At 38.0% G+C, this 115,343-nt stretch carries 109 protein-coding genes, 1 other RNA gene and 4 other annotated features (1 of these 114 running past the window's edge); of the genes, 17 read left to right on the plus strand and 93 right to left on the minus strand.

All coding sequences use genetic code 11. The features are described from left to right. The first annotated feature begins 628 nt into the window (after nt 1-628). Entirely contained in the window at nt 629-1,378 is a 750-nt protein-coding gene (locus BFM98_RS02890) for a GTP pyrophosphokinase (RefSeq protein WP_048392669.1), read from the plus strand. Nucleotides 1,379-1,467: 89 nt separating this feature from the next. On the opposite strand, the gene BFM98_RS02895 is transcribed toward BFM98_RS02890, so the two are convergent. The 5 genes from BFM98_RS02895 to cymR form a co-directional block, all read right to left on the minus strand. After that, on the minus strand, nt 1,468-2,913 hold the full coding sequence (locus BFM98_RS02895; protein WP_066036483.1) for an MDR family MFS transporter: 1,446 nt from the start codon (nt 2,911-2,913) through the stop codon (nt 1,468-1,470). 172 nt (nt 2,914-3,085) lie between these two features. Next, on the minus strand, nt 3,086-3,745 hold the full coding sequence (locus tag BFM98_RS02900; protein WP_048392133.1) for a tetratricopeptide repeat protein: 660 nt from the start codon (nt 3,743-3,745) through the stop codon (nt 3,086-3,088). Nucleotides 3,746-3,819: 74 nt separating this feature from the next. Further along, nucleotides 3,820-4,944: a tRNA 2-thiouridine(34) synthase MnmA gene (gene mnmA / locus BFM98_RS02905; protein ID WP_066036484.1), complete on the minus strand. Its 1,125-nt coding sequence runs from the start codon at nt 4,942-4,944 to the stop codon at nt 3,820-3,822. A gap of 78 nt (nt 4,945-5,022) precedes the next feature. Then, complete coding sequence (locus BFM98_RS02910; protein WP_048392131.1) at nt 5,023-6,171, minus strand: cysteine desulfurase family protein; 1,149 nt, start codon at nt 6,169-6,171, stop codon at nt 5,023-5,025. Nucleotides 6,172-6,446: 275 nt separating this feature from the next. Then, nucleotides 6,447-6,866 (minus strand): cysteine metabolism transcriptional regulator CymR, encoded by a 420-nt coding sequence (gene cymR / locus BFM98_RS02915; RefSeq protein ID WP_004226809.1) that lies wholly within the window; start codon nt 6,864-6,866, stop codon nt 6,447-6,449. A 203-nt stretch (nt 6,867-7,069) separates the two neighbouring features. Between cymR and BFM98_RS02920 the strand changes: the two genes are divergently transcribed. Further along, nucleotides 7,070-8,356, plus strand: coding sequence for a replication-associated recombination protein A (locus BFM98_RS02920; protein WP_066036485.1), 1,287 nt, complete (start codon nt 7,070-7,072; stop codon nt 8,354-8,356). An 81-nt stretch (nt 8,357-8,437) separates the two neighbouring features. Here BFM98_RS02920 and BFM98_RS02925 read toward each other — a convergent pair whose 3' ends face one another. The 15 genes from BFM98_RS02925 to hisS all read right to left on the minus strand — a co-directional run bounded on the left by BFM98_RS02925 (nt 8,438) and on the right by hisS (nt 22,121). Next, complete coding sequence (locus BFM98_RS02925; RefSeq protein WP_048392129.1) at nt 8,438-9,154, minus strand: hypothetical protein; 717 nt, start codon at nt 9,152-9,154, stop codon at nt 8,438-8,440. Nucleotides 9,155-9,447: 293 nt separating this feature from the next. Further along, nucleotides 9,448-9,966, minus strand: coding sequence for a hypothetical protein (locus BFM98_RS02930; protein ID WP_048392128.1), 519 nt, complete (start codon nt 9,964-9,966; stop codon nt 9,448-9,450). A gap of 209 nt (nt 9,967-10,175) precedes the next feature. Further along, on the minus strand, nt 10,176-10,562 hold the full coding sequence (locus tag BFM98_RS02935; RefSeq protein ID WP_066036486.1) for a hypothetical protein: 387 nt from the start codon (nt 10,560-10,562) through the stop codon (nt 10,176-10,178). A gap of 141 nt (nt 10,563-10,703) precedes the next feature. Further along, on the minus strand, nt 10,704-11,465 hold the full coding sequence (locus BFM98_RS02940; RefSeq protein WP_066036487.1) for a tRNA threonylcarbamoyladenosine dehydratase: 762 nt from the start codon (nt 11,463-11,465) through the stop codon (nt 10,704-10,706). 300 nt (nt 11,466-11,765) lie between these two features. Next, on the minus strand, nt 11,766-12,848 hold the full coding sequence (locus BFM98_RS02945) for a DUF871 domain-containing protein (protein WP_066036488.1): 1,083 nt from the start codon (nt 12,846-12,848) through the stop codon (nt 11,766-11,768). A 24-nt stretch (nt 12,849-12,872) separates the two neighbouring features. After that, nucleotides 12,873-14,198: a PTS sugar transporter subunit IIC gene (locus BFM98_RS02950; RefSeq protein ID WP_048392124.1), complete on the minus strand. Its 1,326-nt coding sequence runs from the start codon at nt 14,196-14,198 to the stop codon at nt 12,873-12,875. Nucleotides 14,199-14,245: 47 nt separating this feature from the next. Then, nucleotides 14,246-14,566 carry a PTS lactose/cellobiose transporter subunit IIA gene (locus tag BFM98_RS02955; protein ID WP_004226783.1) on the minus strand — a complete coding sequence of 107 codons (321 nt, stop codon included), beginning with the start codon at nt 14,564-14,566 and terminating at the stop codon, nt 14,246-14,248. 18 nt (nt 14,567-14,584) lie between these two features. After that, nucleotides 14,585-14,896 (minus strand): PTS sugar transporter subunit IIB, encoded by a 312-nt coding sequence (locus tag BFM98_RS02960; RefSeq protein WP_004226780.1) that lies wholly within the window; start codon nt 14,894-14,896, stop codon nt 14,585-14,587. Between the two features lie 225 nt (nt 14,897-15,121). Further along, nucleotides 15,122-16,297, minus strand: a complete 1,176-nt coding sequence (locus BFM98_RS02965) for a GNAT family N-acetyltransferase (RefSeq protein ID WP_066036489.1) — start codon at nt 16,295-16,297, stop codon at nt 15,122-15,124. Nucleotides 16,298-16,384: 87 nt separating this feature from the next. Then, entirely contained in the window at nt 16,385-16,663 is a 279-nt protein-coding gene (locus BFM98_RS02970; protein ID WP_066036490.1) for an HPr family phosphocarrier protein, read from the minus strand. Between the two features lie 18 nt (nt 16,664-16,681). Continuing rightward, nucleotides 16,682-17,401: a sugar isomerase domain-containing protein gene (locus BFM98_RS02975; protein ID WP_016991627.1), complete on the minus strand. Its 720-nt coding sequence runs from the start codon at nt 17,399-17,401 to the stop codon at nt 16,682-16,684. Nucleotides 17,402-17,405: 4 nt separating this feature from the next. Continuing rightward, nucleotides 17,406-18,128, minus strand: a complete 723-nt coding sequence (locus BFM98_RS02980) for a GntR family transcriptional regulator (RefSeq protein ID WP_004226770.1) — start codon at nt 18,126-18,128, stop codon at nt 17,406-17,408. Nucleotides 18,129-18,678: 550 nt separating this feature from the next. Next, a non-coding RNA gene (ssrS, locus tag BFM98_RS02985) (6S RNA) lies at nt 18,679-18,878 on the minus strand. A 139-nt stretch (nt 18,879-19,017) separates the two neighbouring features. Further along, on the minus strand, nt 19,018-20,787 hold the full coding sequence (gene aspS, locus BFM98_RS02990; protein WP_054550048.1) for an aspartate--tRNA ligase: 1,770 nt from the start codon (nt 20,785-20,787) through the stop codon (nt 19,018-19,020). A 65-nt stretch (nt 20,788-20,852) separates the two neighbouring features. After that, nucleotides 20,853-22,121: a histidine--tRNA ligase gene (gene hisS / locus BFM98_RS02995; RefSeq protein ID WP_054550047.1), complete on the minus strand. Its 1,269-nt coding sequence runs from the start codon at nt 22,119-22,121 to the stop codon at nt 20,853-20,855. Nucleotides 22,122-22,351: 230 nt separating this feature from the next. Then, nucleotides 22,352-22,594, minus strand: a binding site (T-box leader). A gap of 164 nt (nt 22,595-22,758) precedes the next feature. On the opposite strand from hisS, the gene BFM98_RS03005 reads away from it, so the two are divergent. Then, nucleotides 22,759-24,345, plus strand: coding sequence for an N-acetylmuramoyl-L-alanine amidase family protein (locus BFM98_RS03005; RefSeq protein WP_054550045.1), 1,587 nt, complete (start codon nt 22,759-22,761; stop codon nt 24,343-24,345). A 45-nt stretch (nt 24,346-24,390) separates the two neighbouring features. Here the strand turns inward: BFM98_RS03005 and BFM98_RS03010 are convergent, their stop codons facing one another. The 7 genes from BFM98_RS03010 to BFM98_RS03040 form a co-directional block, all read right to left on the minus strand. Further along, on the minus strand, nt 24,391-25,797 hold the full coding sequence (locus BFM98_RS03010; protein ID WP_054550044.1) for a YfcC family protein: 1,407 nt from the start codon (nt 25,795-25,797) through the stop codon (nt 24,391-24,393). Between the two features lie 624 nt (nt 25,798-26,421). Next, complete coding sequence (locus BFM98_RS03015) at nt 26,422-26,637, minus strand: DUF2642 domain-containing protein (RefSeq protein ID WP_004226745.1); 216 nt, start codon at nt 26,635-26,637, stop codon at nt 26,422-26,424. A gap of 71 nt (nt 26,638-26,708) precedes the next feature. After that, nucleotides 26,709-27,149: a D-aminoacyl-tRNA deacylase gene (gene dtd / locus BFM98_RS03020; protein WP_066036492.1), complete on the minus strand. Its 441-nt coding sequence runs from the start codon at nt 27,147-27,149 to the stop codon at nt 26,709-26,711. A gap of 32 nt (nt 27,150-27,181) precedes the next feature. Further along, nucleotides 27,182-29,377: a RelA/SpoT family protein gene (locus BFM98_RS03025; RefSeq protein ID WP_066036493.1), complete on the minus strand. Its 2,196-nt coding sequence runs from the start codon at nt 29,375-29,377 to the stop codon at nt 27,182-27,184. A gap of 205 nt (nt 29,378-29,582) precedes the next feature. After that, a complete protein-coding gene (locus BFM98_RS03030) occupies nt 29,583-30,497 on the minus strand; it encodes a pseudouridine-5'-phosphate glycosidase (RefSeq protein ID WP_048392113.1) in 915 nt (304 codons plus the stop codon). A 4-nt stretch (nt 30,498-30,501) separates the two neighbouring features. Continuing rightward, entirely contained in the window at nt 30,502-31,593 is a 1,092-nt protein-coding gene (locus tag BFM98_RS03035; protein ID WP_009373750.1) for a carbohydrate kinase, read from the minus strand. 113 nt (nt 31,594-31,706) lie between these two features. After that, nucleotides 31,707-32,957 (minus strand): MFS transporter, encoded by a 1,251-nt coding sequence (locus BFM98_RS03040; RefSeq protein ID WP_066036494.1) that lies wholly within the window; start codon nt 32,955-32,957, stop codon nt 31,707-31,709. Nucleotides 32,958-33,141: 184 nt separating this feature from the next. On the opposite strand from BFM98_RS03040, the gene BFM98_RS03045 reads away from it, so the two are divergent. Continuing rightward, nucleotides 33,142-33,600 carry a MarR family winged helix-turn-helix transcriptional regulator gene (locus BFM98_RS03045; protein ID WP_066036495.1) on the plus strand — a complete coding sequence of 153 codons (459 nt, stop codon included), beginning with the start codon at nt 33,142-33,144 and terminating at the stop codon, nt 33,598-33,600. A gap of 40 nt (nt 33,601-33,640) precedes the next feature. Here BFM98_RS03045 and BFM98_RS03050 read toward each other — a convergent pair whose 3' ends face one another. The 8 genes from BFM98_RS03050 to BFM98_RS03085 form a co-directional block, all read right to left on the minus strand. Next, a complete protein-coding gene (locus BFM98_RS03050) occupies nt 33,641-34,153 on the minus strand; it encodes an adenine phosphoribosyltransferase (RefSeq protein WP_004226730.1) in 513 nt (170 codons plus the stop codon). 23 nt (nt 34,154-34,176) lie between these two features. Then, complete coding sequence (gene recJ, locus BFM98_RS03055) at nt 34,177-36,507, minus strand: single-stranded-DNA-specific exonuclease RecJ (RefSeq protein WP_066036496.1); 2,331 nt, start codon at nt 36,505-36,507, stop codon at nt 34,177-34,179. A 141-nt stretch (nt 36,508-36,648) separates the two neighbouring features. After that, on the minus strand, nt 36,649-37,440 hold the full coding sequence (gene trpA, locus BFM98_RS03060; protein WP_066036497.1) for a tryptophan synthase subunit alpha: 792 nt from the start codon (nt 37,438-37,440) through the stop codon (nt 36,649-36,651). Beyond that, entirely contained in the window at nt 37,437-38,648 is a 1,212-nt protein-coding gene (gene trpB / locus BFM98_RS03065) for a tryptophan synthase subunit beta (RefSeq protein ID WP_066036498.1), read from the minus strand. Before trpB ends, trpA begins: the two co-directional genes overlap by 4 nt. Further along, complete coding sequence (locus BFM98_RS03070; RefSeq protein ID WP_054550039.1) at nt 38,648-39,262, minus strand: phosphoribosylanthranilate isomerase; 615 nt, start codon at nt 39,260-39,262, stop codon at nt 38,648-38,650. Before BFM98_RS03070 ends, trpB begins: the two co-directional genes overlap by 1 nt. Next, nucleotides 39,259-40,050 carry an indole-3-glycerol phosphate synthase TrpC gene (trpC, locus tag BFM98_RS03075; protein WP_066036499.1) on the minus strand — a complete coding sequence of 264 codons (792 nt, stop codon included), beginning with the start codon at nt 40,048-40,050 and terminating at the stop codon, nt 39,259-39,261. Before trpC ends, BFM98_RS03070 begins: the two co-directional genes overlap by 4 nt. Further along, complete coding sequence (gene trpD / locus BFM98_RS03080) at nt 40,050-41,078, minus strand: anthranilate phosphoribosyltransferase (RefSeq protein ID WP_066036500.1); 1,029 nt, start codon at nt 41,076-41,078, stop codon at nt 40,050-40,052. Before trpD ends, trpC begins: the two co-directional genes overlap by 1 nt. Then, nucleotides 41,078-42,406, minus strand: a complete 1,329-nt coding sequence (locus BFM98_RS03085) for a chorismate-binding protein (protein ID WP_066036501.1) — start codon at nt 42,404-42,406, stop codon at nt 41,078-41,080. Before BFM98_RS03085 ends, trpD begins: the two co-directional genes overlap by 1 nt. 99 nt (nt 42,407-42,505) lie before the next feature. Further along, nucleotides 42,506-42,747: a binding site (T-box leader), on the minus strand. Between the two features lie 320 nt (nt 42,748-43,067). Between BFM98_RS03085 and BFM98_RS03090 the strand changes: the two genes are divergently transcribed. Next, nucleotides 43,068-44,756 (plus strand): methyl-accepting chemotaxis protein, encoded by a 1,689-nt coding sequence (locus BFM98_RS03090; protein ID WP_066036502.1) that lies wholly within the window; start codon nt 43,068-43,070, stop codon nt 44,754-44,756. Nucleotides 44,757-44,862: 106 nt separating this feature from the next. On the opposite strand, the gene secDF is transcribed toward BFM98_RS03090, so the two are convergent. Together secDF and BFM98_RS03100 are read right to left on the minus strand one after the other, a co-directional pair. Further along, the gene (gene secDF, locus BFM98_RS03095) at nt 44,863-47,130 is read right to left on the minus strand and encodes a protein translocase subunit SecDF (RefSeq protein WP_066036503.1); all 2,268 of its coding nucleotides are present in this window, start codon (nt 47,128-47,130) and stop codon (nt 44,863-44,865) included. Nucleotides 47,131-47,476: 346 nt separating this feature from the next. Then, nucleotides 47,477-47,785 carry a post-transcriptional regulator gene (locus BFM98_RS03100; RefSeq protein WP_004226703.1) on the minus strand — a complete coding sequence of 103 codons (309 nt, stop codon included), beginning with the start codon at nt 47,783-47,785 and terminating at the stop codon, nt 47,477-47,479. Between the two features lie 93 nt (nt 47,786-47,878). On the opposite strand from BFM98_RS03100, the gene BFM98_RS03105 reads away from it, so the two are divergent. After that, on the plus strand, nt 47,879-49,396 hold the full coding sequence (locus BFM98_RS03105) for a putative polysaccharide biosynthesis protein (RefSeq protein ID WP_004226701.1): 1,518 nt from the start codon (nt 47,879-47,881) through the stop codon (nt 49,394-49,396). Here BFM98_RS03105 and BFM98_RS03110 read toward each other — a convergent pair. Further along, nucleotides 49,393-50,028 (minus strand): DUF421 domain-containing protein, encoded by a 636-nt coding sequence (locus BFM98_RS03110; RefSeq protein ID WP_066036504.1) that lies wholly within the window; start codon nt 50,026-50,028, stop codon nt 49,393-49,395. The genes BFM98_RS03105 and BFM98_RS03110 overlap by 4 nt on opposite strands. 137 nt (nt 50,029-50,165) lie before the next feature. Here BFM98_RS03110 and BFM98_RS03115 point away from each other — a divergent pair, with 137 nt between their 5' ends. After that, a complete protein-coding gene (locus BFM98_RS03115; RefSeq protein WP_066036505.1) occupies nt 50,166-51,017 on the plus strand; it encodes a polysaccharide deacetylase family protein in 852 nt (283 codons plus the stop codon). Between the two features lie 73 nt (nt 51,018-51,090). On the opposite strand, the gene yajC is transcribed toward BFM98_RS03115, so the two are convergent. The 7 genes from yajC to BFM98_RS24505 form a co-directional block, all read right to left on the minus strand. Continuing rightward, on the minus strand, nt 51,091-51,357 hold the full coding sequence (gene yajC / locus BFM98_RS03120) for a preprotein translocase subunit YajC (RefSeq protein ID WP_004226696.1): 267 nt from the start codon (nt 51,355-51,357) through the stop codon (nt 51,091-51,093). Nucleotides 51,358-51,610: 253 nt separating this feature from the next. After that, nucleotides 51,611-52,756: a tRNA guanosine(34) transglycosylase Tgt gene (gene tgt / locus BFM98_RS03125; protein WP_016991901.1), complete on the minus strand. Its 1,146-nt coding sequence runs from the start codon at nt 52,754-52,756 to the stop codon at nt 51,611-51,613. Between the two features lie 57 nt (nt 52,757-52,813). Further along, nucleotides 52,814-53,854, minus strand: coding sequence for a tRNA preQ1(34) S-adenosylmethionine ribosyltransferase-isomerase QueA (gene queA, locus BFM98_RS03130; protein WP_054550032.1), 1,041 nt, complete (start codon nt 53,852-53,854; stop codon nt 52,814-52,816). Nucleotides 53,855-53,871: 17 nt separating this feature from the next. Next, nucleotides 53,872-54,876 carry a Holliday junction branch migration DNA helicase RuvB gene (gene ruvB / locus BFM98_RS03135; RefSeq protein WP_004226692.1) on the minus strand — a complete coding sequence of 335 codons (1,005 nt, stop codon included), beginning with the start codon at nt 54,874-54,876 and terminating at the stop codon, nt 53,872-53,874. An 18-nt stretch (nt 54,877-54,894) separates the two neighbouring features. Next, a complete protein-coding gene (ruvA, locus tag BFM98_RS03140) occupies nt 54,895-55,515 on the minus strand; it encodes a Holliday junction branch migration protein RuvA (protein WP_048395174.1) in 621 nt (206 codons plus the stop codon). A 111-nt stretch (nt 55,516-55,626) separates the two neighbouring features. Continuing rightward, complete coding sequence (locus tag BFM98_RS03145) at nt 55,627-56,505, minus strand: phosphotransferase (protein WP_313872351.1); 879 nt, start codon at nt 56,503-56,505, stop codon at nt 55,627-55,629. Next, on the minus strand, nt 56,495-57,529 hold the full coding sequence (locus BFM98_RS24505; RefSeq protein WP_066036506.1) for a LysM peptidoglycan-binding domain-containing protein: 1,035 nt from the start codon (nt 57,527-57,529) through the stop codon (nt 56,495-56,497). The genes BFM98_RS03145 and BFM98_RS24505 overlap by 11 nt, the downstream gene beginning before the upstream one ends. 141 nt (nt 57,530-57,670) lie before the next feature. On the opposite strand from BFM98_RS24505, the gene BFM98_RS03155 reads away from it, so the two are divergent. Beyond that, nucleotides 57,671-58,204: a transcription repressor NadR gene (locus BFM98_RS03155; RefSeq protein WP_054550028.1), complete on the plus strand. Its 534-nt coding sequence runs from the start codon at nt 57,671-57,673 to the stop codon at nt 58,202-58,204. 127 nt (nt 58,205-58,331) lie between these two features. On the opposite strand, the gene BFM98_RS03160 is transcribed toward BFM98_RS03155, so the two are convergent. The 22 genes from BFM98_RS03160 to BFM98_RS03265 form a co-directional block, all read right to left on the minus strand. After that, entirely contained in the window at nt 58,332-58,724 is a 393-nt protein-coding gene (locus BFM98_RS03160) for a thiol-disulfide oxidoreductase DCC family protein (protein WP_048395166.1), read from the minus strand. Between the two features lie 23 nt (nt 58,725-58,747). Next, nucleotides 58,748-59,626 (minus strand): prephenate dehydratase, encoded by an 879-nt coding sequence (gene pheA, locus BFM98_RS03165; RefSeq protein WP_048395164.1) that lies wholly within the window; start codon nt 59,624-59,626, stop codon nt 58,748-58,750. Between the two features lie 165 nt (nt 59,627-59,791). After that, complete coding sequence (locus BFM98_RS03170; protein ID WP_004226679.1) at nt 59,792-60,247, minus strand: ACT domain-containing protein; 456 nt, start codon at nt 60,245-60,247, stop codon at nt 59,792-59,794. 24 nt (nt 60,248-60,271) lie between these two features. Continuing rightward, nucleotides 60,272-61,561, minus strand: coding sequence for a GTPase ObgE (gene obgE, locus BFM98_RS03175; RefSeq protein ID WP_066036507.1), 1,290 nt, complete (start codon nt 61,559-61,561; stop codon nt 60,272-60,274). Nucleotides 61,562-61,566: 5 nt separating this feature from the next. Further along, a complete protein-coding gene (locus BFM98_RS03180; protein ID WP_048395160.1) occupies nt 61,567-62,094 on the minus strand; it encodes a Spo0B domain-containing protein in 528 nt (175 codons plus the stop codon). A 177-nt stretch (nt 62,095-62,271) separates the two neighbouring features. Further along, nucleotides 62,272-62,571: a 50S ribosomal protein L27 gene (gene rpmA / locus BFM98_RS03185; RefSeq protein ID WP_016991892.1), complete on the minus strand. Its 300-nt coding sequence runs from the start codon at nt 62,569-62,571 to the stop codon at nt 62,272-62,274. After that, nucleotides 62,568-62,924: a ribosomal-processing cysteine protease Prp gene (locus tag BFM98_RS03190; RefSeq protein WP_016991891.1), complete on the minus strand. Its 357-nt coding sequence runs from the start codon at nt 62,922-62,924 to the stop codon at nt 62,568-62,570. Before BFM98_RS03190 ends, rpmA begins: the two co-directional genes overlap by 4 nt. A gap of 16 nt (nt 62,925-62,940) precedes the next feature. Next, complete coding sequence (gene rplU, locus BFM98_RS03195) at nt 62,941-63,249, minus strand: 50S ribosomal protein L21 (protein ID WP_004226667.1); 309 nt, start codon at nt 63,247-63,249, stop codon at nt 62,941-62,943. A gap of 14 nt (nt 63,250-63,263) precedes the next feature. Further along, nucleotides 63,264-63,341: a sequence feature (ribosomal protein L21 leader region), on the minus strand. 45 nt (nt 63,342-63,386) lie between these two features. Next, complete coding sequence (locus BFM98_RS03200) at nt 63,387-63,998, minus strand: zinc metalloprotease (protein WP_048395158.1); 612 nt, start codon at nt 63,996-63,998, stop codon at nt 63,387-63,389. Next, nucleotides 63,988-64,542 carry a peptidoglycan DD-metalloendopeptidase family protein gene (locus BFM98_RS03205; RefSeq protein WP_016991889.1) on the minus strand — a complete coding sequence of 185 codons (555 nt, stop codon included), beginning with the start codon at nt 64,540-64,542 and terminating at the stop codon, nt 63,988-63,990. Before BFM98_RS03205 ends, BFM98_RS03200 begins: the two co-directional genes overlap by 11 nt. A 93-nt stretch (nt 64,543-64,635) precedes the next feature. After that, entirely contained in the window at nt 64,636-65,433 is a 798-nt protein-coding gene (gene minD, locus BFM98_RS03210; RefSeq protein ID WP_004226660.1) for a septum site-determining protein MinD, read from the minus strand. A gap of 1 nt (nt 65,434) precedes the next feature. Then, a complete protein-coding gene (minC, locus tag BFM98_RS03215; RefSeq protein WP_004226657.1) occupies nt 65,435-66,103 on the minus strand; it encodes a septum site-determining protein MinC in 669 nt (222 codons plus the stop codon). A gap of 27 nt (nt 66,104-66,130) precedes the next feature. Next, nucleotides 66,131-66,655, minus strand: coding sequence for a rod shape-determining protein MreD (gene mreD / locus BFM98_RS03220; protein WP_054550026.1), 525 nt, complete (start codon nt 66,653-66,655; stop codon nt 66,131-66,133). Beyond that, nucleotides 66,655-67,569, minus strand: coding sequence for a rod shape-determining protein MreC (gene mreC, locus BFM98_RS03225; RefSeq protein WP_048395155.1), 915 nt, complete (start codon nt 67,567-67,569; stop codon nt 66,655-66,657). The genes mreD and mreC overlap by 1 nt, the downstream gene beginning before the upstream one ends. A 13-nt stretch (nt 67,570-67,582) precedes the next feature. Then, nucleotides 67,583-68,602, minus strand: a complete 1,020-nt coding sequence (locus tag BFM98_RS03230) for a rod shape-determining protein (protein ID WP_048395153.1) — start codon at nt 68,600-68,602, stop codon at nt 67,583-67,585. Between the two features lie 581 nt (nt 68,603-69,183). Then, nucleotides 69,184-69,855 (minus strand): RadC family protein, encoded by a 672-nt coding sequence (radC, locus tag BFM98_RS03235; RefSeq protein WP_175400705.1) that lies wholly within the window; start codon nt 69,853-69,855, stop codon nt 69,184-69,186. Nucleotides 69,856-69,888: 33 nt separating this feature from the next. After that, the gene (locus tag BFM98_RS03240) at nt 69,889-70,482 is read right to left on the minus strand and encodes a Maf family protein (RefSeq protein WP_066036508.1); all 594 of its coding nucleotides are present in this window, start codon (nt 70,480-70,482) and stop codon (nt 69,889-69,891) included. A 98-nt stretch (nt 70,483-70,580) separates the two neighbouring features. Then, complete coding sequence (locus BFM98_RS03245) at nt 70,581-71,225, minus strand: hypothetical protein (protein WP_004226648.1); 645 nt, start codon at nt 71,223-71,225, stop codon at nt 70,581-70,583. Between the two features lie 167 nt (nt 71,226-71,392). Beyond that, complete coding sequence (locus tag BFM98_RS03250) at nt 71,393-72,643, minus strand: bifunctional folylpolyglutamate synthase/dihydrofolate synthase (protein WP_066036509.1); 1,251 nt, start codon at nt 72,641-72,643, stop codon at nt 71,393-71,395. Continuing rightward, entirely contained in the window at nt 72,640-73,920 is a 1,281-nt protein-coding gene (locus BFM98_RS03255) for a bifunctional folylpolyglutamate synthase/dihydrofolate synthase (protein WP_175400698.1), read from the minus strand. The genes BFM98_RS03250 and BFM98_RS03255 overlap by 4 nt, the downstream gene beginning before the upstream one ends. Nucleotides 73,921-74,054: 134 nt before the next feature. Beyond that, entirely contained in the window at nt 74,055-74,453 is a 399-nt protein-coding gene (locus BFM98_RS03260) for a hypothetical protein (protein WP_048395144.1), read from the minus strand. A 258-nt stretch (nt 74,454-74,711) separates the two neighbouring features. Next, nucleotides 74,712-77,357, minus strand: coding sequence for a valine--tRNA ligase (locus BFM98_RS03265; RefSeq protein ID WP_048395142.1), 2,646 nt, complete (start codon nt 77,355-77,357; stop codon nt 74,712-74,714). An 80-nt stretch (nt 77,358-77,437) separates the two neighbouring features. Further along, nucleotides 77,438-77,695: a binding site (T-box leader), on the minus strand. Nucleotides 77,696-77,797: 102 nt separating this feature from the next. On the opposite strand from BFM98_RS03265, the gene BFM98_RS23280 reads away from it, so the two are divergent. Further along, on the plus strand, nt 77,798-77,992 hold the full coding sequence (locus BFM98_RS23280; RefSeq protein ID WP_036124009.1) for a hypothetical protein: 195 nt from the start codon (nt 77,798-77,800) through the stop codon (nt 77,990-77,992). Here the strand turns inward: BFM98_RS23280 and BFM98_RS03270 are convergent. From BFM98_RS03270 to BFM98_RS03345, 17 genes are all read right to left on the minus strand, one after another. Beyond that, nucleotides 77,969-78,643 carry a valyl-tRNA synthetase gene (locus BFM98_RS03270; protein ID WP_175400699.1) on the minus strand — a complete coding sequence of 225 codons (675 nt, stop codon included), beginning with the start codon at nt 78,641-78,643 and terminating at the stop codon, nt 77,969-77,971. The two genes, BFM98_RS23280 and BFM98_RS03270, sit on opposite strands and share 24 nt — an antisense overlap. A 170-nt stretch (nt 78,644-78,813) precedes the next feature. Then, nucleotides 78,814-79,260: an SRPBCC family protein gene (locus BFM98_RS03275; RefSeq protein WP_048395138.1), complete on the minus strand. Its 447-nt coding sequence runs from the start codon at nt 79,258-79,260 to the stop codon at nt 78,814-78,816. Between the two features lie 514 nt (nt 79,261-79,774). Beyond that, nucleotides 79,775-81,067 carry a glutamate-1-semialdehyde 2,1-aminomutase gene (hemL, locus tag BFM98_RS03280; RefSeq protein WP_048395136.1) on the minus strand — a complete coding sequence of 431 codons (1,293 nt, stop codon included), beginning with the start codon at nt 81,065-81,067 and terminating at the stop codon, nt 79,775-79,777. Next, nucleotides 81,068-82,048 (minus strand): porphobilinogen synthase, encoded by a 981-nt coding sequence (gene hemB / locus BFM98_RS03285; protein ID WP_054550020.1) that lies wholly within the window; start codon nt 82,046-82,048, stop codon nt 81,068-81,070. Beyond that, nucleotides 82,045-82,806 (minus strand): uroporphyrinogen-III synthase, encoded by a 762-nt coding sequence (locus BFM98_RS03290; RefSeq protein ID WP_066036511.1) that lies wholly within the window; start codon nt 82,804-82,806, stop codon nt 82,045-82,047. Before BFM98_RS03290 ends, hemB begins: the two co-directional genes overlap by 4 nt. Continuing rightward, nucleotides 82,796-83,728: a hydroxymethylbilane synthase gene (gene hemC, locus BFM98_RS03295; RefSeq protein WP_066036512.1), complete on the minus strand. Its 933-nt coding sequence runs from the start codon at nt 83,726-83,728 to the stop codon at nt 82,796-82,798. The genes BFM98_RS03290 and hemC overlap by 11 nt, the downstream gene beginning before the upstream one ends. Nucleotides 83,729-83,746: 18 nt before the next feature. Continuing rightward, nucleotides 83,747-84,559, minus strand: coding sequence for a cytochrome C assembly family protein (locus BFM98_RS03300; protein ID WP_254659979.1), 813 nt, complete (start codon nt 84,557-84,559; stop codon nt 83,747-83,749). Nucleotides 84,560-84,756: 197 nt separating this feature from the next. Continuing rightward, nucleotides 84,757-86,121, minus strand: coding sequence for a glutamyl-tRNA reductase (gene hemA, locus BFM98_RS03305; RefSeq protein WP_066036513.1), 1,365 nt, complete (start codon nt 86,119-86,121; stop codon nt 84,757-84,759). Nucleotides 86,122-86,318: 197 nt separating this feature from the next. Continuing rightward, on the minus strand, nt 86,319-89,237 hold the full coding sequence (locus BFM98_RS03310; RefSeq protein ID WP_066036514.1) for a vWA domain-containing protein: 2,919 nt from the start codon (nt 89,235-89,237) through the stop codon (nt 86,319-86,321). A gap of 18 nt (nt 89,238-89,255) precedes the next feature. Next, a complete protein-coding gene (locus BFM98_RS03315) occupies nt 89,256-90,704 on the minus strand; it encodes an S-layer homology domain-containing protein (protein WP_004226619.1) in 1,449 nt (482 codons plus the stop codon). A gap of 183 nt (nt 90,705-90,887) precedes the next feature. Further along, nucleotides 90,888-92,549: a hypothetical protein gene (locus BFM98_RS03320; RefSeq protein WP_066036515.1), complete on the minus strand. Its 1,662-nt coding sequence runs from the start codon at nt 92,547-92,549 to the stop codon at nt 90,888-90,890. A gap of 143 nt (nt 92,550-92,692) precedes the next feature. After that, a complete protein-coding gene (locus tag BFM98_RS23285; RefSeq protein WP_081011007.1) occupies nt 92,693-92,866 on the minus strand; it encodes a YjfB family protein in 174 nt (57 codons plus the stop codon). A 135-nt stretch (nt 92,867-93,001) separates the two neighbouring features. Beyond that, nucleotides 93,002-93,583 (minus strand): ribosome biogenesis GTP-binding protein YihA/YsxC, encoded by a 582-nt coding sequence (gene yihA / locus BFM98_RS03325; protein ID WP_054550015.1) that lies wholly within the window; start codon nt 93,581-93,583, stop codon nt 93,002-93,004. Nucleotides 93,584-93,587: 4 nt separating this feature from the next. After that, nucleotides 93,588-95,912 (minus strand): endopeptidase La, encoded by a 2,325-nt coding sequence (gene lon, locus BFM98_RS03330; protein ID WP_048395119.1) that lies wholly within the window; start codon nt 95,910-95,912, stop codon nt 93,588-93,590. Nucleotides 95,913-96,142: 230 nt separating this feature from the next. After that, entirely contained in the window at nt 96,143-97,414 is a 1,272-nt protein-coding gene (clpX, locus tag BFM98_RS03335; RefSeq protein ID WP_036075657.1) for an ATP-dependent protease ATP-binding subunit ClpX, read from the minus strand. A gap of 681 nt (nt 97,415-98,095) precedes the next feature. After that, complete coding sequence (gene tig, locus BFM98_RS03340) at nt 98,096-99,385, minus strand: trigger factor (protein ID WP_048395116.1); 1,290 nt, start codon at nt 99,383-99,385, stop codon at nt 98,096-98,098. Nucleotides 99,386-99,504: 119 nt separating this feature from the next. Further along, complete coding sequence (locus BFM98_RS03345) at nt 99,505-100,488, minus strand: hypothetical protein (RefSeq protein WP_048395114.1); 984 nt, start codon at nt 100,486-100,488, stop codon at nt 99,505-99,507. Nucleotides 100,489-100,705: 217 nt separating this feature from the next. Here BFM98_RS03345 and BFM98_RS03350 point away from each other — a divergent pair, with 217 nt between their 5' ends. From BFM98_RS03350 to BFM98_RS03380, 7 genes are all read left to right on the plus strand, one after another. Continuing rightward, nucleotides 100,706-101,170 carry a hypothetical protein gene (locus tag BFM98_RS03350; RefSeq protein ID WP_066036516.1) on the plus strand — a complete coding sequence of 155 codons (465 nt, stop codon included), beginning with the start codon at nt 100,706-100,708 and terminating at the stop codon, nt 101,168-101,170. A gap of 241 nt (nt 101,171-101,411) precedes the next feature. Further along, nucleotides 101,412-102,254, plus strand: a complete 843-nt coding sequence (locus tag BFM98_RS03355; RefSeq protein WP_066036517.1) for a DUF2785 domain-containing protein — start codon at nt 101,412-101,414, stop codon at nt 102,252-102,254. Between the two features lie 826 nt (nt 102,255-103,080). Continuing rightward, nucleotides 103,081-103,986: a cytochrome aa3 quinol oxidase subunit II gene (qoxA, locus tag BFM98_RS03360; RefSeq protein WP_048395109.1), complete on the plus strand. Its 906-nt coding sequence runs from the start codon at nt 103,081-103,083 to the stop codon at nt 103,984-103,986. A gap of 61 nt (nt 103,987-104,047) precedes the next feature. Further along, nucleotides 104,048-105,991, plus strand: a complete 1,944-nt coding sequence (gene qoxB, locus BFM98_RS03365) for a cytochrome aa3 quinol oxidase subunit I (protein ID WP_048395108.1) — start codon at nt 104,048-104,050, stop codon at nt 105,989-105,991. Nucleotide 105,992: 1 nt separating this feature from the next. Further along, nucleotides 105,993-106,592: a cytochrome aa3 quinol oxidase subunit III gene (gene qoxC / locus BFM98_RS03370; RefSeq protein ID WP_016991860.1), complete on the plus strand. Its 600-nt coding sequence runs from the start codon at nt 105,993-105,995 to the stop codon at nt 106,590-106,592. Further along, nucleotides 106,592-106,876, plus strand: coding sequence for a cytochrome aa3 quinol oxidase subunit IV (gene qoxD, locus BFM98_RS03375; protein ID WP_004226585.1), 285 nt, complete (start codon nt 106,592-106,594; stop codon nt 106,874-106,876). Before qoxC ends, qoxD begins: the two co-directional genes overlap by 1 nt. Nucleotides 106,877-107,123: 247 nt before the next feature. Continuing rightward, nucleotides 107,124-107,981: a DUF6612 family protein gene (locus BFM98_RS03380; protein WP_048395106.1), complete on the plus strand. Its 858-nt coding sequence runs from the start codon at nt 107,124-107,126 to the stop codon at nt 107,979-107,981. A 61-nt stretch (nt 107,982-108,042) separates the two neighbouring features. Here BFM98_RS03380 and BFM98_RS03385 read toward each other — a convergent pair whose 3' ends face one another. From BFM98_RS03385 to BFM98_RS03410, 7 genes are all read right to left on the minus strand, one after another. Further along, complete coding sequence (locus tag BFM98_RS03385; protein WP_054550012.1) at nt 108,043-108,462, minus strand: universal stress protein; 420 nt, start codon at nt 108,460-108,462, stop codon at nt 108,043-108,045. Between the two features lie 50 nt (nt 108,463-108,512). Next, the gene (locus BFM98_RS03390) at nt 108,513-109,589 is read right to left on the minus strand and encodes a PQQ-dependent sugar dehydrogenase (protein WP_066036518.1); all 1,077 of its coding nucleotides are present in this window, start codon (nt 109,587-109,589) and stop codon (nt 108,513-108,515) included. Between the two features lie 44 nt (nt 109,590-109,633). Then, complete coding sequence (locus BFM98_RS23785) at nt 109,634-109,795, minus strand: hypothetical protein (RefSeq protein ID WP_167444838.1); 162 nt, start codon at nt 109,793-109,795, stop codon at nt 109,634-109,636. A gap of 151 nt (nt 109,796-109,946) precedes the next feature. Continuing rightward, a complete protein-coding gene (locus tag BFM98_RS03395) occupies nt 109,947-110,363 on the minus strand; it encodes a YugN family protein (RefSeq protein WP_048395101.1) in 417 nt (138 codons plus the stop codon). Between the two features lie 136 nt (nt 110,364-110,499). After that, nucleotides 110,500-111,453 carry an alpha/beta hydrolase gene (locus tag BFM98_RS03400; RefSeq protein WP_066036519.1) on the minus strand — a complete coding sequence of 318 codons (954 nt, stop codon included), beginning with the start codon at nt 111,451-111,453 and terminating at the stop codon, nt 110,500-110,502. Nucleotides 111,454-111,484: 31 nt separating this feature from the next. Beyond that, entirely contained in the window at nt 111,485-112,216 is a 732-nt protein-coding gene (locus BFM98_RS03405; protein ID WP_066036520.1) for an SDR family NAD(P)-dependent oxidoreductase, read from the minus strand. A 20-nt stretch (nt 112,217-112,236) separates the two neighbouring features. Beyond that, on the minus strand, nt 112,237-113,862 hold the full coding sequence (locus tag BFM98_RS03410) for a flavin-containing monooxygenase (protein WP_083225218.1): 1,626 nt from the start codon (nt 113,860-113,862) through the stop codon (nt 112,237-112,239). A 126-nt stretch (nt 113,863-113,988) separates the two neighbouring features. Between BFM98_RS03410 and BFM98_RS03415 the strand changes: the two genes are divergently transcribed. Next, on the plus strand, nt 113,989-114,684 hold the full coding sequence (locus BFM98_RS03415) for a response regulator transcription factor (protein ID WP_066036521.1): 696 nt from the start codon (nt 113,989-113,991) through the stop codon (nt 114,682-114,684). 68 nt (nt 114,685-114,752) lie between these two features. Here the strand turns inward: BFM98_RS03415 and BFM98_RS03420 are convergent, their stop codons facing one another. Further along, entirely contained in the window at nt 114,753-115,214 is a 462-nt protein-coding gene (locus BFM98_RS03420) for an SAM-dependent methyltransferase (protein ID WP_066036522.1), read from the minus strand. A gap of 91 nt (nt 115,215-115,305) precedes the next feature. Next, nucleotides 115,306-115,343, minus strand: partial view of a Ger(x)C family spore germination protein gene (locus BFM98_RS03425; protein WP_066036523.1) — the end only. 1,153 nt of this gene lie beyond the right edge of the window; the window shows 38 of its 1,191 coding nt (coding positions 1,154-1,191); its start codon lies off the right edge, out of view; the stop codon is at nt 115,306-115,308.

The following is a 115,343-nucleotide window of genomic DNA, read 5'->3' on the forward strand; positions in this document are numbered from 1 at the left end:
TTTTCCTACCTTATTTTTATGCTTTCCGCTCTTCTTATAGAGATAATCACCGTGATCTCCTATGGTGTAGGCTTTCATAGTGGATAGAGAACATGGTGGATAACTTTTGGTCCGTTTAATTTTTATATAGCTCGTATTAGTTTGCCTATATTAATTGTTTATTTATGGAAGCTTTCAATCAATAAAAATTTATCATTGACGATAGGATTGAAGTTCATCATAGAAGGTATATTATTAATGAATCAGATGCAGGGCAAATCATTACGTTTGCTTGTGCATCAAACATTCTTTTATGGAGAGCTATAGAAAATTCCATTTGGAAGTACATTTCACTACTCTTATTCGCTTTTTTTGTCATCGCATCATGGATTTTTCTTGATCATTTAGCCTCAGTTCCATATGTGGAGCAAATTATTTTTTAATGACTGATATGGGCAGTATTTTGCTTTTTTTAGGTGTTGTAGCAGCTTTAGGTCTATATTTTCTAATGACAATACTTGTCACGTTCGTTGGTCATTTTCCTATGCCTAGGGCTATGAATTTCACCAATGATCGGCTATCTCGTTGCCATCACAGCTATACGAAAAATAAAAATCGAACAAACCGTAAAAGAAAGGATTTACAAACGATGAAAACTGAACTAGAAGTAAACACTTTAAAATCTTTTCAAACTGAATTAACACGCTTCTTTTTAGCTTACAAATTTGCTCTACAGGAAGTGGAAACGAAAATTAATATATTACAAGAAGAATTTAAGTTAATTCATGAATATAATCCAATTGAGCATGTATCTACACGTGTAAAATCACCTAAAAGTATTTTAACGAAGATGATGAAAAAAGAGCTTCCTCCATCAATAGAGGCTGTGCGTGAAAATATCCGCGATATAGCTGGTGCTCGCATCACCTGTTCCTTTGTGGAGGATATTTACAAGGTAAGTGCCATGTTACAAGCACAGCATGACATGGAAGTTGTTGAGGTGAAGGATTATATAGCCAATCCAAAAGAAAATGGCTACCAAAGCTTACATCTTATTATTAAAATTCCTATCTTTATGTCAGACCATATGGAAAAGGTCTATACAGAGATCCAAATTCGTACAATTGCAATGGATTTCTGGGCAAGCTTAGAACACAAAATTTATTATAAGTATAACAAAGAAGTACCAGAGCATATTCGACATGAATTAAAGGAAGCCGCACTACAAGCAGCTGAATTAGATCGAAAAATGGAGCGACTGAATAAGGAAATCAATATTTTAAAAGAAAATGAAGCCGAGCCTTCATTGCTAGACAGTACCCCCATCGCACATTTAGCGAAATACTTAACGGAACTACCTGGCAATCAAATAATTGATGACACTCTATTCAAAAAGTAAATTTATTCTATGGTTTAGTCGTCAAATGAAAAACCCACCTCACACGCTGCTTGATCACAGAATGTGAGGTGGATTTTACTTTTTGTTCACTATTGCGCTTTCCTTGTAGATTTCGTTGCTACAAAAAAGGAGAAAATAAGAGCACCAATAGCAAAAATAAAGGTAGCTATATATACATAACTGACGCCATTCGCAATAGTATCCTTTAAAAAGCTTACTTCTTCTAATTTAAACCCACCTTTTGCAAATTCACCATTTAATTGAATTTCACCTTTTCCTAATGAAGCCATTTTTTCACTCGTTGCTAGGTTGAAAATCATACCAAATAGTGCTGCACCAATCGCTTGGCTAAATGTATTTGTAAAAGAGTTCAAACCAATTGAAATACCAAGTTGCTTTGGATCTGCCACCTTTTGTATGGAAATCATCAACATCGGCATAATAAAGCCCATCCCTAGTCCAATTAATGATGATGCGAAATAAACGCTGAAATCACTAGAATCTGAAGAAAGTCTTGCCAACAATAGTGTACCCGTAACAAGTAAAATCGTACCCATTTGGATAATGCGTTTATTTGTTAAACGACCGATTAAATAACCTGCCATAATCGAGTTCACCGTCCAAAAAATAGACATTGGTGTTAATAATAAACCAGCCTGCGTTGCATTTTTGCCTAAAACACTTTGAGCAAATATAGGAATATAAACGGTTACACCAATGACAATAGACATACCGCTTAAAGTTAATGCATTAATGACCATTAGTCGTCCATTTTTAAATAGTGTTAACGGAATAATTGGCTCCTCTGCTCGTAACTCCACCCAGATAAAAATACTTAAGAATACAAGAGCAACACCATACATTAGCAGCGATTGACCTGATAACCAGGTTTGTGTTTTACTGTTTTCGATAATAACAAACAGTAACGCAACCATGCCAATTGTAAAAAACACTGCACCTAGGTAGTCAATTTTACGCTTCACTGCCTCTAGTTGTTCTTTATAATGTTTAGCAATTAAATAAATAGAGGCTAAACCAAACGGTACATTAATGAAGAAAATAAAATGCCAAGATACTTGGTCAACTATAAAGCCTCCAAATAACGGACCTACTACACCAGAAACGCCCCAAACCATACTTAAATAGCTTTGTCCTTTGGCACGCTCTTTTTCAGTCTTAAACAATTCACCAACCATTGTTAATGTAATCGGTAAAATTGAACCTGCGCCAATACCTTGAATTGCTCGAAAAACAATTAATTGCTCCATGGATTGAGCTAAACCACATAACATAGAACCTACTAAAAAAATAATGATACCAGTAATAATCATCCGTTTACGACCAAATAAATCGGCTAATTTACCAAAAATAATCGCCGCTATGGCTGAAGCTAGTAAATAAGCAGAATAAATCCAGCTTATTAAGTCTACACCTAATAAATCAGCCGTAATACTCGGAATAGCAGTACTAACAATAGTTCCCTCAATTGCAGCAAGTGCTGTTACAAGTAATAGTGCAATAAAAACTTTATTCATTCTGTCACCTTTTCCTTTCCTGCATGACATACATTACCAAGTTTGAACTAGAATTAAAAGAGAAAGAGATTCAATTTATGAAAAAATAAACAATTTTTTCTGTATTACTAGATAAAATCAATAAAAAAGCAGCAAGAATGTTAATCAACATTCACTCGCTGCTTATTATCTATCAGTTAAATCGTTGAGCAATCATATCGTAAATATAACGTGCTTGGTCATATTCAGGTTGTAAGGTAAAGGCTTGTTTCAAATGATACATTGCATCCTCTGTTTGTTCGGTAGACACGGCATATAGTACGCCTAAATTATAATGTGCATCTGCATTATTCCAATCCTGTTCAATTAAGAGATCTAGTTCCTTCTTCCCTTCCTCAAACATTTCTAATGCACATAACACTATCGCATAGGCTAAACGAATCTGTGTATCCTCTGGAGCAATTTCTACCGCACGTTGTAAATATGGTAATGCCAATTTTGAGTTATCCAACCGTTCAAAGCATTTCCCCATCATATAATAGACATCGGCACCTTCAATATGATGTTTTAGCGCTTGCTCATATAGCTTCACGGCCTCGGCATAGCGTTCAGCATTGTAATATAAATTCGCTAGACCGTAATAGGCTGTAGCTGCTGATTCATCTACAGTGATTGCCTTTTGGAAGAAACGTTCTGCACGTTCAGTATCCTCTAATACGGCTAATAAATTGCCGAAATTTACATACCCAATAGCATTTTCAGGCTCTGCCTCTATTGCTTTTGTAAATAGTTGAGCAGCATCCTCATAACGTTTTTCTTGAAATGCTTGGATGCCCTGTTCATTATAATTCATTTGTTCTTCACCTCTATGTAGCGAAAGACTGCTTTTAGGAAGCCAAGAGGCCATAAAAGCAGTCTTAACGCAATTTATCCAACATATGTTAGTTTTTCATTACTTTTAAAGACTTCATCAATCGTTCCGCCACCCATACATTCTTCTCCGTTGTATAGCACTACAGCTTGGCCAGGTGTAATTGCACGTACAGGTTCTGCAAATGTAATGTGTGCACGGCCATCTGGTAAAATTTCAACTTCTACTGGTGTATCAGTTTGACGATAACGGAATTTTGCTGTGCAAGAAAATTTCCCAGGCAATTTTTTTGTCGAAGTATAGCTCATTTTCACAGCTGTTAATGATGTTGAATACGAATATTCATTGTCAAAGCCTTGTCCGACAAGTAGAACATTACGCGCTAAATCTTTTCCTAGCACAAACCAAGGCTCGCCGTCCCCACCAATACCAAGCCCGTGTCGTTGACCAAGTGTATAGTACATTAAACCATCGTGTTGGCCCATTACAACGCCATCCATTGTTTCCATTTTCCCAGGTTGCGCTGGTAAATATTGACTCAAGAACTCCTTGAAATTACGTTCACCGATAAAGCAAATGCCTGTTGAATCTTTTTTCTTTGCCGTAGCAAGGCCAGCTTCTTCTGCAATTTTTCGTACTTCTTTTTTCTCTATATCACCAATTGGGAACATTACATGCGCCAATTGCTCTTGGGATAATTGATTTAAAAAGTATGTTTGATCTTTATTATCATCAACGCCACGTAACATTCTAACTTCACCATCACCACTACGATCAATTCGTGCATAGTGACCTGTCGCTAAATAATCAGCACCAAGGTTCATGGCATGCTCTAAAAATGCTTTAAATTTAATTTCTTTATTGCACATAACATCAGGATTTGGTGTACGCCCTGCTTTATATTCTTCTAAAAAGTATGTGAAAACCTTATCCCAATATTGTTTCTCGAAATTGACAGCATAGTATGGGATACCAATTTGATTACATACTTTTATTACATCGTCATAATCTTCCGTTGCCGTACAAACACCGTTTTCGTCTGTATCATCCCAGTTTTTCATAAAGATCCCGATTACTTCATACCCTTGTTGTTTTAACAAGTATGCCGCCACCGATGAATCTACCCCACCTGACATGCCGACAACAACTCGAATTTGAGAGGGGTCACGTGTTTCTTTCATTGTGGTCACCTTTTCTTTTATCTAATTACAGTTTATGTTTCAATATTTTAACGAAACATAACATAAGTATTTTGCAAATTATTTTTTAGCTAGTTTTTTCACAATTTGAGCCGTTTTTTCTGCTGCATCTTGTATATCCTTTTCCGTTAAACCCTGCCCAAAGCTGAATCGGATTGAATTTCGTAGCTCCTCTGCACTTTGTCCAAACATTGCTACTAACACATGAGAAGGATCAATCGATCCTGCAGTACATGCCGAACCACTCGAAACATAGATACCTGCCATATCAAGGTTCACTAAAAATGATTCTACCTCCATGCCTGCAAAGCTAATATTTAAGACATGAGGCAACGAATACACCTCATCACCATTTACATGGAATGCTAGCTTTTCCTGTGAAAAAACAGCAAGCATAATTTGCTTAAAGTGATTGTATAGTGAACGCTTTTCTTCACGCAACTCATTTGCAACTTGCACTGCAGTCGCAAAAGCAATAATGGCAGGTATATTTTCAGTACCTGCACGACGTTTTTTTTCTTGTGCGCCCCCAAGAGCATAACTTGCTAACGGTGTTCCTGCTTTTTGATAAAGAAATCCAACACCTTTTGGACCGTTGATTTTATGAGCAGATACACTCAATAAATCCACCTGTAATTCATTTACATCAATGGACTCTAAGCCATAAGCCTGAACCGCATCTGTATGGAATATAGCACTATGCTCACGCAATAGCGCGCCAATCTCAGCAATTGGCTGTATCGTTCCAACTTCATTATTTCCATACATAATTGTCACTAAAATGGTATCATCACGAAGGGCTTTTTGGACATCCTCAATCGCGACACGCCCTTTTTGATCAACAGGTAAATAGGTCACCTCAAAGCCATCACGTTCAAGTTTTTCACACGTATGTAATACTGCATGATGCTCTACTTGCGTTGTTATGATGTGTTTTCCTTCATTTGCACGGGCATAGACAGTTCCTAAAATTGCCATATTGTCAGCTTCTGTGCCACCACTTGTGAAAATAATTTCCCCTGCTTGCGCACCAATTGATTTCGCCAATAGCTCACGTGCATCATCTAGATATTTCCTTGCTTCTCGACCTGCTTTATGAATACTCGATGCATTGCCAAATACCTCTTGCATAGCAGTCGTCATCGCTTCTATTACTTGGCCATTCATTGGAGATGTGGCCGCATGATCGAGATAGATATATGAATTCATGTTGAAAACTCCTTTTTAAACTCTGTGACATCCGCCAGAGGCTTTCGCTTGATTCAGTTAATGCTTGCAAAAAAATACAAGTGTTCTTCGCTCCTCTATAAGTGGGGAGTCTTCCGTACTTAGTGGTTCATTTTAGTACAAAACATTTGCTGAATCGAGATAAAAGCACAAAACCCACATCACTCATCGTAAAAATAGCCATTGAGATGTGAATAGTTCACAATCTCCCAAAAAGATGAAGTGAATGCAGGAGTAGCGCTTTAGCTTAAACTATTTTAAATATAGAACATGTAGCCTTCCACTACATTTTCTTCTGTATATTGTGCTAAATCTTCAATTGTCGTTGTATCTAACACGTTTTTTACTGCATCACGAATACGTAGCCATAACTCACGTTGCGGGGCTTCTTCATTTTCAATACCCTCTACTGGTTGAATCGGCCCTTCTAGCACACTAATAACATGGGCTGCTGAAATTTCGCTAGGTGGATTTGCTAGCATATAACCACCATAAGCACCACGTACACTTTTTACTAAGCCTGAATTACGAAGCGGAGATACTAATTGCTCTAAATATGCCTCTGAAAGCTCCTTTTCCGCCGCAATTTTACGCAAGGGAATTGGCCCTTCCCCATAATGCTTTGCTAATTCAATCATAATTGTAAGCCCATAACGGCCCTTTGTTGAAATTTTCATTTTATCACCCTCAATTAGTCTAGTCAAAATACTACCAACAGTATATCATAATCTCCTCTTGATGAACTCGGAAATACACCTAGAAGGATATGATATACTAATTAAAGCGATTCATAATCGTTCAAAATCCATATGAGTGCTTTATTTTAGCGTAAAAAAATGTATGAAGCAAAAAATGACAACGACAGAAAGGGGAAGTTATTTTGCACAATGAACCACTCGCTTTTCGAATGCGACCTTTAACCCTTGATGAGATTGTTGGTCATCAGGATTTCATTGGTCCCAACACAGCCCTTTATAAAATGATTCAAAATGAACATGTCCCTTCCATGTTGCTATATGGAGAACCTGGTATCGGTAAAACATCCATTGCCAATGCCATTGCAGGAAGTTCCAAGCTCCCTTTCTTCGCACTTAATGCCACACGAGCTGGCAAAAAAGATGTGGAAGATATTGTACAAGAAGCAAGAATTTCAGGGAAAGTAATACTTTTCCTAGATGAAATTCACCGTTTCAATAAATTACAGCAAGATACACTGTTACCACATGTAGAAAATGGATCAATTGTATTAATTGGTGCCACGACAGAAAATCCCTATCATGATGTTAATCCAGCGATTCGTTCACGCTGTGGCGAAATTTACCAGCTAAAACGCTTAACGAAGGAAAATTTAATCGAACTAGTTGAAAAAGCACTTGCTGATGAAAGACGCGGACTAGGTAAATATCATTTTGCCTTAACACCATCACAAATTGAACAAATTGCAGCCGCAGCAAACGGAGATGCACGAAAGGCGTTAACTTTGCTAGAATCCATTTACTATGCCAGTGATGAGGTGGATGGACAAACGGTTGCTGCCGACCATGTCATTGAACATCTCATTAGTCGAATTGGTGTGTATGGCGATAAAAAAGGATCACATTTTTATAATTTACTATCAGCCCTGCAAAAGTCTGTGCGTGGCAGTGATACCAATGCTGCTCTGTATTATCTAGCGCATTTATTGGAAACAGGCGATTTAGTGGCTGTCAGCAGACGCCTACTTGTTATGGCCTATGAGGATATTGGTCTAGCTAATCCCGAAGTCGGACCTCATATATTAGCTGCTATTCAAGCAGCTGAACGACTAGGATTACCAGAGGCACGTATCCCACTTGCCAGTGCTGTCATTGAAATGTGCCTTGCCTCAAAATCCAACTCAGCCGTTACGGCTATTGATGCTGCCATTAAGGCTATTCATGAAGGCAAAACAGGTGATATACCTCATCATTTGCGAGATGCTCATTACGAGGGTGCAAAAGATTTAGGACACGTTGGCTATCAATATCCTCATAACACACCGATCGGTACTTTTGGTGGTTGGGTAGACCAGCAATATTTGCCAGACGAACTTGTAGGAACTGAATTCTACAAACCTGTTATTGCTGGTGAGGAAAAGCGCATGGCTGGCATCTACGACAAACTAAAATCATTTAAAGATAAGAAATAATAAAACAAAGCAAAGTCACTATCTTAAGTAATTGAAATGACTTTGCTTTTTATATAACAACAGGATAGGCTACTCTAGCAATCATCCTGTAAAGCTCGGGTTATTTGTTGTATATCGTTCTTGGTAAAACAAATTTAATGGTTCTGCCAAATGTCGAAGTGATGGCAAAATGGACTCTTCCACATCTCCTTCTTTTTCCTTACTATGCAAAAAAACAATCAAATTATACGACTGATACAGCAAGCTGGCGAACTCTTGATTGTTTTCTCTCACCTCAAAGCGAATTGCTTTTACAGCAATTGCTTGTGCAATTTTTTGTTCTCTTGTTTCACAGGAGGGCTCATTACTTAATTCATCATCCGACACTCTGTATAACCGTTTTAATGCACCATATACCTCTTTATTTCCACTAAATCGATCTTTTAACCATTGCAAGACAAATTGCAAAAGAATAACTGCATAGATAAGGGAAAGACATTCATCGCCACGTGATTTTTTTGCTAAGCGTTGGAAATATTCTGCTTGTGTGACTAGTTCAAAAAGAATTAAACGTATTGGATAAAGCATGGCATGACCGCTATTGATGTACAGCTTTTCTCGATCTCTATACATAGCCAACCAAATATCTTTGACCAATGAAATAGATTTCCTTGTTGAGAGCGCTAATTGACATTGAATAAGCTCCTGTTCAATTGTCGGTTGGATAAGCTGTAGAAATAAAAGTTCATCTTCCTCACTAACTAATAAAAGCGGCTTTTCCAAATTCGCCAAATCTATTTCTATTCCATTTACAATCATTGCTTAGCCCCCTTCCAATAAGTTCTTTCAGCTAAGTTCTTACAGCGTGAGCACATATATTACCAATTTTCTAACTATAATTCGACAAAAAAACATAAATACCTTTCAAGAAAATATGCCTTTTTACTTTCGTCATAATAAAAAAGAACCCACGCTACTAAAAGAGGCAAGTAAATCACTCTCTTTCCACATCGAACATTGTAGAAAAAACTGATTTAAATCCCAATAAGTTACGTAGATTCTTGACGTATAGGCTATTTTCAGAAAATAGATAGTCTATTATTGTCTAAGGTTTATGCAGGAAGTTCTTGTTCCACAAATAATTTAAATTGTTGAAGACATTGCTTCACTTCACCTTTTTGTGACAGTACTTCGTTGCGTATGTTTGTTGCTTTTTCTTCATCCTCTAGCACTTCAGTTAAAAGAGCCATGATATCTTCTAATAATTGCTCATTCTCTTCCTGCTCAATACTCGGTAAGGAATAGGCTGCTATTTTTAATAAATGCTCTACTTTTTCAGGCGTTTTTTGCAAAGCATTCGAAGAATAATAAGTCGATGCAGCTAAAAAGTAGCATAATTTTGCACAACAATCGATAAATAAATGCCAATACGTATTTGCTTTCGGTAATTCCCCTGCCCGCTGATTAACATATTCCTTATAATAGGTAGTGACTTGTATATATAAAGGATTCAATTCTCTCATGGCTTTCGGATAGTTGTTGGATGTATCCAAATAGTCAAATACAATGGCATTCATTTTCTCTTGAAGTTTAACAATATCTAAATGATCACGAATTACTTGAATTTCCATTTTCCCACTCTCCCATATGTCATTTGCTGTTTAGCTTTCTGTCTATTCACTGAGTAGCACCAAGCATCCCAAACAAACTGATCGATTATCTAATGGATGATTCAAATTATAGCAATAAACCATATGAAGTAGTGTGGACATGAAAAAAATAAGACAATTTCGTGAATTAATAGCATTTTATGTACATAAGAGGAACTATTTTGGTAAAATTATATCCTTTGTACATAATCATCAAATAAGCATGGTTCGTTTGCTCGATCGATAATTTCAATAATACTTCCATGCACATATTTTTTAATGCGCTTTTGAGGTATATAAAAATAAGCATTGTTCATAATTAACCATTCACTTAATGTTAAATCACTACCTGCTTGTTGATTCGTTAAGATTTTTTTGTGTCGCAGAACATCAGCCATTTTATAAAAACCATCTGACAATTCGTAGGCTGATACATCAAAATTAAAAATGGGGCTGACAACCTGTCCAACATCAAAAATATGTATAGTTTGGTTTTCTTCATCTATAGCTAACTCTACTGTGCTAATCTCGTCGAAAAGATTTAAACCTCTATACTCCATTTGATAAATTTTTTCCATTTGTATAGGCCTCCTTTTTTACAACGGTCTAATTGTAACATAGAAAAAGTAGCTACCTCTAAATACAATTAAGGCAGCTACTTCTACGAAAATGAACATTTATGCTGTTTTTTGACTATTACCAAAGCACCGTATTTGGTATTAACCTTGTACGCGCGTAATTTTCACATCTTTTAGGATGGTATTGACTACCCAGCTTGCTGCAATTAAACCTGCTACTGACGGTACAAAAGCGTTAGATGAAGGTGGCATCTTTGCTTTTCGAATTGCTGCATCAGGCTTACCTACATGTTCGACAACATCTGGACGTACGACAATTGGACTTTCATCTGAAAATACAACCGTAACACCCTTATGAATACCTTCTTTACGTAGCTTAGTACGAATGATTTTAGCCAATGGGTCTGTATGTGTTTTTGAAATATCTGCAATTTGGAAGCGAGTAGGGTCCATCTTATTTGCTGCACCCATGCTTGAAATAATAGGAATATTACGCTTTAAACATTCCTTCATTATATGAATTTTATACATCACTGTATCACTTGCATCAATTACATAATCAATGCCTTGTGCAAAAAATTCTTCATAGGTTTCTTCCGTATAAAACATGTGCATGTCAATCACTTCACATGCTGGGTTAATATCTGCAATACGCTCTTTCATGATAGCTGATTTTGATTGACCAACTGTTGATAAGTATGCAACAAGTTGTCTGTTGACATTTGTGATATCTACATTGTCCTTATCGACTAGAATAATACGGCCGATTCCGCTTCGTGCACATGCCTCAGCCGCGAATGAACCGACACCACCCACACCAAGAATGGCAACCGTTGTATTTTTTAATTTCTCGAGACCCTCTGTTCCTATTGCGAGCTCGTTACGTGAAAATTGATGTAACATCCTGACACTCTCCATCTATGAAATTTTATTAGTAAACCTAGTTATATACTAAGATAAAATCAAAACCTATCTTACATTTTATCATGTTATTGTTCAAGATAAAAATATAAAGAAAAAGTCAAAATTATCTACTTAAATCCTTTGAAATAATAATCCATAAAAACATTTCATCCAATTCTGCTATATATGGTAAAATAGTACAATAAAATTAGTTGATTAATCAGGTAAATCTTATATAACATTATGCTCAACCACATAAAGAAAAAGAGATTGATGACTCAATCTCTTTCTCACTCTTCTTTACTTTGTAAATCCAAATGATGCCCATGGTTGAATGTATGTTAATAAAAATAGTTCTTCCTCTACAATTCTAGCTACGACATTACTCGATCCTGTATTCGGAATGTCCTTTAGCACAATCTGTAGCTCTCCCTTATAACGAACATCTAAATTATTATCAATCGTGACATCTCCTCTTTTTAATGGCCGTATATCATGCACAGGAAAATCTCCATTTTTATATTTCACACGGGATTGGGTGCTCCGAATCACGTATTCAGACACATCACCCCGATTAAAATGAGGCTCTTTATAAAGAATCGTCTCCTCTAAAATGCTTGTGTCTTCAGACTGGACAACCCTTAACTCAAGCTTATTACGATTTAATTGTCCTAATGCACGTAGTTCTTCCTCAGAAGCAAACATATTGCCAATAATACAATCGTCAATTAACCCTGTATGCCATAAATCTTTCGCCTGTACAGTGATTGGGAGATAACGGTGTTCCTCTAATGTAGGTAACCCGTGCTCTGTTTGCTCCCAAGGTCCATATTGACCATGTTGTGAGGAGATCATTGCTGCTGTTCTCACATTGTGCGCTTTAAAGTGTTGTGACGTTTGTAAAAAATGCTGACGAGATAGCCCCGTAAATCGTTTTGGATAAAAATTATGACAGCCGATAATGTTCTCTTTATTGGGCTGATAAGAGATAATATTATCTACATACTTCGTACCATTACTAATGTTTAATTCTATTTTTAGATGACTTCCATCAAGTGACATCAACGCTTCTTCTTGACCTGAAAATCCCATATCTAAACGTAAGGCTGCCAAATAATAATGTTCTTTTAAATAGCCAATATCCCTATAAGTTAAGCCTAAATCATCAAAAACACCTGGTGCAATATCAGCGGATATGTCAAAGCCGAGGCGTTGCGCAAATTCGTTGATTTGTTGTAATTTTTGACGCTCCTCATCCTGTTTTAAGGACATTAGGCATGTGAATATACGATCAAAGCCATTATCATGAGCCACCTGAACATAGCGCTTCATCTCCTCTAGCGTACTATGCTGCGGATATAGCGAGATTCCTAATCTTTTCACTTCAAACCCTCCGTTAATTGATGCTTATACTTCCACTTTTTGTCCTCTGGATTCCACTACAGATTCCTCACTCTGTGCCGCTAAAGCAGCTTTTTGCTCATTCTGCCTTGCCATACGGTTCGCCATCGAGATAAATGGCAGATAAATACAAACAGCAATGATAATTAAGACCATACTCAAAACAGCACCACGCCAAGATTGAGTTGCTAAAAAGCCATTAATAATCGGCGGTGTTGTCCAAGGCGGTGAAACGGTAGCGGCTGGCACCCAGCCCCATTTCGTTGCAAAGAATGCAATTGTTACGTTTATCATTGGTGTCAAAATGAACGGAACAAATAAAACCGGATTTAATACAATTGGTAACCCAAAAAGTAATGGCTCATTGATATTGAAAATCCCAGGTGCTGCGGATAATTTCCCAACTGTATTATATTGCTTATTCTTTCTCGCAAATATGAAAATCGCAATAATAAGTGCTATTGTTGTACCAGAGCCTCCCATATTAATAAAAGCATCAAAGAATGGTTTATTGACAATGTAAGGCGCAACTTTACCAGCAGAGATTGCTGCAACATTTTCATTAATAGCTGGTAAATTAATCGTTTGCATGAATGGTTCGATGATATTTGCTCCATGTACGCCAAGTGTCCATAAAAATGTAGGTATAAATGCCAAAATTAAAGCAGCAAGCCATGTATTTGTTAGACCCATAAATGGCTCTTGAATCGCAGAGTAGAAGGACCCGACAATATCTGGTATATCAAAACCTGCTGAAATAATTGTACGTACTAAAGCAAATATTCCAATCGTAATAATGGCAGGAAGTAACGCAGCAAATGATTTGGAAACAGCTGGTGGTACACCAGTTGGCATTTTAATTAGTAGTTTAGGATTACCAGACAATCTACAAAACAATTCTGTAGAAAGTAGTGCTACAATCAGAGCAATAAATATACCACCCGTGCCTGTTGTTAAGCCGGTTAATCCGCCTTCCCCGAAAGTCCCAAACGTCATGTAGCTTGATAAACTAATTACTCCAGCAGACAGACCATCTTTTTGATAACTTTTAGCAAGATGATAAGCAACAGTAAAGGCAAGTAGCAGTGAAATGATATTAAATGTAGCACTCCAAATATTACCGCCGAATTGAGTCCATGTCTCATGTTTCCAAATGGCATCGAGTGTATTTTGATAAAATTTAATAGGCAAATTGTTAATAAGTACAGCCAAAGATCCCACAATCGTTAAAGGCATAATCGTAATAAATCCGTCACGAATGGCAACTAAATGACGCTGATTCCCAACCCTAGCAGCAACCGGTACAAACTTTTCTTCTAAAAAACGGAACACTCACATACACTCCCTTTGCTTTTTATTGATAACATCAAAATTTGATGTTACTCCCCTTGGATTCGTTCATATAGCTCAATCATTTCCTGTGCTAAATCTCGAAAAGTAATAGCATTCATTAAATGATCCTGGGCATGAATTAATAACATCGAAACCTCTACCTTTTCTCCCCTTGCTTCTTGAGACAGTAACCCCGTTTGAGCATGATGCGCTTCAATTAATGACTCATTCGCTAATTTGATTTTTTCTTTTGCTGCCTCAATTTGCCCCTTTTTTGCTAGCTGAATAGCTTCCATACACTCACTTTTCGTATTTCCACTATGCACAATCAGTCCCATAATGGATGCCATTAATGCTGTATCTTCCATTCCCCATTGCCCCTTCTTTTATCCAATTAGTTGTAGAGCCTGTTTCAGGACATTTTCACCGTTCATCATGCCGTAATCCGCCATATTGATCACATCGATTGGAAAGCCTTTATCCTTATATTTTGTTTCAAATGAACCTTTCAAATAACGAACCTGTGGGCCTAATAAAAGAACATCAGCCTTCTTTGTCGCTAAAATCTTTTCCACCTCTCCTTCAGCAATGGCGTAAATATCGGCGTCAATATTTTGCTCTTGCGCTGCTTTTTGCATCTTCGACACTAATAAACTAGTACTCATACCTGCTACACACACTAACATGATGTTTTTCATTCGATACACTCCTTTTATTTTCTTCGATTGTGTAATCGCTTACTTATTTTGAGAATAGCACCTATTGGTATATACCACAATATAAATTTTACATTAAATTTATTTATATCAAGTTATTTACAAAATTGGGCTATATCAATTTTGTCGTGAAATTAATGATTATAATCAACTGGTATAGTCCAGAAAAAAAGCCAAAAATTTTTAAATTTTCTTATTATTCAATACCTAGAAATACTCATAAAATGCTGGCTTTTCAGTAGGGATTGCCCATTCCCACTGTTCGATCACTTTTTCTACCGTAGGTTGATTAGCATAGACAACTGTTTCTTTGACAGAAAGATAACCTGCCATCATAGCAGAAAAAAGATTAATTGGTAGTGTTAACATATGCTTATCAGAAACTGAACTTGTCTCAATTATTGCGACCTGACCATTTTTATTTATTTGATAAATATGCTCATTCCAGAGACAAAATGGATCTTCAATACGAATCGTTAATGTTTCTTGAATATCCTTCCACGGATACTGCTGCATAAATGCATAAACATCTACTACTCTAATCATCACATCCTGTATGACTTCCCTTTTGAATTGTGGCTCCTTGAAATAAAAGCCAAAAGGATAATGATTACTAGTAACTCCCGTTATGCTACTGACACTTGCTGCATGAGATGTCATATAACGCCACATAGCTTGTTCAGCTAAGAGATTTGCTACAACAAAGTCTTGGATAGTAAATGCCCCATCTCGAATCGTATAACGAATATAGCCTTCTATGTTACTGCCTTGAAAATAGGCAGCAAAGTGACTATCTGGACTCCTTCTTTCAAGTCTTTTCCACCATCCTTCATCCCTTACCATGCCACCATTTCGAATGATTGCCTGTGCATTATGAAAATCCTTAATCATCTGAAAGAGCGCAGGATCTAACCACTCAAAGCTCATCCTTTTCATGACGTTTACTTGTTTCCCTAAAGAGGGAAACATAGTTTGAGGGATTGTATAATGGAGCTTCTCAAAAAATAATTCCCAACCAAAATAACGATAGAAGGACACAGAAAATGGCGCTAAAACTGAAATCGTTTGTCCATTGTCTCTCATTTTTTGCAGCGCTTCTGTCATAAGCCTTTTGATAATACCCTGTTGTCGATACTCAGGATACGTTGCAACAAAGCCGATGCCTCCCATTTTAAATGAAACTCCATGCACTGTAATATTTAGCGGTAATATTAATAGCTGCCCAACAATTTTTTTGTCATCATAAGCACCTAAGGTCGTGCTTTGCTCAATCCAATAATGAAAATCCTCTCGACGAGCCCCTGAGTACTTATTTGGAAAGCAATAGTCTCTCAATCGATGAATCTGCCCATAATCATTAGGCGAGACGATGTGAATGTCCATTTAACCACCCCTAAAATTCCTAATATTCAGATAATTAGTCATAAGATTCTTTTACAGTGGCATAATCATAACCACTGCAAGAATCTTTTATCCCTCTTGCCATTCTTCTCCTATTGCTTTAGACAACATGACTTCAGTAATAGTTTGAAATAATGTTGCTACATCTGGTCCATCCGCTGAAATTTCCACTACACTTCCTGGTTTAACACCTAATGACATCACGCCCATAATAGACTTTAAATTAACGGATGTTTCTTCGTATGTTAATTTAATATCACTTTGAAATGGTGTCACTGCAGTTACGAGTAATGCAGCCGGTCTGGCATGGATACCTTCAGTAGATGTAATTTTATACATTTTCTTCATTTACATACCTCCACTCTTTCACGTGAAATTAATCCGATGTTGATATTTGGCAATCATTTTCTCATTATGTGACCAATCCGAATCAACATTATTGCTGACAAAAATCGGTAACTCTATTGAGGACTTTGCTAGTGTTTCTATGATTTCACTGAACAAAGCATTTAATAGTAATGAACCAATAACAGTAGATGCTGGCGCATACTGTATGTCATGTATAGTTAGTACACCATCACCAATCGGTATATGGGTATTAATTACAAAATCTACCACATCTTCTAGCCGCAGCCCACTGTGATGACGTGTAGTCTGTTCCATATAGTGGAGCGATTGGAGGGATAGCACAAATATCCCTGAATCCTTTGCTAATAAAGCGGCGTCAATAGGTGCTGCATTTCTCCCTGAGGTTGAAATGACGATGCAAACATCATTTTCACGAAAGTCAAACTGTTCCTTATGCTGTTCAATAATAGTTGAATCTTTCTCATTGATTGAAGAAGCTAATGCTCCAGCATGTAAAGCTAATGGTTCAATAAATATAGGACGGACGGGTACTAAACCACCTGCTCGATAAAATGCCTCCTGTGCCAATAGCTGTGAATGACCACAACCAAATAATTGAATTATCCCACCTTTTTGGAGACGTTGGACAATGATTTGAGCCACATCACTTATATGTGATGCCTCCTTTTCCTTCACAACCTGGATAAGCTTTTCGATTTCAGAAAAATATGCATGCATAAAATCACCTTTTAATTTCACTTATGAATTTATAACGATCAGCTCGATACGTACTGCGTACAAGCTCAAAGGGCTTACCATCTGATAAATAACTTGTACGTTTGATAATTAAAACTGGTGCTGTTTGATTAATTTGTAGAAACTTACTATCCTCTTTCGATACGATGGCTGCCTCCATCTGTTGTACCGCATTCCCAATTTTTTGATGGAACTTTGCTTCGATTAAGGCATAAAGCGAGCCCATTATTTGCTTCTCATCCAACTCCGGATAAATTTTAACTGGGATATATGTTCTTTCGATTGCCATTGGTTGCGCATCTGCATTTCTTATGCGCACTACAAAAAATACTTCTTCGCCAGACTCTATCATCAAATCTCTTGCAATATCCACTGGTGGTATGATTTTCTCAAATCGTAATACCTTACTGCTTGGTTCCATTCCTCTTGCCCGCATATCTTCCGTGAAACTCGTTAAGCCTTTTAACGGTTGCTCTAATTTTGGATTTGCAACATACGTTCCTCTCCCTTTTTCTCGATATAATAGACCACTATTTACTAGATTGGTAATGGATTGACGAACAGTCATTCTACTTACATCAAATTGTGCAGAAAGCTCTCGTTCTGATGGGATAGTCTCACCAATTCTGTATTCTTCTAAATAAATTCGTTGTTTAATAATCTCTTCTATTTGTATATAAATAGGTATATGAGAATTTTTCTCTAACAATTCTTGCACCTTCCTTATCGCCTTTATGATTTCTCCATACAACTTTACCTCGTTAGATCGGTTTTTGTATTTCGCATGATTAAACAAAGCTAAATGATATCCACGATAACAGTGTGAAAAGGACATATTTACTCGTCGCTTGATGTGGTAACTTTCTCACTATCATTGTAGCATCTGAGCTCAATCATTGTACCATTATATTCTCAACTGACTAATCATCGTCTCGTAATTTTGATCCAATTTGCCTTCTTTCAATAGGCTTTTCCCTCATGTGTTTTGTATCAATCACAATTAAAACGCTTTCAAAATCATTTAAATAAAGTGTTTTTCCTCGTAATATCTGCCTAGAGATATTATGTATCTTTTCCTTTAGCGGATATAGCTTCTCAAAAGGTATAGTTGTCTATACCAATTATATGCTGCTTCATCAGAAATAAAAAGTAATTTTTCATATTTTCTAAACATTCACTTAAAACACTCTACTAGTTCTTGTTTAATTTTATGTAAAAAAAGGAGCTATTAATAAGCTCCTCTCAATCCTATGTATAGGACGAATCCCAATTGTGCCGTAATGCCAAGAAACATTCGTTTTGAACCCGCAATTTGCAGGTGGGTGCCCGCTTTGCAACTTTAAACGTCCCGCTTTGTTAGGGGCATGTTTGCGACTACAAAATGAAGGCTCCCGATTCTATAATGTTCGGTCAAAACTGTGAAGTAGAGTTAGCAGTTAGACAAACACATCAGGATTCGTATTACAGTTATCATAACACCACTTTTCTGATAATTCAAACGATTTTCTCTAATAATCTATAATTTCTTACGAAAACGCAAAAAATACCTAGATTCCCAACAGTATTTGCTAGGTAATCCAGGTATTTTGAATTATACATTATTTTCTAAATGGTTTAATAGCCAGGCTTAGTTCACTTAGTTGCTCAGGAGATACTTCGCTTGGTGCTTCTGTCATCAAGCAGCTTGCACTAGCTGTTTTAGGGAATGCGATTGTATCGCGTAAATTAGTACGACCTGCTAATAGCATAACGAAGCGATCAAGACCAAAGGCAAGACCTGCATGTGGTGGTACGCCGTATTCAAACGCTTCTAATAGGAAGCCAAATTGTGCTTGTGCTTCTTCTTCTGAGAAGCCAAGTAATTCAAACATTTTCTCTTGTAGGTCACGTTCGTAAATACGTAATGAACCACCACCAAGTTCATAGCCGTTTAAAACGATATCATATGCTTGTGCACGTACTGCTGCAGGGTCTGTGTCCATTAACGCTATATCTTCATCAAACGGGCGTGTGAATGGATGGTGTGCTGCATAGTAGCGTCCATCTTCCTCAGAGTATTCGAATAATGGCCAATCAGTAATCCAAAGGAAAGCAAATTGTGATTCATCGATCAGATTTAAATCTTGTCCTAATTTTGTACGAAGAGCACCTAATGAAGCTGCTACAACATCGGCTTTATCTGCTACAAATACTAGAATATCGCCAACTTCTGCTCCCATACGCTCGATTAAAGCTGCTGCTAATGCCTCGTCAAAGAATTTCGCAATTGGTCCGTTTAAGCCTTCTTCTGTTACCTTTAACCAAGCAAGACCTTTTGCTCCGTAAATCCCAACGAATTTTGTTAACTCGTCCATGTCTTTACGAGAATATTTGTCAGCTGCACCTTTAATATTGATACTTTTCACTTGTTTTCCTTGTGCAACCGTATCAGCAAATACTTTGAAATTACAGCCTTCAAAAATATCATTTAACGCCACAAGCTCTAATCCAAAACGTACATCTGGCTTATCTGAACCATAACGATCCATTGCTTCTTGGTATTTCATGCGCTGGAATGGTGCAGGAATGTCGATTCCTTTTACTTCTTTCATAACCGCTTGAATTAAGCGCTCGTTCATTTCTAATACTTCTTCTTGTGTTAAGAAGCTCGTTTCAATGTCCACCTGTGTAAACTCTGGTTGACGGTCAGCACGTAAATCTTCGTCACGGAAGCAACGCGCAATTTGGAAGTACTTTTCAAAACCAGCAACCATTAATAATTGCTTAAATAATTGAGGTGATTGTGGTAAGGCATAAAATTCACCTTCATGTACACGTGAAGGAACTAAATAGTCTCGAGCACCCTCTGGCGTTGATTTTGTTAAAATTGGTGTTTCAACTTCTAAGAATCCTTCATTTTGTAGGAAGTTACGAATTGTACGTGTCACATCAGAACGCATTTTGAAAGTATCGAACATTACGGGACGACGTAAGTCTAGATAACGATATTTTAAACGTAAATCTTCTGATACATCTGTACGATCTTCGATTTGGAATGGCGTTGTTTTTGCCGTATTAATTACGACTAATTTTGTTGCTTCCACTTCAATTTTACCGTTTGGTACATTCGGGTTGATTTGATCCTCTGTACGAAGGATGACTGTGCCTTCCACTTCGATCACATATTCACTGCGCACTTTATCCGCTAATGCGTGTGCTTCTGCAACATCTGGACTAAACACAACTTGCGTAATACCTGTACGGTCACGCAAATCAATAAAAATTAAACCACCAAGGTCACGACGACGCTGTACCCAACCTTTTAATACGACTTTTTCGCCTTGTAACGCTTCTGACAGCTCGTTACTAGCATGTGTTCTTGTAGCCATTGTTAAATTCCTCCAAAATATCTTCAATTTATGTAGCATTTCCTAGAAATGCCCTCTGTCTATTTTTAAGCTTTTTGTGTTAAATAGTTCACTAACTCTGAGAACGCCACTTTGTGCTGCTCCCCAGATTCCATATGTTTTACAGCCGCTGCTTGCTCTTCAAGTTCTGTTTCGCCAAGAACAAGCGTATATTTTGCACCTAGTCGATCCGCTGATTTCATTTGAGCTTTCATTTTACGGTCTAAATAATCCATCTCTGTCGCAAGTCCCTTCGCTCGGAAAGTGCTTGTCAGCTCAACAGCCTTTTGCTTCGCTTCATCGCCCATTGCAATAATGTAAACATCTAGCCCTGAAGCTGTGTCTAATTCAACACCCTCCGCTTCAAGTGCCAGCAACAAACGCTCAATACTTAATGCAAAACCTATACCTGGTACATCTGGACCGCCAATTTCTTGCACTAATCCATTGTAGCGTCCACCACCACATAATGTTGTAATAGCACCAAAGCCTGATGCTGTGGACATAATTTCAAAAGTTGTGTGATTATAATAATCAAGTCCTCGTACAAGATTTGGATCGACCTCATATGAAATACCCAATGTATCTAAGTACGATTTCACTTGAGCGAAATAAGCAGCTGACTCTTCTGTTAAGAAATCAGTTAACGCTGGAGCCGTTTGCATTAATGGATGCTCACGATCTACCTTACAATCTAAAATCCGCAATGGATTCTTTTGTAAACGATTTTGACAGTCTGAGCAAAATTCATGAATATGTGGCTCAAAATGCTGTAATAAAGCAGTACGATGTGTATCACGTGTTTCTTTATCGCCAAGAGAATTAATCACTAATTTTAAATCCTTTAAACCCGCTGATTCGTAGACGTCCATAGCAAGAGCAATGACTTCTGCATCAATCGCAGGATCTGCTGAACCAATTGCTTCTACTCCAAACTGTACAAATTGACGATAACGACCAGCCTGTTGGCGCTCATAGCGGAACATTGGTCCTAAATAAGAAAGCTTAACCGGCTGATCAGGAGCACCAAACATTTTATGCTCCACATAGGCACGTACGACACCAGCCGTATTTTCTGGACGTAGTGTTAATGAACGCCCTCCACGATCTTCAAATGTATACATTTCCTTTTGTACAACATCAGTTGTTTCCCCAACACCACGTGCAAATAGATCCGTTTGCTCGAAAATTGGTGTGCGAATTTCGTTATAGCGATAAACACGACAAATATCACGAATAATCGCTTCAACTTTTTGCCATTTTTCAGATTGACCTGGCAAAATATCTTGTGTCCCTCGTGGCACTTTAAAACTCATGTAATTCCCTCCTATATTGATTGCTTATGATAGAGCAGCTGTAGTCCCACTTTGAGCGAATGCATGCTTTGGTTGAGCAAATTTTTGTCCGGTTGGAGCGGGTTACAGCCTTGATGAGCGCTTTTCATACTAATTAGAGCGCCTTCCCCTCTTTTCTCAGCAAAAACAACAATCCCTCTTAAAAAACTCATTACTTTTGAACAACAAAAAAGCCCTCGTCCCTTGCAATAGCAAGGGACGAGAGCTGTATAAGCTTCCGCGGTTCCACCCTAGTTGACACAAATGATTACATGTGTCCTCCTCTTAATCGGATAACGGCCGATTCCGTTTTTTCCTACTAGGCACTGCTTTTCAGAAAAAAGCCTCTCAAGTGTTATTCACGTGATACATTTTTGTAGGAAAGATTGCAGCCTAAGTCTTTCCCTCTCTTTTCCAATAGTGGTATACGCTACTTGCTTGGTCATAAGCGATTAATCATTTTTCGATTACCCTTTATGTTAGTCACTAGCTAAAGCAATGTCAACTATTTTTGTATTTTTCATCAGTCTATGTTGAAAATAACTAATTCTGTTACCATTTTACCACGAATTTTATGATAAAAGCATGGTAAAATAGCACAAGGAATAGGAGGAATCTGATGAGGACAAAAATTTTACATAGTATAATCATCTTCGTACTAATGGTAACGATGGCGATGCCAAATAAGAACTTTGTTCAAAGAGCTTCCGCTGACACCAGTGATCTAAAAGTCGCTGGAACGATTCTTCATTTGCGAGAGGGTCCTGGATTGTCTTATCCCATTATTACGACTTTAGAAGAAGGTGACCCTTTAACCTCAATCGGTCGAGAAGGTGATTGGTACCAAGTCAAAGCAGGCAATTACGAAGGATGGGTTGCCTCTTGGCTGACAGCACCTACTAATGCTAAACAAGTGATCGACAAAACCGTCATTTCACAAGTTGACCGTTTAAATATTCGAACAGAACCAGATATCTCTTCAGCTGTTCTTGGTCAACTTTCAACTGGTAACCAAGCAAACCTCGTTGAAGAAAATGGAGAATGGGCAAAAATCGATTGGAATGGACTAACAGGATGGGTGTCGAAGGATTATGTCACGATCAACGATAACCCTAAAAAAGAAACAGAACCCAAAGAAGATGCTGTAGAAGTAACCACTACAACCACGGCACCCGCTAACAAAGATACAACCTTCACCATTTTAGTGGACACCCTTAATGTTCGTAAGAAGCCAGATTTGAATGCTAAAAAAATCGGTACAGCAACAAAAGGACAAGCCTTTAAAGTCCTCGCACATGAGCATAATTGGGTACAAATTCAGTACAATGATAAAAAAGTAGGTTGGGTCTATAGTTTTTACGGTACATTCTCCAATAAAGTAAAAAGTACCTCAAAAACATCAACTTCCAAAGAGTTAGAGTCTGTTACGATTATTTATAATGGGACAAACCTACGAACGGATGCCTCAACAGCAGCAGAAGTGGTTGAACGTGTAGATGCTGGTGTAAATTACCCGATAGTAGGCGTTAAAAATGATTTTTATGAAATACAAATAGACGACGAAAAAACAGCTTTTGTCGCGAACTGGGTGGTCACAACAAGTTCCAATAAAGCGACAAGTCCACAGAAAGAAAAGGAAGAGCCTCGCAAAAAAGGTACTTTAACTGGATTAACGATCGTTGTTGATGCTGGTCACGGTGGAAATGATCATGGCACAACTGGTCAACGAGGTACAGAGGAAAAGGGCATTACGTTAAAAACGGCTACTTTGCTTGCTTCCAAGTTAAGTGCTGCTGGCGCAAACGTTGTCATGACGAGAGAATCGGATGAATATGTGGCATTGCGTAAGCGTGTATCGATTGCCCATCAATATGAGGCAGATGCCTTTATTAGCCTTCATTATGATGCGACAGATGATAGCTCCATTAACGGCTTCACATCCTATTATATGAATAGCAATCAAAAAGGGCTTGCTGAAGCAATTCATGATGGTCTTTCCAGTAAACTAGATTTAAGAGACCGTGGTACACAACAAGGGAATTATTTAGTTTTACGAGAGAATCGTCAAAAGGCCGTCCTTATTGAGTTAGGCTTTTTAAGTAATTCTAGTGAGGAGCGCGTCATTACAACAGCTAAATTCCGTGAACAAGCGACTCTTGGTATTTATCAGGGAATTCTCAACTACTTTAATGAACAAGATGAATAAGCAAAAAAAAAGCTGCGGATGATAACATCCACAGCTTTTTTATATTTAAGATATTCCTAATGCTACCGCAGCAATTAGCGCCAGACAGGCAATCAATGCCCACCCAAGAATCATCTTCCAGATAAACTTAATCCACTTTTCATATGGGATACCTGCAACAGCTAAATACGCCATTAATGCAGACGAAGTAGGAATAATAGAGTTCGTTAAGGAATCCCCATATTGGAAGGCTAAAACAGCCACTTGTCGCTCTAATCCTAATAAATCTGTGATTGGAATCATAATCGGCATTGTTGCAGCTGCCTGTCCACTACCAGATGAAATAAATAAATTCAAAAGAGCTTGGATAAATAACATGCCGATTGCACTGATAGCATGTGGCAAATGTCCAATTGTTTCTGATGCTGCATAAACGATTGTATCAATAATTTTCCCCTGCTCTAAAACAACTGTAATAGCACGGGCAAAACCTACAATTAAAGCACCAAATGTTACGGCCTTGGCTCCCTCAATAAAGGAATCAAAGATAGTAGCAGGTTTTAAACCACCAATTAACCCTGCAATTAACCCCATAATTAAAAAGGATGCAGTTAGCTGCGTTAAGAACCAGCCCCAGTTAAAGACACCATAAATATTAAAGCCAATCCCACAAGCCATGACAATAAATACGAATTTATGCTTGCCTGTTAATGCAGGGATGTCAATCGCTGAAACATTGGATTTAGCTTTTTGCTCAATATCGTAAATAACGCTTGCTTGAGGATTCTTTTTCACCTTAAAAGCATAGCGAGAGACATAAAAAATAGCAAAACTTAATACAAAAACATAGACAACAGCACGGAAGCCAATCCCTGAGAATAATGGTACATCAGCTAATGATTGTGCAACACCTACCGTAAAGGGATTAAGCATTCCTCCAAAAAATCCACTGGCGGCACCAAGTGTAATCATGGCTGTTCCTGTTACAGCATCAAAGCCCATCGCACGTGCAATGGCCACACCAATTGGTACGAAAATAATAGTTTCTTCCGCCATCCCCATTGTAAAACCACCAACAGAGAATAAAATCATCGATAAAGGAATCAGTAATTTCTCTCGGCCCTCTAAAGCTTTTACTCCTTTATAAACACCAGCCTCAATAGCACCTGTAGAACGAATAATACCAAATACACCACTGACTAAAAAAATGTAGAAAATAATTTGAGCCCCTTTTTCGAGACCCATTGGAACCGCTGTAAACATTTCAAAAAAGGAAACTGGCTCACTCTCAATATGATGATAGCTTCCATCTACAACGAGCATTCGCCCTTCTTCATCCTCTACACGTTCAAACTCACCCGCTGGTATAATATAGCTTGCAATACCTGCTAAAAAAATAATAGCAAAAATAATCGTATATGTATGAGGTACTTTCAACCAGCTTTTCTTCTTGACCCCCTGTTCATTTTCCATTAAATCGCGCTCCTTTTTCTGATTTAGACATTAGCAGTATATTGTCGCTATTTGTCGCTAATTGAAAATAAATATACATGAGTTTAAATTTATTGTAAAGTATTAATTTTCTATTATTTCTGAAAGCACACGCTATCTTTTCTAATTAAACCTCTTGTTCCTCTTCTATAAACATGGAAAATTTTATACACATACTCAAATAATAATGGACATTTTCAACGTTATTTTTTGTTTTCCAAAATAATAATTTTATCTTATATGACGAATTGTTTTTTATTAAGGCAGGAGCAATATGCGGCGGTGTTAGAAATGATAAAGTTTGTATGGATTGTCTTTAAATGCTTTTTATTCATGAACTTCATAAAGATCCCCTTATTAGTGGGATGAAAGACATCAAAGGTTGTAAGTAGAATGGAAAATTGTAGGTTAGCTATCCATGAGGAATCAAATGGACTTTCTTACATATCTTTTATATTTTTTTAAAAAAATAATATTCAAAGAGTAGCAACTGTTTTAATAGTTTTTATCTCTTCGAAATAAATTTGCTATTTAGGTATTTTTGTTTGCCCTAAACAAATAAAAAAACCTTCTATCATTTATTATGATTTGAAGGTTCATACTTTCTCATTTTTTTGTAGTTTCCAATGTCACCCATACAATTTCCTCCATCCGAATGAAGAAAGGCGTACGATTTATCTCAAGAACCATATGGTCAGGTAGTATGGATAATAAAATACCTTGTTGAATATTTTTTTCTGTTTGCACAACTACTGCCTGACCAATCATCATGTTAAGAGTTTCGTATAAATATGGATTTGTTATACTTCTCGTCTGCGTCATGTTTAAGACACTCCTTCCTATAAAACTAACCATACTCTTTAGTATATGAAGGAATTATAGGAAATGTTCCATTATTTTGACTCTAGAAGAATTGTGACTGGACCATCATTAATTAGTACTACATCCATCATGGCACCAAAAATACCTGTTTCCACATGTAAGCCCTGCTCGCGTAAAGCTTGATTAAAAGCCTCCCACAGTGGCTCAGCTGCTTCTGGTCTAGCTGCATTGATAAAACTTGGACGATTCCCTTTTTTTGTATCCCCATACAATGTAAATTGTGAGACGGATAAAATAGCGCCCCCATGCTCTAAGATTGAATGATTCATTTTTCCATCTGCATCTTCCCAGAGACGTAAATTGGCTACTTTTTTTGCTAAATAGGCAACATCCTCTTGTGTGTCTTCATGTGTGATTCCCACTAAAAGAACATAGCCATGATCAATTGCTCCTGTAACAGTTCCGTCCACTGTTACAGAGGCAGCTTTACTGCGCTGTAATACTACTTTCATGTACTAAACCCCAATTCTATATTGCCTATCAATTAGTTAATGACACGTTGCACCGAATATATATCAGGTGTTTGTTTAATTCGCTCAACTACTTTATGCAAATGTGAAATATTTGAAATAGAAATTGTTAAATGAATTGTTGCCATTTTATCACGGTCAGCACGACCACTTACTGCTAAAATATTCGTTTTCGTTTCACTAACAATTTGCATGATTTCATTTAAAATGCCAGGTCTATCAAAAGCTGAAACTTCAATATCAACAGGGTATTCCTTTTTCTCAGGAATGACACCATGCTCCCATTCCACTTCAATTAAGCGCTCCTGTTCATCCTCAATTTGAATATTTGGACAGTCCTCACGATGGACAGAAACACCTCTACCCTTCGTAATAAAACCTACAATATCATCACCAGGAACGGGCGTACAGCAACGAGAAAGTCGAATGAGCATATTATCAATACCCTTTACAATAACACCCGATTCCGTACGTTTTTGTGGAATTGGATTTTTCATTTTTTGTTCAATTTTCTCTAGTGCTTCTTCCTGCTCACGTTCTTTACGACGTTTTTCAGCTAAACGATTTACGACCTGTTGCGCAGTAATACCATTTACACCAACTGCAGCATACAAATCTTCTTCATTCGTATAGTTAAATTTGTCGCATACCCGTTTTAGGTTTTCGGAGGACATCGTTTCCTTTAAATCGAAATCCTGAGCACGGATTTCTTTTTCTATCATTTCTTTACCTTTGACAATATTTTCTTCACGCAGGTGTCGTTTAAAGAATTGCTTTATCTTATTCTTCGCCTGCGAGGATTGAGCTATTTTTAGCCAATCGCGACTCGGACCAAAGGATTGTTTAGAAGTTAAAATTTCAATGATATCGCCCGTTTTTAATGGTGTATCAAGCGGTACCATCTTCCCATTGATTTTCGCTCCAATCGTACGATTTCCCACTTCGGAATGAACACGGTAGGCAAAATCAATAGGAACAGAACCTGCTGGCAATTCAATGACATCACCTTCAGGTGTAAAGACATAAACCATATCAGAAAATAAATCAAATTTTAAGGATTCCATAAATTCTTCTGCGTTGGAAGATTCATTTTGAAATTCTAAAATTTCACGGAACCACGTTAATTTTTGGTCGACATTCTGCTTTTGATTATCAACGTTTTTGCCTTCTTTATATGCCCAGTGCGCCGCAATCCCGTACTCTGCAATTTTGTGCATTTCCTTTGTACGAATCTGTACCTCCAACGGATCACCATATGGTCCAATAACAGTCGTGTGTAGGGACTGGTACAGGTTTTGTTTTGGCATAGCAATATAGTCTTTAAAGCGTCCTGGCATTGGTTTCCAAAGTGTATGCACAATACCTAATACGGCATAGCAATCTTTAATACTATCGACAAGAACACGAATGGCTAATAAATCATAAATTTCATTAAACTGTTTCTTTTGTAACACCATTTTTCGATAGATACTGTAAATATGTTTTGGTCGACCATAGACATCTGCGTCAATTTCAACCTCATTCAGTTGTGATTTCATCTCAGCCATCACATTTTCTAAATAAGCTTCACGTTCATCACGTTTTTTCTTCATCAGACTGACAATACGATAATATTGTTGTGGGTTTAAATAGCGCAGTGCTGTATCTTCAAGCTCCCATTTTACAGTCGAAATTCCAAGACGATGAGCAAGTGGTGCAAAAATCTCGAGCGTCTCTTTTGAAATGCGTCGTTGCTTTTCAGCAGGTAAATGCTTTAACGTACGCATATTATGAAGACGGTCTGCTAGCTTAATGAGGATGACACGAATATCTTGCGCCATAGCCACAAACATTTTCCGATGATTTTCTGCCTGCTGCGCCTCTTTAGATAAATATTTAATTTTCCCTAGTTTGGTAACACCATCAACAAGCACGGCCACCTCTTCGCCAAATTCACGTACCAAATCATCCCGTGTAAAATCCGTATCTTCGACAACATCATGTAAAAAACCTGCCGCTACAGTTTCTGGGTCCATTTGTAATTCAGCTAGAATACCTGCTACTTGTACTGGGTGAATAATATACGGTTCACCAGAGCTACGGAATTGCTCAATATGGGCATCCCTTGCTAATTCATATGCTTTTTTCACGAATGCGACATTTTCATCATTCATGTAGGATTTGACTAACTCAAAAACGTCCTCAGGAGTCAAAATTTGCTCTTTCGCCATAACATGTCCACCTTGCTCGTCAAATTTTTCAGATTAGATATAAACTTAATTGTATAAAATATTGTGGTCTATTGTAAAGAGACTGTATCATTTAGTTTAGTTAATCTCGTGAACAGTTCGAAAAATGGAAAAAATATTCTTCTTTTTAATAAAAAAGACCCTCTGCGACTTCACGTCACAAAGAGTCCTTGTTTCGACAAATTGATTAATGTAATTGATTGTAAGCTACAGCAATTTTCGCGCCGACTACTGCATTGTTTTTCACTAATGCAATGTTGGCATCAAGACTTTTACCTTCTGTTAATTCTTTAACTTTGCCAAGTAAGAATGGTGTAACATTTTTACCTTGAATGCCATTCTCTTCAGCTTCAACTAAAGCTTTTTCAATAATGTTTGTAATAAATGCATGCTCTAATGCTTCAGACTCAGGAATTGGATTTGCGATGACAGCGCCACCTTTTAAGCCTAATTGCCATTTCGCAGATAGCATTGCTGCAATTTCTTCTGGCGTATCTAATTGGAAGTTTACATCAAATCCACTTTGACGTGTGTAGAATGCTGGTAATTCATTCGTACCATAACCAACTACTGGCACACCTTTTGTTTCAAGATATTCTAATGTAAGACCGATGTCTAAAATAGATTTTGCACCCGCACAGATAACGGCAACATTTGTTTGTGCTAATTCTTCTAAATCAGCAGAGACATCCATTGTTGTTTCCGCACCACGGTGTACACCACCAATACCACCTGTAACAAAGATTTCAATACCTGCAAGCTCTGCACAGATCATTGTCGCTGCAACTGTTGTAGCACCTAATTTTTTCGTTGCTAGTAAGTAGCCTAAGTCACGACGTGAAGCTTTTGCAACACCTTGAGCATTACCGAACATTTCTAGTTCTTCATCTGATAGACCAATTTTAATTTTTCCATCAATTAATGCAATTGTTGCTGGGACTGCACCATTATCGCGAATAATTTGCTCAACTTCACGCGCAGTTTGCACGTTTTGTGGGTATGGCATACCGTGTGAAATAATTGTTGATTCTAACGCAACGATTGGTAGACCTTTTGCTTGTCCTGCTTTTACTTCTTCTGATAATACGATGAATTCTTTCATGTTGTTATTCCTCCATTTCATTTTTCAACAAATCTACTGATAATTCAGGTCTTACTGTATAAGGAGATGCCAATGTATTTTTTGCATTGGTTAATCCAGCATCAATACATGTCTCAAAAGATTGTCCAGTCAGCCAACTGTGAATAACAGCGCTGACAAAGGCATCTCCTGCTCCTGTCACATCTTCAATTTTGTCAATCACTTTAGCGGCAACATGACAAGGGGCAATCGTTGTAGATGCTGCATAAACGCCCTTGCTACCAGCCGTGATAATGACATGCTCCGCACCTAATTGTAGGAGCTGTTGTAAAGCTTTTTCATAATGGGTAGCGTTTTCAATTTTATGTCCAACAATCGTTTCCGCTTCATCTGTGTTACAAATAAACCAAGTTACGCCTTGTAATGTTTCAGGTAGTCGATTCATTTTTGGCGAAGATACTGGCACAATGACAAGTGGAATATCACGAGCAAGGGCTACTTGCTGGATATACGCCACTGTTTCTTTTGGACAGTTTAAATCCAAAATAAAACAGCCTGCGTTTACAAGCATTGTTTCATGTTTTTTCAACAAGCTCGGTAACAGAAGGTCGTAAACTTCCATATTTGCTACAGCTAGTGCTAGCTCACCCTGTTCATCCATGATGGCAGTATAAGAACCAGTGGAAGCCTCTGCAAGCTGCTCTACATAACGTAGATTCATAAAGGATTCCGAAGCCTCTTGGATCACTTGCCAATCAGCATCCTTACCTGCCGTTGTCAGTAACGTCACTTGGTGGTTTAATCTGCCTAAGTTTTCAGCAATATTTCGACCAACGCCACCTACACTAAAGGAAGAACTGGCAGGGTTAGATGTTCCAAATTGAACATTGCCCTTGACATGGAATTTGCGGTCTAAATTAGCTCCACCGATGCAAATAATTTCATTTTCTTCGGGTAATATATAAGCACGACCTACAATTTTTCCTTGCTTCGTTAAACTAGACACTAAATTAGCAAGCACAGGACGCGACAGATTCATTGCATCTGCCATTTCTTGCTGAGACATAAACGGATTCTGGCGAATTAAAGCAAGCACCGCCTGTTCTCTTTCATTCATAGCATCACCTTTTATTATATTTGTTTATATTATAAACTTTTGTTTGCGTTATGTCAAAAGATTCTTTATTAAAAAAGTTGAACCTCATCTTACTGAGGTTCAACTTTTTTTGTTTATGCTTGCTGAGGTGTTTGTTTTTTAACAATGATGACGAATAAACTGGCCATTGCACAAAACATTCCTGCAAGAAAAAAAGCCCATGTATAAGAGTTAAAAAATTTATAAATTAACCCTCCACCATACGCTGCAACCGCCGCTCCTGCTTGATGTGAAGCAAATATCCACCCATAGATAATACTGCTTTTTTGCATACCAAAAATTTGTCGTGTAATACTGATGGTTGGTGGCACTGTAGCAATCCAATCTAGTCCGTAAAAGATCGTGAAAATCGTTAATAAAACAAAGGATCCTTGTGCAAGTGCATAAGGGAGCAATAATAGAGATGCGCCTCTTAACAGGTAATACCAAAACAATAACCACCGATTATCGAAGCGATCAGATAACCAGCCAGACGCAGTTGTACCTAATAAATTAAAAATGCCCATAAAAGAAAGGAATGATGCGGCAGTGACTAAAGGAACGCCAAAGCTAATACAATAAGAAACAAAATGAGTACCAATTAATCCGCTTGTCGATAGCCCACAAATAAAAAAGCTACCTGCTAAGAGCCAAAATGCTTTAACCTTAATTGCCTCAAATAAACCTTTAAAAGCCATAGCTATTGGATTCTTCTTTTGCTGTATTTGTTGTTCCTCTATAGCCTCCTCTTGTCCATAAGGAGTTAACCCCATATCCTGAGGTCTATTTTTTATAAAAAGCGCAATCATGAAAAACATTATGATACTAAGGAGTAGCATTAATGTGATAGCCCATCGCCAAGAATAGTGTTTAATAATGATAGCTAGAACTGGTAATAAAATTAACTGGCCCGTGGCTGTACTTGCCGTTAAAATACCAACCGCTAATCCTCTGCGTTTTACAAACCAATGATTCGCAACATATGGGCTAAGGACAGTTAAAAAAAGACTTGCTCCAAGACCAATAATGCCCCCCCAAATAACGATTAGCTGCCAGGATTCACTCATCAAAAATGTTAAAGTCATTCCTAATACTAAAGTTGCCATAGCACCTAGCATCATTTTCTTTAGGCCAATGACTTCAAGCAACGCAGCCATAAATGGTCCAGATATGCCATATAAAAACAAACTTACAGCAAAAGCTAAAGCAATGGTTGAACGATCCCAGTGAAATTCTTTTTCAAGAGGGTCGATAAACACGCCAGATGATGACATTGTAATTCCTGCGACAATTATCGAGAAAAATGTGACGATTAAAATAAACCAACTATAATGAACACGCTTCACCTCAACACCTTCTTTTCTTTGATAGACTACAAAACATGTATATACATGTTTAAGTCTACTTATTTCATTTATATGTATATACATGTATAATCATAGTAATCGTTCATAAAGCTGTCAAGAAGTAATTTCTAGTTATTGGGTGTATACTTATAATTAGTAGAATCCCCTTAAAGGAGTACTGTCGATGAAGAATCAACTTAAAAATATTGATTATACACAAATTTGTGTTTGTGCTAACCTTAGAAAAAAAACAAGGGTAGTCACACAATTATATGATAAGCTGCTACAGCCTACAGGTTTAAAAGTTACACAATATTCAATGCTTGTACATATCGACCTTCAACAAGCTGTCTCAATCAGCCGTTTAGGTGAAATTTTACAACTGGATCAAACCACTATAACACGTAATATTAATCTATTAAAGCAACATGGCTATGTTGAGTTAAAGCGAGATACCAATGATGCTCGTACCAAAAAAATAACGCTCACTGAAAAAGGTTTAGAAAAGCTGCATGAAGCAGCACCTATTTGGCAAGGCATTCAAGATAGAATTATCGAGGATATTGGAACCGAAAAATACGCAGATTTCTACGATACCTTGCGAACAATGCAAAAAATTATTCAAGCCTATGAGGAAGTATAAAAAAAAGCGCCCACAGTGTAGGGCGCTTTTTGCCATGCTCTTAATATTGAATAAGTGTTTTAATATTTAAATCGCCAAGCTTTTCGCGACCATTTAATTCTAGAAGTTCAATCAGGAATGCACAGCCTACTACCTGACCACCTAATTGTTCTACTAAACGAACCGTTGCTTCAACTGTACCACCAGTCGCTAGTAAATCATCACAGATTAAAACTTTTTGACCAGGCTTAATTGCATCATGATGCATTGTTAACGTATCTTTACCATATTCAAGACCGTAGTCTGCACTAATTACCTCACGTGGTAATTTACCAGGTTTACGAACAGGGGCAAAGCCGATTTCAAGTGCATAGGCAACTGGACAACCGATAATAAAACCACGTGCCTCAGGGCCAACAATAATTTCAGCGCCCACTTCTTTTGCATATTCTACGATTTGGTCTGTTGCATATTTGTATGCAGGACCATTATCCATAATTGTTGTAATATCTCTGAAGGTAATGCCCTCTTTCGGCCAATTTTCAACCGTTGTAACGTATTGCTTTAAATCCATGTTATTGCTCCTCCTACGAAACGTTATTCGTCCGCTGATGTTAAACGTTCATCAAACCATTGTTTTAATTCTATATAAGGAGCATAGACAAGCTTTTGCTCCATTTCAATCTGTTCTGAACGTTGTTTGTAAGACGGTGCCTCTGTTAGTGCTTGTTTTGGAGCATTCACGTTGACAGTCGTCAGTCCACTCTCCATTTTAACAAAATCAAGCTCAAAAAACACCTGTGTCATAAATTTTAGTGTATCTAATGGCCACCCCGTATGCTTCGCTAAATCTGCGATATGCATATCAAGCGGAAAGGCTGGTCGATTTTTCAAGAACTTATAATACCAAGCAAATTGCTCACGAGTAGGTAGACCACTGAAGTATTGCGAGTCAGGCATATAAAAATGAGCATAAATACGCGAAGGGGCTGTCTTCTGTAAAACGTCCTCTAGCTTTTGAACATTGTGTGGCAAGTCTAAGAGCACGATGTAATCACTTTGTTCAATATTTGAAAGGGCTGGTTCAACCAGTGTAATAGGTGCACCGATTAATGATTGATAATAGGTCATCGTTTCTGGACGAAAGGCGATAAACCGGGCCACGTCCTTCGGTACCGTATTCAGCCATCGAGCTGTTTGACGAATACCACGAATATCAAATAACTGCCATTCTGTAGTTTGGACATCCTCGATCATAAATTGGGCTTTTTTACGTCCCTGCCATTCGTTAATTTGCAAATCGCCTATAAAGGAAACTTTGATGCCATACGTTAATTCATCATGTAAATGCCCTTTGTTAAAACCAACACTATCCAATTTATCATAGCCGTTTGTTATTTCCATTTTAATATGATTCTCGCCCGCTCCAATTTTACGCATGGAGGCGATTTCTACATCCTCCAGCACATACACAGGCTTAGGGAAATCTGTGCCAAATGGTCCTAGTGTTGAAATTTCCTCAATAGCATCCGCTGAAATTTCGTCTATGCTGAGCGGTATATCAATATGCACTACAGGTGTTAATTGCTCCTCTGTTAAACAGGCTCTTGCCTGAGCATCTAAGCGAGTACGTAGTTCATCCACATGTTCTAATGATAAGGTCATACCTGCAGCCATAGGATGTCCACCAAAATGCGGTAAAATATCTCGATTTTTAGCTAGTTCATTATATAGATGAAAACCTTCAATACTTCGAGCAGAACCTTTTGCTATGCCCTTTTCGGGATCGAGTGACAGCACAATCGTTGGACGGTAATACAGTTCAACAAGACGTGAGGCTACAATTCCTACAACACCTGCGTTCCAGCCCTCGCCAGCAACAACAAGAACTAAGGAATTGCCGATTTTTTCATCTGCTTCAATCAGTGCGATGGCTTCATCTGTAATACTTTTCACAATATCTTTACGCTCGGTATTGCAGGCATTTAGCTTTTTTGCCAATGCGGTTGCTTTAGCATTATCCTCCGCCATTAATAATTCGACACCAGGAGCTGCTTCACCTAGACGACCAACAGCATTCAATCGTGGACCAAAATAAAAGCCAATCGTTTCTTCTGTAATTTTCGTCTGCTCTGTACTGGCTATGTCACACATCGCTTGTACCCATGGACTAAGGGAACGACGCATTTCTTGTATGCCCCTCTTCACGAGATAGCGATTTTCATCCACCAACGGAACCAAATCTGCTACAGTGCCAATCGCCACAAATTCTATTAGATGGCTTGGTAGTTCACCATAAAGAGCATGTGCCAGCTTAAAGGCTACCCCTACTCCTGCTAGCTCGCCAAATGGATATTGCCCTTCTGGTATTCGGGGATGAAGAATAATATCTGCTGGTGGTAGCTCCTCACCTGGCTCATGGTGATCTGTCACAATGACATCCATACCAAGCTCCTTTGCTACTCGAATAGGCTCAATTCCAGATATACCATTATCCACTGTAATGATTAACTGTACACCATCTTCATAGGCCTCCCGAAATAGGGCTTCATGCGGACCATAGCCATGGATAAAACGATTCGGAATTTTAAAGGAGACGTCTGCTCCAAGATCTAGTAAAACATGTAACATAACGGTTGTGCTTGTCACACCATCCGCATCATAATCACCATACACTAAAATTTTCTCACCATTTTCTAGTGCTTGTTCAATTCGTGCTACCGCTTCAGCCATACCATGCATAAGAAATGGGTCATGGATATTTGCCTCAGACATATTTAATAAGCTTTCTGCCTCAGCCGTTGTTTCGCAGCCTCGTGCTGCTAAAATTTTTGCTGCAATCGCAGAAAGTTGTAAGTCATTTTGTAATGCTTGTACAAGTGTTGCGTCAGGACGCTCCACCTGCCATCTTTTTTTCGATAGAATCATCTGCTCACTTCCTTACGAAAGCTATTATACCGAATTTCTATAGGTTGCGCACTATCCGTTAGATTGATAGTTTTATCCATCGATTTTTAATTTCTATTCGTCACTTTTCCATTTCTTTCATCATCAAAAAAGCCTACTCTTCTAAAGAGTAGACTTTTCTAACATACCTTTCGAGGCGGCTACTAATGCTTCCACCGTTGCCAAATCTCCTTGATGCAATGCCGTCACAATGGCACTACCGACAATTACACCATCTCCCAAAGCCCCCATCTTTTTCACTTGCTCTGGTGTTGAAATACCAAAGCCTGCAAGCACAGGGATTGGACTTGCTTGACGTAAGCTTGCAAAATGCTGTTCTAAATTATCGGCAAAACGCGATCTTGCTCCTGTGATCCCATTAACGGTCACTGCATAAACAAAACCCTGACTAGCTGCTGCGATGCGTGCTATACGCTCTGGAGGGCTTGTCAATGAGATAAGCTGTACCACATCAATGCCATATGGATTTAATGCATCACGTAACAACTCGCTCTCTTCCAATGGGACATCTGGTACAATTAATCCCTTAACTCCTCCAGCTACACAGGCTTGCGCAAAAGACTTTAAGCCATATGCTAATACTGGATTGAAATAAGTCATGACTACGAGAGGCACTGTTATTTCATCTCTAAATGACGCGAGTGTTTGCAACACGTTTCTTAATGTCACACCAGCTTTGAGTGCACGTTCTCCTGCTCGTTCGATTGTTGGACCATCGGCAACAGGATCTGTAAAAGGAATCCCTACTTCAATAGCTGTTACCTCTAATTGCTGCAGTTTTAAAATAGTTGGCTTAATGGTCTCTAGCCCTCCGTCACCTGCCATGATATAAGGTATAAAAGCTTTATGACCTTCAGCTTTTGCCTGATCGATCGCTTGCTGTAAAGTTGTCATTTTACATCCCCCCCTAGTGCTGCTCGAACTGTGTGAACATCTTTATCTCCTCGACCAGATAAGCACACAACAATGATCTGATCTTTTGCCATGGTCTTTGCAAGTTTTGCCGTATAAGCAATAGCATGAGAACTTTCAAGTGCAGGCAGTATCCCTTCTGTTCGGCTTAATAATTTTAGTGCCTCCAGTGCTTCAGCATCTGTGATGGAGTCAAATTGAGCTCGACCAATATCATGTAAATAACAATGCTCTGGTCCTTTCCCTGGATAATCTAACCCAGCTGAAATAGAATGTGCTTCTTGGACAAAGCCGTTTTCATCCTGTAATAAATACATGTAGGCGCCATGTAATACACCTAATTTTCCACCTGCGATGGCAGCAGCATGCTTCCCAGTTTCAAGACCACTTCCTGCTGCTTCAACACCGTATAAGGCAACTGATTCATCATCAACGAATGGGTGAAACATACCGATTGCATTACTGCCACCTCCAATACAGGCAACAACTGCATCAGGTAAACGCCCCTCTTTTTGCACGATTTGCCTTCTTGTTTCTACTCCAATGACACGCTGAAAGTCCCGAACAATTTTTGGGAATGGGTGAGGACCTAAGGCAGAGCCTAAAATATAATGTGTATCCTCAACATTTGTCACCCAGTAACGTAGGGCAGCGTTCACAGCATCCTTTAATGTTTTAGAACCACTTTCCACCGATTGAACCTTTGTGCCAAGCAACTCCATACGAAAGACATTTAACTGCTGACGTTTTATATCTTCTGCTCCCATAAATACAACACATTCTAGATTTAATAATGCACATGCAGTAGCTGTTGCCACACCATGCTGACCAGCTCCTGTTTCAGCAACGATTTTCTTTTTACCCATGCGTTTGGCTAGAAGTGCTTGCCCAATCGCATTATTAATTTTATGTGCACCTGTATGGTTTAAATCTTCACGCTTTAAATAAATCTTTGCTCCATCTAGCGCCTTCGTTAAATTTTCTGCGTAATAGAGCGGTGTTTCGCGGCCAACATAGTCTTCTAAATAATAGGACAGCTCCTCTGTAAATGCAGGGTCTAGTAATGCTTGCTCATAAGCAGCTTCTAATTCAAGCAAGGCTGTCATTAATGTTTCGGGCACAAACCGACCACCAAATTGTCCAAAACGCCCTTCTTTTGTCGGTACACTATTTGCTATTGATATTCCCATCATCTGCTCCCCCTCTTTACTGCCTGTAAAAAAGCTTGTATTTTGGTAGAATCCTTGCTTCCATCTGTTTCTACACCACTTGAAACATCCACCATAAAAGGCCCTACATCCGTAATAGCCGCTTCAATATTGTCTACATTGAGACCACCCGCTAATAGTAATTTTTCTTTGGGAATCCCTACTTGCTCAAGGAGTGTCCAATCAAAAGTGTGACCACTCCCGCCTTTAAACTCTGTACCAGGCGCGTCAAATAAATAATAATCTACCTGATAGCTAGCAGCCGCTTGAACATCCTCTTTTTCTCGTATCGATAATGCCTTTATGGCGGGATAACCTTGCTCCTGAATAAATGCTGGCGTTTCCTCCCCATGATATTGCACATAATCTAAGGGCACTCGCTCTACTGCTTCCTTTAATTCGGCTGACGTTGGATTCACAAAGACACCTATTTTTAAAACACCTTGTGGTACATGCTTCGCTAACTGTTGGGCTTGCTCAATGGATACACGGCGTTTACTCGGTGCAAAAACAAACCCTATAGCATCTGCACCAGCATGAACAGCTGTTTTGACATGTTCTTGCTCCTGTAGACCACAAATTTTGACCTTTGTCATACCGATGCCCCCTCTTTACTTACTTGCAAATCTCGTAGTGCTTGCCCCGCATCTCCACTCCTCATCAAAGCTTCACCTACTAGGACACCACTAGCCCCCATCGAAGCTACTAGCTTCGCATCGTCCTGCGTCCATATGCCACTCTCACTAATTAATACTCGATTCTCATCAAATGGAAACACATTAGCAATTTCTCTGGTGCGCTCTAGGCTTACTTCAAAGGTACGTAAATCACGATTATTAACGCCAATTAACTTTGCATCTACCGCAAGAGCGCGTTCAAGCTCTTCACAATCGTGTACTTCCACTAAAACCTCTAGGCCTAAGCCCGTTGCATAGCTATATAAATCACGTAAGGCATCGTCTGTTAAGGCTGCCACAATTAATAAAATAATGGATGCACCTGCCGCCTTGGCAAATCGAATCTGCACTCGATCAATCATAAAATCCTTACAAAGAAGTGGGGTATCTACAGCAGCAGCAACTGCTGCTAAATCTTCAAAGGAGCCTTTAAAAAATTCCTTGTCTGTTAAGACCGAAATAGCTGCTGCTCCTGCTAGTGCATAGACTTTTGCTTGAGAAACTGGGTCTGCTCCGCCAGCTATTAACCCTTTTGAAGGGGAAGCACGCTTCATTTCCGCGATGACTTGCAGTGTATGAGCTTGACACAATGATTCAATGAACGAGCGACGTGGCGTTTCTGTAAAGTTTGCTAAAGGATCTGGCTGCTCTAATAAAGCACCTACCTCAATCTTTTTTTGCAGTAATATTTTATTGAGTATATTCATTACCCTACCTCCACTTCTTTAATTTGCATGCTATATGTTACAACCGCCTCTAATTTTTGTTGTGCTCTACCGCTAAAAATACTTTCCTTTGCCATAGCAACACCCTCTTTGATGGTTTCCGCTTGACCATAGCCAAATAAGCCGATGCCAGCATTTAATACTACTGTATCTAAATAAGGACTCCGTTCCCCAGCCAATATTTTTTGCATAATCACCGCATTTTCATCTGCATTGCCACCACGGATGGCCTCTAAAGGGGCCATTTGAAGACCGACATCTTCTGCATTTAGGGAAAAGGGAATTAAATCTCCTTTATCTACTAAAACCAATGTATTTTGACCTGCTAATGAAGCCTCGTCTAAGCCTTGTGGTCCTGAGACGACAATGGCCCGCTCACGTCCAAGCATTTGTAAGACTGAGGCATATTCCATGACAAAATTCGGTCGATTAATGCCTGTAAATTGTGTGGATAATGGGACCGGATTTGTTAAAGGACCAACAAGATTAAAGATTGTCGGTTTTCCTAATGAACGGCGAACTTCACCAATTCTCTTTAATTTCGGATGAACATTCGGTGCATAAATAAAAGCGATTCCCTCTCGCTCTAGCAAATGGGCTGTTTGTGGGATGGAAATAGCTGTATGAATACCTAGTGCCTCTAGCACATCTGAGCTACCAGAGGAGGAAGAGATTTTACGGTTCCCATGCTTGGCAATTTTGACACCTGCCCCAGCTAACACGAAAGCAGAAGCTGTACTGATATTAAAAGTATGAAGACCATCTCCACCTGTACCGCAATTATCCATATAGCTACCTTCTTTTACGGCTATATCAAGAGCAAAAGATCGCATAATAGTTGCTAATGCGGCTACTTCATGTGCAGTTTCTCCCTTCGCAGCTAAAGCTGTTAAAAAGCTTGCTATTTCTTCTTTAGGAGTATCATCCTGAAATAACCATTGCGCTGCCTGTAGCATTTCTTCGTACATGAGATGTGTTCCCTGCAGTACTTTCCCTTGTAATCTTTCCATTAGTTTTGCCCCCCATTGTTCACCAGTAACTGTAAAAATGCCTGTTCTTCCTCTTGCACTTGATGTAAAACGTTTTGCACATTTGTATATTTGGTAACAGTTATTGTTGCTTGCAAATGCATGGTATCCTGTTTAACTACAATAGATTGACCTGTTAAGGCAAAATCCAAATGACCATTAAATCCAATAAAGCCGAGAGCACCAAAATAACCAGCTGCATACGGATGCTCCGTTGCTGAAAGTGGGGATATGGTTGCTGCTAAAACATCCAGGGCATGAAGCATTGGTAAAAGCTTTCCTTCCACCCTAGTCGTCATGTGCAGTGCCTTTTTGGACCGCTGGATACGCATAGCCTCCATGACCTGAACAGAATCTCGGAAACAAACCGACTGTAATTCTTGCTGAATAGCCCTAACAAGAAGTGCATGTGATTGCCTAATGCTTTCATGGTTGTATAATTTACGTTCATTTTCTAGTTCTTCATTTTTTGTTTCCCCTCGCGGATATGTTCCCTCTGTAGGAGTCGCAATAACGCTTTCACCTTTTACTCGGATTAGACTTTCAGGAGAAGTACCTAACACAACATGATCCTCAAATTCAATATAATACATATAGGCTGCAGGCTTTTTTTTACGTAGCTGTCGATACAAAGCCAACGTATCACCTTGAAAATTGGCTACATTGCGGTTCGGCAAAACTACCCTTGTTATGTCATCATGTAAGTTGGCTTGCATTGTCTGTAAAACCGTTGCAAATGATTGGTTTGTTGTAGTATCAAGCGGTTGATAACGATAAGATGCTTCGTCACTGATATGCCCGTTTACTATTTGTTGAGCCAATTCTTCCAAATCAGGTTCCTGCTTTTCTGCATCTATATTTGTATGAATCAATGTCACTTCATCTGTTTGATGATCGAAGACAATAATCGTTTCATAGACATGAAAATAAGCATCAGGCAGTTCTATTTTTTTATCTACGAACATCGTTGTACCGCCAAAGCCTATATATCCAACGGCACCTCCTGAAAATGGAAATTGCGTCGTATTGGAAATACGTGGCATGAGGCGTTTAAGAAGAACAATAAGTTCCCCTTGATGCACGTATGTTTTTCCTGTTTTATAGGAAACCTCTTGGATTTCTTGGCCCACACCTTTATATGTTTTTCGTGGATTAGCACCAATGAAGGAAAATCTTCCAGCTCCTTCGTGTTGGGTAGAACTTTCCAATAAAAATTTATGTTTTCCCTGTAAACGCCTAAAAATCAAAATAGGTGTTAAAGAATCGCCATTGATCGTTTTCATTTTTGTTCTTGAACTCGTTATTTGCATAGCTATTTTGCTCCTTTTTCAAAGATTCCTTTAGCTAATGTCTAGACGAATGCTGAATGAAAATAAAAAAGCCCTCTGCAAAAAGGATTATTCCTAATTGCAGAGGACGATTATGACCGCGTTGCCACCTCATATTAGAGCATATGCTCTCACTTTTGTGCTTTACATCATGGCTATGGTAAACCATACCTTGAAAGCACCCCTATAACGTGGGGAATCACGTTCGCTTTTTTATAAGCGACTCTCATAAGTCCATTCACATAAGCTGTAAATCAGTTTACACCAGCCACTGACTCTCTTTATTACACACTTAGGCTACTACTCTTATTCAACAATTTCTCAGCTATTCTCATCTAAACTCAGCTCATCTGTTCTGTGGCTGACCTCGCTCCCGAGATCTTCTACCTTGACCGAACAAAAAGTTAGCCTTAATTCTATGCCAATCCAATACTATTGTCAATCAATTCTGACGAAAAAAGTTGAAATTCCTATTTTATCAGAGGAATCAAAAGTAGGTATATTATCCTTCTATAAAAACTTATTGGAGAATAAGATTTCCTACGATTGAAAATTCCTTGACTATTGACCATGTAAATATATCAAGTTATAGTAATTTCAGAACATCAATTTTTTCCATATAATAAAAGAAAGTAGGAAGTTTATGTCCGTTCGCAAAAAATTAAATATAGGATTCATTTCCTTAACATGTTTACTTTTTATCTCAAGCATCGTATCATTTATTCAATTTAAAACAACTCAGAATGATTTAGAAGAAGTATTAAAGCATCGGATGGTGCAAATCCAATTAACAGATAAAATCCAACAACAACTTGCGTCTCAAGGTTTATTTTTACGCTCCTATATTTTAAATAAGAAGGACGAAACAGCTAAGGCCAATTTAGATCGCTATGAAAAGTTGTTACCTGAAACAGTTCATGAACTTTCTACTATTGTTCGATCAGATTATACAAAAAATATTATGCAGCAAATCACGGAATTGCAAAAAGAGTTACTGTCAAATTCACAGAAGGCTTTACAAGCGTTTAATAGTGGCAACACGGATCTAGCACTCTCAATCATCAATAATGATGTTACAAAATACAATAAGGACATTTTTAAGTTAACAACTGAATTATTAGCTTATCACGATGAACAGCTTCAAAATGTTGACCAATCTGTTAATCAAACCGTTTCACGCGCTATTATCATTGCTATTAGCCTTCTCCTTGCAAGTATTATTATTGGTTTATATTTTATGCATATGGTCAAAGCCTCCATTGTCCTGCCCCTACGCAAGGTTATTGGAGCAGCAGATACATTAGCACAAGGTGATTTAACAATTGCTGAGCTTGACCATCAATCAAAAGATGAGATCGGTACACTTGCCAATGCAGTCAATACATTAAAACAAAATCTAGCTGGTTTAATGACTAACATTCAAGATAGTGCATCCCATTTATCGGCTGTTTCAGAAGAGCTTTCTGCTAGCACTGAAGAAGTAACTGCAACTTCCGATAATATTGCTCAACGAATTCAAAATAATGTAACACATATCACTTCTTCTGCTAGTGCCTCTCAGCAAAGTGCTGTGGCAATGGATGAAACTGCATCAGGTGTCCAACGCATTGCGGAGGCGACTCAAAGTCTTCATCACAATGCAGAAAATCTGACGCAGCTTGCCCATACAGGTGGTGCAACGATTGCAACAGCAAAAGAACAGATGAATATGATCGCACTAGCAACTTCTGATATTGCAACATTAACGCAAAAACTAAGTAAGCAATCAGAAGAAATTGGGCAAATTACAACAGTGATTACAGCAATTTCAGAACAAACAAATTTACTGGCACTAAATGCAGCTATTGAAGCAGCAAGAGCAGGAGAACATGGGAAAGGCTTTGCAGTCGTAGCGGATGAGGTACGAAAACTTGCTGAGGAATCGAATCAATCTGCTAGCCAAATCGTTGCTATTACAAGAGAAATTCTAACAGATACACAAAATGTTGCAGCATCAGTAAATAATGGTTTAGCTTCTGTAAAGGATGGTGTAGCCAAAATTCATGAGGCTGGAGATGCTTTCTACTCCATCACCTCTGCTGTTGCTGCATTCACAGAGCAAATTAAAGAAATTTCTGCCACATCTGAAGAAATCTCTGCTAGTGCAGAGCAGGTTGCAGCTTCTGTCACGGAAATTGCCAATGTTTCTAACGAATCAGCAACGAATTCTCATATGATTGCAGAATCTGTTGACGAGCAAGTTGCGACCATGCAGCAGGTAAATACTGTCGCAGAAGAATTAAGTGAAAATGCGCAACAGCTACAAGGCTTAATCCAGCAATTTAAATTGTAAATACTATATGAAAAATCTGCTGCTTTTTATAAAAGGCAGCAGTTTTTTTTGCATGAAAAAAGCAGAGAATAGAAAACTATATGTTTTCCATTCTCTGCTCATTATATTATACAGTAGGCTCGTCTGTACCCCATTGTTTCTTCTCTTTTTTACGTAGCTTCCCATCTGATTTTTTCATTTCACGAATTTTTAATGAATACCAGATTTGAGCTGCGATACAGATTGAAGAATACATACCTGTAATCAAACCAATCAATAACGCGATAGAGAAGTTTTGAATAGATGGTGCACCAAAAATTAATAGGGCTACAACAACGATAATTACAGTTAATACTGTATTAACCGAACGACCCATTGTTTGGCGTAGCGATTTATTCACGATATTCGCCAATACTTCACGGTCATTAATGGTATCATAACGATCTAAGTTTTCCCGCATACGGTCAAAGGTAACAATCGTATCATTGATGGAATACCCAACAATTGTTAATACAGCCGCAATAAACGTAATATCTACTTCTAAACGCATGAAGCTAAAGACGGCAACAATTAAGAATACATCATGCAATAATGAAACAATTGCACCAATACCCATGCGCCATTCAAAACGAACTGCTACATAAATGATAATCCCTATTGCTGCAAGAGATAAAGCCTTAATCGCATTTTTTACAAGTTCCTTACCAACTGTAGGCGATACAGTACTTACAGCTGGTTCATGACCATATTTTTCGCCAGCTTCTTTTTTAAATTCTAAAATTTCTGCTTGTGTAAGGTCATCTTTATAGCGAATGACTGCTGTATTACTTTTCTCACCAGAGAGTATGATATCTTCTGATGAAAAATCAATGCTATCTAGATATTTGGACACTTCTTCTTTTGTTAATGTTTGATTCGATTCAATTTGGACACGAGTACCGCTTGAGAAATCGATACCTAGGTTAAGGCGGAAGATGCCAAGAACCACTAAACCAGCCACTAAAATGGCTAATGAGAACGTATAGAATTTCTTACGGTTGTGAACAAAGTCAAATCGATCGAATTTCGTTGATAAATCTAATGTACCAATATTTTCATCTAGACTATGCTGTTTAGATTTTGCAATACCAAACCATGCAGGACTGTTGAAATAGCCACTGTTTACAAGTAGTCCTAATAGGACACGTGAGCCCCAAACTGCTGTTAAGAAGCTCAATAAAATACTAATAATTAATGTTGTAGCAAATCCTTTAACAGAGCTTGTTCCCCATTGGAACAATACTGCTGCAGCTAATAAAGTTGTCAACTGCGCATCGACAATGGCTGATAAAGATTGTTTAGAACCAATTTGGAAGGCTTGTTTAGCGGAATAACCCACTCGTAGCTCTTCACGTATACGTTCTGCCGCTAAAATATTGGCATCTACTGCCATCCCTATACCCAGGACAATGGCCGCAATACCTGGGAGTGTTAATACCGCATTAATCCAGTCAAAGACCACTAATACTAGGAATGTAAACACAACCAGTGTAATGATGGAAATAAAGCCTGGTAAACGATAGTAGAATAGCATAAATAAGAAAATAACTATTACGCCGACAATACCAGCAAAAATAGTACTTTTCAGTGCTGCATCACCAAATTGAGCACCAACAGAAGTTGAATAAATTTCATCTAGCTTTACAGGCAATGCCCCAGCATTTAAAATATCTGCTAAATTTTTTGTTTCTTCAACAGAGAAATTACCGCTAATCATAACATCTGTTGTATTTAATGTTTGACTAACTGTTGCTGCAGATGCATAGCGAGGCTTTGCTTTTTGTGATTCCGCTTTATAGGAATCGACACCCTCTTCAAAGTCTAACCATACAACCAGTAAATTTTGACCTGCGGGTTTTGCTGCAATTTTACTTGTTATATCAGCAAATTTTTTCGCATCTTTTAAAGTTAAGGATACAATCGGACGATTTTGTTGGTCAAAAGAGCCTTTAGCACCGTTAGCTTTCAAATCGTCTCCATCTAATAATAAATTATCATCAACATCACGGAATGTTAAATTCGCAGAAGTAGACAATAACTTACGTGCCGATTCCTGATCCTCAACACCAGCTAATTGCACACGAATACGATTTTTGTCCTCAACCTGAATACTCGGTTCACTAACCCCCATCGTATTTACACGTTCACCAAGTGCAGTGGATGTTGCTGTGACAATTTCTGGTGTAATTTTTTGTCCTTCTTTTAATTCATTTACCTCGTAAAGCACTTCAAACCCGCCTTGTAAGTCAAGACCAAGCTTGATGTCCTTTAAGACGCCGTTTACAGTCGTACTAATACCTGCTGCCAATAGCACGATAATCAGTAGGAATGCAACTATACGACTTTTTAGTTTCATCAATAAATCCTCCTCGAATTGGTGTAAGGGCTGTCCTTACACGCCAAACAAGTAACTAGCAATACCTTTTGAAACGTTTAATCCTCCTTTTCATCTAGAATCGTGTTACCTGTGCTTCAAAAAGGTTGCTATACTTATTTCAATCGTTCATAACGCGCAAGTTTATCTTAGTATTATTAGGTACTAGCCTTCTAAATGTCAATAAAAGCAATGAAGACTTATGTAAGTAAGAACTTATTCAAAATAAAAAAAGCGCAACACACTTATTATGAAACAGGTTGCGCTTGGTGTCAATTCAACACGTATAGGATTCTTAGAATTATTGTAAAATTTGACACATCATTGATTACGTTCTGACTGGACCAAGCAGTAATTGTAACTCGTCTGTATTGACTTCTTCAAACCAATTATTACTTTGTAAAAACTCTACTTGATTAAATGAGACGATATCAGATGGTGATACCGAAAAAATGGTAGAAATGACTTCATGTAAACGTAGTTGCTCAACTTTCTTTTTACGCCATTTTTTTTCAATACAGTAGCGCCAGAGTTCTTCGGCTGTAATAGCATTATATTGATAATGCTGGAACTCTGCTATCTTACTATCAATTGCCGGACGAATCTTTTCAAATAGTTGCTCATATTGCATACTCATTTTGAATCATCTCCAATCAAAGTCGTAACGTAAGACATGCTTGCATACAAATAGTGTAAATGAATTTTTGCGGCTTGAGAAGGGACGGATGGCATGAGTTCTTTTGTACGAGGTACATTATTTTTAATGTTTGTGATTTTTTTATCTAAACTTTTTGGCTTCTTTTATAGAATGCAATTTATGCGGATTGCTGGTGAAGAGGCTGTCGGTATTTATATGACCGTCTATCCAGCGTTTATTTTCTTCATCTCACTCATTCAACTAGGACTACCTATCGCTGTGGCTAAAATAGTGGCTGAATTACTAGCAAAAAATAAACGTGAGAACATCTTTGGTGTCATGCGTACAGCCATTCTTTGGTCATTCATTGGCATGATCATTTTTATGCCACTCGTTGCACTAACAATACCATATATTTCAACAACTCTATTACATAATGAACAGACAACATTTACACTATGGATTGCACTCTTTGCTGTACCAGTATCAGTTGGATCTGGCTTATTACGTGCCTATTTACAAGGTGTTGCAAAGATTACACCGACAGCATGGGCACAAATGATCGAACAAATTGTACGTATTAGCTTCATTACTTTAATGCTACCCTATGTGGCTAATTACAATAATGCTGCTGTCACGGCTGCGGCGGCAATGGGCATTACACTGCTAGCCGAAGTTGTAGCATTCTTGTATTTATGGCTACACTATATCGTTTCCAAAAAGAAATTATTGACACGAAAAACTAAAATTGAAGGGTATCCTGCATCACCAATGTTGCGTATTGCCCTTCCCTCTGCAGGCAGTAAGCTTTTTGGTTCTTTCACTTGGTTTTTAGAGCCGATTATCTTTTTAAAGGCTTTAACTGTGGCCGGTTTAACCGCTTCTGCTGCCACTATTTTATATGGTGTCATCTCCGGTGTTTTGGTGCCATTACTGTTATTTCCTGCGTTTGTATCAACAGCCTTATCGATTGTGCTCATTCCAGCTGTTAGTGATGCCGTCGCTCGTCAGCACATCCCGCTATTACAGGAACGAATTTCGGTGTCCCTAAGATTGTCTTCGCTAGTGGGTTGCTTTGCTGCTACGTATTTCTTTGTGCATGGAGATGAATTAGCGATGAAGCTTTTCCATTTAGAAGAAAATCGTGGGTACGTTAAAATTTTAGCACCTATTTTTTATTTTTATTATATTCAAAGTCCTCTACACTCCATCTTACAGGCAATTGGTGAGGCAAGAGCTGCCATGATGAACTCCATCTATGGTGGGCTAGGTAAACTTTTCGTGATGTTTGTACTTGCCTCTCAACCAGGTATCCAAGAAAAAGGAGCCGTTGTAGCTATTGGCTTTGGGGTATTACTAACGTCATTCTTGCATATTGCAACAGTTAGACAACGTAAAAACCTGCGTGCTGGCTTCAGAATGTTTGTCGTGCCTTATAGTTGTTTTATTGCTGTTTGCGTCGCCCAGTATTTCCTTATTCCAATACTATCACTACCATTTATTTTAAGTAGTGGTGTGACATTATTTTTGCTATTTACCTTTTTATTATTTACCAATCAGTTGCGTATTACAGATTTCCGTTACATTAAAAAATTGGCGAAGAAAGTCTAGGATTCCTTTAATTGGATATGCAGCTTATTGTCTTCCCAAATACAAAAAAATACCGTTTCACTGTCAGTAATATTATTTTTTGCTAGCTCACCCATTAGCCAATCCACATCTTTATGCATGGTAAATAAATGTCTCTCTTGGATATCACCGTCGATAATCAATGGATACACAAAGGCTTTTTCATCTTTTTTATAGACAGAAAGATTGCCTGAAGGCTCTAAATACGCAAAGGCTACATCTGTCACAGATGCAATTCCGTTTTCTCGTAATTGCTGACATAAATCATCTAAATTATAGCGGTGTTTTCTCATCTCACTCTCTAAAATAACACCGTCTTTTACTAATAAAGCAGGGTCACCATCCACTAGGTCACGTATTTTTTTGAACTTTAATGACAAAAAGGCACTTAATATTTGAATAAAGAGCAAAATAATGATAGGTAGTATGGCATTAAAGAGAGGATTTTTATAATCGTCTAGCGCAAAGGCCGCTACTTCTGCAATTAATACAAATACGACCAAATCGATGACTGATAATTCACCTACTTCTCGTTTACCCATTAAACGGAAAACGATGATGATAAACACATACAAAAAGCAAGTTCTAAAAATAATATGGTAATATTCTTCCATATAAACACCCCCATACTATCAAGGTGACCTTACTTATTGTTTTTTATACAGTTTTCAAGGAATAGTCCCTACTTGTTCGTACACACTAACATAGAGCTTAGATGCTATCACAATAAACATGCAAACAAGGTGAGGACATGACAAAAAAAATAATCGTTTTCGTTTTTGTTTATATCCTTTTTCTTATTAGACCTTATCCTATTTACGGGTATCAAGAACAGGAAATACCTATTCTTATGTACCATCATTTAGAGGACAATATAAACAATACTACAGTTATTTCACCCAAAAGCTTCGAAAATCAAATGAAATTACTTAAAATGGAAGGCTATCAGGCCATTTCTGCTCAGCAATTATATGATTACTTAAACGACCAAGCGCCGTTACCTCAAAAGCCCGTGTTAATTACTTTTGACGATGGGTATTTTAGTAATTATGAAAAAGCTTACCCGATATTGAAAAAATATGATATGCATGCAGAAATCTTTGTGATTGCAAGCCGAATCCTAGAGATGAATGGAAACAATTACTATCCAAATGAAACAGCAAAGATGAGTTGGGATCAATTAAAGGAAATGAAGGATTATATTACAATCCAGAGTCATACTTGGGACTTACATTATAAATTACCTTCAAAAAATGGTAAACTAAATGGCGCAGTATTTGGTCCTAGTATTGTAAATGGGCAACTAGAGAGTCAGGTTGAATATGAAGAAAGGGTAAGAAATGATTTTATTCATTCAAGAAAAATAATCAAAGAAAAGTTAGGATATGAACCAATAGCAATAAGCTATCCTTATGGGATTTACTCACCCTCCACCATCAAATTAGCCAAGGAAGCTGGCTTTAAGATGGCCTTTGTCATACAAAATAAACATGTGAAAAAAGGCGATTCCCTATTTACGTTAAGCCGAATAACGATTAATGGCAATGATACTGGTGAGGCATTCATTCATAAATTAAAAACTACAACTGCAAAAAACATCTAAACACTGCCTTCTAATATTGTATAAAAAAGACTTACAATATAGCTATCGCCTATTGTAAGCCTTTTCTTCTTTGTTACTGATTGTCATTGACAATTCGTCCAATTGCTTGACGGTCAAATTTCACTCGTACATTGTCAGCAATTTTTAATGTCACTGCTGTGTCTTCAATTGCATCAATAACACCGTGTAAACCACCAATTGTAATGACTTTATCTCCACGTTGCAAACTACTTTGCATATTTTGTGTTTCCTGCTGTCTTTTTTTAGCTGGACGGATTAAGATAAACCACATTGCAACGAACATTAATAATATTGGTGCTAATCCTAATAATTGATCCATAATAGCATCTTGCCCCCTTTCCAAATCTCACTTTTTTAGTATAGACTATTCCACCATTAAAAAGCGATGGACAAGCCCAAAAATTTTCTCAATTACTAATATTTTTTCTATGATTGACAATATTTTGCTAGAAATATTCACTTTTTACAAAGTTTTGAATGATTTGCAAAACTATTGCTATTGATTATGGACATTAGGGGATGCCTAATGTCCTTTTTTTAATTTAGCGCATGAATGATCCTATTCGTCTAGTTTAAAAGTTTTTTGCATCTGGCCCATTAAAGCCGTATTTTTCAAAGAACTCTTCACGGAAATCACCAAGGCGATCTTGACGAATTGCCTCACGTACTTGCTCCATCAATTTTAATAGGAAGTGTAGATTATGATAGGATGTTAAACGAATACCGAACGTTTCTTCCGTGCGAATAAGGTGACGAACATAGGCACGAGAATAATTTTTACATGTATAGCAGTCACAGTTCGGATCAATCGGCCCAAAGTCACGTGCATATTTTGCATTTTTCACTACTAGACGTCCTTCTGATGTCATCAGTGTTCCATTACGTGCAATACGTGTTGGCAGTACACAGTCAAACATATCGATCCCACGAATTGCCCCATCAATTAAAGAATCTGGTGAGCCAACACCCATTAAATAACGAGGTTTATTTTCAGGCATCATTGGCGTAGTAAATTCTAAAACGCGGTTCATCACATCTTTCGGTTCTCCAACGGATAATCCACCAATTGCATAGCCTGGGAAATCTAGTTCTACTAACGCTTCTGCTGAGCGGCGGCGTAAATCTTCGTACTCTCCACCTTGAATAATGCCAAATAAACCTTGCTCCTCTGGACGCTGATGTGCTTCCTTACAGCGTTTTGCCCAACGAGTTGTTCGATCAACTGATTTCAGCATATAGTCATGTGTCGCAGGATATGGTGGACATTCATCAAAGGCCATCATTATATCAGAGCCTAAATCATTTTGAATTTCCATTGCCTTTTCTGGGCTCAAAAATAATTTATCTCCATTGAGGTGATTACGGAAATGAACTCCTTCCTCCTCAATTTTCCGGAATTGACTAAGTGAAAATACTTGGAAACCACCTGAATCCGTTAAAATTGGACGATCCCAGTTCATAAATTTATGAAGTCCGCCTGCTTCTTTGACAATATCATTACCTGGACGAAGCCATAAATGGTACGTATTGGACAGAATAATACCGGCATTCATCTCTTTTAATTCTTCTGGTGACATGGTCTTCACCGTTGCTTGTGTGCCAACAGGCATAAATGCTGGTGTTTCAAAGGAGCCGTGTGGTGTATGGACGATGCCAAGACGTGCTCCTGTTTGTTTACATGTATGAAGTAGTTCATATCGAATTGCTGGTTGTGTCATAAAATAAATAATCCTTTCTTATCTGAAGTAAAAACAGTACTCCGATTTTATCCACTATTATTTTTTGGGACGTATAAACATAGCATCACCAAAACTAAAGAAGCGATATCTTTCTCCTACAGCTTGCTGATAAGCACTTAAAATGGTCTCACGAGTGGCTAGCGTACTAACAAGCATGACTAGTGTTGATTTTGGTAAATGGAAGTTTGTGATTAACCCATCCACCACCGTAAAATTGTAGCCTGGATAGATGAAAATAGACGTCCAACCTTGTTCTGCTCGCACTTCTCCCTCATATTTAGAACCAATTGTCTCTAATGTACGAGTAGAGGTTGTCCCAACAGCTATTACCTTGCCACCGTTACGCTTTACGCGATTAATTGTATCTGCTGCTTGTTCTGTAACACTATAGAATTCCGCATGCATTTCATGGTTCTCAATCGAGTCTACACTAACGGGACGGAAAGTGCCAAGACCGACATGTAGCGTAATAAAGACAACCTCTACTCCTTTAGCCTTCACTTGAGCTAATAGCTCCTCTGTAAAATGCAGCCCAGCTGTAGGCGCTGCAGCAGAACCACGCTCTTTGGCATAAACGGTTTGATAACGATCTTTATCCTCTAGTTTTTCACGAATATAGGGAGGTAATGGCATTTCACCAAGTTGCTCTAATATTTCATAAAAAATACCATCATACTGAAATTCAAATGTACGTCCGCCATGTTCAAGCTCACCTGTACATGTAGCTGTTAATAAACCGTCACCAAATGTGATGACTGTTCCTACTTTTACACGCTTTGCTGGTTTTACAAGTGTTTCCCACTCATCTGTACCAGCCATTTGCTTCAGTAGCAATACTTCTATATGTGCACCTGTTTCTTCTTTTACACCCATTAAACGAGCAGGTAAAACTCTTGTATCATTTAGTACAAGACAGTCTCCAGCATGTAGCTCGTCTAATACATGGGCAAAATGGTGGTGCTCCACTTTATTTGAGCCCGGTGTCACGACCATTAATCGACTTGCTGTACGATCAACTAATGGTGTTTGGGCAATAAGCTCCTCTGGTAATTCAAAATCAAAATCTTCTACACGCATGAAAATAACTTCCTTCTTTATGTTTGTTGGGGATACTCATATCCAAAATGTTCGTAGGCTAAATGTGTGGCTACTCTTCCTCTCGGGGTACGTTGAATAAGGCCAATTTGCATCAAATAAGGCTCGTATACATCTTCTATCGTAACCCGTTCCTCACCAATTGATGCAGCAAGAGTATCTAAGCCTACTGGGCCTCCTCGGAATCGCTCAATCATATTGGTTACAAGTTTATGGTCAATATGATCAAGCCCTCTAGGATCTACTTGTAACAGCTCTAATGCTTGCTGTGCAAGACCCTCCGTTATCATACCATCTCCAAGCACTTGTGCATAATCTCGCACTCGTTTCAATAAACGATTGGCAATTCGAGGTGTTCCACGTGAGCGTCTCGCCATTTCCATTGCTGCTACTTGCTCTATTTCTACCTCAAATAAATGTGCACTTCTCACAACAATTTCAGCAAGCGATCGGTCATCATAATATTCTAGGCGCAGCAACACACCAAAGCGATCTCTTAGAGGAGCTGATAAAGCACCCGCTCTTGTTGTTGCACCTACAAGGGTAAAGGGAGGTAAATCAAGTCGTACAGAACGTGCTTCAGGACCTTTTCCTACCACAATATCTAAGCAGAAGTCTTCCATTGCTGGATATAATACTTCTTCAATAGCACGGGGCAGTCGATGAATTTCATCAATAAATAAAACGTCCCCAGGCTCTAGTGAACTTAAAATAGCTGCCAAATCTCCTGGACGCTCAATCGCAGGGCCACTTGTCATGCGTACGTTAACATTCATCTCATTTGCGATAACAGCCGCTAAGGTCGTTTTACCAAGTCCTGGAGGTCCATATAACAACACATGATCTAAACTTTCTTGGCGAAGCTTTGCCGCTTCAATGAATATTTGTAAGTTTTCCTTTACTTTATGTTGCCCAATATACTGTGCTAATTTTTGAGGACGTAAAGATAACTCAAACTGCTCATCATAGCTCCCTGCTTCACTTGCCATCATACGTTCAGACATGCACCTTTCCTCCTTTCCTTATTTTAATTTTAGCAGTAGTTGCAATGCTTGTTTCATAAAGGCATCTGTTGTTTCAAGTTTATCGTTATCCTCTAGCTGTGGTTTAATTTTTTCTAGCTCTTTTTCAGAATAGCCAAGAGCCATTAAGGCAAGTAGGGCTTCTTCTAATTCATGTTTATAGGCATGCACACCAAACAAAGGTAATTCATCTTCTGCACTAGGTAATTCAAGTGTATCTAATAATGAACCAAGTTTGCCCTTCAAGTCGAGGATCATTTGACGTGCTGTTTTTTTACCAACTCCAGGGAACTTCACTAAAAACGCTTCGTCCTCCCGCTCAATTGCGCTAATAACCTGTTGTGGATTACCTGTAGCTAAAATCGCTAAAGCGCCCTTTGGTCCTATTCCTGACACTAAAATAAGCTTACGGAATAACTCACGCTGATCTAGGTTAGGGAAGCCATATAAAACTTGCGCATCCTCTCGCACATGCAAATGAACATATATCTGTTGCTCAAGGGCAGATGTTCGAAAAGCAAATGGATTGGGCGTATTAAGTTGCCACCCAATCCCCTGTTGTTCCAGCACAATAAATTCAGGTGTAATACGAGTAATTTGTCCTTTTAAATAATCATACATCTATAATCCCTCACAATCATCGTCTTCGATTATAGCATATAGCGAACGAATGCTCGACAAAAAGTAGCGTCTAAACTCCGTTCGCAGACAAAAATGACCGCCAATTGACGGTCATTTCTTGACAAATCTATCAATATCGTACCACAGTTTTGGCCAATAGGTGAGGGCTCGTTTTGTAAATGGTACTAAATAATCTAAAAATACTAGCTGTTGCTCTAGTGGTAAATCTATAGCAAACAGCCATTCTCGTAATAACTCATTCGGGTATTTCAAGCGATGAAGCTTTCTTTTATCCAGTCGTTTCAGCTCAGGTAACTCTGCAAAAATCTTTCCAAGATCATAATCTACAGCAGGTAACACACGATGTAACCATAAAATATACTCGTCATCCGCTTCACCAAGGTGCGCTAAATCAAAATCAATTAAACGTAATTGTCCATCGGAGCACCATAAAAAATTATGATGAACTACATCCCCATGCAATAGCGTAATCTCTTTTTCAGGTGCATCTTCCAATGCAATCAATTGTAATGACTTATCACTATAATGCAATATTTGATCAATTTCTTCTTTCGTTAAAAATGTTCGAAACTCATTTCTTCTACTTTTAAAACGCATATGACGCATTTGCCATTTTAAAAGCTGTGAGTAGGTATGCAAGCCTGGCACGCGCTGCCAAGCAATCTTTTTATGTGTGTCATGTAAAGCGATTAGTAGTCTAAGAGATTCCTTACGATCTTTTTTATGTGCAAAGTTAGCACCGTGGCTTCCTTCTTGCCACATTTGCACAATTAACTGCTCATCATCGCTCTGAACTAATGGTAGGATCAAAGAAGGTTCCATACGTCCTAATTGGCGATGAATGGTTCTTACCTTCTCCGCAATTTCCACTTGCTTTGCACGTTTGACAAAATAATTTTTCGATCGATATTTATATTTCCAAATATTTGGCTTTACTTCTTCTACAATATACGCTTTTTCACCATCGATAAGGCGTCATCCCGCCTGGGAAATAATGCGGAGACATCCAAGGACCTGCTGCTGATGGGCATGGTGGTGGACATGGTGGTGGCGGGCAATGACAAGGGTCCATTTGCCAATTTGGCATCATCATTGGTTGTGTGCCACAGCCACAAGATTGACCCATGTTCATATCAGGCATCATCATTGGTTGTGTGCCACAACCACAGGATTGCCCCATATTCATATCGGGCATCATATCCATTTGTGGCTTTTGGTGATCTTGCGTATGGAAGAATGGTGATGTGGACTCTAAAAAGTCTTCCATTCCACCTACTTTATGATCTGGCATGTCATAGGACATTGGCTGCTGTGGCATCGTATAATGCTCGACCTGCGGCTGCATTGGCATCGGCCACCACATCTGATGATAGATTGGCTGATGGCAACTTGAACAATGTGGTACGGCAGGCATTTGTGGCATGATATGCATTGGTGGATGTGGTGCTGGTTGTGGCATTGGCATTGGCTTTGGTTTAGCTACAGGCGGTGGTGGCGGTGTAGGTGCTGGCGGTGGTGGTGGCTGTATTTGTACAGGTGGTGTTGTAACATTTTGCTCCATTTGTGGCATCACCAATTGCTGGTGCCAATTCATTTCCACAGGCTGCGGTACCCACATCGGCTGTTGTGGCATCTGCATTGGCATTGGCATCGGTATTGGTATCGGTATCATTTGTGGTTCTGGCATTGGCATAGGAGCTGGTGGTGGCGGTACAATTGGCGGTGGTGGTGGCATTGGTCGCTGTACCTCTTTTTTAGGACTTTCCTTTGGTGTCTCCTTATGCACTTGTGTTTCCTTTTTCGGCATTTCTTTATGTGAATCTCTATGCGGCTCTTTGTTTATTTTTTCAGGCAATATAATTTCCATGCCTGGAACAATATAATCTGGGTTGGCAAGATGGACATTGAGCCGCTTCAAATCTTCAAACGAAATGCCGTACTCTTTCGCAATCTTCCACAATGTATCTCCCTTTTGAACAATATGAATACGCAATTTTTTCCTCCCTTCCTCTCTACGTATCATATGTTCAATGTTTCATTTGGATACAAAAATTTCAGCAAGTTAGAAAAGCTTCATGGTACACTAATTCATAAGGAACGCTGATTCCTTTATTACGAGCAGGGGTGATCTCTTATGAAAAAAATGTTAGGCGAAGAACGCCGACTGCAACTATTAGCGCAATTAAAAAAAAATAAAGCACCTATAACTGGGACAGACTTAGCAAAGTTCGCCAATGTTTCTAGACAAGTAATCGTCAATGATATGACTTTATTAAAGGCAAGAAATGAGCCCATTATTGCCACAAGCCAAGGTTATCTTTATATGCATCAAGAACAAATACAGCAAACCGTTGAACGAACATTCCCTTGCTTGCATACATCAGAGCAGACGGAAGATGAATTAATGACGATTGTAGACTGTGGCGGAACCGTCAAAAATGTCATTGTCGAACATCCAATATATGGTGAACTTACAGCCTCTATCATGGTATCCAACCGCCATGAGGTGAAACAATTTATCGAACGTGTGAATGCCACACAGGCCAACTATTTATCTGCTCTCACTGGCGGCATCCATCTACATGTCATCACAGCACCCTCTGTTGAAGTTTTAACATTAATTGAGCGAGCTTTACAAAAAAAGGGCTACTTAGTGTCAGATCAATGAATAGTAAAAGCACCGTCTGAAAAATTGATTTCAAACGGTGCTTTCTGTTTTTTAATGCTGGTATTGTCTCGTTAAGCGCGGGCTTCCGTCCGCAGCTATTGTTCCCTTAAAGGCGAGTATTTCCCTATCAGGAAAGAAATCTTTGACGTTGAGCAGGCGTAGGCAATAAGCATTCACTTTTTTTTCCAAACAAACGATAGCGTTGCTTCGCAAATAATCGATATAATGCATTGCGAATAAATGGTGGTACAAGAATGAAGGCGTAGAAACAAGGCCACAATCCATCAAATTTACGGCAAATGTTTAACGCAGCGGTAGATTCAACAGACACTTTCCCTTGTTCAATAAGAATTACACTATCTATATTCTTTGGTATATGATATTGAGTGAGAAGCGATTGACCAGCCTCGCTTTGCAGCGATGCAAATTGAAAATAGCCAGCTTGATCATGTTTGATGATAAATTGAACAGTGCTATCACAAAAATTACAGACACCATCGAATAAAATAATCCCACCCATCTCTTTCCTCCTCCTTCACATTACTATGCTTCGTCTGATGTTACATAAGTAAAATAGGTACCCAGAGACTTTACTTTGCAACCTAGCGCAGCTAATTCTTCCATTGCCCCACGCATCATCGGTTCCTTTTCATCTGCTAATACATCAATCATAAAGAAATAATCACCTAATCCAGTTTTTAATGGACGTGATTCGATTTTACTTAAATTTAGCTGACGCCATGCAAAAACAGAAAGCACCTGATGTAATGCACCTGAACGATCTGTTGGTAAGGTAATCATAAAGGTTGTTTTTGCTTGCCCATCTGATAGCTCTTGTGGCAATCGTTTATTTTGCTTAGACAGTACAAAGAATCGTGTATGATTAAAATGAAAATCATGGATATTCTGCTCCACTATTTCAAGACCATATTTTTCAGCTGCTGCTGCATTTCCGACTGCCGCTATACACTCTTGTGGATTCTCTGATACATATTTTGCTGCTGCTGCAGTTGAAGTTGTTTGATGTAATGGTACATGACTAAAACGATAAAATAAATATTTATGACATTGAGCTAGTGCATGCGGATGAGAATAAACACCTTCGATTGACTGCCAATCATCCTTCTGCGCTTTATTGACCATTAAATGCTGCTGAATTTTCAGCAATAACTCTCCAGTTACATAAAGTGTTGCCTCATGGAATAAGTAATCTAATGTTAATGATACAGAGCCCTCTAGAGCATTTTCTAGCGGCACGACAGCTAAATCTACCTTTCCCTCTGCAACAGCCTCTATACATTCTGGAATCGTGGCACACGGTACGAGCCACTCATTTGGAAAAGTAGCCTTTGTTGCTAAGTATGTAAATGATGCTTCTGGTCCTAGATAGGCGATTCGATTTTCCCATTGTTGCTTTGTCATTGCAAATACCTCCTTTATGGCACAATAAGGAGCAGTCCCTCGTGATGAAAAACGCTTGGGACAGCTCCTTATTTGAGCTTTGTTATCGTATCTTTACCCATTGGGGTTATTCAACACGATGTTTGTCATTTTGTCAAAAATTAAAGGATTGAACACTCTCTGTGATTATAATGCTCCAGAACTAATCACTTCCGCTGATTCCACAAAATCTAAGCGTTTTAATTGCTGGATAAGATCATCAAGATCACAAGTCATGCTTGTTACATCTAATGACAATGTAACATTCGCACGTCCCTGAATAGGGATTGTTTGATGAATCGTTAAGACATTACAATGTGTAATTGTCACAGTTTCTAAAAGCTTGGCAAGTGTTCCTTTTCTATCTTGAAGCTGTAAAAAGACTGTTAAAATGCGTTCCTGCACAATTGAATGAAAAGGAAAAACCGCATCACGATATTTGTAAAACGCACTTCGCGATAAATCCACCTGCTTTACCGCATCCCAAATGGAAGATACTGAACCACTTGATAGTAAGTGTTTCGCCTCCAAAGTTTTTTGCATTGCATCCGTTAAAACATCCTCACGAACTAAATAATATCGCTGATTCGCAACATTCTTCATACGCTTCCCCCTAAAACTCATGTCTTAATCGACAAATTCAAATTCAAACTCTTGTAGGCGTACTGTATCGCCATCTTGTGCTCCACGCTCACGCAGAGCCTCGTCCACACCCATTGCACGCAATTGACGAGCAAAACGACGTATACCATCCTCACGGCTAAAGTCTGTCATTTTAAATAAACGCTCAATTGCATAACCACTAATAATAAATGTACCATCATCATCACGTGTGATTTCGAAATCTTCACCTTTTGCCTCATGCTTGTACATTACGGTTGCGTCTGATTGCTCCTCTAGATCATCATATAGTGGGAATTCAGGCGTTACTTCTAATAGATCGGCAATGGCAAAAAGTAGCTCTTTTAAACCTTGACGTGAAACAGCAGAAATTGGGAAAATTTGAACGTCTTCTCCAACCTTTTGACGGAATGCTGTTAAATTCTCTTCTGCATCTGGCATATCCATTTTATTGGCTACGATAATTTGTGGACGCTCTGTTAAACGAAGATTATATTGTTTTAGCTCTTCATTAATTGTTAAATAATCTTCATATGGATCGCGGCCTTCCATCCCTGACATATCAATGACATGAACGATAACGCGTGTACGTTCGATATGTCGTAAAAATTGATGACCTAATCCAACTCCTTGATGTGCTCCCTCAATAAGCCCTGGTAAATCAGCCATCGCAAAGCTTCGATGGTCATCCGTTTCAATCATGCCTAAGTTCGGTACAATTGTTGTGAAATGATAAGCACCAATTTTTGGCTTAGCCGCGGAAACAACAGATAAAAGTGTTGATTTACCAACACTTGGGAAACCAACTAACCCTACATCTGCTAAAACTTTTAACTCTAATATAACATTTAATTCTTGTCCTGGCTCACCTTTTTCAGAAAGTTCTGGCGCCGGGTTGGCAGGTGTAGCAAAGCGAGAATTACCTCGTCCACCTCTGCCTGCTTTCGCAATAACTGCTCTTTGCCCATGCTCGACTAAGTCAGCAATAACGGCATTTGTTTCTTCATTCATAACCACTGTGCCTGGTGGTACTTTAACAATTAAATCCTCCGCATTTTTACCATGCATGCCTTTACTCATCCCATGCTCGCCACGAGGTGCTTTAAAATGGCGTTTATAGCGGAAATCCATTAATGTTCGTAAGCCCTCTTCTACTTCAAATACAACGTTACCACCGTGTCCACCATCTCCACCAGCTGGACCACCATTTGGTACATATTTTTCACGGCGAAAGGCTACCATACCATCTCCGCCATCGCCACCTTTAACATAAATCTTTACGTGATCGACAAACATTTAGTTCACTCCCTATTTGCACTCAAGACATATTGCCAGCGTGTAGTTGTCTGCTCAATTGTTTGAATGTCGAATTGTTTCAAACCTTTTTCGGTGAATGCATCAGCACTCCATAACCCATTTAGCGTGAATGTCACGGCAAATGTATGATCGTCAACACGTACATCAAGCGTTAGGATCTGCTCTGTAAATGGATCTAATGTATCATAAACATGCATAACTGTTTTGTTTAAATAATCTACAACTTCCTGATCAATATCATTGGTCACAGGCTTTTTTATCTCACCGCTTAGCTTCCAAGCTAATGATGGGTAACGCCATCCTGCTGTTTGAAGCCATTCAATTGTTTGTGGTAATTGTAGTCGATTGAGGATAGAAAATACTCGTAATTGTTCTGAATAATGTTGAATAAGTTTTTTCGATTCCTCGATTCTACCTAAATCTAAATTCATGCGAATCAGTTGCAGTTGATTCACATAATCATGATTTGCAAAACGTAATACTTCACTAATGGTTAGTGATTGATTGTTCATCCCATTCACTCCAATAAAGTTATCCTTACTAGTATAACAAGTTTTGCTGTATTTTTCCCTTAATTCTTTAATCAATTATACCTTGGTGTCATTGCGTCCAATCGGCTTTTTTGAAATTTAGCCAAAAAAAGGACTGCAATAAATGCAGTCCTCCGCTTTATGTTATCTTATAAAAGATTAAGCTTCTTGTGTTGTTGGATAAACAGATACTTGTTTGCGATCGCGACCTAAACGTTCAAATTTAACAACGCCGTCAACTTTAGCAAATAGTGTATCGTCACCACCACGACCTACGTTTGTACCTGGGTAAATTTTTGTACCGCGTTGACGGTAAAGAATTGAACCACCTGTTACGAATTGGCCATCAGCACGTTTTGCACCAAGTCGTTTAGACTCAGAGTCACGTCCGTTTTTAGTAGAACCTACCCCTTTTTTCGATGCAAAAAGTTGAAGGTCTAATGCTAATAATAATTTCATCGAGTTCCACCTCCTACTTGGTTGTAGTTGATTTGGATGTATTGTCCGTAATTTTGCACCATAGAATACACTTGGGCAGTCATTACTTGAACAATTAACTGTAGTTTTGCATCTACTTCAGGCTCTATGTCTGATGGTAAATCTACCTTGAGATAGCCTCCACCTTCAGCAGCTTGTTCGATTTCTGGCTGAATTTGTAATAATGCATAAATAGCATTCACTGTACCAATGGCTATAGTTGATGCTCCTGCACATACTAAATCCTTACCAGATTCATCATAACCAGCATGTCCTGAAAATTCGAATGCTGACACATGTCTATTTTCATCGTGATGAATCGTAACTTGTATCATTCGCTATACCTCACAATTAAGCGTTGATTGCTTCAACAACTAATTTTGTGTAAGGTTGACGGTGACCTTGTTTACGACGGTAGTTCTTTTTAGCTTTCAATTTGAAAACAACGATTTTTTTCGCACGGCCTTCTTTAACAACTTTAGCTGTTACAGTAGCACCTTCTACGAATGGAGCGCCAACTTTAACGTTTTCGCCACCTACGAATAAAACTTTATCAAAAGTTACAACCTCATCAGCTTCTACGCCTAATTTTTCAACATAGATTTCTTGACCAGCTTCTACTTTGACTTGTTTACCACCAGTTTCAATAATTGCGTACATTTTACTGCACCTCCTCTTAGACTCAGACTCGCCTGTTTCATAAGGTGATCTTACTAGACACTTAAACCTTTACAGAGCGGTTGTAGTAGCACGGGTGCTACAAACAATAACATTAAAATATTACCACACGAATTTTTTCAAGTCAATCTATTCATAACATATTTTTCAAAAGCAACTCGATATTTTCGATAACGCCATTCTTTCAATACTTGCAACCAAATAAATAAATTTATGATGGCTAAAAAAATAGATTGTGGCAAGAACTTGAAAGTGACAAGTAATAGTATAGTAGCTACGATGAATGATAACCAATAATATAGCTCTATCACGTGAGCTCTTGGATATTTTAAAAATAGGCAGGCTAACAATATCCTTCCACCATCTAACGGTATGATGGGTACAATATTGACAGCCAATAACACGAGTTGTACATTTATAAGCTTAGTAGCGAGTAAATCAGGCATAAAAAAAGCGAGGCCAATCCCAATAATCGTAGCGATTGGCCCTCCTAATGCAATCCATAGGAGTGACGAAGCTTGCACAACCGCTGGATTTTCAAATTGAATTTCTCCCCCGTATGGTGTAATTACGCAGGATTTCACCTTCACTCCACACATTACTGCCGCAACTAAGTGACCAGCCTCATGCCACAGTAAGGAAAACAGAATGATCGCGTAATAGGCTAACTGGCCACTAAAAATCATGACAAATACGAGAGGGATACACAGAAGATGTAATTTAATCCTCATTTGTCTCCGTCGTTTCAAGCCATTGTACAATTTGCTCTAAATCATAATGGGCATCTCCCTTTTCGATGGACACATAAAGTTGACCCGCTTCTTTCATGCCAATTAAATCATTTGCTTGAATAGATGTGTATGGTAGTTGAGCTAAACTATCTAACATACCATAGGAAACGGTTGTACCATCTTCATAGCTGATGGTCATGGTCTTACCTGTGTACTTTGTATGGCCAGTAAAAACGACTAATCCATTTTGACCAGCATAGATAGGTAAGCCAACATCATACTGCAATAGATAGCCTTCTTTAAATACTTGGGCATTCGCAAATGTTAAAAGATCTGCTTGCCCTACATCACTAGAAACCATGATGGTCTCTTTTTCTTTTTCGAACCAGCTTTGCCCGAGCTCACTTAAATACGTTAAATCAGCAGAGGTTGTAACAAGCTTCCGAACAGGTGTATCCACTACACCCTGGTCCTCTAAACGAATTACAAGCATGATCGCCGCCACAAGAAGTATCGTGACAAACCATTTCCATTTTTTAAACAAGCCCTCATCCTTTTTTCCTCACTATATGTGATTGCATGTCCAAACATGCACAAGAAAAAACCTTCTCGTACAATTGCACGAAAAGGTTTTAATTTATTTTGAGAAAAGGGCTTTAAGTTTTGAAAACATCCCTCTTTGCTCATCTTGTATAGCCATTAATGGCACTGATTCACCAAGAATACGACGGGCAATATTTCGATAGCCTAATGACGCTTTATTTGAGGGGTCCATTACAATTGGTTCACCTTTATTAGAAGATGAAATGACACCTTCACTGTCTATAATAATGCCTAATAAATCAATAGATAAATGAGTTGTAATTTCATTGACATCCAGTGTGTCACCACTCTTCATCATATGTTGTCGAATACGATTAATGATGAGTTTAGGTGCTGTTATCTCTTCCTGCTCCAGTAAACCAATAATACGATCTGCATCACGAACAGCAGAAATTTCAGGTGTTGTGACAACAATCGCATGATCTGCACCAGCAACAGCGTTACGGTAGCCTTGCTCAATTCCCGCTGGGCAATCGATTAATACATAATCATAGTCTCTTTTCAATTCCTCTACTAAGCTCTTCATTTGCTCAGGGGTAACAGCATTTTTATCTGTTGTTTGAGCAGCAGGTAATAAAAATAGTTTCTCATCTACGCGTTTATCCTTAATCAATGCTTGATGAATTTTACAGCGTCCTTCCACCACATCGACTAGGTCATAAATAATACGATTTTCAAGGCCTAAAATCACATCTAAATTACGTAGGCCAATATCTGTATCCACTAAACATACTTTTTTACCTTGTAGAGCCAATGCAGTCCCAAGGTTAGCCGTTGTCGTTGTTTTACCGACACCGCCTTTACCTGAAGTTATGACGATCGCTTCTCCCACACTAGCTTCCTCCCTTAGACACATTTAACAATGGTCGAATATTTTTTAAGGCATGAATTTGATCGTACGTAATGCGTCCATCGTAGCCAATAAATGCACAAGTCATTTCTACTTGATTAATCGCTTTTACATGTTCATCTGACATTACCTGAACTTGATCGGCAATCATGATATGCGTGGCTTCAAATCGAGATGCTGCAATGATTGCTTCTTTATTGCCTTGCATACCAGCATGTGCAATCCCTTTAAGTCTACCTAGGACATATACATTACCTCCAGCCTCAACACGACCGTTTGGATTGACATTTCCTATGATGGTAATATCCCCGGATGAACGCAGAATTTGTCCTGATCTGACCACTCCTATATATGTATCTTGTTGGCTTTCAAACATCTTCTGGTTGCTTTCGTGGACAGTCAGTACTTCACTTTGCACCTTCGATACAATAAGCTGTTCTGTTTCTTCTATAATTTTTATAAGTTCATTTAATTGTTCTTCAGTACAGTATCGATAGCCTAAGTATAATTGTACATCAACTTTACCATCGATACCGCCCTCTAAAACCTTATTCTTTAATTCTTCCACTAGTTCACCATACGCACATTGGTCGTCTAGGCGTAGTACAAAACCGTCCTTCGTTCCCTTCATATTAACTAACTGTTTTTTCATGAATGCCTCACCTCACGTTGTTCTTTGTTAAGAAACCTCACGTGCTCTCTGTAAGACACGCGCATTAATTAGATACTTGAAGGCCCACCCAAGAATCATTAAAAATAAAGCATTCGCAATGATTGTTGGTAGTAGTCGTGAACGTAAGAAATCCGCTAAAGGAATTGCTGTAAAATCGATTAGGAAAAAGAATTGATAGAGAATAAATTCTAAAATCGCTACTAGTATAACTGAAATTGTAGTTGTTACAACTAAGTGCTGATGTATAACTTTCACGATAGACCCTGCCAAAAAACATATAAGTGGATAAAGTACTGAATATAATCCAATAATATCAATGTAAAACACATCATACAAGACACCAAAAAAAAGTCCATACATTACCGCACGTTGACGGCTGTAATAGATGGATATAAAAATAAGGTATAAGATTAAAAAACGCGGTACCAGAAAATAGACTTCCCCTTTAATTTCAATCGGGGAAAGCATAGCAAATTCTGGTTCTAACAGGAATAGTAAAACCGCTACAGAGGGGATGAGAAATCGAACCATCACTCCGCCTCCTCTTCACTTGCCTCTTGCGGATTCGATAAATCCTCATTCGTTGCATTGCCATCTGATCCATCAATACTTGTGGATGTTCGCTTGGCAATCACAACATGCTCTAAAATTGAAAAATCAGCAGATGGTTTGACATACGCCATTTTCGTTAAACCAAAGTCATCTGTACTAACTTCCGTAATTTCTCCTATCGGCACTCCCTTAGGGAAAATACCACCAAGACCTGAAGAAACTACTTGCTCGCCTTCTTTCACCTTCATGCTAGAATCGATTCGCTTCATAATGAGTTCATTACGTTCTTCATCAAAGCCCTCGATTAAACCGTATGCTTCTTTTTCTCCTAGCACCATCGCGGAAACACGATAGTTTGGATTATTTGTATTTAAAAGCTCTACCTCAGATGTGAAAGGTGTAACTAGGGTAATTTTCCCCACTAACCCTTTCGCGGTCATAACTGCCATATTTTTTTTGACTCCATGAGAAGACCCTTTATCTAAAATAATTTTCTCTTCCCACTGGTCAGGATTTCTAGCAATCACTGTTGCTTGAATTGGATTAAATGCCTTTAAGCTCTCAGTTTTATCCAAAAGCTCTCGAAGCTTGTTATTCTCTGATTTTAAATCCGTAGCCTCAGCTTGTACAACTGCAAAATCTTCTAAGCGTGCTTTTAAACGTTTATTTTCTTCGTACGTGTTTAAGAGGGAGTCAATACTATTAAAAACACCATTAATATAATTCGCCGGCTTCGCAACAAGCGATTGTGCGAAACCGACAGTATCTTTAATAATTTGCTCTGGTAAAGTTGCATTCGTCCGATCACGTAATGAGAAGCTAATCAATGCCACAAGAAAAACCATGCCTATGAGCAGCAAAATTACTTTCTTATTGAAAAAAAAGTGTGGCATTGCCTAAACCTCCTTACCCTTTAACTTGTTGTTGACGAATTAAGTCTATATGATCTAATGCCTTACCTGTACCAATCGCTACACAGTCTAAAGGATCTTCTGCAATGAATACTGGCATATTTGTCTCTTGGCTGATTACTTTGTCTAAGTTTGTTAGCAGTGCCCCACCACCAGTTAATACAATACCGCGCTCCATTACATCAGCAGATAATTCTGGAGGTGTTTGTTCTAATGTTTTACGAACACCGTCAATAATAGAGGAAACCGCTTCACGTAATGATTCAGAAATTTCCTGTGAAGAAATTTCAATTGTTTTCGGTAAACCTGTTAACAGGTCACGTCCTCTAATATCCATTCGTGCTTCTGGTCCTTCTGCCAATGCCGTACCAATTTCCATTTTTACGGCTTCCGCTGTACGTTCACCAATTGTTAAATTATACGTTTTACGGATATACGAAATGATGGATTGATCCATTGCATCACCACCAACACGTACTGATTCACTCGTTACAATACCACCTAAAGAAATAACGGCAACTTCTGTTGTACCTCCACCGATATCAACAACCATTGACCCTGTAGGATCCCATACAGGAAGATTTGAACCGATTGCTGCTGCAAATGGCTCTTCGATTGTGAACGCCTCTTTTGCACCTGCTTGTCGTGCAGCATCAATAACAGCACGCTGCTCCACTGAAGTAATACCATAAGGTACACAAATCATAACATTTGGTTTTTTCCAGTTGCCTCCAGAGTTTTTACATGCTTCTTTTAAATAATACTCAATCATTGCTGTTGTAATATCGAAGTCAGCAATAACGCCATCTTTCATTGGACGAATCGCTACGATTGAGCCAGGTGTTCGACCAATCATATTTTTCGCATCATTACCAACGGCAACAATATCCCCTGTTTTTGTATTTTTTGCTACAACTGAAGGTTCACGTAATACGATTCCCTTTCCTTTAATAAACACTAATGTATTCGCTGTGCCGAGGTCAATCCCGACATCTTTGCTTCCTAGTCCAAACAAATTGTGTACTCCCTTTCTATATAAGCCATACTTTCGTTGACATCCAATATATTTGACGACAATGTATAGGAAATTGAATTGTGTAAATACACAATTGACTCCTTTCAAAGTCCATAACACCTGTCAAATTTTTTTATCTCCAGTCAGTTGGTAGTTTACACCTATGAAAAAACTACACACTCATTCACCTCACCACCAATTTTGATGGGAGTCCTCCCTGAATAAAGATAAAATTCATACCGTTCATTATAACGGAAAAACGCAAGAATTTGTAGTATCACATACTTCATCTCACAGAAAAGATACTATTTTAATTCCCTCTTAAACTAAAAATAGTACGTATAGATTAGCATATAATTTTTATTCCCATAAGACAATGTGTATCATGCTACCAATTTTTGTGAAGATAATTGCTTTTCTATGAATACATTAACGTTATGTAAGAAAAAAGGTTCGCCAATATACCACAAAAAAATACAAAAATTTTATGACTGGTTATAATTAAGGTCATTTATAGTAATAGAATCTTCTATACAACAAAATGGATTCATCATAAAAAACTCTGCATATTGTATGCAGAGTTAAAAATATCCTTTTTCCTTTAAACTAATATATTGATGGTCGCCGATGATGACGTGATCAATTAACTCTATCCCTATAATATAGCCTGCTTCAACAATTCGCTTCGTTACTTCAATGTCCTCCGTGCTCGGTGTTGGCACCCCACTTGGATGGTTGTGGGCACATATAATAGAAGCGGCAGACCTTTTGACAGCTTCTCGAAATATTTCTCTAGGATGAACGATGGATGCATTTAAACTGCCAATGAAAATCGTTTGCTTATGAATAATTTGATTTTTTATATTTAAAAAAAGCACTACAAAATGCTCCTGATTAAGCGAGGTCATATCAGGCATTAAGTAAGTTGCTGCATCTTGTGGAGAACGTATTGTGAATTTCTCATCATTATGTTTTTGAGCCAGTCTTCTACCAAGTTCAACAGCAGCCATTAATTGAATGGCTTTCACCTCGCCTATTCCTTTAATAGCCATCATTTCTTCGATGGTTGCATGCTTCAAATGATGGAGTCGTTCAAAAACATTTAACACCCTATTTGCAAGAACAAGCACAGATTCTTCCTTTGTGCCTGTCCTCAATAAAATAGCGAGTAGCTCTTGATTCGATAAACTCTCAGCCCCTTGTCGTAGTAGCCGTTCACGGGGACGATCCTCTATATTGACATCACGTATCATCAAAGTTGGTAAAGCGTCTTCTAGCAAAAATATTCACTCCTTCGCAAATTGGACTATCTGTAGATCCACCAATTGCGAAAACAAAGTTGCAAGTGGTAAACCTACAACATTGTTATAATCTCCTTCAATTCTTTTAACTAATAGTGTACCAATCGTTTGAATGCCATAACCACCCGCTTTATCAAAAGGATCTCCTGAATCTACATAAGCTTCGATTAATTCCTGCGATAGACGGTGGAAAACAACTGTAGTCTCTTCCACAAAGGTCGTTTCCTTTCCATTCGGTTCGATTATAGCGACCGCAGTCATCACACTATGTTTGTTATTTGACAAACGTAATAAGTGAGAAATAGCTTCCTCACGCGTTTTAGGTTTATGTAGTAGCTCTTGATTGTAAACAACGATTGTATCTGCACCAATAATCGTAGCATTAGCTGCTTTTTTGGCTACATCACGCGTCTTCAATAAAGCTACTCCTTTTACATAATCCTGCATTGTATGAGCTTGTACACTTGTTTCTTCCACTTCACTTGTCAAGACTTCAAACGGGAGTGCTAGCATGTTAAGCAATTCCTTGCGCCTAGGGGAAGCAGAAGCAAGGACAAGCTTATGATTTGTTTTTAACATTATCTGATCATTCCTCCTTATCCTTATGATACAGAAGAATGCACAATTTGAAAATTTTCAAAAAAACAAGATAATGAAGATTTCATTATTTTTTATTGTTAAAACTTCACTTGAAGACACGTATTTTTAGATTGGTAATGTGCAAAAACATGCAGACGAATGATATTGATATCGTTGGAAATAGTAGAGGCCGCTGCGCCAATGGACTGCCAATCCTCAGGTAGCGTTGAGTCCTTGCCATTTTCCTTAAAATTTAATTTTGCGGCATTTTTATCTGCTAATGCAGTTGGTAGTTCTGCCAAGGTAGGTTCTTTACAGCTTTCACCACTGACGCTAAATGCCTTTTTAAAGGTTGCGGGGTCCTGTAAAAATTTTAGCTGACTTTCCTCCGTCACCATGCTTGTCCACACATAAAACTTGTCATCAACTTGAACGATCGCACTCTCTTTTAAGGCAGGATACTCAGCAACAAATGAACTTGCGCTCTCATAGTTTGAATACACGCCAGCTTGGCTTGCATAAAACATCGATGCATTAGATGTATTGGTTGTCTCCCCGGCAGTTGGAATCGTTTCTGTTTGTGATTGATTATTTGCCACTTCACTACCATTTTTCTTTAAAGGTAACTGTGTGCTGGCTTGTAAAACGCCCAGAAAAATTGCTACACCTAATAGACCAACAAATCCACCAATAATCATTGCTCGAAATATTTGTTTTTTCATCACATGACTTACAATTTTCATTCAACTATCACCTCATCCTTCCACCTATCTATGCCAACATCATATGATATTATATGTACATTCCAAAGGGTAAATGCGAATTTATTATTTTTTGATACGGAACTCATTGCAATCTAAATTTGCAGCCATAAAAAAACTAGGACTCCCTATCAAGAGCCCTAGTTATTTCATTGTTTTAATCTATGACGAACCTCTGTTAATAAATATAACGAGCCTGCTACAATGGTTCTCTGCTGTCTATGTGATTGTGCCTGTATAAAGGATGCATAGTCAAGCAAGGTTGTTTTCGATGTTGCATGAGAAAGTTTGACCATTTGATGGGCTGGCATTGCTCGTGAATTAGCAAAATCGACGAAGTAAAAGTCATCACTCACCTGCTCTAGAATTCCGAGAATCTGCTCAACATCTTTATCTGCTAGTATGCCAACGACAAATGTTATCTGCTCATTTGGATATTCACACTGAATCGTTTCTATTAATTTTTCAGCACTTGCAGGATTATGCGCACCATCCAATATAACGAAAGGCATTATTTCTTCAAAGCGTCCCAAAATAGAGGCCTTTTGCACAGCTTGACGAATAGCTGTTTGATCAATAGACACGTCTAATTCTGACGCCACTTCAAAAAATGCTGTAATGGCGAGAGCCATATTGTTTCCCTGATGTGTCCCCTTCATAGAACGATTCAGGTTCGCAATTTGGAACTGCTGTACGTCATTCATATAGCTTTCTCCATCAGTTGTTTGCTTAATGGCAAAATGCTGACCTAATGCAAATAGAGTGGCTTTTTTTCGAACGGCTGCTGCATCCACAACTCGCTTCGCCTCATCAGGCAAATCACCAATAATAACTGGACGTTGTTGTTTAATAATACCTGCTTTATGGTGTGCAATGCTTTCAAGGGTATCCCCTAAAAACTTTGTGTGCTCTAAAGCAATACTTGGGATAATAGAGACAATAGGTGTTACCACATTTGTACTATCCAATAAACCACCCATTCCCGCTTCAATCAGCGCAATATCCACCTGCCCATTGACAAAATGTAAAAATGCCACCACCGTCAGCAATTCAAAATCGGTTAGTTTGCCACTCAGCCCAGCCTCATGCATCTGTTGGAAAACTTGATCCATTTCAGCCTCTGTTATAGGTTGACCAGCTATTTGAATTTGGTCATGAACATCAACGATACATGGTGACATAAATTTGCCCACGCGTAAGCCATGTTCTTGTGCAATTGCCTCTAGAAATGTTAACGTAGAGCCTTTGCCATTTGTGCCCGCTAAGTGGACAACACGCAAAGTTTGCTCAGGATTACCTAAATATGATAAAGCCTCTTCAATCGCTGTAAGACCTGGTTTAATGATATCCTCACTTTTAACCTGCCATTTCTCTTTATAATGATCAAAGTTTGGGATCATCGTCCTTCCTCCTGTAGCCACTGTCGAGCTTGTGCTATAAAGTATAATGAGCCTGTAATGACAACAATATCTTCTTTTTGGCGTTCTTGTAATACTGTTTGAAGGCTTTTTAGCCATTCTGTATGAACCATTTTATTTGCATGAGTCGACAACATCGCTAAGCTTTCAGCAGGCATTGCATTCGGTAGGTCTATTTGTGTAAAAGTGATCGAGGTGGCAACAGCATCCATTAGTTCTATACTGTTAGCATGATCCTTATCTGCTAATGCCGCGTAAATAAAGTGATAATTGTTTCTTGGATAGACATTTTTTAGTGTTTGGATCAGAGCAGCTGTCCCTTCTGAATTATGAGCACCATCTAGCACAATTTGATTCGGCCATTGCTCAAAGCGGCCTGCCCATTGCGCACATTGTAGACCTTGACAAATAGAATCATCAGTAATGACAATTGCCCCCTGCTCACGTAATGTTAGTATGGCTGTGATGGCCAAACTTGCATTATTTATTTGATGTTGACCAGCCATTTTTAATGGTACATCCTTCATCAAGACATGAGCCTTTTCATATGTAAAGTGCTGATAGTCAGTGCTCTGCCAACTATTTGTCACTGTGAAGTCTTGTCCTAAAACAAAGCATGATGCATGTCGTTCCTCTGCAGTAGCTTTAATGACAGCCAATGCCTCCTCATTATGAACACCTACAACAACTGGTATGCCTTCCTTGATGATGCCAGCTTTTTCTGCGGCAACCTTTGCGAAAGTGTCGCCTAAAAAGGCTGTATGCTCTAACGAGATCGTTGTAATAATAGCTAAAAGCGGTGTTACGACATTTGTCGCATCCAAACGCCCTCCAAGCCCTGTCTCAATAAGCGCTATATCTACACCTTCATGTGCAAAATACTGAAACATAATGAGTGTAACTACCTCAAAAAAGCTTGGAAATTCACCATTGTAGTGTTCTTCTATAATTTTCGCAAGTTTATTGAAATAGTAGAGAAATTGCTCATCCGAAATTTGGTGGCCGTTAATGGTCATACGTTCATTAACTCGCTCTAAATGTGGAGACGTAAATGCCCCTACAGTGTAGCCTGCATGTTGAAGCATTTCTCTTAATGCGTTCACCGTAGAACCTTTACCATTTGAACCTGCTACATGGATTACTCTTAGCTTGTTGTGAGGTTCATCTAAATGCCCTAGTACTTCTCGCATAAGGACAAGTGGCGCACGTTTATGATCAACTGCTTTTAATGTAAAAATAAATTTTGTACATTCGTTCATTGTGTTAAACAAAAGAAACACTCCTTCTTACTGCAATATCTTTATTTTAGTACAAGTAACGTTTAATAACATAACAAAATGACAAAATACAAAAAACACGCAGCTAGCAACTGCGTGTTCGTATTAATATTATTTTAGTGTACTTTGTGAGCACCTAATAAAGCACCCATATTATTTAAAATGGTTTTTGCATCACTATTTAATAATGGATGAACATCTGGGCGTTGCACTAAGTCAAAAGCATTTTTTAACGTTCTTTTTAGCATCGATATATCAAAATCTGAGCAATATTCATTAATTTTTTGGATCGTTAATAAATCTGTTCGTGATAATTTAGTGCTATCCTGTTGGGGATTACTATTTGCTAATATGTGCTTAATCAGGACACGGCCACTTGTATTCAATAAACGATAATACTTTGCTTCGGATAATTTTAAGAGATTCGTTTCGATCAATACTCTCGCGCTTACAAAGTCTAATTCATCACATGCTTTGTTGACTTTTGTAATAATGGTTGCAATATTTCCTGACATTCTCAACACCTCCATTGGCTCTTATTTTCTTTACTAACAAAGACTGTCTATCTAAAAAACCATCTATTTAGATTTGGTTTTTCACGGCTAACATAACATGAAATTAGGTTTTGTTTCCTATTAGTTCAGCGCTTAACATCATCTATTAGACCAATTTATTTAAAATAATACTATATATTTTTTCCTAATTCAATGTATATCTTTAGCTCTACATAAAAAAAGCAATGGATGACTTTTTCGTCATCCATTGCTTCGTCTTTACATATTTTTTAATTCTTCTAAACGTTTTAACACAACTGCATGCTTGCTTTCGTAATCTGCTAATTTCTCACGTTCTGCGTTGACTAACGCTTCCGGTGCTTTCGAGACAAACTTCTCATTCGATAATTTACCTGTAACAAGCTTTACTTCTTTTGCCCATTTCTCTAATTCTTTTTCAAGACGGGCAATTTCTTCCTCAAGATTGATCAGTCCAACAAGAGGCAGGAATACCTGTGCTCCTGTCACAACAGCGGTCATTGACTGTCCTGGGGCCTCTAAACCTTCACCAATTGTTAAAGTGTCAGGATTACAGAATTTTTCTAGATATGCTTGATTATCTTTAAGTACAGCTGCTGTTGCTGCATCTTTCGCTGAAATAAACAACGGTACTTTTTTGCTCATCGGTGTATTTACTTCCGCACGAATATTACGTACTGAACGTATAATATCCATTAGGAGCTTCATATTATCTGCTTCATCAGCAAAATGAAGATCTGTGCGTACTGTTGGCCATGCTGCCACTGTAATAGATTCACCTTCGTGTGGTAAGTGCTGCCAGATTTCTTCTGTAATGAAAGGCATAAATGGATGTAAAAGACGCATTGTTTGATCTAGTACGTAAGCTAAAATAGATCGAGTTGTCTTTTTAGCTGCTTCATCCTCACCGTAAAGTGGTAATTTTGCCATTTCAATATACCAAGAACAGAAATCATCCCAAATGAAATTGTATAATTCACGGCCAACTTCGCCGAATTCATAACGCTCTGCAAGAGAGGTTACTCGTTCAATCGTTTCATTTAAGCGCGTTAAAATCCATTTGTCAGCTACAGATTTTTCACCAGTTAAATCGATCTCATCATATGTCATACCATCCATATTCATAAGCGCAAAACGTGATGCATTCCAAATCTTATTGGCAAAGTTCCATACTGCTTCAACTTTTTCAGTTGTATAGCGTAAATCTTGACCAGGTGATGAACCAGTAGCTAAGAAGTAGCGTAATGAATCTGCACCGTATTGTTCAATGACATCCATTGGATCAACACCATTGCCAAGTGATTTACTCATTTTACGCCCTTCACCATCACGTACTAAACCATGAATTAGCACATCTTTAAATGGACGTTGATCTGTAAACTCAAGGCCTTGGAAAATCATTCGAGAAACCCAGAAGAAAATAATATCATAGCCTGTTACTAATGTATTTGTTGGATAGTAACGTTTATATTCTTCATTTGCTTCATCTGGCCAACCCATAGTAGAAAACGGCCATAGTGCTGAAGAGAACCATGTATCTAGTACATCTTCATCTTGCGTCCAGTTTTCTGCATCTGCTGGGGCTTCTTTACCTACGTATATTTCGCCTGTTTCATTATGGTACCAGGCTGGGATTTGATGGCCCCACCATAATTGACGAGAAATACACCAATCGCGTATATTCTCCATCCAGCGGGAATATGTGTTTTCAAAACGAGCAGGAACAAAGTTTACTTTCCCTTCTTCGTCCTTTTGCAGCTCTAGGGAAGCATCAGCAAGTGGTTGCATTTTAACGAACCATTGTGCTGAAAGATATGGCTCAACAACAGCACCAGAACGTTCAGAGTGTCCTACTGAATGCATATGCTCTTCAATGCGAATTAACACACCTGCTTCTTGTAAATCAGCAACAATTTGCTTGCGGCATTCGAAGCGATCCATTCCTTTATATTTGCCAGCAAGATCATTCATTGTGCCGTCTTCATTCATTACTAGAATGCGCTCTAGATTATGACGATTACCAACTTCAAAGTCGTTCGGATCATGGGCTGGTGTCATTTTTACAACCCCAGTACCAAATTCCATATCAACGTACTCATCAGCAACAATTGGAATTTCGCGACCTACAATCGGTAAAATAACGTTTTTACCAATTAAGTGCTGGTAACGCTCATCGTTCGGGTGAACAGCTACCCCAGAGTCACCAAGCATGGTTTCGGGACGTGTTGTAGCAACTTCTACATAGCCAGAGCCATCAGCTAATGGATATTTCATATGATAGAAGGCACCTTGCACATCCTGATAAATTACCTCGATATCAGATAATGCTGTTTTTGCTGCTGGGTCCCAGTTGATAATACGTTCACCACGATAAATTAAACCTTTTTCATATAACTGAACAAAAACTGTTTTTACGGCATCTGAAAGACCTTTGTCTAATGTGAAACGTTCACGTGTATAATCTAATCCAAGACCAAGCTTTGCCCATTGATCACGAATATGTCCAGCATACTCTTCTTTCCATTCCCATGTTTTTTCGAGGAATTTTTCACGTCCTAAATCATAACGTGTAATATTATCCTCACGCAGCTTGGCTTCTACTTTTGCCTGTGTTGCTATACCAGCATGGTCCATACCTGGCAACCATAGGGCATCATAGCCTTGCATGCGTTTCATACGAATGAGAATATCTTGTAATGTTGTATCCCAAGCATGACCAAGGTGTAATTTACCTGTTACGTTCGGTGGTGGAATAACGATTGAATAGGGCTTTTTCCCACTTTCAGGCTGTGCCTCGAAGAACTTCCCTTGTAACCACCATTCATAGCGACCAGCTTCAATGGACTGTGGGTCATATTTAGTTGGCATTGAAATGTTTTCTGTCATATTGACTCCTCCTATTGTTTGAAAACTGTTGGTAAAGAAATACTATTTATTTTTTACCCAATAAAAAAACTCCTCTCGTCTAAAAGGACGAAGGAGTTTTAGTTCGCGGTACCACCTTTAATTCCAGCAGGGTTAAGATAAATATTAAATAACATATTTTCTCAGCCTATTCTACTGGCTCTCAATTCGGTAACGGTGTTTAACCGGCTTTAACTACTATTAGTTCACTAAAGCTGCTCAAGGGCTACCTTCAATTTCGTACAAATAGAAACTTCTCAGCTACCGTTTCCTCTCTGAAAATGTAGTCAAAATTTACTCTTCCCTATCATAGCATCTGTATTTGATTTTCCTTATTGTACCGCAGGATCGTGTCATTTTTCAAGTGATTTAGTCATCTTTTAGTAAGAGGAAAGTAAATAGAAAAGGAAGTGACAATTCAAATGCGACGACGCAAGTATAACCCTTGGCTTTTACCACCTTGGCTACGACAAGTTCGTTTTTATTGCAGAACCATCATCGTGCCGATTTGTGCTTTTCAGTTTATCCGTGTCATTATTGTGCCAACATCAGGTGATTTAGTCTTCTTATTACTCCTGCTACTTCTCTGCTATTTACTTTTGAAAGACATCATTTGAAACACGAACTTTAAGCGGTGTATATTCTTCTGTTAGATCCCAAATCATAGAAGGCACTTCATGCCAAGTACTGGATTCGCGTACAACAATATGGCTTGAGGATTCTCTTAATACAGCTTTTTGGTCAACTGTTGTAGAATTCTCTTGGCGTGAAGCTGCTGCTACTGCGGCAGGTTGTTTCACTTGAACACTTTCTTCAATTGCAGCCAATGTCTCCTCTTGTTCGAAAGCATGTGTTGATAGGTGCGGATTGTCTAACACATCTTTTTCAACAACAGGTTCATATTCATTGAAAGCGCTTGTGACTGTCCACTCAAGCTGACACATCTGATTTGTTAGACTAGGGCGAATATCCTTGACCATTAAATCTTTGACATCTGATTCTTTTGGTAAATCCACATGTAAAGGAACGGCATACTCAAAATAACCAGTATCTCCTTGAATATCAAGGGCATCAATTGTAATTAAATCTTCATTTTCCGCAAATGCTTGCATATCTTGAAAATCAAAGCGAACGTGTGCGGTGATATGATAGATGCCCATAAGTCGCAAAGAATCCTCTAACTGCATTGCCTGCCACTGTGGCTTAATTTGAACAGCTGCTATTTCAGTTGGGCAGCCATATCCAGGAAAACAAAATGTTTCGCGCATATTCCAAGTTTTGTGTTCGATAATAATCCCTCCCTTTGCATCATATGACGATTTGAAGGATAGTATGCTAGGATGTTGCCATTTGAACAGAGTTAAAAATAGATACTACTAAAAAAATGGCATGCTAGAAGTAATAGTCTAGCATGCCATTCCCATGGCTGTTCGTATCATTAAACATTTACTAATTTAATTTTATTAGCTACACGATCTGTTAGCATTTGTGTTGCCTTTGGTACGATCGGTTTAAAAATCGGATTGAGAACAGGGCCAGCTAACCCGCCTGCAATGACTTCTAAGAATCCTGTCATTTTAGTATTTTCAGCGTCGATACTTTCTGCGAGGAAATAGCCATTTCCTGTGAAGTTATCAGAAAGCCCCTTTAATTCAAATGTAACTTTTGATGGTGCTATCCATTCTAAGATTGTAATTTCTACTTCAACTGTTTTTTTCAAAACGCCAACATTGCCTTTAAAAGTCCAAGTGGAGTGTTTCTCATCAATCATTTCATGTGCATTATAACCAGGGACAAGCTTTGCCCATTTTTCCATATCACTAACGAAATCCCATACATGTTCAATCCCTACGGGTACTTCGACCGTGTGTGTGCCTGTTGCCATATCAATTCACTACCTTCTTTTATGAATAGCTATATTATAAACGATATCGCCCACAATTTGGCTATGCTGAAAGATGTAATTTTGACAAAAGCAGGTCCTTCATCCAGTATAGTTGAGCTTACTTACTAGTAAATATATGCTATTGTTCCTTTTTACTCATGTATTCCTCAAGCACTATAATGCCTTCTGCTTACCATTAAAAAAGGTATTGTCAATGGGATATAAAGCAATTTTACAAAGCGAGGGTTTATTCCGTTCCGCTAGCATCCTTTCCAGGGGGGCGTTCGTGAGTGACAACACCTCTACATAAAATGAGTAGTGAACACTTTTACTTTATTTGAAAACCTTGCTATTAAGAAACATTTTTATGGGGTGGAGTGGAAGGTGCTTGAATCCCGTGGGAAAGCTAAAGAGGTGAGCCACAGGAAAGCAAGTAGCCTACAACGGAAACCATTTTCACCTTTCAACAGCAGAAGAGCATGCTAGAAATAATGCTAGCATGCTCTATCAAATTTTATTGCGCTAATTGCGCAAATACTTTATGGAATGCTGCCACTGTTGTCGCAATGTGCTCTTCCGTGTGAGCTGTTGAGATGAATAGTCCCTCGAATTGAGAAGGAGGTAAGAAAATACCTTCCTCTGCCATTAGACGGAAATATTCAGCGAATAATTGTAAATCTGATGTTTTAGCAGAAGCAAAATCAATGACATCTTCATTCGTGAAGAAGAAGCCAATCATAGAGCCTGCACGATTAACAGTGTGCGGGATATTATATTTAGTTGCTGCTTCACGGAAACCAGCCTCAAGCTGATCCCCTAATTTTTTAAAGTAATCATACGTACCATGGTCTAAACGGGATAACGTTTCATAACCAGCTGTCATCGCTAACGGATTCCCCGATAATGTTCCTGCTTGATAAATTGGTCCAGCTGGTGCTACTTGCTCCATAATTTCTTTTTTCCCAGCGAATGCGCCTACAGGGAGACCACCTCCGATGACTTTACCTAAAGTAGTCATATCAGGCGTTACCCCAAAATACCCTTGTGCACAGCCATAATCTACGCGGAAACCTGTCATGACTTCGTCAAAGATTAATAATGCACCGTGCTCTGAAGTAAGTGCACGCAAACCTTCTAGGAAACCTGGTTGTGGAGGTACAACACCCATATTTCCTGCTACTGGCTCCACAATGACTGCAGCTAACTCTGTGCCAAATTTCTCAAAAATCACTTTTGCCCCTTCTAAATCATTATAGGCAACTGTCAACGTATTGCGGGCGATATCTGCAGGTACGCCAGGGCTATCAGGTAGGCCTAATGTGGCAACACCAGAACCAGCTTTAATCAATAAGGAGTCACCGTGACCATGATAAGACCCTTCAAACTTTAAGATCTTATCACGTCCTGTCACACCACGTGCTACACGTAATGCAGACATAGTAGCCTCTGTTCCAGAAGAAACAAAGCGAATCATTTCCATTCCTGGTAAACGGTCTAATACTAATTGAGCTAAGCGATTTTCTGTATAGCTTGGAGCACCGAAGGAAGAACCCTTCGCAGCTGTATCTGCAATTGCTTTCACTACCTCTGGATGCGTATGTCCTAAAATTAGCGGACCCCAAGACAATACATAATCAATATATTCATTGCCATCAATGTCTTTAATGATTGCCCCATGGCCAGATTCCATGAAAATCGGGTCCATATTTACTGATTTAAACGCACGTACTGGGCTACTTACACCGCCCGGCATTAATTGAACAGCTTCAGCATAGGCTTGTTTTGATTTTTCGTAAGAACGTGTCATTTATTTCTCCTCCAACCAACGTGCAACATCTTTTGCATGATACGTAATAATTAAATCAGAGCCTGCACGTTTCATGCCTAATAATGTTTCAAGCACAACTTTTTTCTCTTCAATCCAACCATTTATAGCAGCCGCTTTAATCATTGCATATTCACCTGAAACATTATACGCAACAAGCGGTAATGGATAGTTATTTTTCATGTCTCGAATAATATCTAAATAGCTAAGGGCAGGCTTGACAATTAGGAAATCTGCGCCCTCTTCGATATCTGACTCCGCTTCACGGAATGCCTCTAGACGATTTGATGGATCCATTTGGTAGGATTTACGATCACCAAATTGCGGAGCACCATCTGCAGCATCACGGAAAGGTCCATAGTAACTGGATGCATATTTGACTGCATAGGACATAATCGGGATATGTTCAAAACCAGCTTCATCCAGACCAGCGCGAATTGCCGTTACAAAGCCATCCATCATATTAGATGGAGCAATGATATCAGCGCCAGCTTTTGCTTGTGATATCGCCGTGCGGGCTAAAACATCTAATGAAGGATCATTCAAAATTTGATCGCCCTCAATTAAGCCACAATGTCCATGATCCGTAAATTCACACAAGCATGTATCCGCGATAACTAATAACTCAGGATGACGTGTTTTAATGAGTCGAGTCGCTTCCTGCACAATGCCATGATCATGAAATGCACCTGTTCCAACCGCATCCTTTTCAGCTGGCAAGCCAAATAAAATAACTGCAGGAATACCTAATGCTACAACCTCATCCACCTCTGCCTCTAGTTTATCTAATGAAAATTGAAAAACGCCAGGCATTGAATGTACTTCATTTTTAATATTTTCGCCTTCTATTACAAAAATAGGATAGATCAGGTCCTCTTTATGTAAGTATGTTTCTTTTACCATTGATCTCATCGTTGCATTGGCACGCAAACGACGGTGTCTTTGAAATTGTAGTTTTGTCATGATTTGTCCCCTACTTTCATAATTTCTTCGATGACTGCTTGCATTGTATAAACGCTTGGCATAATATCCACAGTAGCACCGTATTGTTCAAGAGCTGCTTCCGTAATATGGCCGATGGCTGCAATGTGAGCTGATTCCCAGCCAATATGTGGCACAACTTCCATTGCATACACGTCAACTGCTGAAGGACTAGCAAAAACCACTGTAACATTTTGATATTGCTGGATGCAACTGACAATAACAGATGTTTGATCATGTCGTTCTATCGTTTCATAGACTGTCCATTCTTTTAATTCAAAAGGCAATCCATCCTTCAGCGTACTTTTCGCCTTTTCTCCTCGAATAAACAGACATCTAGGTTGATTACCCGCTACACTCGGAAATTCTTTAACGAAAATATCAGCACTAAATATGGAAGGCATAAAGCTCACTTGAAATCCTAGATTTTCTAATGCTGTTGTTGTTTTAGTTCCAATGGAAGCTATTTTTCCTTTGAAATGACTTGCATTAAATTGATGTCGTAGCATTTTACTAGCAAAAGCTTCTACAGCATTTTGACTAGTAAAAATCAACCAATCATATTGCTTAGCGCGGTTCAATAGTTCAGGATCCTTGCTATCTAATCGTTCACAAGTTTCAATTAATGGGGCTACGATGGCATGTCCACCTAAAGCTGTTATATTTTCGACAATGGTTGTTGTCTTAGATGTGCCTGTTAAAAGTATGGTTTTACCCTTTAGAGGTAAATTACTGGGCATCTTGCTCTGCCTTTACACGCTGAATTAAATCGAAAGCTCCTTGTTTTGTTAAACTAGCAGCTAGTTCTTCTCCAATTTTTTGTGCATCTGTGCCAACTACTGTTTCCTTATACACAACAGATGCATCTGGAGCAGCAACAAGGCCTGTTAATGTAATTTCTTCCCCATTTGAAGTGGCATAACCAGCAATCGGAACTTGACAACCACCATCCATTGCCGCTAAAAATGCACGTTCTGCATGTGCTTCTTGCCAAGTGAATGAATCAGTCAACTTACCTAATTCGGCTAAAAGCTCCGCATCATCGGCACGACATTCAATGCCAAGAGAACCTTGCGCTACAGCTGGTAGACATTGTTCGACAGGTAAAAACTCAGTGACTACATCATCACTCCACCCAAGGCGTTTCAAACCAGCCGCTGCTAAAATAATGGCATCATATTCTTCTGTTTCAAGCTTAGCTAAGCGTGTATCAACATTTCCACGAATCCATTTAATTTCGATATCAGGACGTACTGTTAAAAGCTGAGCACTACGACGTAAAGAACTTGTCCCAACGACTGCTCCCGCAGGAAGGTCAGCAAATTTAACATGCCCTTTAGAAATAAATGCATCACGAGCATCTTCACGTGGTGGAATACAACCAATCACTAGCCCATCTGGCAATACAGCAGGCATATCTTTCATAGAATGAACAGCAAAGTCAATTTCTTTATCGTAAAGGGCTTGTTCAATTTCTTTTACAAACAACCCTTTCCCACCTACTTTTGAAAGCTGTACATCTAAAATTTGGTCACCTTTTGTTACAATCTCTTTTACTTCAAATTCGAATGGTGCACCAGCCGCTTTTAATTCATTAATGAACCAATTTGTTTGCGTTAGCGCTAATTTACTTCTCCTAGAACCTACAATAATTTTTCTCAACAGTCTCCAACCTTTCTTCTAATACCATAAATGGAATCGCGATAAACTACTACCTAAGAAGAAGTTTACAACAACTAATAGATAGGCATAAATATGTACCCATGCATAAGTTGTACCTGTCAGCTTGCTTTTGCGATTCACATATAGGATAAAACAATACAAAATTAAAATAATGAAGGACCCTATGATTTTCGCATCGAAAATCGAAAGACTCTCTAATGTTAATAGTGCCCATTCAAACCCTAATATTAAACTTATAAATAACATCGGAATTCCAATGAAAAATGAAATATTCATCCAGCTGCTTGTCTGCTGCAAGGAAGGCAATCTAGTCCATAAATGCGACCACTTTTTCTTTTTCAGCAATCGATATAGAACGAGATACAAAATGGCAAACACAAATGTTAATGTAAACGCTGCATAAGACAATATTGCAAATGATATATGAATAAAAAGCATCTCTGAAATTAAAGTATCCCCGACAGCTCCTGTAGGACGTTTCGGCATAAAAGTAAATATACTAGCGAATAAAAATCCTAGTATATTAATAATAAACACAGGTAAATCCACCCTTGCTATGCAATGAAGGATAATGGATAACGTCACGAGTAACCAGGAATAAAAAAGTATTCCCTCAGACAAGGATAAAATCGGAAAACGCTTCGTTTCCACAAACGTTAAAATGATAATGGCACTTTGAATCATCCATACAAATGAAACAAGCCAAAAAGCAATGCGTCTTGCACGTACTTGCTTATAAAAATAATCAGTAAAGTAAAAAACTAGACTGATCGCATACAAGACGATCATCACTTCATAGAGCCTCGTCATGGTCAAATCAGCCAATAGACATCCCTTCTTTGTCGTGAAATTAATAAACTATTTTAGCATAGAAAACAAAAAAACGTTTTCGTATCCTTAGTTTACCATACAGATACGAAAACGCCTCGTGTAATATCAGTAGAAAATCCAATTGCGCGTAACACCCATGTACAATCACAGCTTTCTACGTGAGCGCAATAGATAATTTAGAAAGAGTACTTTGGTTCAGTAGAAGTCTGAGATACCTGTGTGCGTTCTTTGCGCTCAAGCTCTTGCTTTGTCATCTCATGAACTTCAGCTTCCACAGCATCCTCTATACCAAAAATTTGTTGGAATAAACGTAACTGTTCATTTGCTTTTGGAGAATTAGCCATTTCTTTAGCTTGCAAGATTGGCTCTTTTAACAATTGATTGATAATAGATTTTGTATGTTTGCTTAAAATTTTACGTTCACGTTCCGTTAAATCTGGCATTTTATTTTCGATACTTGTCATAGTCTCTTGTTGAATACGATTTGCTTTTTTACGTAATGCTGAGATGACTGGCACTACCCCAAGAGTAGCTACCCAGTCTTTAAATTGCACAACTTCTTCGCCAATCATATTAGTAATATCAGCAGCAGCACGTTCACGCTCTGCTAAGTTCGCTTCGACAATACCTTGTAAATCATCAATATCATATAGGAATACATTTGGTAGGTCGCCAACTCGTGGGTCAATATCACGAGGAACCGCTATATCTACCATGAATAATGGTTTTCCTTTACGTAAACGTTCCACAAATTGCATTAGCTCGTAATCAATAACATAATCAGTAGCACCTGTTGAAGTAATTAAAATATCCGCTTCTAACAAAGAACATTGTAATTCCTTCATTGATTTAGCTTCACCATGGAATTTAGCTGCTAAGCTTTCTGCTTTTTCAAATGTACGGTTAATGACAGTAACTTTCCCTACACCACTACCGTAAAGGTTCTCAATTGCAAGTTCCCCCATTTTTCCTGCACCTAAAATTGCTACATGCTTGCGTTGTAATGAGCCAAAAATTTTCTTTGCTAATTCTACAGCCGCATAGGAAACGGATACCGCATTCTCACCAATCGCTGTTTCATTATGAGCACGCTTTGCAAATGTTACTGCTTGTTTAAATAGCTGATTGTATACCGTTCCTGTTGTGCCAATCTCTTGTCCACTTAAAAAGCTTTTTTTTACTTGCCCTAAAATTTGTGTTTCACCTAGAACCATTGAATCGATTCCAGCTGTCACTTTAAATAAATGTTCGACTGCCTCATCTTCTTCACGAATCGTTAAATACGAAGAAAATGTCTCCACAGGCAAATCAAACCAGTTGGCTAAAAATTGTTTCACAAAATGACGTCCAGTATGCAATTGATCCACAACAGCATATATTTCTGTACGATTACATGTCGAAACAATTACGTTCTCTAATATACTTTTTTGCTTTTGCAGCGCTTCCATTGCTTGTGGCAGTTCACTCTCAATGAATGATAACTTCTCACGTATTTCAACAGGCGCTGTTTTATAATTCAAGCCTACTACGATGGTATGCATGAATAACACCTCACACGTTCTAATTCACAAATCTCATTATAGCACAGTTCGACAAGAGTTCATCAATAATTTGTGAACATGTCATGAAGAACTGCAATTCGTCATCTACATTAGAATTATTATAAACTAAGTGTAACAAATTATACGTGTTGTTTCAAATTAAAAAACTGCCCCCATTATCGGAGGCAGTTTTCTCATTAATTTGTTATTGTAACAGTCTTTATTGCAATCATATTACCATCTTTATCGTATGCTATAAACTCAATCTCATCATTGACTTTAAAGTCCTGCATAGTTTGAACAGTTTTTGTTAACATATACACTTGATCACTACGCTTTTGCAAATCAAACTGGACATCTCCACTGATTGAATTAAAACGTACATTCATCTTCGCAACGTTTTGACAGTTACCATCAACTCGAGCACTCATTGTAATATAACCTTTTCGTAGCGAAACACTTGTCTCTTCAAATAAATCTTCTGGATTGATACAGCTTGAAGATTGCGTTTTACATAAAATTGTATCAATTAACTTCTGGAAGACTTGATGCAATTGCAAATTATCAATTGCATGGAAGTACGTTCCGCCCGTTTCTGAAGATAATTGCATTAAAGTAGCGTCATTTACTTGTGATTTTTTGCCCATACTTACTGTGTATACTTTGACACCTTGCTTTTTCGCTTCATTTATAACTTTTGTCATTTTTGATTTACTCGTTTTACCATCAGATACAACGACAATCGCTTTGGATGTTTTCGAATCGTTCGAGAATTTTGTTAAAGCAATATCGATGCCTGCAAAAATATCGGTTGCACCCTTATCTTTCGATGCTTTATAAAGATCTTTTTTCAACACATTTTCTGTTGTACCTTCTCCAAGTACTGTCGCTTTTGTATTGGTTTCAATGACTATGTTATTTTTAGCCTTTAATTGATTGATTAGTTCAATCATTTTCTTCCCACGATAATTTGTTGGATCAACAGCCTTCATGGAAGAAGAATAATCCACTACATAGGCAATTTCTGTTGCTAAAGAACAAGAGTTTTTACTGAAGTATGGATTCGTAAAAATATCTTTCGTCACTGTTTTATCTTTTAAACCCTTCAAGGACGTTGCATAGCGAGGGTCTATTGGATTGACAAGTCTTGCTTCCACTTTAGATTTGCCATATATAACTGAATCAAAGTAGGCTACAGCAGTACCTGGATTCCCTGTATTATTTAATGGATCAGAAGTGTTCGTAATGAATGAAGCTGTTTTTTCTACTCCGTCATACTTAATTTTGACTGTCCCTTGATAATCTGTAATAGGCTCTCCACCAGGACGCACTAAAGTCACCATTACTTTTGTATAACGATCTTTTCCTGATGGTCTTGATGCAGCATCCGCACTTTCCTTGAGGGCCTCTACTCGTTTTTTAAACGCCTCTACTTGTCCAAGTAATTTACCGCCTTGGTATTTTAATAATACCGTGCGGTCATAGTTACTTAAGTTAGTGAAGATCGAATAAATCTTCATAACACTGTCATAATGTTCTAATGTTAAATCTTTTTCGTCTGGCATTTCTTTCATAAGCTGAATAATGGCGCCGACTGGATTAATGTTCTCTACCTGTGAGGCAATATCATCATCAATGCCCTGAACGCGATAAATAGGACGACCATCGTCAGCAATTAAATACATTATTTCCGTTTTAGCTGGCGTTGTAACAGAGTTCTCAAAACGTGTCTTTAAAAGTTCCTCAAATAAGTGAACAGAAATATCATAGTTTTCAAATTGAAGAATAGCATTTTCATAACCTAATGCCGGATATTTAGGATCAGATCCACCGTAACGCAAATAGATGTTTTGCACATTTCCTAAAACGTCCTTCACATTTGTTTGCTGCCCAATACTAAATAATTTTTTATCTGAATTAGAATCTAGAGGAACTGGGCTATAAACATCAATTAAATTTTGCGTAAAGAACTCTGGAATATCTTCACTTTTTGGAAATTCAGGAATCACGCTCCCATTATCATCTGTATTTGCTGGGTCGTATACTTGGTAATCAATACGCAATTCAGGCTGTGGTGCATAACGCACTTCTGCGTTTAGTTTCTCTCCAACAAGACACTTCATTGCTGGGTCCGTATTATTAATCAGCTCAAAAGTTATTGTATCACGTACTGATTTAGTTAATTTTGGTGCTACCACTATAGCAGATACCGTTGAACCATCCGATTGGACAATGTCAACTGCTTCACCTGAAGTATCAACAATATTTCCGTAGGATGCCTTCACGCGGAATGAATAAGATTTATCATCAGCGATAGGATCACCATTACAAGCCTTTAAAGAAACTGTAACTAGTGTTGTATCCACATTATTTGCAATTAAATCAGGCTTTTCCACCAAGATACTCTGCAATGCATTATTAACATTATTTGGTCCAGTAAAATCATTTGAGTTATCCTTTGGCTCTTCAAAATCAGCACTACTAGATCCCATAAAACCAGGTGGTAACGTAATGCTATCATTATCACGACCAGCTTGACTACGTTTTAATCCTTGTACTGCGAAAGTGCTATTTTGAACAGCACGATAGAAAAATACAGCAACATCACCCCGTGTTAGTTTTGTGGATGGATTAAAGCTAGCGAAAGTGTTTTTGCCTGTAGAGCTTGTAGATAAATCATTTGAATATAAATATTGAACTGCCTGTGGCTCATCTAAATCTAAGCCTTTAAAAGCCGCGTAAATTTGGGCAAATTGGCCACGTGTTACAGCTTTTGTTCGATTCGCATTTACATGTGTACCATTAAATGGTAAATAAAAATCACTATAGAAATTATAAGCAACACTATCAATATAAGATAAAGCATAGTTACGATCTAGTTTGGCAAACATCAGAACAAGATCGCGATCTGTCACTTGATCATTTGGTAAAAAGTTACTTGCACTATTTAAGGACATCAGGTCATTATCGACCGCCCATGAAATAGCTTTATAATTATTGCTATTTGTTGGAACATCTCTAATTATTGTAGCTGCTTGCGTAACAGTAGGTGTAGCTGTCATCAGTAGAAGCATGAAGCAAAGCATAGCAAGCAATGCTTTTTTTACATATGTCATTTTTGTTCCATCCTTTCTTTAGTTAAAGAACAATATGTCATCACGATAGTTTTGTTTTAAGTCATCCTCTAAATATTTCAAGAATCGTTCTAAAACAACTGACGCCTCTGCACGCGTTAGCGGTTTATTTGGATTAAAACGACCAGCAGCATCACCAATCATTAAGCCAAGTTCATTCGCTATATAGATGCCATCTCTCGCATAATTTGGAATCTGTTTGTCATCTGTAAATTTAGTTAAGTAACCAGGATCAGGTGCTCTATTTTCAAGTCCTAAGGCACGGACAAAGATAGTTGCAGCCTGCGCGCGATTAATAGCATTATCTGGCTTAAAGTAGTCAGCTGATACACCTTTGATTATCCCTTTATTTAACGCTGATTCAATATAACCGTAATCTTTGATAGAACGCTTCAAGTCTTTAAAAACACTTGTAGTAGGTGTCTTTTTTGATTTCTTTTCTTCAAACACACGTAAATCAACAGCTTTACCAATAGCCGTCGTAAAATCAATACGTTTCATTGGTGTATTAGGAGAAAAGAAGTTACTTGAATCTGAGTAAATACCTAGAGAATAAAGTTTTTCAATTGCTTCTTTCGCATAATGGGTTGTTAAATCTCTGAATTTAGGAATGATAAGACGTTCAATTGTCGGCATGTACTCTGTATCTAAATCAAGTGTACCTTTTTGTCCTGAAGATAGGTCGTATGTATATTCAGAAATAACATCCTTTTCACTTACGACTGCATATCCACCTTCAAAACTCCCTAAGCTACCGAGATTTTCCTCATAATTTAAAACACGTGATTTACTTGTAGATAAACGATTTTTCACATGACTTGTTTTACCATCACTATAAGAATAAACAGATTCCGTGATTTGAGTTTCTGTCGCACCCCAGAAGTTCTCATAGCCTGCATGTCGACTATCTGTTTCAATTGTTACTGTGTTTTGAACAGCATTTTTTCCTTTTCCTGTTTCAAAAGCATAGGTTTTTCTAGAAATAATATTTCCTGAGTAATAATCAGAGGCTGCACGATTATCAGTAACTGTTCCTTGTGAAAATTGATAATCGACTAAGGAATAAGTAATGGCGCCAATTGTGATTTTTTCAGTGTATTTCTTCACTTCACCATTGGATGTTTTTTGACCAAGAACTGCATAATCCACTACATCTGATTCATAGGCAATATTTCTTGTCAATGTTGCGCCATTGCTTGCTGTTAACTTCATGCTATACGTTTCAGTTAATTTACCTTTTGATTCTTTTTGAGCAATTTTAATATCTTTACTTGTCCCTTTAAAAATAACAGGTGTCCCTGAAAGGAACACAGCTTCTTCATATGTATATTCGTTTTTTACAGCACCTGTTGTTTCTAATGAAGCGGCTGATGCATTGAATGGAATAGTTGTTCCAATCAAAAAGACAGCAAGGACTAGAAACATTATTTTAGATAATTTTTTTTGCATTCGCTTTTCCTCTCTTTCACTGTGCATTTGCGTGCATAATGAAGCTTGTTTCTAATATAACTAAAAAATCCGCTCGTCTTGCGAATATATACACAATTTAGCCTATTCGAAGTAACTTCTTCATCTTTCGATTATGAAACATATTCGCATGAGACTCGCAGATTTTTTAGTTTAATATTTATGCTAATCTACCAAAATAAAATGAGCTTTAACAAATCGATCTGATAATACAACTAAACGATCAGATGGCTGTAAGTCAGAAGCTTGAATCACCTTACCTGCTTTAATCAGTGTCGCTTGGTCAATATTCATATTAACCATTTCACCCGCTTCATACCAACGACCATTTTGCCATTGACTAACACTCTTGACATTAATGACTGCAGGATACGTAGATTTTACTGACTGTAGTTTCCCTGCAAGCATTAGAGGGGCAACAGGTTTAGCCTTGTCTAAAATATGAAGAGCTTGTACATGGCCTTCCTTCACATAGAAATAACCATAATCTCCCTCAGATAAGTAAAGTTCAATATCTGGCATGACACTATATGTTTTATTGCCGTCATCTACCATGGCTTTCGTTGTATTACTAACTGACAGTACAGTACGATCTGCTTTCTTGAAAACATTTGATTCAATCTTCATCGCATCGTCAATTTCAATTACATATCCATCTGCTTGAGATAAGCGTCCATAATATAATTCATGACCTGCGAGATTAGGTGACATGAAGCTATCACTTGTAACTTGTATTACTTGGGCATAGTGATCACGAGTAGCACCATCAGCCACGACAAAAGCAGTACCATATGCCATAAGACCAGTAGGTTCAATTAATCGTCCATTTCGAATTAAAATAGTTCCATTATGGAAATACATTGTTCCTGCTGTTTTCAGTTTCAGTAGTTGGTAATCTGTATCAACAGACAGCATTGGTTCGTAATATGTTCTCTCATTATTTTTTAATACGACAATTTTCTCGATTACTTCCTTACCAAATTGTTTAACGGTCGCATAGTATGCTTCGCTACCTATATAATTTTTCAGCTGACCTTTCTCGACTTTTGTATTCCCAACATAGATTGGTACTTTGGATGTAAAAGGCATAGTTGAAAGATCATTTGTTGTTTGAGAGCCAAATTGCCAGTTTACAAAGGCATGCTGATTTTTCACGGTAAGCTTGTTGGCATTAGGATTGACCGCTTGTATCTCGCCTTTATATAAGTTTTCAACGAGCGTACCTGTTTCACTGATAGCTACCTTTGATATGATTGAGGAAGTTTTATTTTTGAAACTTAATTTAACTCGATCCCCAACGTATAATGCACTAATATCTGTTGCAGAAGAACCTTTTTGATAATTGGTTTCTTTGTTTAAATAGTATGTCGTTTCTGCGCCAACATCTGGTTTTACCATGATAAATAAACCATTTGGATCAATACTCGTGACGACACCAGCAGTTGTTTTACCGTTACTGCTTCCTGTTGATGGTACATTTGTTTCTGTTGGTGTATGAGAGGTACCGCGAAGTTCAACAACACTTCTAAGAGAAATTTCAGCCTCGACTTCCATCCCCATCTTAAAACCCTCAATCGTTGTAGACGTATTATTAATATATAATCTAGTATTTTTATTAATATTAAACGTTACTGTTCGTCCACGATCATTTTCCAATGTAATTTTACTAAGTTGCTTTTCTATCGTACCATCAGGCTTCGTATATTCTGAAAACGTTACATCAACAAATGTCCCTGTCACTAGTTGGGCTGCTTTAGCAGATTGATTAAAGGAAAAACCAACTATCATCAGTAACGTAATCATCAGTATGTATAAATATTTTTTCAAAAAACCTGCCTCCTTACTAATTATTAGTATATCGTATTATTGGTAGTTTTTCTTATTCGAAAAGTTACATTTTAGGCCTTCTTGAATTTATTTCTAAAAACAAAAGTTGAGGTAGCTTTTAACTTCAAGCTACCTTGCCTACTTCATACTTGAATATCAATTGTATGTCCGGCTGTTGGATGTGGAGCATCTAACATTTCAACTAACTGTTCTGTATTTTGCTGTTGCATTTCCATTGCCTGTTTCGTAACAGCTAAAGATACATTTTGCATAAGTGTTGCTTGGTTCATTGCCATCGATAAAGCTGCGATATCCATCTAGTCCACCTCCTATCTAATTTATCGGACAAATAGTTTCATCATCAAGTATTTTCCCTAATTTTCTACACCACTCGATTGAAAATACAAAAACATCTATTGTCCTAACGGTTTAGATACAATAGATGTTTTTTATTACATTTTATTTTCGATTGTTTTCCAAGCTTCCTCAAAGCCAAGACCCGTTTCTGATGAGAAGACAATAAGTGGATCACTTTTTTCCATCTCCAGTGTCTCTTTGACAATTTTCTTATGTTTATCCCATTTACCTTTTGGAATTTTATCTGCCTTCGTTGCAATGATAATGCAAGGAATATTGTAATGCTTTAAAAAATCATACATCATACGATCATCAGCTGTCGGAGGATGTCGCAAATCTATAATTTGTACGACTGCTTTTAACTCCTGGCGTCCTGTAAAATAGCGCTCGATCATTTTTCCCCATGCCTCACGCTCTGTTTTAGAAACCTTTGCATAACCATACCCTGGAACATCTACAAAAAATAGCTGTTCTTCAATCTTATAAAAGTTAAGGGTTTGTGTTTTACCAGGCTTAGATGAAATACGTGCTAAAGCTTTACGTCCGATCATTCGATTTATGAAGGAAGACTTTCCTACATTCGAACGACCTGCTAATGCAAATTCTGGCAGTCCATCTTCTGGATATTGGTCTGGTCGTACCGCACTAATGACCATTTCGACATTATGGACTTTCATTTTTTTAAAAACCTCCGTCCAGCGCATAGGCTAAAACTTCATCAGCCGATGTCACTAGTTTAAATGTTAGTTGCTCACGTACACTATCAGGAATATCCTCTATATCGCGTTCATTATCCTTAGGACAAATGATTGTCGTTAATCCTGCACGGTGAGCGCTTAATGTTTTTTCTTTTAAGCCGCCGATTGGCAATACACGGCCACGCAAGGTAATCTCACCTGTCATACCTACCTCGCGGCGAATCGGGCGATGTAAAATAGCCGAAACGATAGCTGTTGCCATTGTAATACCAGCTGAAGGTCCATCTTTAGGTACTGCACCCTCTGGCACATGGATATGAATATCATGTGTATCAAAAAATTCGGCATCCACATTAAGGTGTTCCATCTTCGTACGAACATAGGATAAGGCTGTTTGAGCAGATTCCTTCATTACCTCACCAAGCTTACCAGTTAGTTGTAACTTCCCTTTACCTGGTGTTAAAGAAACTTCAATTTGTAATGTATCTCCACCAACTGTTGTATAAGCAAGTCCAGTAGCGACACCCACTTGATTTTCCTTTTCAGCCTGTCCATAGCGGAAACGATGTTTACCAAGTAAATCTTGTAATGATTTTGAGCTAACCGTTACGCGTTTTTTCTCACCAGATACAATTACTTTGGCAATTTTACGGCAAAGCGTAGCGATTTGTCGTTCTAAACCGCGAACTCCTGCTTCCCGAGTATAATAACGTATAATATCAGTGACTGCTTCATCTTTGATTACCACTTGCGTTTTTTTCAAGCCATGCTCTTTAAGCTGCTTTGGTATAAGATGATTTTTTGTAATTTGAGCTTTCTCGATTTCAGTATAGCCTGCAATAGATATTACTTCCATACGATCTAATAATGGTCCTGGGATGCTACTTAAATCATTGGCAGTTGCAATAAATAACACATTAGATAGATCATATGGTTCCTCAATATAATGATCACTAAATGTATTATTTTGTGCAGGGTCTAAAACTTCAAGCATGGCTGCTGCAGGGTCACCTCTAAAATCATTCGACATTTTATCGATTTCATCTAATAAAAATACTGGATTAATGGTACCTGCTTTTTTCATTCCTTGAATAATACGTCCTGGCATTGCACCAACATACGTACGTCGATGTCCGCGAATTTCCGATTCATCTCGAACACCACCTAAAGAAATACGAATAAACTTTCGATCTAAACTTTCGGCAATGGAGCGAGCTAATGATGTTTTACCAACACCTGGAGGCCCTGCTAAGCATAAAATAGGTCCTCGCAGTGAATTTTTCAGCTGACGTACTGCTAAATATTCTAGAACACGTTCTTTGACTTTTTCTAATCCATCATGATCTCGGTTTAAAATATTTTCAGCATGGGCAATATTCATGCGATCCTCTGTAGCATTTGTCCACGGTAATGAAATAAGCCAATCAATATAATTGCGAATAACACCGCTCTCAGCACTAGCTCCAGGTATTTTTTCATAGCGATCTAATTCTTTCAGTGCTGCTTCCTTTGTTGTTTCTGGCATACCAGCTTCGTCGATACGCTTCCGTAATTCTGCAACTTCTCCAGTTTTCCCTTCGCGATCTCCCAGCTCCGTTTGGATAGCTTTCATTTGCTCACGTAAATAATATTCCTTTTGCGTACGCTCCATTGACTGCTTTACTTTGGAATTAATCTTCTTTTCTAGATCCAATACTTCCTGTTCATCATGCAAGCGAATAATTAAATGATCTAGTCGTTTTTTAACGCTTAGCATTTCCAAAACTTCTTGCTTGTCGGCAATTTTAAACGGCAAATGAGAAGCAATAATATCAGCTAAACGGCCAGGCTCTTCAATATCTGTTACAGTATTGATCGTCTCAGTTGTAATTTTATTGGAGGATTTTGCATATTTTTCAAAATACGTCAACAATGTCCGCATCAAGGCTTGTGTTTCTACATCTTTTTCCGTTGACTCCTCTTTAATTTCAATATCGACAACCGTATACTTCTCTAACGCACGGTAGTTTTTCCACGTTGCACGAGCAACTCCTTCTACAAGGATACGTAACGTGCCATTTGGTAATTTAAGCATTTGTTTGACATAAGCAATTGTACCAACTGAATACAAATCTTGCTCTTCAGGTTGTTCATCGTGCATTTCTTTTTGTGTTACCAATAAAATCATTTGGTCCTCTAACATTGCCTGCTCAAGCGCCGCTACAGAACGATTTCTACCCACATCAATATGTAACACCATCGATGGGAATACTAAAAGTCCACGCAAAGGCAATAATGGTACATTTGTTGTTTTTTGTATTGTCACCATGCGGGCATTCACCTCCGTCAAAATTTTCATGTTAACATCCCGCGCTACTAGTATGTGTTTAAAAAGTTGATTCACACTAGATATTGAAGCGAGCCAAAAATTTCTTCAAGTTACAGCTGGCTTTATGTAGGAATGAATAAAAAGCTGACTGTCGATATGTGCGAATATTGCACAATCGAAGTCAGCTAATTACTCTCTATCTCACAACGGTAGACAGCCACGTCTATTCATTATGCTGAAGTTTTAGTGTCGCTACCTTCATCGAGTTCAGTGCCATCTTCAAGAAGCAATTTCGGTTTTTCTTTATCCGTAATTGTTTTTGCTGTAATGATACATTTTTTCACGTCTTCACGTGAAGGTAATTCGTACATTACATCAAGCATTGTTGACTCAATAATTGAACGAAGACCACGCGCACCTGTTTTACGTTCAATTGCTTCCTTAGCAATTGCCACAAGAGCATCTTCATCAAATTCAAGCTCAACGCCATCTAATTCAAGCATTTTTTGATATTGCTTGGCTAGTGCATTTTTCGGCTCTGTTAAAATTTGTACTAGTGCTGCTTCGTTTAATTGCTCCAGACTCGCAAGTACAGGTAATCGACCAATGAACTCTGGTATTAAACCAAATTTCAATAAATCCTCAGGAATCAGCTTGGACATGATAGAACCTTCATCTACATCTACTTTATTCGGATCTGAACCGAATCCTATTACTTTTTCACCCTGACGTCGTTTAATGATGGTTTCAATACCATCAAATGCACCGCCAACAATGAAAAGAATATTGGTTGTATCGATCTGTAAGAATTCTTGATGAGGATGTTTTCGTCCTCCTTGTGGTGGAACACTTGCAACTGTTCCTTCAAGAATTTTTAGGAGTGCCTGCTGAACACCTTCGCCGGAAACATCTCGTGTAATAGATGGATTTTCCGACTTACGTGCAACCTTGTCAATTTCATCAATATAGATAATCCCTTTTTCAGCGCGTTCGATATCATAATCAGCTGATTGGATTAACTTTAATAAAATATTTTCAACGTCCTCACCAACATAACCTGCTTCAGTTAAGGAGGTAGCATCCGCAATAGCGAATGGAACATTTAAAATACGTGCTAACGTTTGAGCTAATAAAGTTTTACCGCTACCAGTTGGGCCGATTAACACAATGTTCGATTTTGCTAATTCAATATCATCAATTTTACTATTCGTATTGATACGTTTATAGTGATTGTAAACTGCGACTGCCAATGCTTTTTTAGCACGCTCTTGTCCAATTACATACTCATCTAAAATCGTTAAGATTTCTTTCGGTTTTGGGATATCTTGGAATTCGATCTCCTCTTCTACACCTAGTTCCTCTACAACGATCTCTGAACAAAGCTCGATACATTCATCACAAATATAAACACCTGGACCTGCAACTAATTTACGCACTTGTTCTTGTGGTTTTCCACAGAATGAGCATTTTAAATTGCCTTTTTCATCATTAAATTTGAACAATATGTTTCACCCCTATTCAAGCAACAATCTTACAAGATTATTGAACCTTTATCAAATAAATTGTCTGCATCATTTACGCCTCAGTAATTATGCATGTGTAGATTATAACGCATCGTCATGTACTTTACTTCATTTGTCTTTCGAAGCATGCTATAGGAACCTGCTTACTTCGCCACCTTATACTGCTATAAAGTTACATTTATTCACTTCCGACACACTACAAACTACTGATCTCTATTTATAAATCTACTACATTCATCAACCAAGGGTATATCACTCAAAAAATAAATTTTATTTAGTTAGAACCTTTCTGAATGAAGTTAAGTTTAGCATCGTATCAATTTCGCCTTGACTCTAATAGCGCCAGGACTTCATCTAAATCCTTGCCGCCTGCCAGCAGGCACTATCTTCATTCAGTCGTGGTTTAAACACACACTAAAAAGGTTAAAAGGCTTACAGCTCGCCATCTATGTGAGATGGGAGTTTTTTGTACCTGACATAATACTTTGGATACAAAACATCTGCTGAATGAAGATAAAAACTAAAACAATACTATGTATAAGTGAAGTATAAAGTGAATTAAATGTTAAGGGGACTGATTGCTAAGAGTTTATGTGATAAAACAAGGCACGGATGAATGCCGTACCTTGTTTTTTTTGGGCTATCTAATTACACAAAATCTTATTCAGTAATTTTAGCGTTTTCTACTAAAAATTCAACTGTTTTTTGGATTTTGATGTCATTTTCAAGTACTGCTGTTCCACCTAAAGCACTTGTGATTTGATCTTTTGTCATGTTAAATTGAGCAGCCATTTTTTCTAATTCTGCTTCAATATCAGCTTCAGATGCTTCAATTTTTTCAGCTTCAGCAATTGCTTCAAGTGTTAATGATACACGCACACGGCTTTCAGCTTCTTCTTTCATTTGGCCACGTAAGTCTTCTTCTGATTGACCAGAGAATTGGTAGTAAAGGTCTAGATTCATACCTTGCATTTGTAAACGTTGACCAAATTCTTGTAACATACGATCAGTTTCAGAGTTGATCATACCTGCTGGTACTTCAAAGTCCGCATTTTCAGCTGCTTTTTCTACAAGCTCATCACGAAGAGCTGCATCTGATTCTGTTTCTTTTTGAGCTGCAGTTTGTTCTTTAATTTTAGCGCGTAAAGCTTCAACGCCTTCAACTTCTGGATCTAATTCTTTTGCAAATTCATCATTTAACTCAGGAAGAACTTTTGTTTTAACTTCTTTCACAGTTACTTTGAAAGTAGCTTCTTTACCAGCTAATTCAGCTGCATGATATTCTTCTGGGAATGTAACAACAACATCTTTAGATTCGCCAGCTTTAACACCAACTAGTTGCTCTTCAAAACCTGGAATGAATGAGCCTGAACCAATTTCTAGTGGATAGTCTTCACCTTTACCACCTTCAAAAGCTTCTTCGCCAACGAAACCTTCGAAGTCGATCACAGCTGTATCACCTTCTACGATTGCTTCGTCTTCTTTGATTTCAAGCTCTGCTTTACGAGCTAATTGATCTTGAATTTGTGCATCTACTTCTTCATCCGTTACTTCTACTGGAAGTTTAGATACTTCTAGACCTTTATAGTCTCCTAGCTTTGGTTCTGGTTTCACTGTTACTTGTGCAGTGAATGTGAAATCTTGACCGTGTACAAAGTTTTCTGTACCAGCGATTTCTGGGTAATCAACTGGCATAATTCCAGCTTCATCAATTGCTTTTGCATAAGATTCAGGAACGATGATTTCTAATGCATCTTGGTATAGAGATTCGATACCAAAACGTTGTTCAAACATTTTACGAGGCATTTTACCTTTACGGAAACCTGGTACGTTAATTTGTTTTACAACTTTTTTGAACGCTTGGTCCATTGCTGCGTCGATTTCTGCAGCAGGTACTTCGATTGTAAGAGTACCGATATTACCTTCTTGTTTTTCCCATTTTGCTGACATGTATAAATACCTCCAAATAAATAATCAAGTTTAAGATGTTAGACAATTCATTCGTAACTACGATTTTGACAACCATTTTAGTATAACATAGATGTGTATAGTTTCAACTTATTTCATACCTAATGTAGTTCTGTTAGCTTTTCTAACATTTGTAAAAAGTCAATGATTTCATAGTCCATTTCTTGTACATTTCCAAGCATCGCTAAGACAAAATCAATATAACTATAGGCAACATCATCTGCTTCGAACGGGTGCCATTCAAATGGATACGTTACAATGGCATGCTTTGCCATTAAATATTGTACCATTTCCAAAGTCGATGGGTCTTGTTCTAGCTTCACTTCTAGTATATTTTTTATTTCTCCATACTGCGGTAGCTGGTTAGGCAATACTAATTCAGTAGGATTAACAACTTTGGTTTGATTAAATTTGGCTACTGTAACATTGATAGCTACTTCTTGTTCTACTAATAATATAAGTGCTAGACTCTGGACAAACGGATGGATCGTGGAACATTCAATAATCTCTTTCAACGGCTCTTTTAATTGTCTTACATTTGTATCCATAAGTCGATGTAAGCGAATGGATTGCTCATTTGGACTAAGTGCCCTAAATTTCTCAAGGTCATATTCTTGTTCTTCTATTAAACGTTGTGCATTTTCTTTTTTTTCTAGATTCTTAGACACTTCACTATTCAAATTTTTTAAGCGTTCAAATTTTTCAATTTGATCCTGAGGCAAAACATTTTCTTCAAGTAGCGTTGAAATTAATGACTCTACTTGATGGTATTCTTTTAACTGCATGCATACGGTAATGTACAATTCCATGATTTCTACATAAAATGACGTACCCATTGAAAATAATTGCTCACAAACATCCTTTGTCTTGCTATAGTCCTTTAATTCATACAAAGCGAAAGCATAAGCACTAAGAGCAAATTCATCTCCAGCTTCGTACACAAATGCCTTTTCAAAGCTTGCCACCGCTTTTTCATACTGAAAATTTTCAGCAAACATATGTCCTTCACGTATTAATGTTTGGACAGCGCCCGGAAAAACAACAACATTGTCATGTTTAATGACATGACGCTTTCTTTTTGTCATTTTTCTCACCTCATTATTCTAATTTTTCATTTCTGCTATTTACTAAAAAAATCCAAGTTTCTTGTTTTTAACAAAAAATTATTGCTTTTGCATTCATATTTTGTAATAAATTGTATTATAATTAGAATAGTCTAAAATTTATCACAATAATTCGCAGACGCTTCCCCTTTGTTGTCTGCATCAAGAAAATCAAGTTCTTACACAAGGAGTGGAATCCATGCAATTACTTGATACAATTACAGAGTTTGATCATTGTATCTCATCTACATTCGAGGCATTATCGATTAAAGTCATTTCAATTTCTACAACGGACGGCCCTTTTCAAGATAAGCCGATAGAATTTGAACTTTTAACACGCACCAAAATTGATGTCTTCACACAAGAAGCCAGCACCTATATTTTAAAAATCCAAGGGTGTATTCCTGGATCTATTGCACTTGGTCATCAAAATGAGTCTCTTTCCATTATTCCTCAAAAAGTAAACATTGAATGTAACTACAAGCTGTTACATGTTGATAAAAAAGATATGCAGCAGATTTTACAGCATCCTGAACCAAATCGTCACTATAGTGAATGGCTCATTGATGCAATCAAAAATGCCAATATTCTTGTCGAGTTAAAGACAAATCAACACACGCTCACTGAATGGCCAATTGGCATTAAATCAGCAGTCATTATTTAGCTAGACAAAGACATACTTAAATAGGTATGTCTTTTTTATTGTTCACATTTTAGTTTTACCATTTAATTGCGTTTCTATCATAACAACTTTCTATAGTTTCTGGAAATAATATTATAAAAATTATGTTTTAAAGAGGACATTCTAACTGTGCTTATTTAAAATGAAGGTTTCAAATTTATCCCTTCGAAATGAAATGGCGCTATAATATATAGTACAAAAATAAGTTGGGGGCTTTTTTAACATGGATATTAAAGAAACATTACAGTCTTTTTCAACAATGACACTGTCTGAGCGTCAGACATTTATGTTCCAGCATAGTGATTGGCTATTACAGGAGATGTTAACCCATATTGGCTCAGTTGATGCCGAATTACGAGACCACCTCATTTATCGCACCTTTGTTGATTTACTAAGTGATAATTTATTGAGTTCTCAACAACTTCAATATTTGTTTGATACAGTTACAGGTGAGGATTTTTTATATTTACATATCGGAGATAAAACAGAGGATAGTGTCTTTACTCGTTCGTTTTCCGCTTTACTAGTTGCAGGTCTTCTTGCAAAGGACGCTGAATTACTCGTTTTAAGAGAGGAAGACCTAGAAGTGTTCTTCAAAAAAATTGGCCGTTATTTGTTATTAGAACAGGATACGAGAGGATATGTTCAGGAAAAAGGTTGGGCACACAGTATTGCACATGGTGCAGATTTAGCTACAACAACAATAAAACATCCAAAATTCGATTTACAGTATGCACCATCCATTTTACATGCATTAAAACTTGTCACTTGGAAAGAAACAGTCTTTGTTAACGATGAAGAGGAACGTTTAATTAATATAGTGGATGCATTATTACTTCAAAATTACTCAGAGGAAGCACTGATCGAATTTGTTGAGCAGGCTTTTGATAAATTTGAAATGCATTTAATGACACAAGGTTATAATGAGCTCTTCTTTAGTGGAAGAACTTGTACCTTAAACTTTATGAAAACACTGTATTTTTCTTTGAAAATGAATAATAAAGCTCCACAGCTTCAAAATACGATTTATGGACAAGTAGCCAAATGGCTGAAGCTTGGTGATTGACAGGTAATTTTAAAAATGCTGAATTACACCGCTTAATTCTTGATAACATAAATTTTTTCTAAAATACTAGCAAACTAAGAACTGGCTTAGTTTGCTTTTTACTTTTCAAATAAAACAAATGAAGTAAAAATATGGATATTAAAGAAAACCAGTTATTATATTAACATAATTAATATTTCGCTCCATTTATTCCCTCCTCGCTCATTCCTTTCATTGAAAATTCAACCTATTGTTTCCATAAAACGTCATTGCATCTACTCCTTTTTTGGATAAAAGGCAAATAAAAAATCCCAATAGGTCTGGTATGACAATGATTTTATTACAAAACAGCGTCTAAAATGTGAAATACCATTTTTCACATTTTAAATTATTTACTTAGGTAAACATCAGGAATGCAGTATTTTCAACGTTTACACAGTGTTTAATAAACAAAACCTATAAATACCAATACTAAAATAACGATTTTTGTTCAAAAAATGTTCAAATTCAATACCGCTATACTATCTTTTTCATAACAAAATTATGTTTTTTCTTAAAAACAGGGCGTATAATCCAATGTGCAAACAACGAGAGATTGTGACAATCGTAGTTAACCAAGTATGTATTTAAACGATTGCGCAAATCATTGATTTTGCTAACGCTTGCATCAGATCAATCAACACTAGATTTTATGTTTCATATTGAACCATGCCATTGTAATTTCTTAAGTTGTTGATTGATACGCCAAGATAAAAGAGGTGACCTCAGTATCAACTATTTGTAAATGTGACACTGACAAAAAACACATGAATTTTATGAATAGCCGTTCTATAGAAAGGAGTCAAACATGAAGAAAAAATTAAGTTTAATGTTAGTAGCATTGAGTGCGATTGCTCTTCTTGCTGGATGTGAACCATTAACAGTGTTCAATCCAAAAGGACCTAATGCTGAAACATTATCAAACACAATTATCTTATCCATTATTACAATGGCCTTTATATTGCTAGTCGTGTATGTGCTTTTAGCCTTTATGCTTACAAAATATCGTGCATCAAAAGCAGCTGCAGATTATGAGCCTCCTCATGAAGAAGGAAGTCATCTGCTTGAAATTACATGGACAGTAATTCCAATTATTATCGTAGCATTTTTAGCTGTAGTGACAGTAAGAACAACATCTACAGTAGAAGCTCAACCAGCAGGTTATGACGATAAGGAGCCTTTAGTGATTTATGCATCATCATCAAACTGGAAATGGCACTTTAGTTATCCAGAAGAAGGTGTTGAAACAGTTAACTATGTAAACATTCCGGTGGATCGTCCAATTGAATTTAAGCTTTACTCATTTGGTCCAATTACAAGTTTCTGGATTCCTCAATTAGCAGGTCAAAAATATGCTATGAGTGATATGTTAACAACAATTCACCTTGCAGCAGATGAAGTTGGTTCATTTATGGGACGTAACTCTAACTTTAATGGACGTGGCTTTGCAGAAATGGAATTTGAAGCACAATCTATGACACAAGAAGACTTCGATAAATGGGTTGCTGATGTTAAATCGAAAGAGGCACCATTAACAGAAGAAAAATTTGATGAGCTTTTAGAGGCAGAACATGTTGGGCGCCAAAGCTTCTCATCTACACACTTAGACTTTAGACCAGCTCCAATGGAACATGGTAAACACATGAATATGGATGAAATGGATCATGGGGACATGTCTGAAGAAGACATGAATAATGAACATTCTGGTCATTAATTTGATTTTATCGTTGAACGAATCGAGACATTAATTTTTAATTCTGAAAGGAGCGCATCCAATGAGTATGGAAGAATTATTCCATCCAATGCAAGAACCGATGATTTTAGCGGCAGCTATTAGTATCGTAGTTGGTGCAGTGGTTATCGTAGCAGGCCTTACTTATTTCAAAAAATGGGGCTATTTCTACAAAAACTGGCTATCAACTGTTGACCATAAAAAAATCGGGATTATGTATATCGCAGTAGCTTTATTAATGCTATTCCGCGGTGGTATCGATGCACTATTAATGCGTGCACAAACAGCCGTTCCAGATAACGGACTTCTTGATGCACAACACTATAATGAAATTTTCACAACACACGGTTTATTAATGATTCTATTTATGGCGATGCCATTTGTTATCGGCTTAATGAACATTGTCATTCCACTTCAAATCGGTGCACGTGACGTTGCTTTCCCACGTCTAAACGCTGTCAGCTTCTGGCTATTTGCAGCAGGTGCTGGTTTATTAAACTTATCATTCATTATCGGTGGTTCACCAGACGCTGGTTGGACAGCCTACTTCCCTCTTGCAAGTACGGATTTTAGTCCGACTGTAGGGAATAACTATTATTCTTTAGCCCTTCAATTATCAGGTATTGGTACTTTAATGACAGGTGTTAACTTTATCACGACGATCATTAAAATGCGTGCTCCTGGTATGACATTAATGAAAATGCCAATGTTTTCTTGGTCAATTTTAATTACAAACATTATTATCGTATTCGCGTTCCCAGTATTAACTGTAGCGCTTGCTCTTATGATGTTTGACCGTCAATTCGGCACAAAATTCTTTGCGATGCAAGACGGTGGTATGGATATGCTTTGGGCCAACCTTTTCTGGGTTTGGGGACATCCTGAGGTTTATATCGTTATCCTACCTGCTTTCGGTATTTTCTCAGAAATCATTGCAACATTCGCACGTAAAAACTTATACGGTTACAAATCAATGGTGATGAGTATGGTGGTCATTTCCCTACTATCATTCGTAGTTTGGGCCCACCACTTCTATACAATGGGTCATGGTGTAATGGTAAACAGTGTTTTCTCTATTACAACAATGGCAATCGCCGTTCCTACTGGGGTTAAAATATTCAACTGGCTACTCACAATGAGGCACGGGAAAATTCAATTTACAACACCGATGCTTTATGCACTTGGCTTTATTCCTATCTTCACAATTGGTGGGGTTACAGGGGTAATGCTAGCGATGGCAAGTGCTGACTACCAATATCATAATACGATGTTCTTAGTTGCCCACTTCCACTATGTATTAATTCCAGGTACAGTATTTGGTGTCCTTGCAGGTTACCACTACTGGTGGCCAAAAATGTTCGGTTTCCGTCTAAATGAAAAATTAGGGAAAGCTGGTTTCTGGTTCATTGCCATCAGCTTCAACGTAACGTTCTTCCCACTATTCATTTTAGGTTTAGATGGATATGCTCGTCGTATGTACACTTATTCTGAGTCTACTGGTTATGGTCCATTGAACATGTTATCGTTCGTTGGTGCTCTAGGTCTTGCAGTCGGCTTTGCATTAATCGTCTACAATATTTACTATAGCTGGAAGCATATGCCTCGTAATGAAAAGGCAGATGTTTGGGATGGTCGTACACTTGAGTGGGCTACTCATTCTCCAGTACCAGAATATAACTTTGCCGTAGTGCCTACCGTTACTCGCTTAGATGAGTTCTGGTTCGCGAAAAAAGAAGGTCGCGATATTACTGCAGGTACAATCGAAAAAATTCACATGCCAAATAATACAGGCACACCATTCTGGATGAGTGGATTCTTCTTCCTTGCAGCATTCTTCGCTGTATTTAATCTATGGATTCCAGCCATCATCAGTATGCTTGGTGTATTTGGCTTCATGATCCATCGTTCATTTGAAAAAGATCATGGTCGTTACATTTCAGTTGAGGAAGTAATGGCAACTGAGAAAAGCTTGAGAGGTGATAAATAATATGAAAATCGATTCTTCACTTCCATTAGAATATAGTACAGAGGAAAACCGTCTAAAAATCTTTGGTTTTTGGATTTTCCTTGGCGCCGAAATCGTGTTATTTGCCACTTTATTTACTGTGTATTTCACACTTCATACACGTACAGGTAGTGGACCAGATGGTGCCGAGATTTTCGAATTAACTCCCGTTCTATGGGAAACATTCTTATTATTAACAAGTAGTTTCACAATTGGTCTTGGTGTTCATGCAATGCGTATTGGTCGTAAAAAAGCGATGATGACATTCTTTATCATCACTCTATTACTAGGCCTTGGCTTCTTAGCTATTGAGATTGATGAATTTGTCACATATGTACACGAAGGTGCGACGATTCAAACAAGCGCATTCTTATCGTCATTAATGACTTTACTTGGAACGCACGGTGCCCACGTAACATTTGGTTTCTTCTGGGGCGTAGCTATTTTAATCCAAGTAGCGAAACGTGGCTTAAACCCACAAACGGCTAATAAAGCGTTTATCTTCTCACTGTACTGGCATTTCCTAGACGTTGTTTGGATTTTCATCTTCAGCTTCGTCTACTTGAAAGGACTGATTAGCTGATGAAGGAATTATTCCCAAAACAACATGTGATGGGCTTCGGCTTCTCACTATTACTAACAATCGTAGCTTTAGCAGTTGTAAAATTTGATATGTCTCTTAATATGGCATTTGGAATTTTACTAGTAACTGCTCTTGCACAGGCAACTGTACAATTAGTATTATTCATGCACATCGGTGAATCTGAAGATAAAAAAACGTTATATACAACAATTTTATACTCAGTATTCGTAGGTGTTGTGACAATCATTGGTACATTATTTGCTATGATCTGGGGTTATAATTGATCCATTACACTATGGTGTAAGCAAAAGGCTGTCTGTACTTATCGTCCTTGTACGATAAGTTCATGACAGCTTTTTTGTTTTATCCCTATTCATTTGGTAATTATCGCGTTTAAAGATTACAAAAGTAGGAGTAATGTTATTTTTTTAATAAAAAAGTAGTTCTTTTCTAACAATTTATGAAACTTTTCCTTTTTTAGTGCGTATAGTAGTAGATAGTGTTTTTTACCAAGAATAGGAGATGAAAGTAATGAAGAAAATTTTTAAAGTATTAGCAGTCGGAACACTAGCGTTGACACTTGCCGCTTGTAATTCAAGCGCTACGCCTACGAAAGACACAACTAATAAAAGCAAACTCACTTTAGAACAAGTGTATGACAAAGCAGTAGATCGCCAGGCTGATATTCAAAGTGCAAGTGCTAAAATGGATATGACACAGGTGACAAAGGTTGGGTCTGGTGAAGAAGCAATGGAGTTTTCAATCGACTCCAAAATGGAGATGGATATCATCGTTGATCCACTTGCAATGCATTTATCAGGATCTATGACAATGCCTGATATGATGAATGAAGGTAAAGAAACAATGGACATGCCAATTGAAATGTATATGAAAAAAGATGCAGGCTTATTTATGAAGGATTCGACAACAGATAGCTGGTTAAAGCTCCCTGATGAGAACTTTGATGCTATATTAGATCAAACGGCGGCTTCTGCTGATGCGAAGGAACAGCTAGAACAATTGAAAAAATTCATTAAGGACTTTACATTTGAACAAACGGATGATGAATACGTCCTTACATTAGATGCAAAAGGCGATAAATTCAAAGAACTAATCGATTCTGAGATTAATAAGTCTATGCAAGAAATGGGTCTAGAAGAAAATCCAATGGATCAACTATCAATTGAAAAAATTAACTACGTACTACACATCGATAAAGAGACTTTCGATACGAACAAAATGGATATGAATTTTGACTTAAAAATGGCCGTAGAAGGTGACGAATTGTTAATGAATACAAAATCAGTCGTTACGTATACTGAATTTAATCATCTAAAAACAATCGATATACCTCAAAGCATTATTGATAACGCTCAAACATTCCAATAAAAAAAGAGCCTGCTTGTCTACTAGCACAAGCAGGTTCTTTTACTCTAAACTATTTTAACAACTAACGAACAATCAACACATCACAAAGCGCATGACGTACGACTTTCTCTGCCACAGAGCCTAACATCATTTTCTCCATACGATTTAATCCAGTTGCACCGCAAACAATTAAATCAACCTGAGGTAACTGTGTTAAAATGCCTTTTGGTGAACCTGTTTCTACAATGGATTCGACCTCTTTGACTCCTGTCTGTAATGCCTCTTTTTCTAGCTTTTCCATTTTAAGAATGTTTTCCTTCTTCAATTCCTCGGCATATTTTAAGTCATATGCTGAAACTGCTCCAAACGATTTTGTATCAATGACATTCACCAATTGCAAAATAGCATTGTGTTCCTTTGCTAATTGACTAGCTCGATCCAATGCTTTTAATGATTGTTCTGAGAAATCAATTGCTACTGCGATCTTAAGATAGTTTGCCATGTTTGTCCTCCCCATTCATCCTACCATTCCATGTTTTCTCAAATATTATATCACAATGGCGTTCGATATAGTTTATCATCCTGAGGTTGCGGATTTCCACGACCATCTGTATTATTGCTAATAAAATAAAGAAATTTTTCATCCACAAAGACATCACGAATTCTACCAAATTCTGATAGTAATTCATTGTGTTTGTTCTTATTTATATCAAAAGCTAGGACTGCTGTGCCTCTTAAGGCAGCGACATATAATTGATCATTTACAATAGCAATGCCTGATGGTGCCCATGTGTTAGAAGAACCGGATGTAAAAAGAGGTGTTATCATCCCCTGCTCTTTCTCCATTCCTTCAATAAGAGGCCAGCCATAATTCTTCCCCTTCTCAATGATATTAATTTCATCATTTCCTGCATTGCCATGCTCACTGGCATACATCGTACCATCATTAGACCATGTTAAGCCTTGTGGATTTCGATGTCCATAGCTGTATATATAGGATTGAGGAAAAGGATTATCATTCGGTATGGTGCCATCCAAATTGATGCGCAAAATTTTCCCTTCTAAAGCTTCCACATCCTGTGCTAAAGAAGGTTGTGTTGCATCTCCTACCGTTGCATACAGCTTGCCGTCAGGACCTATTTTCAAACGTCCCCCATGATGGTATGTACCACTCTTTATTCGATCCATAATAAGATTCTGTTCGAGCCATTTATTATCGTTAAACGTTAACGTAACAATTCGATTAAATTGTTCCTCTTCCTCGACATACGTATAATACGCATAAGCAACTTGACTAGTAGGAAAATTAGGTGCTAACACAAATCCCAACATACCAGCTTCTGGAGCAGTTGATAGCTCCTTTTTCAGGATAACCTGCTGCCTATCAACGCCCCCTTCCGCAATCTTGACAATACTTCCTGGCCTTTCTGCTATATAAAAGACATCTCCACTTTTTTGAATCGACCAAGGTGTCTGCAATTGATCTGCTATTATTTCAATAGAGGAATTCATGGCATCTTTAGCATGATTTTCCTCACTTTCTAACCTATTATCGTTATTATCCTTCGTTGACGTACAAGCAACACATAGAATCATCATTAGCAGTATTAAAGGTATGTAACGTCCCATGATTAATCATCCTCTCATTTATGAAAAATAGAAAGAGACGCCACCTAGACGCCTCTCTTACTTTTTATACTTTCAAACAGGATTATTTCACCAAATGTTCTTGTTTTCTCTAACACCTCTAGAAAGGCTTCTTTACGATGGATGAGTCGTTCTTGGTGCAATTTCTGATAGGAATGCTGAAAATCATCTATAGCTATTTTATCCATAAACTCACCTCATATAGTAGTACGTGCTAATATCATTATAATGTTGGAAAATTCTTACGACAATTCTATTTATATTTTTGATTATATGTTCCCAAAATAATAAGGATAAAAGACATATAATTTCTTGCAGCAGCTATTTAAATTTATCTAACTAATGAATGAAAAATGGTAGTACTTTTTCTTCCACAGCTTGTTCACCTGCTTGAATCCATCTACTTTTATCATGAATGTATCCATCTTTATCAAGCGGAGTTTGAAATTGACTAACACCAGTTGCATCTAGTAAGGAGCCCTCATCATAATCTAGACCAATATTCTCAACATGCTTAATGACAAATGGCTTTTGAAAACGAATTTGAGCATCTTCATTATCAAGCTCTCCTGATGTGACGATAAAAGGGACACGTAAATAAATAGTTTCTCCAGCCTCTTTCCATAATACCGAGTCAAAGCTACCTTTATAGTACTCCCAATTCCCGCCGATCGTGAAACCTCGATCGGCAATTTTATCTCGTAAATAGCCAAATCCTATCTCTTTTCCAACAATTTTTGAATCAAATTGTAACAATTTATCTTCTCCTCCTTTCACTCGATAAAAGTTTAACCTAAAAGACAATATTACAAACTAGCTAAAAGATCATTTTGCTGAACAAAAAAATCCCGAAACCTGAGTAAATTATGGTTTCGGGATTTTCGTGAATTTTTTATAAAGGCACTGAAATATTTCGATGTAACACATATTTAGCAGCTTCTACATACTCTGTGACAGCTCTTTGACTGACTGCGGCTGTAGGGACAATACTCTCAAAGCCATGATAGCAGCCTGGGTATAAGTGGAATTCAACATCTACTCCAGCCTGACATAGCTTGGTTACATATTGCAAAGTCTCATCACGAAACGGATCAAGTTGACCCACACATGTATAGGTAAATGGTAAACCTGATAAATCATCCGCTCTAGCTGCGGCGGCATATGGTGGTACATTGTCGCTACCATTTTCTCCATTCAAATACATTTTCCATCCCTTTTGATTAAGTGAGTGGTTCCAGATCATATGTCCCGTAATTTCTAATGAAGATGGGGTATTATTGCGATCATCAATCATTGGATAGAGCGGCATTTGGAAACTAAGCTTCGGATAATTTCGATCGCGTGTAAGTAGTGCAAGTGCAGCTGTGAGCCCACCACCAGCACTTGCTCCAGCAATCCCTAAACGGGTAGGATCTATCCCTAATTCATCCGCATGATCTGCTACCCATTTTAACGCTGTATAGCAATCTTCAAGCGGAGCTGGATAAGGATGTTCAGGCGCAAGTCGATAGTCTACAGATACTACAACACAATTCGCTTCATTGACAAAACGCTGACAAAGCACATCATCACCCTCTGGTGCTCCTAAGACATAGCCTCCACCATGAATCCATAGCAGGCCTGGGTATATTTCCTTTTGCTCTTTTGATTTATAAATACGAAGACGAAGAGAATCATTATTATCAGGCCCTTGAATGACTTTATTTTCTACTATGATGTGCTCTTCAATTGGAGCTGGCACAGCAACGGCTGCCATTCCTTCTCTTGTAGCTTGTACATTATCCAAATCTAATGGGGGAAAAATTGCTAACGTTTCTTTTAGTTCTGAATCAATACGATGTTCCATTAAAATCCTTCCTCTCTTATTTAAAATGTTTTTACGATGTTAAACCGCCATCAATTGGGACGACAGCACCATTCACATAAGAAGCTTCCTGCGAAATTAAGAAAGCGATTACATTTGCGATTTCAGTAGGGTCTGCCAATCTACGTAATGGTCCATTTTCTTCTGGACTCGATGCCAATCCCTTTGTCATGTTTGTCCTCACGCCACCAGGACAAATTGCATTCACGCGAATCCCTTTAGGTCCATATTCCATGGCCGCCGTTTTAGTTAATCCAATTACACCATGCTTACTTGCCGCATAACCACCTAGATAGGGTTGTCCCTGTATACCAGCTGCTGAGGATGTATTCACAATGACACCTGATTGCTGTTGCTCCATTTCTTTTAATACATACTTTAAGCCAAGAAACGCCCCTTTAAGATTGACCGAGATTATTCTATCAAACGTTTCCTCTTCTAAATCTCCCAGTAGTGTAGGTGGGCTTAAAACACCTGCATTATTGATAAAAGCATCAATCCTGCCAAATGTTTCTTTTGCAGCGTCCACATATTTTTTGACATCCTTGCTTTGTGAAACATCACCTTGGACAAAAATTGCTTGTTGGTGATATTCCTTCACAGCATGTAGTGTGTCTTGTCCACTTTTTTCATCAAAATCCACTAAAACTAATGCTTTGCCCATAGTGGCAAGCAATTTTGCAGTCTGTCTTCCTATACCGCTTCCAGCACCTGTAATAATGACTACTTGTTGCTCCATATTGATATATGCTCCCCTCTCACAAACTATGATATTGATTTTAATTTCATTAACTTAAAGCCTTCATAATTGTTTTGAGCCACTTTATTACAATGTTTTGTGTAATAATCAAATCCTCCTAGATAGATTAAAAAACTTCGAGGTTTGCCCTCAATATTGGCTCCCGTATACCAGGAATCACCTTTGACGTAGAGTGTTGCATTAGCGACATCTCGACAATGTGTGCTCCAAGCTTGCTCTGCTTCTATTGTTGGTTCCACAAGGTCAATGTCATGCTCACGCAAGTAATGCATGCACTCGGCAATCCATTCGACATGCTGCTCAATAGCAATCGGCATATTCACGAGGACAGAAGGGCTTTCTGGTCCCGTAATCATAAATAAATTAGGAAAACCTGCTGTTGTGAGTCCAAGATAGGTTTGAACAGCTGCCCCATCCCTCCATTTCTCTTTTAATGACACGCCATTCCTTCCTCGGATATCAATCTTAAATAATGGCCCTGTCATGCCATCATAGCCTGTCGCAAAAATGATGATCTCTAAATCAAAATGGTTATCCGCCGTTTGAATTCCTTCTCCTGTTATTTTTTGAATAGGTGATTCTTTGACATCAACCAGTAAAACATTGTCCCTATTATAGGTTTCAAAATAATCGCTATCTAAAACCTGTCTTTTCATGCCATACATATACTTAGGACATAGTTTTTCTGCAACCACAGGATCTTTCACAATCTGTCGTATTTTGGAGCGAATAAATTCTGCCGCTTTTTCATTGGACTGTTCATTTGTTAACAAGTCATGATAAGTAGCTGAGAAGGCAAAGCCACCTTGTGCCCAAGCTTTCTCAAAAACCGCCTGCCTCTTATCATCAGGTTCTTCCATTGCAGATTGCTGATTTTGTGCAAAAGGTGTACCTGAAACCGAATTTCTCATGGAACGTTTTATCGCTTCAAAATTTTTCTTCGTTTCTTTGATAAAATCCTCTTCATATGCATGGTTACGAGCGGGAATCGTATATTGTGGAGTGCGTTGAAACACCGTTAACTGCTCTGCTTCTTTTGCAATAACAGGTATTGCCTGAATCCCGCTTGAGCCTGTCCCAATAATTCCTACACGCTTCCCAGTAAAATCAACCTTTTCATGTGGCCAATGCCCCGTGTGATACCATTTTCCGTTAAATTGTTGCAACCCCTGGATGTTAGGAACATTTGCTGCAGATAGACAGCCTATTCCTGTAATAAAGTACCTTGTTAAAATGTACTGCCCATCGTTTAGATGAATCATCCATTTATGTCGTTTTTCATCAAAATGAGCTGCAGTGACTCTTGTGCTAAATTGGATAGCTGATCGCAATTGAAAACGATCGGCTACGTAATTTAAGTAGCGTAATATTTCCGCTTGCTCTGGAAATCTAGATGTCCAAGTCCATTCTTCATATAATTCTTTTGAAAATGTGTAGTTATAATAGATGCTTTCAATATCACATCTAGCACCAGGATAACGATTCCAATACCAAACACCACCTACACCATCTCCAGCCTCGTATACAATGGTTGAAAAGCCTTTACTCCTCAACTGATGTAGCATATACAGACCTGCAAACCCAGCACCTAGAACAACTGCATCCACCTCTTTAATTGTTTGACTACTCACCTGTTGCTCCTCCTTACGCCAAAATAGAGAAATATGGCTTTACTTAGCTTAAATACTACAACTTACAGAATATATTGAAAATTCCTTATTTTAAGCGTAGTATATACTTAAAAAAGGGGATAGGTCATGTCCAATCTTTATACCATTCAAAAACGTTTCGACACAGTACAAAGTTATGCCAACCATGAAGAGCTGTTGATACACATTTTGCAGGTATATTTAGATGCTTTTCCTATCAAGGATGCCTATTTATTGAGGTATTCTCCAATAGGCTTTGTAGCAGAAGGAATCATTTTTTTAAATGAATCGGGTGGTAGTCATATCGGTGAAATTCGTGAGGAGATTCGTAGCTTCCCTATTATTTATGCTGCTATTGAAGATAAGAAGGCTAAATTTTGCACAGGAATGGACTATTTAAAAAATATCAGTATGAAATATACTATTCCCTCGCAAAATAATACGTTTTTAATTGTCCCTATTTTCATTGGGTCATATGTTTTTGGTTATATTTGTAGTACTCAATTAGAAGAGGAAATCGATATAAATGATAAGCTGTTAGATGACATGACAACCTTTGGAAACATGATTGGACAGCTTATCATACAAGCTAGAACTAGCAAAAAAGAGGGCTTTCTGAGCAAGCGTGAATTAGAGGTAATGAGACAGGTAGCGCAGGGAGATAGTACCAAGGAAATAGCAGATGTTATGAAATTAAGTGAATTAACCATTACACAATATGTAAAATCTGCTATCAAAAAATTGCGTGCCAAAAATCGCTCTCATGCCATCAGCATTCTTTATCAAGAAGGAATCATTCTTTAAAAAGCCAGGGGAGCACGCTACTCCCCTTTTTTTAGAAGTCCACAATTGTCTTCGCTTTAACAACTATCTTACCCCCAGTAGGCCTTCATTAAATCTATTGACCACGCTGGCTGTTTAACTTCCTCTTTAGGTAAAAATTCTTTCATTACAGGCTTTATATCTAGTATAGGTGTGCCATCTATGGCGTCTAGCCCTTGAACGATTAATCCTCTTGATTTGACCTCTGACAAGGCAACGATTGTACTTCCTAATTTATTGGGTCTATTTTTACCTCTTTGTGCGAAAATGCCAACCTCTGGATAATCATGATTATTTCTCGGATGTCTTGCCTCATATTGAATTTGATCGTCTGTAACCTTATCAAAATAAAAAATAATTTCTAGATGAGAAAAATCTTCTATTCCTTTTAAGGATGCCTCTTGGATATGATCAGCAAGTTCAATAGTTGAAATAATCTCTCCCCAATGATCATCTTTTAACATTTGCCGATTGTTACGAACGGTAGCGATTGATTGAATAGTATATTGCATGTCTTTTATCCCCCATCTTTTCGAATATCTACTATATGTCCTTTCATTTCTGTATAGACTAAATGGACAGAAAAAAAGATGATTAACGATGTTAATCACCTGACGTGCCATAATCCTTAATGGAAACCT

It is taken from the genome of Lysinibacillus sp. AR18-8 (assembly GCF_001705465.1).
In the GTDB taxonomy this organism is placed as follows: Bacteria; Bacillota; Bacilli; order Bacillales_A; family Planococcaceae; genus Lysinibacillus; species Lysinibacillus capsici.

Bases quoted from the DNA above. Each gene is read 5' to 3' on its own strand.
- obgE (WP_066036507.1), bottom strand. From the start codon at position 61,561: ATGTTTGTCGATCACGTAAAGATTTATGTTAAAGGTGGCGATGGCGGA.
- queA (WP_054550032.1), bottom strand. From the start codon at position 53,854: ATGCGTGTAGAAGATTTTGATTTTGAATTACCAGAGGAGCTTATTGCC.
- BFM98_RS03245 (WP_004226648.1), bottom strand. From the start codon at position 71,225: ATGAAAATTGTAAGTCATGTGATGAAAAAACAAATATTTCGAGCAATG.
- BFM98_RS03385 (WP_054550012.1), bottom strand. From the start codon at position 108,462: ATGGCAAACTATCTTAAGATCGCAGTAGCAATTGATTTCTCAGAACAA.
- hemL (WP_048395136.1), bottom strand. From the start codon at position 81,067: ATGACACGTTCTTACGAAAAATCAAAACAAGCCTATGCTGAAGCTGTT.
- BFM98_RS03090 (WP_066036502.1), top strand. From the start codon at position 43,068: ATGTCCGTTCGCAAAAAATTAAATATAGGATTCATTTCCTTAACATGT.
- mreC (WP_048395155.1), bottom strand. From the start codon at position 67,569: ATGCCACACTTTTTTTTCAATAAGAAAGTAATTTTGCTGCTCATAGGC.
- BFM98_RS03070 (WP_054550039.1), bottom strand. From the start codon at position 39,262: ATGACAAAGGTCAAAATTTGTGGTCTACAGGAGCAAGAACATGTCAAA.
- mreD (WP_054550026.1), bottom strand. From the start codon at position 66,655: ATGGTTCGATTTCTCATCCCCTCTGTAGCGGTTTTACTATTCCTGTTA.
- BFM98_RS03400 (WP_066036519.1), bottom strand. From the start codon at position 111,453: ATGGAACATCGTATTGATTCAGAACTAAAAGAAACGTTAGCAATTTTT.
- BFM98_RS03005 (WP_054550045.1), top strand. From the start codon at position 22,759: ATGAGGACAAAAATTTTACATAGTATAATCATCTTCGTACTAATGGTA.
- BFM98_RS03010 (WP_054550044.1), bottom strand. From the start codon at position 25,797: ATGGAAAATGAACAGGGGGTCAAGAAGAAAAGCTGGTTGAAAGTACCT.
- BFM98_RS03255 (WP_175400698.1), bottom strand. From the start codon at position 73,920: ATGAACGAATGTACAAAATTTATTTTTACATTAAAAGCAGTTGATCAT.
- BFM98_RS03170 (WP_004226679.1), bottom strand. From the start codon at position 60,247: ATGAAGAATGTTGCGAATCAGCGATATTATTTAGTTCGTGAGGATGTT.
- BFM98_RS03105 (WP_004226701.1), top strand. From the start codon at position 47,879: ATGAGTTCTTTTGTACGAGGTACATTATTTTTAATGTTTGTGATTTTT.
- BFM98_RS03350 (WP_066036516.1), top strand. From the start codon at position 100,706: ATGCAATTACTTGATACAATTACAGAGTTTGATCATTGTATCTCATCT.
- BFM98_RS03200 (WP_048395158.1), bottom strand. From the start codon at position 63,998: ATGAGGATTAAATTACATCTTCTGTGTATCCCTCTCGTATTTGTCATG.
- BFM98_RS03015 (WP_004226745.1), bottom strand. From the start codon at position 26,637: ATGACGCAGACGAGAAGTATAACAAATCCATATTTATACGAAACTCTT.
- BFM98_RS03100 (WP_004226703.1), bottom strand. From the start codon at position 47,785: ATGAGTATGCAATATGAGCAACTATTTGAAAAGATTCGTCCGGCAATT.
- pheA (WP_048395164.1), bottom strand. From the start codon at position 59,626: ATGACAAAGCAACAATGGGAAAATCGAATCGCCTATCTAGGACCAGAA.
- BFM98_RS02925 (WP_048392129.1), bottom strand. From the start codon at position 9,154: ATGATTGTAAATGGAATAGAAATAGATTTGGCGAATTTGGAAAAGCCG.
- dtd (WP_066036492.1), bottom strand. From the start codon at position 27,149: ATGAAAGTAGTATTACAGCGCAGTAAAGCTGCCTCTGTAACAGTGGAC.
- BFM98_RS03390 (WP_066036518.1), bottom strand. From the start codon at position 109,589: ATGGGACGTTACATACCTTTAATACTGCTAATGATGATTCTATGTGTT.
- BFM98_RS03030 (WP_048392113.1), bottom strand. From the start codon at position 30,497: ATGAAAGAATTCATCGTATTATCAGAAGAAGTAAAAGCAGGACAAGCA.
- BFM98_RS02890 (WP_048392669.1), top strand. From the start codon at position 629: ATGAAAACTGAACTAGAAGTAAACACTTTAAAATCTTTTCAAACTGAA.
- mnmA (WP_066036484.1), bottom strand. From the start codon at position 4,944: ATGAAAGAAACACGTGACCCCTCTCAAATTCGAGTTGTTGTCGGCATG.
- minC (WP_004226657.1), bottom strand. From the start codon at position 66,103: ATGAAAAAACAGTTAGTTAATATGAAGGGAACGAAGGACGGTTTTGTA.
- BFM98_RS02960 (WP_004226780.1), bottom strand. From the start codon at position 14,896: ATGAAAAACATCATGTTAGTGTGTGTAGCAGGTATGAGTACTAGTTTA.
- qoxD (WP_004226585.1), top strand. From the start codon at position 106,592: ATGAAGGAATTATTCCCAAAACAACATGTGATGGGCTTCGGCTTCTCA.
- hisS (WP_054550047.1), bottom strand. From the start codon at position 22,121: ATGAGTTTTAAAGTGCCACGAGGGACACAAGATATTTTGCCAGGTCAA.
- BFM98_RS03310 (WP_066036514.1), bottom strand. From the start codon at position 89,237: ATGACATATGTAAAAAAAGCATTGCTTGCTATGCTTTGCTTCATGCTT.
- rpmA (WP_016991892.1), bottom strand. From the start codon at position 62,571: ATGAAATTATTATTAGCATTAGACCTTCAACTTTTTGCATCGAAAAAA.
- BFM98_RS03155 (WP_054550028.1), top strand. From the start codon at position 57,671: ATGAAAAAAATGTTAGGCGAAGAACGCCGACTGCAACTATTAGCGCAA.
- cymR (WP_004226809.1), bottom strand. From the start codon at position 6,866: ATGAAAATTTCAACAAAGGGCCGTTATGGGCTTACAATTATGATTGAA.
- BFM98_RS03110 (WP_066036504.1), bottom strand. From the start codon at position 50,028: ATGGAAGAATATTACCATATTATTTTTAGAACTTGCTTTTTGTATGTG.
- BFM98_RS23785 (WP_167444838.1), bottom strand. From the start codon at position 109,795: ATGGATAAAATAGCTATAGATGATTTTCAGCATTCCTATCAGAAATTG.
- radC (WP_175400705.1), bottom strand. From the start codon at position 69,855: ATGATACGTGATGTCAATATAGAGGATCGTCCCCGTGAACGGCTACTA.
- recJ (WP_066036496.1), bottom strand. From the start codon at position 36,507: ATGATTCTATCGAAAAAAAGATGGCAGGTGGAGCGTCCTGACGCAACA.
- BFM98_RS03260 (WP_048395144.1), bottom strand. From the start codon at position 74,453: ATGTCAGGAAATATTGCAACCATTATTACAAAAGTCAACAAAGCATGT.
- BFM98_RS03415 (WP_066036521.1), top strand. From the start codon at position 113,989: ATGTCCAATCTTTATACCATTCAAAAACGTTTCGACACAGTACAAAGT.
- BFM98_RS03275 (WP_048395138.1), bottom strand. From the start codon at position 79,260: ATGGCAACAGGCACACACACGGTCGAAGTACCCGTAGGGATTGAACAT.
- BFM98_RS02895 (WP_066036483.1), bottom strand. From the start codon at position 2,913: ATGAATAAAGTTTTTATTGCACTATTACTTGTAACAGCACTTGCTGCA.
- qoxC (WP_016991860.1), top strand. From the start codon at position 105,993: ATGAAAATCGATTCTTCACTTCCATTAGAATATAGTACAGAGGAAAAC.
- BFM98_RS02935 (WP_066036486.1), bottom strand. From the start codon at position 10,562: ATGGAAAAAATTTATCAAATGGAGTATAGAGGTTTAAATCTTTTCGAC.
- BFM98_RS03420 (WP_066036522.1), bottom strand. From the start codon at position 115,214: ATGCAATATACTATTCAATCAATCGCTACCGTTCGTAACAATCGGCAA.
- hemA (WP_066036513.1), bottom strand. From the start codon at position 86,121: ATGCATACCATCGTAGTAGGCTTGAATTATAAAACAGCGCCTGTTGAA.
- hemB (WP_054550020.1), bottom strand. From the start codon at position 82,048: ATGACAAAACTACAATTTCAAAGACACCGTCGTTTGCGTGCCAATGCA.
- tig (WP_048395116.1), bottom strand. From the start codon at position 99,385: ATGTCAGCAAAATGGGAAAAACAAGAAGGTAATATCGGTACTCTTACA.
- BFM98_RS03025 (WP_066036493.1), bottom strand. From the start codon at position 29,377: ATGGCGAAAGAGCAAATTTTGACTCCTGAGGACGTTTTTGAGTTAGTC.
- tgt (WP_016991901.1), bottom strand. From the start codon at position 52,756: ATGACACAACCAGCAATTCGATATGAACTACTTCATACATGTAAACAA.
- BFM98_RS03190 (WP_016991891.1), bottom strand. From the start codon at position 62,924: ATGATACAAGTTACGATTCATCACGATGAAAATAGACATGTGTCAGCA.
- BFM98_RS03115 (WP_066036505.1), top strand. From the start codon at position 50,166: ATGACAAAAAAAATAATCGTTTTCGTTTTTGTTTATATCCTTTTTCTT.
- yihA (WP_054550015.1), bottom strand. From the start codon at position 93,583: ATGAAAGTCCATAATGTCGAAATGGTCATTAGTGCGGTACGACCAGAC.
- qoxA (WP_048395109.1), top strand. From the start codon at position 103,081: ATGAAGAAAAAATTAAGTTTAATGTTAGTAGCATTGAGTGCGATTGCT.
- ruvB (WP_004226692.1), bottom strand. From the start codon at position 54,876: ATGTCTGAACGTATGATGGCAAGTGAAGCAGGGAGCTATGATGAGCAG.
- BFM98_RS02940 (WP_066036487.1), bottom strand. From the start codon at position 11,465: ATGTTACATCAATTTTCACGTAACGAGCTCGCAATAGGAACAGAGGGT.
- BFM98_RS23280 (WP_036124009.1), top strand. From the start codon at position 77,798: ATGCGACGACGCAAGTATAACCCTTGGCTTTTACCACCTTGGCTACGA.
- lon (WP_048395119.1), bottom strand. From the start codon at position 95,912: ATGGTGACAATACAAAAAACAACAAATGTACCATTATTGCCTTTGCGT.
- BFM98_RS02965 (WP_066036489.1), bottom strand. From the start codon at position 16,297: ATGGACATTCACATCGTCTCGCCTAATGATTATGGGCAGATTCATCGA.
- BFM98_RS02930 (WP_048392128.1), bottom strand. From the start codon at position 9,966: ATGGAAATTCAAGTAATTCGTGATCATTTAGATATTGTTAAACTTCAA.
- BFM98_RS03300 (WP_254659979.1), bottom strand. From the start codon at position 84,559: ATGACGAGGCTCTATGAAGTGATGATCGTCTTGTATGCGATCAGTCTA.
- BFM98_RS03250 (WP_066036509.1), bottom strand. From the start codon at position 72,643: ATGATCCCAAACTTTGATCATTATAAAGAGAAATGGCAGGTTAAAAGT.
- BFM98_RS03240 (WP_066036508.1), bottom strand. From the start codon at position 70,482: ATGTTAAAAACAAATCATAAGCTTGTCCTTGCTTCTGCTTCCCCTAGG.
- BFM98_RS03315 (WP_004226619.1), bottom strand. From the start codon at position 90,704: ATGCAAAAAAAATTATCTAAAATAATGTTTCTAGTCCTTGCTGTCTTT.
- qoxB (WP_048395108.1), top strand. From the start codon at position 104,048: ATGAGTATGGAAGAATTATTCCATCCAATGCAAGAACCGATGATTTTA.
- BFM98_RS03045 (WP_066036495.1), top strand. From the start codon at position 33,142: ATGAAGAATCAACTTAAAAATATTGATTATACACAAATTTGTGTTTGT.
- BFM98_RS03265 (WP_048395142.1), bottom strand. From the start codon at position 77,357: ATGACAGAAAACATTTCAATGCCAACTAAATATGACCCACAGTCCATT.
- BFM98_RS02955 (WP_004226783.1), bottom strand. From the start codon at position 14,566: ATGGAAGATACAGCATTAATGGCATCCATTATGGGACTGATTGTGCAT.
- trpD (WP_066036500.1), bottom strand. From the start codon at position 41,078: ATGGAAAGATTACAAGGGAAAGTACTGCAGGGAACACATCTCATGTAC.
- BFM98_RS03355 (WP_066036517.1), top strand. From the start codon at position 101,412: ATGGATATTAAAGAAACATTACAGTCTTTTTCAACAATGACACTGTCT.
- BFM98_RS03270 (WP_175400699.1), bottom strand. From the start codon at position 78,643: ATGCGCGAAACATTTTGTTTTCCTGGATATGGCTGCCCAACTGAAATA.
- secDF (WP_066036503.1), bottom strand. From the start codon at position 47,130: ATGAAACTAAAAAGTCGTATAGTTGCATTCCTACTGATTATCGTGCTA.
- BFM98_RS03180 (WP_048395160.1), bottom strand. From the start codon at position 62,094: ATGAACAATCAATCACTAACCATTAGTGAAGTATTACGTTTTGCAAAT.
- BFM98_RS02900 (WP_048392133.1), bottom strand. From the start codon at position 3,745: ATGAATTATAATGAACAGGGCATCCAAGCATTTCAAGAAAAACGTTAT.
- BFM98_RS03290 (WP_066036511.1), bottom strand. From the start codon at position 82,806: ATGCCCAGTAATTTACCTCTAAAGGGTAAAACCATACTTTTAACAGGC.
- trpC (WP_066036499.1), bottom strand. From the start codon at position 40,050: ATGAATATACTCAATAAAATATTACTGCAAAAAAAGATTGAGGTAGGT.
- trpA (WP_066036497.1), bottom strand. From the start codon at position 37,440: ATGACAACTTTACAGCAAGCGATCGATCAGGCAAAAGCTGAAGGTCAT.
- BFM98_RS03085 (WP_066036501.1), bottom strand. From the start codon at position 42,406: ATGCAAATAACGAGTTCAAGAACAAAAATGAAAACGATCAATGGCGAT.
- yajC (WP_004226696.1), bottom strand. From the start codon at position 51,357: ATGGATCAATTATTAGGATTAGCACCAATATTATTAATGTTCGTTGCA.
- ruvA (WP_048395174.1), bottom strand. From the start codon at position 55,515: ATGTATGATTATTTAAAAGGACAAATTACTCGTATTACACCTGAATTT.
- BFM98_RS02910 (WP_048392131.1), bottom strand. From the start codon at position 6,171: ATGAATTCATATATCTATCTCGATCATGCGGCCACATCTCCAATGAAT.
- aspS (WP_054550048.1), bottom strand. From the start codon at position 20,787: ATGGCTACAAGAACACATGCTAGTAACGAGCTGTCAGAAGCGTTACAA.
- BFM98_RS02975 (WP_016991627.1), bottom strand. From the start codon at position 17,401: ATGCATGCATATTTTTCTGAAATCGAAAAGCTTATCCAGGTTGTGAAG.
- rplU (WP_004226667.1), bottom strand. From the start codon at position 63,249: ATGTACGCAATTATTGAAACTGGTGGTAAACAAGTCAAAGTAGAAGCT.
- trpB (WP_066036498.1), bottom strand. From the start codon at position 38,648: ATGGGAATATCAATAGCAAATAGTGTACCGACAAAAGAAGGGCGTTTT.
- BFM98_RS03380 (WP_048395106.1), top strand. From the start codon at position 107,124: ATGAAGAAAATTTTTAAAGTATTAGCAGTCGGAACACTAGCGTTGACA.
- BFM98_RS02970 (WP_066036490.1), bottom strand. From the start codon at position 16,663: ATGAAGAAAATGTATAAAATTACATCTACTGAAGGTATCCATGCCAGA.
- BFM98_RS03345 (WP_048395114.1), bottom strand. From the start codon at position 100,488: ATGACAAAAAGAAAGCGTCATGTCATTAAACATGACAATGTTGTTGTT.
- BFM98_RS03035 (WP_009373750.1), bottom strand. From the start codon at position 31,593: ATGAATGAAAGAGAACAGGCGGTGCTTGCTTTAATTCGCCAGAATCCG.
- BFM98_RS03050 (WP_004226730.1), bottom strand. From the start codon at position 34,153: ATGGATTTAAAGCAATACGTTACAACGGTTGAAAATTGGCCGAAAGAG.
- BFM98_RS03160 (WP_048395166.1), bottom strand. From the start codon at position 58,724: ATGGGTGGGATTATTTTATTCGATGGTGTCTGTAATTTTTGTGATAGC.
- BFM98_RS23285 (WP_081011007.1), bottom strand. From the start codon at position 92,866: ATGGATATCGCAGCTTTATCGATGGCAATGAACCAAGCAACACTTATG.